Source organism: Streptomyces sp. NBC_00287 (genome assembly GCF_036173105.1).
Lineage (GTDB): Bacteria > Actinomycetota > Actinomycetes > Streptomycetales > Streptomycetaceae > Streptomyces.
Map to the genome: position 1 here is coordinate 9,298,573 of NZ_CP108053.1, position 111,322 is coordinate 9,409,894.

A 111,322-nucleotide genomic window follows, 5' to 3' on the forward strand; every position below is an offset into this window, starting at 1 on the left:
GTGGGCCGTATCAACCCCGCCGCACTTCCCCGTGGTTCGCCAGGCCGCACGACGGACACCCAGGCTGTACGCCCTACTTCGGCGCCTCGAAGCCGCCGATCTCGTGCTCGAGCAGTTCGGCCAGCCGAAGTGGGGTGCGGTCCTCGAACAACGGGCCGATGAGCTGCACTCCCACCGGCAGACCCTCGGGGGACCGGCCTGCGGGTATGGCGGTGGCGGGTAGGCCGGGCATGGTGGCCACACCGGCCCAGACCAGCTGGTCGAAGTACGGGTACTCGACGCCGTCGATGTCGATCCGGCGTTCTCTTGGATCGGGGTTGTGATCGTGCGGGAACGCGGGAGTAGGCGTGATGGGACACACCACGGCGTCGAACTCCGCGAAGAGCTGCCGCCAGCCATGGCGGTGGAGCTCGCGACGGTTGTTCGCCTCGATCCAGTCACGGTGGCTGAACGCCATGCCGCGTAGCCGCGCCGCATCGAGACTCTGGTCGTCTGCTCTCAGCCCGGCGGCGCGCGTCCGCAACTGCTCGTACGCTTCGACGCGGAAACGCGCAAGGGAGCTCGAAAACAGCAACTGTGTGTAGAGCGTCGCGGCTTCGGTCAGATCGGGCAGCAGCGGACTGTGCCGTTCGACGCGGGCGCCGCCGTCGACAAGGGCGTCGGCCACCCGGTTCACGCCCGCCCGCACAGCGGACCCGGTCGGAATGAGCGGATGCTCGTCGACGACCAAGATCCGGAAGTCGCCGAGCCGCTCGTGCCGCGCGGGCGGCAGCGTCAAGTCGTGCGCCACACCGAGCGTCAGCGGGTCCGGTCCGGCCATGACATCGAGCAGGAGCGTCAGGTCGCGGGCACTGCGCGCCATCGGACCGACGACGGCGAGGTCGAGGTCGACCGGCAATGGCGGTGCCGGCGGCGCGACCATGCCGCGGGTTGCCGCCAGTCCGAGTGTCGGCTTGTGCGCATAGATGCCGCAGAAATGCGCGGGGGTGCGCAGCGAACCGGCGAGGTCGGAGCCGATGGACAGCGCGCAGAACCCGGACGCCAGGGCCGCCGCTGATCCGCCGGAGGACCCGCCCGGCGTGCGATCGTGATCCCACGGATTGTTCGTGGTGCCGTAGATCTCGTTGAAGCTCTGGATATCTTGCAGCCCCAAGGGCACATTGGTCTTGCCGAGCACCACCGCGCCCGCGGCCTTGAGCCGCGACACCTGTACCGCGTCCTCGGCCGGCACATAGGCCCGGTGTTGCGGCAGGCCCCAAGTCGTGGGCATGCCAGCGATGTTGTAGGACTCTTTGACCGTTACCGGAATGCCGAGCAGCGGCCTGTCCTCACCGTCGGCGCGCGCTTGGTCGGCGCGGCGCGCGGCGGCCCGTGCACGGTCGAAGTCCGGCACACAGATAGCGTTGATCGCCTTGTCGTCCCGCTCGATACGGGCGATCGCCTCGTCAGTCAGTTCTGCCGAGGTCACTTCACCGGCACGCAAGGCAGCCGTGATTTTCTCGGCCGTCGGAAAAATCTGCTCCATGAATCGGACCGTATCGACCCCTGGACGAGGGCAGAAAATGCTGCTTCACACAACCAGTTGGATGTCCCATCCACCACCCGCGCTCTGGGGAGGCTCCCCGGCCGCGGCCGGCCAGTTCCCGCGAGTGCCTTGACACCTTCGCTGCCCGCAGGGGCCCACCGGGCGTTGCGGTCGCGAGGGGAGTCCGCTGGTTGTAGGGATGTCCCGTAAAGATCCAGCTGACTGCCTCGAGCCTGAGGGTGGCCAATGAATCCGAGGTAGTGCGCCAGCACGAGCCCTACGGGTTCGGGGGCAGGTCCAGGGCGCGGCCGAGGGCGGCGGTGGCAGGGGCGGCGTATTCACGCAGGTGCAGGGTGGCCCAGGCGGCGGCTAGTTGGAGGAAGTCGATCAGGTCGCGCTCTGCGTCGGCAAGTAGGCGACGCAGGTCGGTGACGGGTAGCTCGATCACTGGGCTGTTGTCATGCTCGGCGTCGAGGGTCAATCGGACGATTTTGCCGTCTCGTTCAGCGAGCGGAGAGGGGTCGTGACCGAAGGACGCCCAGCCGTTGCCGTCGATGACCTCAAGCCAGTCGCGCCTCTCATCCAGCCCGTTGCAGCAGCCCGGCAGCAGCGTGATGTCCCTTGCGGTGTCGGTGACCCGCAGGCCGCCCGAGGCGAAGAGGTCGTTCATGGTGAGCAGTCCGTGCAGGAAGCCCCCGAGTGGGTCGGCGGGCCGTGGCGGGCGACCATCGTCCTCAGGATCGATGTTGTTGCAGTCGGCAATGCGCATCACGGCTGTGCCGACCTCGGCAGGATCGAGTGCGCCGCTCAGCGGCAGGAAGCCGTACGGCGCGGACTCTGCGACAGGCCACAGGGTGAAGCCGTCAGAGGCGTAGATCTCCAGGACGGGCTGCAGAACGATCACCCAGGAAGTCTGCGGCACGCCTGCTCGCGCCGCACTGCGATTTCCGCGCGACGTTCTGCTGTCTCGCAGCTGTACGCCATGGCCACGGCGTACGTGGCCCAAGGCGCTGCCTGAGGGCCGGGGCCGCCGCTCTCGTCGATCGGAGCCCTCGGCGTAGCGGGCGCCCTGATCGCCGCGGTGAGGGCGCAAGCCCCCGGACCCCAGTCCGGCACGTGCTCTCCGCGCCCGCGGGGATGGTCTCTGGTACCCCCGCGCCTGCCGCCACTGCATATCTAGTGCTCTGACCGGAAACGATCACCGGAGTGGTGTGACTGCGGGGTGTCGGCAGCGGTGGATGTCGCGCAACTCAAGGTCGTGACGCGGCCTGTCAGTTCTCGGGTCTAGGGTCGCCCGCATGGCTGAGCCCTCCTTTCTGACCGCCGTCCGCGACTCGTACGACACGGTCGCCGCCGATTACGTCGAACGCGTCCCGCCTCCTGCCGAGATGGACCCGCTGTCACGCGCGATGCTGGCCGGGTTCGCCGAGTTCGTGCGGACGGCTGGTCTGGGGCCGGTCGCGGACCTGGGATGCGGCCCCGGCCGCGTGACGGCGCACCTGGCCGGGCTGGGGGTGTCCGCCTTCGGCGTCGATCTGTCGCCGAAGATGATCGGGCTGGCCCGACACGCCTATCCGCACCTGCGGTTCACCGCGGGCTCGATGACCGCGCTGGAGATGAGGGACGACGAACTCGGCGGCATCCTGGCCTGGTACTCCACCCACCACACGCCCCCGCAGTGGCTGCCGGATGTGTTCGCCGAGTTCCACCGCACGCTCGCGCCCGGCGGCTACCTGCTCTGGGGAGACTATGTCGGCGATGAACGGCTGCAGCCGACCCACGGCTATGGCCATCCGGTGTCCTACGAGTCGTACCTCCTGCCCCTGAACCGCATGGTCGACCTGCTGGAGCAAGCCGGACTCGTCGTCACCGCGAGACTGGAACAGGAGCCCGGCGGACGCGTGAACAGACCGCACGCCTGCCTGCTGGCCCGCAAGCCCGAAAAGCCCTGACGGGCCTTGGACCTGCGGCGAGGCCGCTCGTGTCAGATCGCCGACAGTCACGGCGCGGCGCTCAGGCCGCGGGGTTGAGAGGGCGGCCGCCCCAGCGGATGCCCTTTCTCGCTGCGGAGAGGGGCGCGTTCCCGGCGCTGGGCGGCCAGGACGCCTTGATGGCGTGCTTTCTGGTTGCGCCAGTGCAGGTGGAGGTGCAGCGCCCGGGTTTGGACGGTGTGGTTGGGATGGCTGGAGTCTGCGAGGGTGGACCGCCGCAGCGGCCCGAAGTGCGCCTCGATCGGGTTGGCCCAGGACGCGTTGGTTGGCGTGAAGCAGAGCTCGACTTTGTTCCTGGCCGCCCATCGGCGGATCCTGCTGCCTTTGTGGGAGGAGAAGCTGTCGAGGATGACGTAGATCTGGGCGCCGTCCGGGTGGACGGCCCGGATGCTCTTGAGCGCGGCGAGGCTGTGATCGGCGCCCTTGCGATTGCCGGTTGACACCCCGGAGCGTGTCGTCGCCGACGGAGTAGCAGCCGTGGAAGTAGCGCACTCCGTGGGTGCGGTGGAAGGTGGCCGGGGGCCGGCCGGGCTGCCCTGCCTGGCCGAACAGGTCCCGGCGGTCGGGGGTATGCCGAGTGGGCCGAACTCGTCGAAGGCGAAGGTGCGGTCGGGGCGCTCGTTGAGGGCGCACTCGATCCGGTCCGGCTTGGCGTCCTTGTCCGGGTCGGTGGACTCCTTCCACGCCTTGGTCCGTTGAAAGGTGATCTGGGGTGGGATGTGCAGGCACCGCAGGGTCTCCCTGCCGATGCATATGCACCGTCCCGGGGCCCTGCGTAGGTAGGCGGGGCGATATTGCGCACCGACCAGCGCGTGAACGGCAGGCCGAGCAGGCTGGGGCGGGGACCTTCACCTCTGACAGGGGACTGCTGAGACTGCTCCATACGCGACTGCGCTGGCGCAACGCCAACACCCGCCACCGCGACGTCCTGGCTGCCGAACGCCGCGAACGCGCCCGCATCCACCGCGAGAAAGGCATCCGATGGGGCGGGCGCCCCTTCAAAACCGCGGCCTGACCGCACCCGGGGAACCGAACTTATGCCTTCACAGCACTAGCCACGAGATGCCTCCGCCCGGTCGCCCTCGGTCGGTGCCCCCATCGGCGCGGGCCGAGCCGGCCGCGTCGGTGTCGGCAGGATCACGCCCGCCAGCACACCGCCGAGTGCGAGTGCGGCGGCTACCCCCATGGCCGGCCCGAATCCGTCGCTGAACGCCGAAGCGGAGGCATAACTGCCCCGCGCGCCGAACACGGCGGCCGCGATCGCGACGCCGAACGCGCCGCCGAGCTGACGCATCGTGCTGTAGGCGCCGGACGCCTTGCCGATGTCGGCTGGTGCGCTGGTGCTCACCACCGCCTTGGTGACAGCGGGAATCGCCAGCGCGAAGCCGATGCCCGCGAGGCTCATCGGCACCACCTGCGCCGCGTAGGAAAGGCGAGGCGCGGCGATCAGTGCGATCCACGCCATTCCGGCGGTCTGCAGGACGAGACCGGCGACGACCAGCGAGCGTTCGCCCAGCCGGTCGGCAAGCGCTCCGGCGCGCGGCGCGAGCAGGACCACCGCGATGCCCCACGGCAGCATGCGCAGACCGGCGCCCAGCGGGCCCTGTCCGAGGGCGATCTGCTGGTACTGGGTCAGGAAGAACACCGCGCCGGTCATGGATGCGTTGAGCAGGAAGATCACCGCGTTGCCGACGGAGAAGGCGCGGGAGCCGAACAACCGCAGCGGCAGCATCGGCGTACGGGTCCGTGACTGCCAACCGAGGAACACCGCGACCAGCACCGCGCCCGCGCTGAGCGTGCCGGTCACCTCGGGGCTGCCCCATCCGGCGGAGTCCGCCCGGACCAGGCCCCACACGAGTCCGAACGCGGCCAGCGTGAACAGCGCGAGGCCGGGCAGGTCCACCGTGGCGCCCCGGCCGAAGCCCTCGTCGATCCTGGTGAGCACGAACGGAATCGCGGCCAGGCCGACCGGCACGTTCAGCCAGAAGATCCACTGCCAGGCGAGCCCCTCCGTGATCACACCGCCCAGTACCGGGCCGAGCAGCACGGCGAGGCCGCTGACGCTGCCGTAGATCCCCAGCGCCCACCCGCGTCGCTCCGGCGGGAACGCCGCGTTCAGCAGGCCCAGGGCGAGCGGCATGATGATTGCCGCACCGACGCCCTGCGCGGCGCGTGCCGCGATCAGGGCACCGGCACCGGGTGCCAGCGCACACACGGCCGACGCGACGGCGAACAGGGCCAGCCCCGCGACGAACAACCGTCGGCGGCCGAAGCGGTCGCCGAGGGACGCGGCGGTCATCAGTAGGGCCGCGAAGCTGAGGGCGTAGGCGTTGACCGTCCACTCCAGGTCCTCGATCGACGCATGCAGGTCGCGCTGGATCGCGGTCAGCGCCGTGGCCACCACCAGCAGGTCGAGCACGACCACGAAGGACCCCACCGACGCCAGGGCGAGCGCCCAGCGCTGCGCCGCCGTCACTGTGCCGGATTTTTCACTGCTCACTGATGGTCCCGCCGCTGTGTTGTGTGTTGCCGGTGGTGGAGACACGAGGTGGCACGGAAACTGGGCGGCGCCCCCTCGCGTGTTGGGCGGCGATATCTCCGGGCTGAGCAGCGACCACTTTCGGACGCGGCTGGTGTCAGTACTGGCGTCGGACCGAAGCGTGGGAGGCGACGTGATGCAGGACGAGGAGACCCTGGAGCGGGCGCGAGCCGGCGACGGGCAGGCGTTTCGCAAGCTCACCGAGCCCTACCGGCGCGAGTTGCAGGTGCACTGCTACCGCATCCTCGGCTCGGTTCAGGACGCCGAGGACCTGCTGCAGGAGACCCTCCTGGCGGCCTGGCGCGGGCTCGAGGGGTTCGAGGGCCGCTCGTCGCTGCGTTCCTGGCTCTACCGGATCGCGACCAACCGCTGCCTGAACGCGCTGCGGGACAGCACCCGCCGGTCGCGTGAGCAACCGGCGTACCGTCTGGAGATCCCGTTGCCCGAACCCACCCGTCGCAGCGATCCCAGCTGGCTAGAGCCCTACCCGGACGTCCTACTCGACGAGTTGCCGGATCATGCACCCGGACCTGAGGCGCGTTACGAGACCAAGGAGTCGGTCTCCCTGGCGTTCCTCGTCGCCCTGCAGCAGCTACCGCCCCGGCAGCGGGCCGTGCTGGTGCTGCGGGACGTGCTCGGCTTTCGCGCTGCCGAGGTCGCCGGGATGCTGGACACCACCGTGGACTCGGTCACCAGCGCGCTGAAGCGGGCCCGCGCGACACTCGCGACCCGGCTGCCCGAGGGTGACCGCGACGACACGGCGCCGCCGTACTCGCCGCGTGAACGCAAACTCGTCGACGACTTCGCCCGGGCTTTCGAGCGCGCGGACGTCGACGCGATCCTCGCCCTGCTCACCGACGACGTATGGCTGACCATGCCGCCGCTGCCGTTCGAATACCAGGGCCTCGGCGCCGTCGGCCACTTCCTGTCGACGATCGCCATGCGGGACGACCGCCGGTTCCGGCTGGTGCCCACACACGCCAACGGCCAGCCCGCGTTCGGCTGCTACCTGCTCGATCCGCGGACCCCGATCGCCCACGCCCACGGACTGCTCGTCCTCACGGTGTCCGGCAATGGGATCTCGTCCCTCACCCGCTTCGTCGACAACAGCCTGCTACCGGGCTTCGGCCTGCCTCGGACGCTGGGCGGATAGTGCCGCCGGCCTTGAGCGGAGGGGGCCTGTCTGAACCCAGCTGTGACAGTGATTTGGACTGCTACGTGCCGGGAGCGCGGTACTGGACTTGCTCGGCTTTGCGCAGGGCATCGATTGTTTCATCGACGGTCAGGAGAACAGTCGTCTCAAACGAGCTGAGCGCGCCGCCGCCACTGATCGCCAGCGCAACTGCGGCCATGGACGTGTTGTCGGGGGCCTCCCACAGGTTGTAGCCGTCGTGCGTGCCGAAGGCATACCAGAAGCCATGGAGCTTGCCGCCGACGGACTCGATATACGACTGCGCGGCCTTTGCGCGGTCCTCGGGGTGGTCGATCAGCCTCGCCCAAGTCTCCGGCGTGTAGCTGAACCTCGATAGATAGAGCGGCATCATGTCTCCCTTTCGTTCCATCAAGGGATGCCCGGCGGGGCGGGAAACGCGCCGGAGGTGGCGCGCGTATCCCCCGAACGGCGGGAGACGACCGGCATGGTCACTGCCGGCGGGTGAGCGACGCACCAGGCGGAGCCATGTTCAAGAGCTGGGGGAGCGCGTGAAGGGCGTAGTCTCCCGCGGGATCTGGGTGGGATCTGCCAGATGGAGCACGACGAAGGCCCTGACACCGGTGAACCGGACAGAGGCCCGCGTCAGCCCAAGTGGGCGGCTGCGGGTGGATACGAGACTCGCACTTGTGAGGGGTTGCCCATGACGTTTGCCAACTGAAGTGGTGGGCTCTGGGGCCTCGGACAGGGCCGTTCACGTGCGCTCATCGACGGCCGGTCGTGGGCCCGGCTACCGCCTTCGGTCTCGTCTGAACGGCCGTGCACGGCGCTGAATGAGAGGGAACCTGAGACGGGCGTTGGCGTCCAACCGGCACAGATGTCGTCGGGCTAGAGGCCGCGAAGTGCCTCGTAGAGGTCGCCGTAGGCGCTCCAGCAGATGACGCTGCCATCGTCGTTGAGACTGCCCATGTACCAGTCGTCATCGTTGACGGCTTTCACCAGGCAGAGCCCGTGGAATCCCAAGACGATTTCGGGGCGAAGCCGCTCGGATTGTGCCGGCCAGCCTGTCACGACTCGATCGGTGTCGAGAGGTGTGGCCTCACGGTCGCCGGAAACCCTACGGATCTCCTCTTGGGTCCAACCTGCCGGGAGTTGTCTGCCTGCCATCCAGAGATTATGACAGTCACCGCACGCGCCGAGTGCAAGTGTGGCTCAGCGTGGACGCCGTGCACCGTGTCCCCGTTGACGGTGTCCACGCTGCGCCCCTGTCCTGGGCGGAGTTGGCAGAGTTGAGTCGGGCAAGACCAAGTCGGCCACAGTCGCCACCCCCGGTGCCGATGACGCCAAGGCGGTCTTCGAGGTCCGCCGCTGTCTGGAGCGGGAGACCGTCCACCTCGCCGCCGCCACCTGGGACCGCAGCGCATCCGCGGCCTTCACGAGGCATGTGGGCGCCGAACGGGACGCCACCGACCAGCAGAACCACCGGCTCTGCGGCCGGCTTGCGGCGGAGTTCCATATCAAGCTCGGCGAGCACTGCGGCAATCCGCTGATGGAGCGCTATCTGTCCGAGGTGGTGTGGCGCTGCGCGCTGATCCTGGTGGTGCACGGCCACCCGCACGACCAGAGCGAGTCAGTCGCCGAGTACCAGGAGCTGATCGCCCTGCTCGACGCGGGGGAGGCGGACGCTGCGGAGCAGCTGGTCCTCCGCCACATCGGCGCCGTCGAGTCCCGCGCTCTGGCCCGCACCCCCGAAGTCGCACCGCCCGACCTCGCGGCGATCCTGAGCCGCTACTGACCGGCGGCACGCACAGGACCCCCATCACGGCCGCCCCGGCCGATCGGACATCACCGCACATCCAACCGTCTCGAATACCAACAAGGCGAACCTGTGCGGTCACAGCACCAAGACGGCAGATCGCACTCAGGGCATCCGAGACGGAGCCGCAGAATGTGAGCCGGGCTGCACCGCAGATGGCACTCTCCACGCTCACAAGGCCTCCTATTCCTCCACACGGTGGAGCCTGCGGCCTGTGCCGGTATTGATAGGCCTGGCCTATGCGGGGCATCGATTTTTGGTCGTGGACCCCTGATGTGTGGCCCGATTCACTGTGGCCCAAGCTGGCGCGTGCCGATCGGGCTCGGTGTCGCGCGATCAGGGAGGCTGCAATGACGCAAACCCCGGACAACGAGCGAGCCGCACAGGCCACGCGCATCGCGGCGAAACCGTGGTACCGGCAGTTGTACGTCCAGGTTCTGGTGGCGATCGTGATCGGCATCGTGCTGGGCTGGCGGTGGCCGGAGCTCGCCACCGCCATGGAGCCGCTCGGCACGACGTTCGTCACCGCGATGAAGATGCTGATCGGCCCGATCGTGTTCCTGACCATCATCGGCGGCATAGCGGGCGTCGCGGACCTGAAGAAGGTCGGGCTCACCGGGATCAAGGCGCTGGCATATTTCCAGGTCGGCACGATCGTCGCCATGGCGGCGGGCCTGGTGGCGATCAACATCTTCCGGCTCGGCGACGGCGTGCACGCCGACGCGTCGACCCTGGATACCTCCGGCGACGCGGGCGAGTACATCGAGAAGGGCGAGCACCAGCAGTGGTGGGAGTTCCTCACCCACATCGTGCCGGACAGCTTCTTCGGCCCGTTCGTCGAGGGCGACATCCTCCAGGTGATCTTCCTGGCGGTGATCTTCGGCATCGCGCTGAAAGCGGTGGGGAAGACGGGCGAGCCGGTCATCGCGGGTGTGCACCGGATGACCGAGGTCGTCTTCAAGGTGCTGTCGTACGTCATGAAGGTCGCGCCGCTGGGCGCCTTCGGTGCGATGGCGTACGCGATCGGTAAGTTCGGCCTGTCCACACTGAGCAGCCTGGGTTCGCTGATCCTGCTCTTCTACGTCACCTCGATCCTGTTCGTCGTGGTGGTGCTCGGCGGTGTGCTGGGCGCCTACGTGAAGCTGAACATCTTCCAGCTCTTCCGCTACTTCAAGGAGGAGTACCTGCTGGTCCTGGGCACGTCCACCGCCGAGCCCGCGCTGCCCGGACTGATGCGCAAGCTCCAGCACATGGGAGTGGAGAGGTCCACGGTCGGCCTGGTCGTGCCGACCGGCTACAGCTTCAACCTCGACGGCGCGGCGATCTACCTCTCCCTCGCGACGCTGTACATCGCCCAGGCCACCGACACCCCGTTGTCCGTCACCCAGCAACTCGGGCTGCTCGCCGTCATGTTGCTGACCTCCAAGGGCGCCGCGGGCATCATGCTCGTCTTCGGCATCGACAAGTTCATGTCCGAGTGCCGGGCCATGGTGAACTTCTCCGGCAACGCCGTCGCCACCCTCTTCATCGCCCGATGGGAAAACACCCTGGACCTGGCGCGGGCACGCGAGGTGCTGGCGGGCAGGGCGGTGGAACCTCCGGTGACCACCGAGACAGAAGCGGAGCCGGAAGAGGAGAGGCAAGCGGAGCCGGAACCGGCGAAGAGCCGACCGGCCGTGGCGCCCAGCGCCGAGGTGGCGTCCTGATGGTGTCCGTCCTGGTCGCCCCGGACAAGTTCAAGGGCTCCCTCAGCGCCGACGAGGCCGCCCGCGCCCTGGAGCACGGCCTGTTGGAAGGTGCCCCGCACGCACAGGTCCGACGGCTCGCGCTGGCGGACGGTGGCGAGGGCAGCGTGGCCGCCGCCTGCGCGGGCCGGTTCCGCCCCGAGAAGATCACGGTGACCGGGCCGACCGGGCAGTCCGTCACGGCCCCGGTCGCGGTGCACGGCCGTACCGTCCTCATCGAGGCAGCGGCCGTCTGCGGACTCGGCGTTCTGCCGGGCAGCCGCAAGGCACCACTCACGGCCACCAGCCGAGGCATCGGCCAGGCCATCCGGTACGCGCTGGCGGGCGGGGCGGACACTCACCGGCCCGCGCCCGGCGCAGGTCCTTGCCCCGGTCCCGCAGGCCGACCTGGTCCGGGCGAGCGTGGCGGGTATCCCCGGCCTGCTCGACGACCTGGAAGGCGACACCCGCAACGTCCTGCTGACCTTCGCCCGCATCTGGACCACGCTCGCCACTGGCCAGATCAAGTCGAAGGACGCCGCCGCCGACTGGGCCCTCGCCCAGCTCCCGCCCGAGCACCGTCCCGCCCTCGAGCACGCCAGGCAGCTCTATCTCAACTGCCCCTACGCCGAGGAGAGCTGGAGCGACGCATTGCAGGCGCAGGTGCGACCGCATGTGGACCGCGTGCTCGCTGAGATCGACCGGCTGCGCACCCGAACCCCGCAGACGTGAGGGCCGCTACCTCAGTGTCAAACCCGGCGGTGATCCACCTGCGTCCTGCCGAGCCCTCCAGCAGGGAATGAGCAGCCCGGCGACGACGTCGCACACCGCACACGACTAAGAGGTCCTAACAGAAGCTGTTGATCATGTGACCTTCGGCTTGGATGGTCGTTGGTCTGGTCGTGGGAAAGCGACAGTCGCGGCCTTGGATCGTGTCGGATGAACTGTGGTCGCTCATCGAGCCGTTGCTGCCCGAGCCGGGGCCGAAGCTGGTGGAGGGCCGGCCGCGGGTACCGGACCGGCAGGCCTTGTGCGGGATCCTGTTCGTGCTGCACACCGGCATCCAATGGGAGTACCTCCCACAGGAGTTGGGCTTCGGCTCGGGCATGACGTGCTGGCGGCGGCTGGCCGCCTGGAACGAGGCCGGCGTGTGGGACGAACTGCACCTGATACTGCTGAAGAAGCTGCGGGTAGCGAAGAAGCTGGACTGGTCGCGGGCGGTGATCGACTCCTCCCACGTGCGGGCCGCTCGGCGCGGCCCAAAAGCGGCCCCAGCCCGGTCGACCGCGCACGGCCGGGCAGCAAGCACCACGTCCTCACCGACGCCCAGGGCATCCCGCTCGCGGTGTCCCTGACCGGCGGAAACCGCAACGACGTCACGCAGTTGCTGCCCCTGCTGGACAAGGTCCCGGCCGTGGCCGGCGTCGTCGGCCGGCCCCGACGCAGACCCGATGCGCTCCTCGCCGACCGCGGCTACGACCACGACAAGTACCGCCGATTGCTCTGGGCCCGCGGCATCCGTCCGGTCATCGCCGAACGAGGACAGGAACACGGCAGCGGCCTGGGCATGTTCCGCTATGTGGTCGAGCGCACGATCGCCTGGCTGCACGGTTTCCGCCGCCTGCGGATCCGCTGGGAACGACGCGACGACATCCACGAAGCCTTCCTCGGCCTCGCCACCTGCCTCATCACCCACCGCCACGTCCAACGCCTTTGTTAGGACCTCTACTGAGATTGAACTCGGGTTGTCGCAGTTGCTGACAGGGCTTGATCCTCGCGGTATTCCGTTGTCATGAGGTACGCGCAGGGCGGCGGTCTGTCGGACGAGCGCCGGCAGTTCCGCGAGGGGATCCGCATGATGGCCGCAGAGCGGTTCGCCGCTGGTGAGCCGAGTTCGGCGATCGCGGCGGAGTTACGGGTCAGCGTCCGGTCGGTGCAGCGGTGGCGGCGGTTGTGGGACAAGGGCGGCCCGCGGGCCCTGCGGTCAGCGGGATCCGCCTCCGTTCCCCGGTTGAGCGATGCCCAGTTCGCCCAGCTGGAGGCGGAGTTGGCGAAGGGGCCGGTGGCGCACGGCTGGCCGGACCAGCGCTGGACACTGTCACGGGTGAAGACCGTGATCGGCCGGCGTTTCCATAAGAGCTACACCCTGCAAGGGGTGCGCAAGCTGCTGATCAGGCATGGCTTCTCCTGCCAGGTGCCGACCAGACGGGCCGTCGAACGCGACGAGGAGGCCATCTGTGGCTGGGTGAAGGAGACCTGGCCGCACGTGGAAACACCGCGGCGGCGCTCGACGCATGGGTCGTCTTCGAGGACGAAGCCGGCTTCTCGATGACGCCGCCCACCGCACGCACGTGGGCCAGGCGCGGCCACACCCCGGTGATCAGGGTGCGCGGCCGCACCTCGCGCCAGCTGTCCATCGCCGCCCTGGCCTGCTACAAGACAGGCCAACCCTCCCGCCTGATCTACCGGCCCAAGCGGCATGGCAGCCGACGTGAGGGCCGCCGGAGCTTTGCCTGGACGGACTACCGAGACCTCCTGATCGCCGCTCACCGTCAGCTCGGCGCCCCCATCATCCTTATCTGGGACAACCTCGGCACTCATCTCTGCGCGGACATGCGCCGCTTCATCGACGGCCAGAACTGGCTGACCGTCGTCCAGTTACCCGCCTACGCTCCCGAGCTCAACCCGGTCGAAGGCATCTGGTCGCTGCTGCGACGCGGCTACACCACCAACGTCGCCTTCACCAGCACAGACCACCTCATCCGCACCGTCCGCCAGGGACTCCGCAAGATCCAGTACCGGCCGGCCCTCCTCGACGGCTGCCTCGCAGAAACGGGACTCACCCTCCACCCCTCATAACCCAATACGACAACCCGAGTTCAAGCTCAGTAAGCAGGTCCAGTACCCATCAAAAGGCACACCTCGGCCAGGTCGAGACGGAGTGAACGCCGCGCCAGGGGCGACTCCCTCGCCCCACCATCGTCACTCCCAAGCGCCGAACTCAGTAACGTCCGTGATGCGGCCCTCGTTGACGCCCGAGCTGTGGACGGTTGTGATCAGTTGGGCGACGGCGTGCTGGTCTTTGCACAGGGCTCCGGCGCCACCGGCAAGCGGTGCCAGCCCGCTGTGGGAGAGCTCGTCGAGCCGGCCCGGCAGGGGCGTGGTGTCGCGGTTGAGCGGTCCTACCAGCCCGTGTCCCGGGCCACCTCCGCCTGCGCGGTGGCGATTTCCTCGCTCGTCGAACCGGCGATGTCGGCATCGACGTCGGACTCCAACCGACTCAGCAGGACGACCAGGGGCCTGCTTCTGCGAGGGATGAGTGATGGGCACCGCGTCGAGATCGGTACTCATCAACCAGTCGAACAGGACGACGGCGCCGGTATGCCACAACCGCACGGTCACCGTCGGCAGATGGGGTTCCATGGCACCCATCGTGCCCGGTTATGCCGCGGTTGGCAGAGCGTACCTGCGCCAGGACACGACTCCCGGCGGCCCCATGACCGGGCCGTCGCGACAGCTCCCCTCCACGGTGCGAGTCTCCCGCCTGGTTCGGCAGTTCAGTGGGGGAGCCGGATGTTTGGTCGCTTGGGGGGACGTCAGTGGACGTTAACTCCGATCTTCCTCGGTTCGTGATCGCTCGATCGTGGTACTGATCGCCGCACGGGCCACCGGTTGGGCATGTCCATGCCGAGATGCTGGGCATGGAGCGAGAGGCGTACCTCAGCGACTTGCCGGACGAGCAGTGGCTGTTGAACGAGCCGATGATTACGGCCTGGAAGCAGGACCGGGTGGCACGGTCGGCGACCGGCGATCCCGGGGCCTGCGATCTGAGGGAGGTCGTGAACGCGATCTTCTACCAGAACCGGACGGGCTGCCAGTGGCGCTATCTGCCCCACGACCTCCCGTCCTGGTCAGCGGTGTTCTCCTACCTCGGGCTGTGGCGCGAGGACGGACTCGATCAGCGGATCCAGGAACTTCTTCGCTGCCAGGTGCGCGAGAGAGCCCGCCGATTAGAGGACCCGTCCCTCGTGATCATCGACACCCAGTCCGTCCGCGCGGCCGCCGGTGTCCCGAAGACCACGACGGGACTGGATGCCAACAAGAAGGTGTCGGGCCGCAAGCGGGGACTGGCAGTTGACGTTCTCGGGCTGATCATCGGCGTAGTCGTGCTGGCCGCTTCCGCTCACGACAACACCGCCGGCGCCGCCCTGCTCGACCAGGCCGCCGAGCGGTGCGGCAACCGCCTGGAGAAGGCCCTGGTAGACCAGGGCTTCAAGGATGAAGTCGTGATCCACGGCGTCCTGTTGGACATCAACGTCGAGGTCGTCCGCCGCAACCCCGAAGACCAGGGAAAGGGCTTCGTTCCGCAACCGAAGCGGTGGATTGTGGAGCAGGTCAACGGCACGTTGATGCTGCACCGGCGGCTGGCCCGCGAGTACGACCACCGGCCCGACACCTCCGCCTCGCGCGTCTACTGGGCCTCCATCGCGAACATGACCCGCCGCCTCACCACACCCGCCGCCACCTGGCGCGACATCCTCCAGCTGGCCGCATGAACATCATCGAGCTCCTGGCAGACCTCCAGGCGCGGCACGACAAGACCACGACCCGGGCCGGTGAACTACGCGACCAGATCGAGCACTTGACCGCAACCCCTGGCCGAGACCGAAGCGCGCCTCGCGGACCTGGCCACCGCCCGGGAGATCATCGCCGAACTCACGCCGGCTGGAGGCGAATCCGAACCACCCGAGACGAGCACCGCTTACCAGGCCATCGTGAGCGCCTTCAACCAGCACCCCGACCGGGAGTTCCGGGCCCGTGAGCTGCACGAACTCCTCGGCATGCCCACCGACGAGGCATCGGTCAACGTCACCCGCGCTCGTCTCGGACGCCTCACCCGCCAAGGCTTCCTCACCCAACCCCGACGAGGCCGCTACCAGAAACGGACTTAACGTCCCCTCAGTGGGCGTTTAGGGATGTTCAGAGGCATGTATCACCTTTGAGGCCAGCAGCTTTCATGACGCTTCGCCCTGTAGGAGCGCATTCGCACACTCCGAAGTGTCGATCGGACCGCCCGTTTAGTTCGCACACGCCGCTCGAATTCCGTCTCGTTTAGCAATGGGATGAAAGCTCCCTACTGGTAGGGAGCTTCCAGGCGTTTCAGGCCATGCGCGTTGGTAATCAAACCAGGCAAAGTATGTTGAAACGGTCGGCGCGAATCAACATCAAATGCCCACTGAACCTCTTTCATCCTGCGTATTCGCAGGTGAGGAGGGTGTGGACTGCTGCGACCACTCTGCCGATGCGGTTGGTCGAGCATCGGGCTTGTCGTAGCAGCCGCCAGGACTTGAGGCGGGCGAAGGCGCGTTCGCCCGGAGCGCGGAGACGGGCGTGGTCCCGGTTGTACTGCTGGTAGTGCTCGGGGAGTTCGCGGTGGCCGTAGTAGGGGGTGCGGACGGTGGCGCCGGCGCCTTGGTAGGCGCGATCGGCCAGGACGAGGATCTGGCGGGTGAGGCAGGCCTGGACGATGCCGTGGGCGCGGGCTGCGGTCAGGTCATGGGTGCGTCCTGGCGTTGCCCGGGAAAACCACAGGGGCGTGCCGTCCGGACGCGTGATGACCTGGACGTTCATGCCGTGCTTCTTGTGTTTTTGCGAGTAGTACGGCTCATCGGCCGCGATCCGGTCGGTGGGGATGAGTGTCCCGTCGACGATGACGAAGTCGCCCTCTCCCAGACCGACGAGGGCTTCGTGCAGGCCCGGTGCCCATGCGGCCAGCACTTCCACGGTCTCGCCGACGTAGCGCCAGGCTGTCGCTTCCGATACTCCGAAGCCGGCGGCCAGCTGGGCGAGGGTCTCGTTCTTCCGCAGATGGGCCAGCACCAGCAGGGCTTGCTTGAAGCACCCCAACTTCCGCCAACGCGTGCGAAGTTCATGCCTTCGGGCGTAGATGAGCCACGAGACGTGCTCAACCAGCTCATACGGGACGTCGAGCATGGAAGGATACGGAACCAACGAAGCCCCCCGGCCGATGGCGTGCTGAGTGAGATCACCACACCAACGACGAGGGGCTTCGCCATGTCACCCCACCTGACCAGCCCATTTCATCCCCACGGCGCAGGATGAAAGAGGTTCACTCAGGCGTTGAGGATCCAACGGCTCCACGAGCTGCACGAGTCGCCGAGGCATGCCTTGACCCGCACCCGACTGCCCACGCCGCCGTGGGCGTTCTTGCTGCTGTACTCGTACATCTCCTTGTTGCAGGACCCCTGGGTGCCGGAACCGCCCGACCACGTGCACTTTCCGTTGCGGTAGAGCCCCCAGTTCCCATTGCTGTCACGGAGCTCGTTCTGCCACTCGGTGGTGGCGGAGGCGCCGTCTTTAAATTCGTCGCCGGCGAAAAGGACATCGCCGGACGGCTTGAAGCAGGCACGGGCGGTGGTCCAGAGGTCGTCCTTGACCACGCAGTAGTAGTCGTTGACCGACGTCGTGTCCTTCACCGCGGTGTCGTACTCCATCGTGGCGGCGGCTGCCGGGTCGCTCATCGCCAGAACGAGCATGCCTGTGGCGGCCATGCCCAATACGGTTCTTATCGCGCCGCGCATGCGGACGCCTCCCGTCGGGTCGAAGCTGACTGAACTCCAACCCTGGGGTACGCAGCGCCACGGCGGTACCTAGAACGTTTCAGGGTGCCCTGAGTGGCCGCTACCAGAAACGGACTCAACGCCCACTCAGAGAGTTTTGCAGCCGTCTCAGCGCTCGTCTGTGAGTCTGCCGCGGGCGGGATCGATGGTCATCAGGGGGAGTTTCTCTGTCAAGTTCAGCATGTTGACGTGCAACGGCGCGGCCGGCCGCGCGCGGCAGCGTGGTGGTGCGGCCGGTGTACTGCAGCCGCCCGCCCTGGTCATACCTCCCCAAGCAGGGTCCGCGGTCCGGTCAAAGGCCACTTTGGAGGTTCCGACATGCTCGTCGGGCTGCACTGGTGCCTGTGCGGACGAGGTCAGCTCGAAGCCCCGAGACCTTGGTCTCGGGGCTTCGCCGATCTCCGGGCCCTAGCCTGCCCAGACGACATCCAGGACTTCTCTGAACTAGCGCGAGGCCCTTCAGCCGCCCTAGAAGAGCCGCTGAAGGGCCTCGCGGGTTCAAGTCAGTCGTCGCTTAGACGCCATCCGCTTATCGATCACGGGGCTGGGCTGGTCGAACAGGGTTCCTGATCGGGTGATCGCGGGAAGGCCGACGCATGGCAGCAGGGCCTCTTGGTAGTTCGGGGGTGCGATCCCAACCGAGCACCAGGAGGCCCTGTTGCCGCAGTCTTTCGCGTCCGCGTGCGTGGAGTCCAACTCGCTGCCACCGTCGTGTGACTGTCTCGCGCACAGGTTCGGCAATGCGGCGGACCGGCCGGACCGCACTGCGAGTTATGGCTCCGACATGACGGAGGCGGAGTGGCGGGTCGTACGGCCGTTGCTTCCGGTTCCGGCCTGGCTGGAGGGGCGAGGCGGGCGGCCGGAGGGCTATTGCCACCGCGTGATGCTCGACCAATGCCACGTAGTTAAGGGCGAGTTGGCGGTGTCAAGCCATCAGGGAATGTGATCTTGTAGGTGCTCGGTGCCGTACGAATGAGCCGTCCGTTTCGGGCCCAGTAGCAGAGTTGCGCGTTGAAGCCGCTGAGGATGCGTCCCGTAACGGTGAGGCCGAGGCGTTGTGCGATCTCACGGGCGTGCATGGACTCGTTGGAGTTCATCGCCAAGATCTGGCAGACCCTGTCCCAGCGGCCGGAGTCAGCCCTGTGTCGGGCATGCGTGCCGGTGAGGCCCGGTGGACGAACGCTGATCTCGATGGTCGTGATCGACGTGCTGCCGCGAGATCGACCATCGCGATTCCAGTTGTTGTAGCGGGAGGTTCCGCATTTCACGATGCGGGTGGACAGCCGCATCCGACGGCCGGGAAGCAGCGTCTGGAGGACGCGGGCACCGATGCGTCCCACCAGGTCGCAACCGATGATCGGCTCAGCGGCGGGAGTGGATCCGGCTGAGCTGATGACCGTGTCGCGGGCGGCTTCCAAAGCGACGGTGAAAGCGGCTCGGTCGGGATCGCAGCCGGATGCCGTCTCCACCGCGGTAACCATGACAGAGCGCAGGGCTTGATAGAGAGTGAGCAGTGCCCACATCTCCTGCGTCAGCCCCACCGGGTCCTTCGAACGCAGGACTCGCCCCTGGAGCAGAGTGTGACGGAGCGCCAGGTATGCGATCTCGATCTCCCAACGCTCGTGGTAGAGATGCACCAGGTGGTCGGCGGGGTCGCTGGAGTGGTCGGTGAGTGTGGTCAGCAGGCGGTAGGTCCCGCCGAACACGCCGCCGTCGGCGGTACGGGAGCGGACCTCGGCCTCGATCACTCGCAACGAGAGGTCACCGATCCGGGTCAGGTAGGAGCCGTCGGGCAGCAGTGCCAGCACCGGCGGGCGTCGGACGCTGGTGGCGCGAATCAGGAACTGGGCCCCTTGAGCCGCGATGTCTACCAGCAGTCTGTTGCTGTCGAAGGCGCGGTCCGCCAGAACAAGCATGTCCGAGGTCAGGTGGCCGACCAGGTCGTGAGCGTAGTCGGTTTCACCCTTGCTGGCGGGGCCGAAGACGGCGCCGATCAGGCCGCGGGTGCCGGTTTCGCACAGAGTCATGAGCATCAGCCGGGGGTAGCCCGTTGGACCGTGACGGCGCTGGGTTCGGCCGAGCCAGGACCAGTTGCGTTCGTGGTCGGGGACGTTCAGGCTCCCGCAGCCGTCGAAGGCGACCGTGCGCCAGCAGCGGTAACGCACTCCGGGCGTGGACGGCTGGGCCAGCGGGCCGGCCAGCACGTCGAACAGCTGCTTGAGCGGGGCCACGCCGACCCGCCGACGGAGATCGCGAAGTGCCTTCTCCGATGGTCGCGGCACCATGACGGTCAGTCCGGCCACGAGTTTGCCCCACACCAGGCCGGTTCCCAGGTGCCCGAACAACCCGAGCGCGAGTACGAAGTACACCCCGACGCGTGAGGGGAGACTTCGCAGTCGTCGCTCGCGAGCCCCGGTCTCGTCCAGCACTGCATCCACCAGCTCGAGTGGGATGACCTGCGTCAACTCACCGATATGACCAGGCGCGAACACGTCGGTTCCGCCCGTGACAGACTGAGCCACAGGGCCTCTGCTTCCTCAGGTAGATCTTGGTCGATCCCCTGAATAGCAGAGGTCTCCTCTTTCTCACCTCACCCTTGACACTGCCAACTCGCCCTTAACTACGTGGCATTGGATGCTCGACGCGGTGCGCTATGTCGTGGACAACGGTGTGAAGTGGGCCAACCTGCCCGCGGACTTCCCGCCGTATCGGCGTGTGCATGCCTTCGCCCGCCGCTGGCAGGTCACGGGGCTGCTCGCTGAACTCCACGACCGGCTGCGCGACCGCGTCCGGGAGAAGGAGGACCGCACGGCGGACCCGACGGCCGCGATCGTGGACTCCCAGTCGGTGCGGGCGGCGGTGAACATCCCGCGCTCGACGTCCGGCTGGGACGGCGGGAAGAAGGTGGGCGGCCGCAAGCGACACCTGGTGGTGGACTGCCTCGGCCTGGTCCTGGCCGTCGCGGTGAGTGCGGCGAGCGTGCAGGACCGCGACGCCGCCGTCCCGCTGCTTCAGCGGCTGCGACGAGAGTACTTCTCCATCCGCCTGGTGTGGGCGGACGGCGGCTATGCCGGCCGGCTCGTTGACTGGGCCCGCGAGAAGCCCCGGCTCACCCTTCAGATCGTCAAACGCACCGATGACACAGTGGGGTTCGTGGTGCTGCCGCGCAGGTGGGTGGTGGAAAGGACGCTGAGCTGGCTGATGCGCTCGCGTCGCCTGGTGCGCGACTACGAAACACTGCCGGCCATGCACGAAGCCATGGTGCTGTGGTCGATGACCATGCTCATGAGCGGTCGCCTGGCCGGACGCCGCCCCGGCGCTTTCAGACGGCCGGCACCGCGAGAGCGGTGAACACTCCCGGCCGCACCTGGAGTGCCCATCCCCGCTCCACCAGGCGTTTCGCCTTCGATCGCAGTCCCTCGACCTTCGCCGGGACGGCCTCGAGCCCGAGAGTGACGGCCAGTTGCTGACAGCGCATGCCCTCCCGGCCCGCTTCAGACTCCAGCACCGACAGGATCCGCTGGTAGTCCGGCGCGAGGGCTGTCGCCGCCATGCCCGTCTCCCGCCGGGGCACCGTCGAACCCGCCACCGCGCTTCCCATCGGCTCCGGGACGACCGAGGGCGGCCCGGCCAGTACCTCGGTCACTGTCACCCGGGCGTCCACCAGCCGCTGAAGCACAGCTTCCGCCTCACCGAGCGCGGCCTGCACCCGCTCGGCCTCCTCCCGCAACCGCGCGATCTCTTCCCGGACCCTCTTCTCCCTGGCCTCCAGCAGACCGAGCACCGACGCCACCAGCGACCTCCACGAACCAGACCAGCGGACGAACCACGCCCATCACTCCCGCCACGAACGGGAGTTCATGCCCACCCACCCGAACTAAACGATCACGTTCGGAAAGCGGATGGCGTCTAGCGCAGTGTCGTAGTACTCCTCAACCGCGAGCGTCCGTATGGGGAGGGCGCTGGGCAGGGCGACGCTCAGGACAGACTCAGCTCAGCGCTTGGGGAGCAGGGAGCTGAGTCGGGTGAACAGCTGGTCGGCTCGGGTGATCGTTGCCGCGTCGATGAGCGGGCCAAGCGTCGCCTGCTCACGGAGGAGAACAGCCGCCGGCTTGTAGCGCCCAGGACGCCGGCTGGAACGGCAGCCCCGACTCGTTCAACCACAGCCACAACGGCTCCGGCCCGCTCCGACTCCAGCAGCACCTCCCCGTCTGCGCCAGACCGGCAGCACCGACGAGGGTGGACGCGGTCTGTTCCCGGTGGCCCAGCTGTTCGAGCGGTGGGGCACCCGACGGTCGCAACCGCAAGACCGTCCGGACCGAGCAGCCCCTGTCCCCGGAGGGGGGGCGCTGGGCCTGTGACCGGCGCGCGCGGGCTCACGAGGTGGGCGGCACCGCCGGCGCTCCGAGCGCGGCGGACACATGGCGCCAGATGGCGCCGACCGCGGAGTCGAGGGTGACCGTCGGATCGCGCAGCATGAGGCGGATGCCGTAGCCGTCGCTCAGCGACAGCACCAGCGTGCTGAGGTCGTCCACGTCGGTCGGTGTGAACTCGCCGGAGGCGATGCCGCGTCGTACCGCGTCGGACACCCAGCCGTGCAGCTGGGCGTACAGGTCCACGGCGAAGACCCGGGTGGTCTCGTCGCGCAGGGCCCGCACCCACAGCTCCTGCCACAGCCGCCAGTCCTGGTGGAGCTGGGGGTCGGCCGGCAGCAGGCTGCGCACGATACGGGCCAGGACGACCGCCGCCGGGGCCGTCTCCGCGTCACGCTCGACGTCGACGGCCGTGTTGGCGAAGGAGTGGGTCATCGCCTCGGTGAACAGCTTCTCGCGCGTGTCGAAGTGGTAGTGCAGCAGCGCCGTCGACACCCCGGCCCGCTCCGCGACCATCCGCATCCGGATCTTCTCGAACCCGATGTCGGCGATGACCTCGCACGCCGCGGTCAGGATGCGCTCGCGTGTGTCTGCCGTGCGCACCTTGGTCGGCACGTTGCGGCTCCCCTCGTCCGGTGCCCGTTGGTCGTGACCATCTTCCCTCACGGAGGTCACGCCCGTGCCGGTGCCTGTCGTGAAGCCTCCTCGTCGTAGGCGTGAAAGCCGCGGCCCGACTTGCGGCCGAGCAGTCCGGCCTCCACCATCCGGGACAGCAGCGGCGGCGGCGAGTACTGCGGTTCGCGGAACTCGGCGTACAGCGACTCGGCGATGGCCCGTGTGGTGTCCAGGCCGATCAGGTCGGTCAGGGCGAGCGGGCCGAGCGGGTGCGCGCAGCCGAGGACCATGCCGCGGTCGACGTCCTCGACGCTCGCGCTGCCCGACTCCACCATGCGGATCGCGGCCAGGAGGTAGGGCACGAGCAGCGCGTTGACGACGAAGCCGGCCTTGTCCCGGGTCCGTACGACCTCCTTGCCGAGGGTGCCGGTCACGAACTGTTCGGCCCGTGTCGCGGTGTCGGGTGAGGTGAGCAGCGACGGCACGAGCTCGACGAGCCGCAGCACCGGCACGGGGTTGAAGAAGTGCACGCCGACCACGCGGTCGGGGCGGCTCGTCGCGGCGGCCAGCCGGATCACCGGGATGGACGAGGTGTTGGTCGCGAGGATGGTGCTCTCGCCGGCGACCACCGTGTCGAGGCGGGCGAAGACGTCGACCTTGAGGTTTTCGTCCTCGGCCACCGCCTCGATCACCAGGTCGTGGTCGTGCAGGGCGTCCAACTCGTCGACGACGGTGATCAGGGCCGCGGCGGCCTCCCGTCGTGAGGCGCTGAGCCTGCCGTGTGCGGCGGCACGGTCGAGCGAGCGGCCGATGCGCAGGCGGCCGGCCCGGGCCGCCTCGGCGTCGCGCTCCACGACCGTGACCGGTACGTCGGCCCGTGCGCAGACCTCGGCGATTCCGGCGCCCATCAGCCCGCAGCCGACGACCCCCACGCGCTTGATGTCCGTCATCCGTCTGTCTCCTTTTCAGGTCTGCGTCGGTGCGCGTCAGGCGGTGGGCAGGTTGAGGACCCCCGAGCCGCGCTTGACGAGCTCGTTGGCGATGATCAGCCGCTGGATCTCGGAGGTGCCCTCCCAGATCCGGTCCACGCGCAGTTCGCGATAGAGCCGCTCGACGGCGTAGGCGCGGTCGTAGCCGCGGCCGCCGTGGATCTGCAGGCAGCGGTCGATCACCCGGCCGGACGCCTCGCTTGCGGCGAGCTTGGCGATGGCCGCCTTGGCGTGCAGGGTCTTGCGGTCCTCGGCCGGGGAGTTGCCGACCTCCCAGGCGACCTGATGGGTGTAGGCACGGTTGACCGCGATGTCTACGGCGCAGTCGGCGAGCATGCCCTGGATCAGCTGGTACGAGGCTATGGGCGCCCCGAACTGCTCGCGCTCCACGGCCCAGTCACGGGACAGCTCCAGCGCCCGCTCGGCGGCGCCGGTGGTGCGGGCGGCGATCATCAGGCGCTCCTCGGTGAACCAGGAGCGGGTGATGTCGTAGCCCTTGCCGATGCCGCCGAGGACGGCGTCCTCGCCCACCTGGACGTCGGTGAGGGTGAACTCGGGGTGCTCGTACACGAAGGTGTGCATGAAGCGCGGGACCCGGGTCATCTCGATGCCGGGGGTGTCCTTGTCGACGAGGAACAGGGTCGGGGCGCGGTCCGGTCCTGCCGCCGCGAGCACGATCATGAAGTCGGCGTGGTCTCCGACGGTGACGAACCACTTCTCGCCGTTGAGCACCCAGCCCCGGTCGTTGCGGGTCGCGGTGGTGGCGAGGTTCTGCGGGTCGGAGCCGGCGCCGGGCTCGGTGACGGCGTAGCAGTCGCGCCGCTCGCCCTTGATCACCGGGACGAGGAAGCGCTCGCGCTGCTCGGGGGTGCAGAACCGCAGCGCGTTCGCGGGCCGCCACACCATGTCCCACAGGGCGCCCGTCAGCCGGCCCAGCTCCTCCTGCACGGTGACCTGCTCGGCGATGGTGAGGCCGGCGCCGCCCCATTCGGCGGGCATGTTGACGGCCTGGAGCCCGGCGTCCAGCACGGCGTCGCGGATCGTGGCGTGCGCGTCGGCGGGCAGGCCGTTGTCCTCCTCGCACTGGGTCTCGTAGCCCGTGATGAAGTCGGTGAGGGCGCGTGCCTCGTTCTTGAGCTGAACCTGGCGCGGGGTGAGGCGGAAGTCCATGGAAGTCCTCGCTGTGCGGTACGTAAGGGTGGGTGTCAGTGCGTGGGCAGGGCCAGGGCCCGGGTGCCGCGCTTGATGAGCTCGTTGGCGATGATCAGCCGCTGGATCTCGGAGGTGCCCTCCCAGATCCGGTCCACGCGCAGCTCGCGGTACATGCGCTCGACGGGGTAGGTGCGGTCGTAGCCGCGGCCGCCGAAGATCTGCAGGCAGCGGTCGGCGACCCGGCCGGCGGCCTCGCTGGCGGCGAGTTTGGCGGTGGAGGCCTTGGCGTGCAGGGTCTTGCGGTCGGTGCCGGGCTGGTCGGCCTCCCAGGCGACCTGGTGGGTGTAGGCACGGTTGACGGCGATGTCGACGGCGCAGTCGGCGAGCATGCCCTGGATCAGCTGGTACGAGGCGATGGGCGCTCCGAACTGCTCGCGCTCCACGGCCCAGTTGCGGGCGAGCTGGAGGGCGCGTTCGGCGGCGCCGACGGTGCGGGCGGCGATCATCAGGCGTTCGTCGGTGAACCACTCCTTGGTCAGCTCGTAGCCGTTGCCGACGCCGCCGAGCACGTCCTCGTCGGCGACGAAGACGTCGGTGAAGGTGAACTCGGGGTGCCCGTTGACGGCGGAGTGCATGAAGTGCGGCAGCCGGGTCATCTGCACGCCGGGCGCGGCCTTGTCGACGAAGAACAGCGTGGGCAGCTTCTCGGGACCGGCGTCCGCCTGCACCAACAGGAAGTCGGCGATGTCGCCGCAGGTGACGAACCACTTCTCCCCGTTGAGCAGCCAGCCGCCGTCGGTGCGGGTGGCCGTGGAGGTGCCGGCGGACGGGTCGGAGCCCGCGCCCGGCTCGGTGACGGCGAACGCGTCGAACCGCTCGGCGCGGATCACCGGCAGCAGGTACATCTCGCGCTGCCGCTCGTCGCCGTGGGCGAGGACGTTGGCCGGCCGCCAGGGGATGTCCCACAGGCAGTTGGTGACCTTGCCGAACTCCTCCTCGACGATGACCTGGTCGAGCAGGCTCAGGCCCGCCCCGCCCCACTCGGCGGGCATGTTGATGGCGTAGACCCCGGCGTCCATCGCGGCGCGGGTCAGTTCGGTGACGAGCTCCTGCGGCAGGGGCCCGCCGGCCTGCTCGGACTGGTCCTCGTAACGCATCAGCAGGCGGGCGTACTCGGCGGCGCGACGCTTGAGGTCGGCCTGCTCGGGGGTGTAGCGCATGTCCATGAAAGACCTCTTCCGGGTCGGTCGGGCGAGTAGGGCTTGGCCGGACGAGTACGGCTCGGTCAGGCGAGGAAGGCTTGGCCGGGCGAGCACGGCTCCGGTCAGGCGAGTACGGCGCGGGAGTCGAGGGCGAGGGCGCCGTCGGGCCGTACGAGAAGGGGGTTGACCTCGATCTCGGCGATCTCGGGGTGGGCGGCGGCGAACGCGGTGATCGCCTCGATGGCGGCCGCGGCGGCGTCGACGTCGACGGGCGGGCGGCCGCGCACGCCGTCGAGCAGGACGGCGGTGCGCAGTTGGCGTAGCAGCTGCAGGGCGTGGTCGGCGGGGACCGGGGCGAGGGTGAAGGCGGTGTCGTGCAGTGCCTCGGCGAGCACTCCGCCAAGGCCCACCATGGCGACGGGGCCGAAGCGCGGGTCGCGGTTGACGCCGACGATCAGTTCGATGCCGTCGCTGAGGTCGGCCATGGCCTCCACGGAGTAGGAGGGGGCGCCGAGGCGGGCGTGCATCTCCCGGAAGGCGGCGAGCAGTTCGTCGGGGCCGGCGAGGCCGAGGGCCACTCCTCCGGCATCGGACTTGTGCAGCAGATGCAGGGCCTTGAGGACGTAGGGGCCGTCGAACTCCCCGGCGGCTGCCAGCAGTTCGCTCTCGTCGCGGATCTCGCGGGCGGCGGGGAAGGCGAGTCCGGCCGCCTGAAGGGCTCTGCGGGTCTCCAGGTAGCCGGTCTCCCGCAGCGGGGCCGCCGGGCTGGGCAGGGGTGTCACACCGGTGTGGGGTGCGCCCGGTGCGGTGGCGGCGAGTGCGCGGGCGGCGTCCTCGGTGGCGAAGAAGACGGGTATGCCGGCGGCGGCGAGGGTGCGGCAGCTGGGTGAGTCGGGATACATCGACTGCACGACCAGGGGGGTGGCGGTGGCGCGATGCCGGGCGGCGATGAGGCGTGCCGCCGCCTTCTCCCCGTCGGCGAGGGCCGTGCCGCCTCCGCCGAGTCCGCCCTCGGCGGCCGCGTAGCCGCCGAAGTACCCGGTCATCAGGACGGCGTCGACCTCCTCGGCCGCCAGCAGCGCGGCGACGGTCTGGGCGTAGGAGTCCGGGTCCTGTTCGCCCATGCCGGCGAGGTCCACCGGGTTGGCGACGGCCGACTGTTCCCACAGTGCCTCGCGCAGCCGCTGCTGCGTCGGCTCGCCGAGTTCGGGCACAAAAAGCCCGGCGGCTTCGACGGCGTCGGCGGCGATGACGCCGTGGCCGCCGCCGTCGGTGAGCACGGCGACCCGGCGGCCTGCGGCCCGGCGTCCGCCGTGCAACGCGGCGAGGACGACGGTGAGTTCGCGCGGGGTGGCGACCAGGTCCACGCCGGCGTCCCGGCACGCGGCGGCCACCACGTCGGCCGAGGTGGTCAGCGCCCCGGTGTGCGACTGGGCGCTGCGCGCGGAGGCGTCCCCGCGTCCGGCGGTGAGCAGCACGACCGGCTTCCCGGCGTCGGCGGCCGCCTCGGCGAAGGCCCGTCCGTCGCCGAAGTCCTCGGCGTACACGGCGATGGCCCGGGTGCCCTCGTGCCGGGCGCAGTCGGCGAGCAGGTCGACGAGGGTGACGTCGGCCTGGTTGCCGAGCGAGACGAACCGGGAGAACCCGAGGCCGTGCGGGCCGAAGCGGAGCTGCAGTTCGAGGGCGAGGTTGCCGCTCTGGCTCAGCAGGGCCACCCCGCCGGGGGTGAAGGTGTCCGAGGCCAGGAAGAGGTCGGTGGTGTTGTCGGCCAGGCCCAGGCAGTTCGGCCCGACCATCACGGCGCCGGCGGCGCGCACCCGCTCGGCGACGGCCTCCTGCCGGGCGCGCCCGGCGTCACCGGTCTCGGCGAACCCGGCGGTGATCGCGACGATCGCGCGGGCCCCGCACCGCAGCGCCTCGTCGACGGCGTCCTCGAAGCCGGCGGCGGGCACGGAGACGACGGCGAGGTCGATGGGCTCCCCGATCGCGCTCAGGCTGGGAGCCGCGGTGCGGCCGAGGACGGTGCCGCCGCGCCGGTTGACCAGGTGGACGGGGCGGCGGCCGTTCGCGCGGACCGCTTGGGCTGCGATGGCGTGCCCGTACTTGGCCGGGTCGTCGCTGGCTCCGACGACGGCGACGGAAACCGGGTCGAAGAGAGCCGAGAGGTCACGTCCCATGTCACTTCACCAGCCGCAGCGCGGAGTTGGGGCAGGCGGCGACGGCGGCTTCGGCGTCTGCCTCGCCGCCGGGCGGCACCTCGGTGGCGCGCACCGACGCGTAGCCCCACTCGTCGAGGTCGATCTGTTCGGGCGCGGGTTCCTGGCAGAGGCCGTAGCCCTGGCAGCGGGTGGAGTCCAGCAGCAGTTTCATGGCGGGTCCTTTCGGCGCGGCGGTGCTGGTGCGCGCACGGCTCGGATGCGGTTCCGGGGACACCCGGGTCCGTTCGGCGCGGCGGTACGGGGTGCGCGAAAGGCTCGGGTTTCAGGGCACCCGGGTCGATTCGGCGCGGCAGGCGGGAGCGCGGGGGAGAGGGGACGGGGTGCGGCTCAGGGCACCGGGACGGTGAAGCGGCGCCCGTCCTCGGGTGCCGGGCCCGCGCAGGCGGGGCAGCCGGGGCTTCGGTGGGCGTCGAGCGCGTCGGGGAAGCGGTCGAGGAGGGTGGCGACGACGCGGGCGGCGGCGTCGAGCAGTGCGCAGGCTCCGCGGCCGGGCAGTTGGCGCGACCAGCGGTGCAGCTGGGTGAGCGTGTCGTGGCTGCCCTCCCCGCGGGCGAGCGCCGAGAGGGCCTTGGCCATCGCCCCGGTCCCCGAGACGCACACACCGCACTGCCGGGCGCTCTGGGCCCCCAGGTAGCAGGCGGCCTGAACGGCGATGGCGAGGGGGCAGTCCTCGGGGTCGAGGAAATACAGTGCTCCGCAGCCGAGGGCCGCGCCGGCCGTGCGCAGGCCGTCGTGGTCGAGCGGCAGGTCCCTCCAGCCCTCGCCGTACAGGCCGCCGAACATCCCGCCCAGCAGGACCGCTTCGGACCTGCCGTGCCCGCACAGGTCGGCGAGGACCTTCAGATGCGTGCCGGCCATCACCTCCACGAGCGCGGTGTCACCGCCGCCACCGGCGAGGGTCACCAGGTGGGCCGCGGCGACGGCGTCCGCCTCGTCGGGGTGCGTGTTCATCCGCGCGACGCGGGCCAGCGTCTCCACGTTGGCGACGAGGGTGGGCGCGCCGCCGACACCGCTCTCGAACGGCCGCGGAGGTTTGGCCGTCGGCAGCGCGGGGCCGCCGTCGAGGCGCCGTACGACGGCGCTCTCCTCGCCCGCGACGTAGGTGCGCTCGGTGCGGACGACGTCGATGCGCAGGTCGAGGGTGACTTCGGTGAGCGCCCGGCGCACGGCCCGCTCGGCCGTGCGGTCGGAGAGGTACACGTGGCCGCGCTCCGCGCCGGTCATGGCCGCTGCCAGCCGCAGCCCGTCCAGGACGGTGTGCGGGCGGTGGCGCAGCAGCCAGCGGTCCTTCACGGATCCCGGCTCGCCCTCCTCGCCGTTGGCGACGACGACCCGGGGGCCCGGTGCGTCACGGACGGCCCGGAGTTTGACGGCGGCCGGGAATCCGGCACCGCCCCGGCCGCGCAGTCCCGCCGCCGCAATCCGGTCGAGCAGCCGGCCGGGCGCGACCAGGGGCGCATAGCCGCCCGCGGCGAGGTAGCCGGCGATGCCCTCACCGTTGGCCGGCGCGGGGGAGAGGAGGCCGGAGCGTCCTTCGGGAAGGAGGGAGTACACGCGGGTCATACGGTGCTCCTGGGCTCGGTGCGGCCGGTGGGTGCGAGCGCGGGGCGTGACCTCAGGCGGGCCAGCGCCCGCTCCAGCTGCCGCCGCTGGGCGGCGGTGCGGTCGTAGCCCGCTCCGGGCAGGCCGATCAGCATGCGGTGGTGGTCGAGGACGACTTCGCCGGCCAGCAGCGCCGCGCCCGGGTCCGCGACCGGCGACCGGGCCGCTTCGACGACCAGCTCGGTGACCTCGTGCAGGTAGCGCAGCCAGCCGCGCTGGGTGCCGCGCAGCACCAGGCGCTCGACGCGGTGGCGCTCCGCGGCGACGAGGGCCGAGGGCGGGCGGTCGTCCGTCGGGGAGCGCAGGGCGGCCACCGCTTGGGGCAGCTCCTGTTCGGGCTCGGGGGTGAGGCCGAGCCAGACGAGACTTCGGCGAGCGCTCATGCGTGCCTCCGGGATCGCTCCGTTTCCGGGGGTCCGGGAACGGGGGCGGCGCGGCGATGACGGGGAAGAGGGATGCTCCGGCGCCGTGAGACGGGTGCGGGAGCCGTGCGGGGTGCCCGGACCGGGCACCCGCTGTGGCGCGGACCGGGGTCCGCGGGCTTGCGGAGGGCTCCTGGGTATCCGTCTGCGAGCCCTGGGCCGTCCGCCTGCCACGACACTAACTAACTAATTAGTCAGCCCACAAGTCTTGACTTGCCCCGTCGACGGTCCCACTCTGACTAACCAATCAGTCAGCCGGATCGCGGCAGGTCCGGAAACCGCACCTGCCTCCCTCCCGGCCACGCCCTCACCGCCCATCGCCGCCCACGCGGCGCGGAGGAGGACCCCATGCACCCCTCGACGACCCGGGCAGCCGACGTCGACGCTTCCCCCACTCCGCCGGTACCGCCCCCCGAGCACCCCGGTCAGGCTCTGGCGGCCCGCTATTACACCGATCCGGCCATCGCGAAGGCCGAGACGGACCGCATCTTCGCCAAGTCCTGGCAGCTCGTCTGCCACGAATCCGACCTCCCCGGCCCCGGCGCCCGGCTGGCCGCCACCGCCGCCGGCCGGGAGGTGCTGGTCGTCCGCACCGAAGACGGCGGCCTCGCCGCCCACCTCAACGTGTGCCGGCACCGCGGAACCCGTCTGGTCACCGACCCGGAGCCCTCGGGCAAGGCGATCCGCTGCCCGTACCACGGCTGGACCTACAAACTGGACGGAACCCTGGTCGGCGCCCCCGAGGCCCGCCGCATCCCCTGCCTGGACAAGCCCAATCTCGGACTGCACCCGGTCAACGTGGAGTCCTTCCTCGGCTTCGTCTTCGTCAACCTCGACCTGGAGGCGACTCCGCTCGCCGAGACCTGCGCCGGGCTCGCCGAGGCCGTCGGACGCTACGCCGGGCCCGGTCTCGTGCCGGTCGGCAAGCACCGTATCCACGACCTGGAGGGCGGCGAGGAGCAGAACGCCAACTGGAAGGTGATCGTCGACAACTATCTGGAGGGCTACCACGTCCCCGTGGCCCACCCCTCGCTGATGCGTCTGCTCGACTACGCGGCGTACAGCGTGGACATGCAGGAGAACTACGTCCTGTTCGAGTCGCCCCTGCGGGACAAGCCCTCCTCGAACTGGACCGAGCGGCTCTACCAGCGCCTCGCAACCCCGATGCCGGGCCTGACCGAGGACGACCGGCGGGTATGGCGGTACGCCGTGATCTACCCGAACACGCTCATCGACTTCTACCCTGACCACGTGCTCGCATGGACCGCCCTGCCCACCGCCCAGGACCGGGCGGCGATCCCCGGTGCCTTCTACACCAAGCTCGGCGAGGACGTCCGTACCCGGCTGGCCAGGCGGCTGAACATCCACATCGGCTGGGTCACCAACGACGAGGACGCCGAGCTGGTGGAGCGCGTGCAGGCCGGGATGCGCATGCCGGGGTTCGAGCCCGGGCCGCTGTCGCAGCGCGAGGCCGCCGTCGGCTGGTTCGCCCGCCGGGTCAGGGCCGACCTGGACGGGAACACGCGGTGACGCCCTCGCACACCTCGACCGTGCGCTCCGCCGTGCGCCTGCCGTCGGCCACGGCCTTATCCCGCGCTCTCTGAGCCGCGTACGCACCCTCCCCAGACCGGTCTTCCCTTCGGAATCAGGGCCTGAAGCGAACCGACCAGCCGGTCCAGCCCTGGACTTGTGCCGTTCCTCGACGGAGAGGACGTTCCATGTCCCCCGAGGTACCACCGCCGTCCCGACGCGCCGTGCTGCGGGCGGGCGCCTGCGGCCTGCTGGGCGCAGCGGCCGGCGGCTGCGGATTCATGCCCGCCAAGAAACCCGACGCCGACCAGCTCGCCCCGGTCGAGGCGCGCGTCGATGGCGATCTCGTCTACTTCAACTGGGCCGACTTCGTCGACCCGGCCGTGTTCAAGGGCTTCGAGAAGGAGTACGGCGTCAAGGTCATCCAGTCGAACTTCGACTCGATGGAAGGCATGGTCGCCAAGCTCAACGCCGGCAACCGCTACGACATCATCTTCCCCACGGCCAAGTGGGCCCAGCGCCTGGCCCGCGGGGGCCGGCTACGCCGTATCGACCACGCCCAACTCGCCAACTCGCAGGCGGTGTTCGGCACCTACGACTACTTCGCCGATCCCTGGTACGACCCCGGCTCCGCGCACACCGTCCCCTTCACCGCGTACAAGACCGGCATCGGATGGCGCCGCGACCGGATCGGTGAACTCACCGATTCCTGGCGGGACTTGTGGAACGAGAAGGCCAGGGGCAAGGTCTTCCTGCTGGACGACCGCGACGAGGTCCTCGGCATGGGCGCCCTCGCGCTCGGCCTCGACGTCAGCACCGGTGACACCGGCGACCTCGACCGCATCACCTCCCTGCTGGGCACCTTGCGCCCCCGCCTGCGCGGCTTCTCCAGCAACAGCTACAACAACCTCCTCAACGGCAACGCGCTGATCCAGCAGGCATGGAGCGGTGACATGGCCGCCATGCTCTACCAGGCCAAGGACCCGTCCGTGTTCGGCTTCCACGCTCCCAAGGAGGGCACGCCGGTCAACTCCGACTGTTACGCCATTCCCTGGAACGCGCCCCACCCCGGCACCGCGATGCTGTTCATCGACTACATGCTGCGGCCGGAAAACGTGAAGAAGAACATCGAGTACATCGGCTACCCGATGCCGGTGGCGGGCTCCGAGAAGGTCTACGCCGACCTGGTCGAGCCGTTCCCCGAGTGCCTCGTCACCCAGGACGACCTGAAAGCCGACCTGTTCTTCCGCAACGGCGACCGCGCGGCGGAGGACGCCCGCGACACCGCCTGGACCCACGTGAAGGCGGGCTGAGCCATGGCACTGCTGCGCCCCTCCTCACGCTCCCGCCGCCGGGACGCGAACGGCACCCGCATCTGGACCTGGCTCATGCTGCCCGGGACCCTGTGGATGACCGGCTTCCTGATCGCCTCGCTGGCCCTCGTCGCCGTCCTCGCGGTCGGCACCACCGACGAACTCGGCAACCCCCGCTTCGGCTTCGACCTGGCCGCCGTGCGCGCCCTCGCCGACCCCGCCTACACCGAAGTCCTGGCCCGCTCCCTGGGCTACGCCCTGCTGACCTGCGTGATCTGTCTCCTGATCGCCTATCCGGTGGCGTACACGATCGCCCTGTACGGCGGCCGGTACAAGCACGCGCTGATCGCCGCGATCGTGGTGCCGTTCTTCGCCAACTACCTGGTGCGGATGTACGGCTGGTCGGTGGTCCTCTCCGACGACGGGCCGGTGCTGCGCGCCCTGCGCGCGGTGGGCCTGGCCGACGCGGGCACAAAGATCCTCAACACCGGCTTCGGCGTGGTCGCCGGACTCGTCTACGGGTTCGTCGTCTTCATGATCATCCCGTTGTACGCGGCGCTGGAACGCCTCGACGTCTCCCTCATCGAGGCCGGCCGCGACCTGTACGGCGGCCCGGTCCGCACGTTCTTCTTCGTCACCCTGCCCGCCACCCGGCAGGGCGCGGCAGCCGGGCTCGTCCTGGTCTTCCTGCCCGCCATGGGCGACTTCGTCAGCGCACAGCTCATGGGAGGCCCGGACCAGATCATGATCGGCAACCTCATCCAGGACAAGTTCTTCCAGGGCCAGAACTGGCCGCTCGGCTCGGCGCTCACCATGCTGCTGATGCTGGTCCTGCTGATCGGGATGCTCGGCTATCTGCGGCGCACCCGCAAGGACGAGGCGGAGGCCCTGCGATGACCCTGCTCCGGATGCCCTCTACGACCGCACCGGCCGCACCCGCAGGCCGCACACGCACCCGGCGCTCCCGTGCCCGGCGCCGGCCCCGCCTCCTGATCGCCGTCACCGCGCTGTTCTTCGCGCTGCTCTACCTGCCCATCGCCGTCGTGGCGCTGTTCTCCTTCAACTCCCAAAAGTCCCTGACCGTGTTCGACGGGTTCAGCCTGCGCTGGTACCGCGCCTTCGTGCACGACGACGTCCTGATCGCCTCCCTGGGGACCAGCCTGCGCATCTCCCTGGTGGCGATGGCCGGTTCGGTGCTCCTCGGGGTGGCGCTCGCTCTCGGTCTGGTCCGCTGCCGCACCCGGCTGGGCTCACTGGCCGCACTGGTCATGCTGGTTCCGCTGATCACGCCGGAGATCGTCACCGGCGTCGCCTCGATGCTGCTGTTCAAGGGCCTGGGCGTACCGCTGTCCACCGGCACGGTGATGCTCGCCGAGATCACCTTCTCGATCTCGTACGTCACCGTCATCCTCCGCTCCCGGGTCGCCGCGCTGAACCCGGAGGTGGAGGAGGCCGCCATGGATCTCGGCGCCACCCGCTGGCAGGCGGTCCGGCTGGTGACCCTGCCCGCGCTGCTGCCCGCCGTGTTGGCGAGCGCCGTACTGATCTTCGCCCTGGTCTTCGACGACTTCGTGCTCGCCTACTTCACGACCGGCGTCGACCCCCAGCCCCTGTCGGTGCGGATCTACTCGGCGATCCGCTTCGGCGTGCAGCCCACCATCAACGCGGTCGGCACGCTCGTGCTCGCCGGCTCCATCGCCCTGATCGCCCTGGCCCTGTTCATCCCGCGCCTCTTCGGCCGCCGCGGCGGCCTCGACATCCTCTCCGGAGAGTGATCCCCATGGACGCGACCCCCGCCGTCCGGCTCGACGGTGTCTCCAAGCAGTACGCGGACTCCTACGCCGTCCACCGCCTGGACCTCGACATCGAGGCCGGCCACTTCTTCTCCCTGCTGGGCCCCTCGGGCTGCGGCAAGACCACCACGCTCCGCATGATCGGCGGCTTCAGCGACCCCAGCGAGGGTGCGGTGCTGCTGGCCGGTGAGGACGTCACCGCGCTGCCGCCCGACAAGCGCAACGTGAACACCGTCTTCCAGAGCTACGCCCTCTTCGACCATCTGAGCGTCGCCGACAACGTCGGCTTCGGCCTCAAGCGCAAGGGCGTCCCCAGGAACGAGATACGCCAGCGGGTCGGCGAGATGCTGGATTTGGTGCAGCTCGCCGGTCTCGCAGACCGCCGGCCCCGCACGCTCTCCGGCGGTCAGCGTCAGCGCGTGGCGCTGGCCCGCGCGCTCGTCAACCGTCCGGCCGTGCTGCTGCTGGACGAGCCGCTGGCCGCCCTCGACCTGAAGCTGCGCCGGCAGATGCAGGTGGAGCTGAAGCAGATCCAGCGCGAGGTCGGCATCACCTTCGTCTTCGTCACCCACGACCAGGACGAGGCGCTGACCATGTCCGACCGCATCGCGGTGATGAACCAGGGGCACATCGAGCAGTGCGGCACCCCCGAGGACATCTACGAACACCCCGCCACCGGCTTCGCGGCCTCCTTCATGGGCACCTCCAACCTGATGACCGGCACCTACCGGGACGGCGAGGTGACCCTGGAGAAGGGGCCCGCGCTGACTGTCGGCGCCCGCTCCGGCATCGCGGACGGCACCGCCGTCAGTGTGTCGGTGCGCCCCGAGAAGATCTGGCTGTCGGACTTCGAACCGGGCATGGCGATGCTGAGCGGCGTGGTCCGCGAGACCGTCTACAGCGGCCCGACCACGACCTATCTGATCGAGCTCGCCCCGGGCGTGACGCTGTCGGTGCTGGAGCAGAACACCGCCCGCGCCCGGATGGAGGACCGCTGGAGCGGCGGCGAGACGGTGGAGTTCGGATGGCGGCCCGAGCACTGCCTGGTCCTGGCCTGAGCGCCCCTGACACAAGAGAGCGAACCCCATGCATCACGACGTGATCGTGCTCGGCGCCGGTCTCGCCGGTCTCGCCGCCGCCCGGGACCTGGGCTCCGCCGGCACCGACGTGCTCGTCCTGGAGGCCCGGGACCGCGTCGGCGGCCGGGTCGAGCAGACCCGCACACCCGACGGCCGCACCGTCCAGCTGGGCGGTGAGGTCGTCGGCCACCGGCACACCGCCTATCTCCGGCTGGCCGGGGAACTGGGCCTGAAGCTGGTTCCCAGCTATGTCCAGGAGCCGGGCCGCATGACCCGCGCCACCCCGGAAGGGCGCTCGGCCGGTGAACCGCCGCACTGGTTCGGCCCCGGTGACGCGGCCCTGCACACGCGGCTGAGCAAGGAGTTCTCCGCCCTCGCCGCCACCGTCGACCCGGACGACCCCTGGTCGCATCCGGACGCGGCCGCCCTGGACCGGCTCTCCGTGGCCGACTGGCTGCGCTCCCGCGAGGCCGGCCCCGCGGTGGTGCGGCTGTGGGACATCGGCCAACTCGCCCTGGCCGGGGGCTCCTACGAGCGGATCTCCCTGCTGGCCGCACTGCGCAAGAGCGCGGCGGTCCCCGGTTCGGGCACGGGCGACTACGACTACGACGACTGGGAGGGACTACGGCTCGCGGAGGGCTCGGCGACGCTCGCCGAGGTCCTGGGCCGCGTACTGGGCCCGCACATCCGGCTCGGCTCGCCCGCCGCCGCGCTGGACATCCGCCCGGGGCGCTGCACCGTGCGCCTGGTCTCCGGCGAGGTCCTCACCGCCGGTGCCGTGGTGAGCGCCCTGCCCGTCGGCCCGCTGCGGGACGTCGCCGTCAGCGGGGTCAGTGACGCGCGGCTCGCCTCGCTGCACCGGCAACGCCACGCCACGGCCGCGAAGTTCGCCGCCGTCTACGACCGTCCCTTCTGGCGGGACGCCGGGCTGAACGGCCTGTCCGAGGCGGAGGGCGTGCTAGGCAGCACCTGGCCGCAGAACGAGGGCGTCCTGTCGGCGCTGATCCCGCCCGAGCGGTACGGCGTCCTGCTCGGCACCCCGCCCCACCTGCGCACGCCCGAACTGCTCGCCGAGATGGCCGCCATGTTCGGCGACGAGGCCCTGCGGCCGAGCTCCTGCCATCTGCGGCTGTGGGGCACCGACCCGTGGACCCAGGGCTACGTCACCCAGTGGCCGCCGGGCGAGGTGATGGCCGTCGGCCCGCTGCACGGCACACACGAACCGCCGTTCTACGTCTGCGGCTCCGACCAGTGGGTCGCCGGATACATGGAGGGCGCCGTCCGCACCGGCCGCGCCGCCGCCGAGGAGGCACTGCGCCGTGGCTGACACCGACCGTCCCAACCACATCGGCGGCAAGGAGGTGCCGGCCTCGTCCGGCGCCACCCTGGCGCTGATCGACCCGGCCACCGGGCACTCCCACGGAACCGCCCCGCTGTCCGGCCCCGAGGACGTGGACGCGGCCTGTCGGGCCGCCGAAGTTGCCTTCGAGAGCTGGTCGTCGACGACTCCGGGGCAGCGGCAGACAGCACTTCTGAGAATCGCCGACGCCCTGGAGCGGGCGGCCGGCCCCCTCGCGGACGCCGAGGTCGCCGACACGGGCAAGCCGCGCGCCCTGTTCCTCAGTGACGAACTGCCCGCGATCGTGGACGTGTTGCGGTACTTTGCCGGGGCCGCCCGCAATCTGCCGGGCGCGGCGGCCGCCGAGTACACGCCGGGCCGCACCTCGGTGCTGCGGCGCGAGCCCGTCGGCGTCTGCGCGCAGATCACGCCGTGGAACTACCCGCTGATGATGGCCGTCTGGAAGATCGCCCCCGCGCTCGCGGCCGGCAACACGGTCGTCCTGAAACCGTCCGACACCACGCCGTCCTCGGCCGTGCTCCTGGCCCGGCTGGCCGCCGAGCACCTGCCGCCGGGCGTGCTCAACGTGGTGTGCGGCGACCGCGACACCGGGCGTGCCCTGGTCGCCCACCCGGACGTCCGGCTGGTGGCCGTCACCGGAAGTGTCCGCGCGGGCCAGGAGATCGCCGTGGCGGCGGCCGCCGACCTCAAGCGGCTGCACCTGGAACTCGGCGGCAACGCACCCGTGTTGATCCACGCGGACGCCGATCTGGACGACACGGTCGAGCAGTTGTCGTCGCTGTCGTTCTACAACGCCGGCCAGGACTGCACGGCCGCGACCAGGATCCTGGTCGACCAGCGGGTCCACGACCCCTTCCTGGCCCGCTTCACCGAACGGGCGGCGCGCCGGCGGCCCGGGGCCCCGGACGACGAGCGCACGGACTTCGGCCCGCTGGCCAACGCCGCTCAGCTCGCCTCCGTACGCGGTCTGCTGGAGCGTCTACCGGGGCACGCCGAGATCGTCGCGGGCGGCACGGCTCTGGACCGGCCCGGCTACTTCCACCAGGCCACGGTGGTCGCCGGAGTGCGGCAGGAGGACGAGATCGTGCAGCGCGAGGTGTTCGGTCCGGTCGTCACCGTCCAGCCCTTCACCGACGAGGCCGAGGCCGTACGGCTGGCCAACGGCGTCCCTCAGGGGCTCGCCGCGAGCGTGTGGACGCGCGACCACGACCGGGCCATGCGCGCGTCACGGGCCCTGCGGACCGGCATCGTCTGGGTCAACACCCATGGCACGACGGTGTCGGAGATGCCGCACGGCGGTGTGGGCCACTCCGGCTACGGCAGCGACCTCTCCCTCACCGGCCTGCTCGACTACACCCAGGTCAAGCACGTCATGCTGTGACGACCGCCGGTAGGAGAAGAACAGGGTGGCCATCGATCTTGCTCGGACCCGGGCAAGGGCTGAGCAGGCCCGCTGACTGACGACCGCAGCGGACCTCGGGTGATGACAGCTGATGACGTGTTGTTTGTCCTGCGCTTGGCGCGCCGCGGCCGGTAAGGGCCTCGCGCCGCCGCAGGTAGGTATGCAGGGCTGGTCTGCACGGTGGTGAGGGTGGTGGAGGTGGTGTTGGTGAACTGCCTCAGCGGTCCGAAGCGGGCCTCGACTTGAGCGTGGCCGGCGTGTTGGCGGTGCCCTCCGCGCGGTGGCCGGAGTCCGCCGACTGGCCCGTCCGCCTCGACAGCGTGCCCTTGGCGCTCGGCTCGTTCATCGCGAGAACGGGCCCGGACGGAGGCGCGGCCGCCGGTCGTAGAGGCGGCTTGTGAGCACCGTCCCTGACCTGGCGTATTGTGCCTCGTCATCGTATGAGCAAGGGGAGGGATCATGAGTAGGGCCATCGGGCGAAGACGCTGGGCCGTGGCTTTGATAGCCATCGGCTTGACGGCTTGCGGCAGCGAGGATGACAGAGGCGCCCCGAAGGCGACCGTGAGCCGGGGCGCGCAGCACGAGGCGCGCGTGCTGTCTCAGCAGCAGCTTGAGGATGCCGTAGTGGACGCGCATGATCTTCCCGGTGTCCAGGTGGACGAGATCGGAGCGGGAACGGATGGTTTGGGTGACGGCGTCATCCGTGCCGCGCGCCGCACCGATACCGCCCCTGCGGTGTGCGCGCCGGTGAGCGCCGCAGTGGATGGAGCCAGCGGCTACACCCCTGTCGGCAGCGTGCAACGCGTCGCAGGCACGACGGGCCTGCCTGCGCTCCTCACCCTGGTGTCGTACCGTTCAGCGAACGTCTCCCGGGTCATGCAGGAGCTTCGTGCGGGCTTGAAGTCCTGCAAGGGATACGAGGTGGGCGAGGGCGCCATGAAGGTGACATACGACGACGTCGCATCCACTGCCGTTCCCTCGCAGGGCGATGAAGGCGTCGCCTTCCGCCTCAAGTGGGTGGTCGAGCCCGGTGAGGACGGGCTGACGTCCCCTATCAGTGTGGCTGTCATCCGCCACGGGTCCACACTGGCGATCTACAAGGCAGTTTCTCACCGTTCCGGGGCGGCGGCGAGTATCCCGAGGGATCTCGTCAGCGCGCAGTCGCACGTGCTGGATGCTGCCGTTCAGCCCACTGCGTAAGCGCCCGACATCGACTTCTGGGGATCGCGGGCCGGCCGCATCCCACCAGACTCCACGTGATCGTGTTGGCTGCCGTCGAGTGCACTGTCGTGGGAGGGTCCGCGGTGGCAAGAGCTACAAGACGCCCGCTTCACGAAGACCGGCGTGCCGTCAACGTCCAGCAGCGCAGACCTCCCACCGGCGCCGTTGTGCTGAGCGAACCGTACGCCTGGTCGTATGACCGCCTGTGCAGGAAGGTTCGCCGGTCGGCAAGACCTGCCGGTCCCAAGGCGTTGACCGCCCTTCAGCCTGCCGCGTGCGGTGGTGCGGACGGGTGCGGAGCGCGGAACCAACGGACGGGATGGCCGCCGGGACCGTCGGTGAGCCAGGAACCGTCGCCCAGGGGCGCCAGCTCGTACGGGTTGCTCACCTCGACGGTGAATTCGCCGTTGAGCGTGCCTGTGCGTACGTCGACCAGGTGGTAGTGGAACCACTCCTCCTCGTCCTGACCCTCACCGCCCAGGGTGACGACGGCCGTGTTGTCGGTCAGGTAGCCGCCGCTCCATTCCACGAAGGACTCCTCCGGGTCGTACCCGAAGGCCTCGACGGGGAGGGTGAAGAGCACGTCCCCGCTGGGGTGGTGGTGAAAGGCCACGTCCGCCTGCTCGTGGTCCACGGTCATGAACTGCTGCCCGGACGGCGCCAGGTCAATCAGGCAGCGGTCCGACCACGGGTACGTCACGAACTCCGGTTCTCCACCCGCCCCGGCCGTGCCCCGGAGAATGACGGAGCCGTCCTGGCCCTCACCGATGTCGAGGTAGACGCTGCCGTCCGTGGGGTGCACGTGGTGGCCGGCGCCGTGCCCGACCGTCCCCAGCTGCCGGCGGGCGAGAATCACACCGCTATCGGCGTCGTGCACGACCCACTGGTCTCCGCTGGGGCGTCCCGCCATCGCGTCCGGCCGGTAGACCCACACCGTCCGACCGTCCAGAGACAGCGCACAGCCAGGCCGGTGGCCATGGCGTACGTCAGAGTGCGGCTCGAAGTCCGAAGCCCACACCAGGCCGCCTGCGCGCGTGAGGCAGATGACACCGTTCAGCGTCGTGTACACGACCCGCTCCAGATCGTGCCGGACCACCGACGTCTGGACCTCCTCGCCGGCCCGCGGCTGGAAAACCGCGGCGGGCTCCAGCGTCCCGCAGGCACCGGAGTCCACGACGTAGGCATAGATCCGCCCGTTGCGGTGGCGCGTGATGACCTTCGGTGGCGGCGTAGGAGTCATCCGCTGAGGCTAACCTCCCAGGTCAGGCCGACTGATATCAGGGGCGGCGTGCACACCGAACAAGGTGTCGCAGGCCAACTATCGCGCTCAATCTCATGAACGAAGCCTCGTTGCGTAGCCCGTCGCGGCGGACGGCGAGGTTTCGTTCGCAGCTTCTGAGGGCGATTCGGGCAAGCGCCAACAGCCGTACGTGAGCTGGTCGTTGTGGAGGGACGCCGCAGATGACGCGACTGCGCTCGCGGCGTAGTGGGCAACAACGACCGGGCGCTACCCGGATGCGTGCCACCAGCCGGACAAAAAGGCCACGGCACTGGCCGCACGGCGCTTGTCAGCACAGGCGGACCATGGTGACGACAGCGCGCCGGGTCGTCCCCGCCACGACCTCCACCAAGGCGTCACCGACGGCGGCCGCCGTGGTCAACCGCTGGGACAGCGCGACGCGTCCGCCAGGCAGCCGTACGGCGAGCGTCTCGGACACCTCCATCAGGGCCTTGGGCGTGTCCGACGGGTCGGGGCGACGGGCGCGCCGTGCACGGCCGAAACGAGAGAGCCCCGGGGCAGGCCGGGGCTCTCTCGTCTCACGGGACCATTCGTGAAGCCCTGGTCTCATTTCGCCGTTGGTACGCCGCCAATTCCCCAACTGTTGTCCACGGGCTCGTCGGTCACCGGGCAAATGACGAATGCGTCGTCCTTCACCGTCTCCGCACCGTTCAGACACAAGGGCTCGAGCGCAGTGCTGACCGGGACTGTCCAAACGGTTTGGGCGATGTCGAAATTGACATTGAGACCTTCGCCGCTCGTATCCACGCCGAGCGGTCCATCCGCGGAAGCCGACGGCGCCAGGAGGCCCAGGGCGAGCACTGGAGCGGTGAGCAGTGCGGCGACTCGGGCGCAGATCCGCTTGCGAGTGTTTGGCGACATTTTGTCCTTTCGGTAGATCGGGCTGGTCAGCACCCTTCCAGCACGATGTTGATCAGTTCCTCCGGGTGATCGTGTCCCGGCATCTCCACAACGACACGCGGCTGAGCGGGTGACGCTCATCGAGCCGCTGATCATCGGGTGGGGCCTTGGTTCCTTCTGGCGGGTTACGCGCGAATCCAGAGGTGAAGGGATGCGACGGTCACGGTGCCGTGAAAGACGTACGCTCTCTTGTCGAACGGCATGGCCACCGCCCGATAGACCTTCAACCGGCTGATCAGCCGCTCGATTTCGTTCCTGCGGACATAACGTGCCGGGTCGAAGCCGGTGGGCCTGCTGGTCACGGCGTTCGGGGATGGTGTGCGTGATCTGCCGGCGCCGCAGGTAGCGCCGATTTCGGCGTGATGAGTATGCTTTGTCGCCGCTCAGGTGATCGGGCCGGGGAGTTGAGGATGGCTCTGTCCGCAGGGTGCAGGGGCTGCGGGGGTCGGAGCGTGTCGCCGGCTGTGTCCGGTAGGGAACAGCTCGGGGCGGCTGGTGGGTGTGAGCGGCTGTCGCTGTGACGGTCGCGGGGGGTGGGTCCGGAGCGGTCCCCGCGCCGTTCAGCGGCCTGCCGCCACCTGCCGTACCACTGCCAGTGCCTCGCGCACGGCCGCCGGGATGTCCGTGACGGGGAAGCGCGCCTGGCGCACGACGCGTTCGCGGTCCACCACGAGCACTGCCCGTTTCAGTCGCAGTGCCTGCCCGGCGCGGAAGACCGGTAGCCGCAGAGCGGCGGCGAGGCGCAGGTCGACGTCGGAGAGCAGGGTGAAGGGGATGCCCTCCTCGACTGCGAACATCCGCTGTTCGTCGGGGCGTTGTGTGCTCACGCCGCGCACCTCGGCGCCCGCCGCGCGGAAGTCGTCGTACACGTCGCGGAACAGCCGGTTTTCCAGCGTGCAGCCGATGGTGCCCGGGATGTCGGCCCAGCCCTCCGGCAATGGGCTGGGGCGACCGGTCGCCGGGTAGCAGAACAGGACAGTGGCCACAGTCTCGGCCACCGGGTCCAGCGGCTCACCGTCCCGGTGCCCCGGCAGTTCGAGGTGCGGCAGGCGTTCGCCCTCCAGGCCCGCCACCCGCCGCGCCTCCGCACTCTCCTCGTCGGCCGTGCCGCTCAGCGTGCCGTCGCCGAGCAGCCAGCGGTCCGCCCAGTCCTGCATTGACAGCAGCACGGGCAGCAGCCCCCGCCCGCGCTCGGTCAGCCGGTACTCGTAGCGCACCGGGCCGCTCTGGTACGGCACCTTCTCCAAGACCTCCGCCTCCACCAGGTGGGCAAGGCGCTCGGCCAGCACCTTGCGGGAGATCCCCAGCTCCTCCTGCAGCGCGTCGAACCGGTGGTGCCCGCGCGCGGTCTCCCGCACCAGGAGCAGGCTCCACCAGTCGCCGACCACTGCCGCCGCCTGCGCGATCGCACAGGCGGCGTCCCGCTCGGGCACCGACCTGACCATGCGGCTCCTGTCTTGCGAATGCGGCGTTCCGTCGTGGAAACCATCTTGCGCCATCCAGTCAGTTCCGGATAGGAACTCAATCACAACAAGTAAGTTCCCATTAGAGACTCACTGGAGGTGGAGCCTCGCATGAGCGAGACACCGACGATCCCGGAGCACGATCGCCGCAGCGCTCACCACGAGACGTCGCCCCCGGCCGTCTTCTGGCGCTACTGGGCCGCCGCCACCGTCAGTAATGCGGGCACCGCCGTCACCGCCCTCGCTCTGCCCCTGATCGCCCTTACGGTCCTCGACGCCACCGCGCTCCAGGCCACCCTGCTCGCCGCCGCCGGACAGATCTCCTGGCTGCTGCTCAGCCTCCCGGCCGGAGTGATCGCCCAGCGGGTCCCGCTCCGCCGCCTCCAGGTCACCCTCGATCTCGTACGGTTCGCTGCCGTCGGATCCCTCCCGCTCGCCTGGTGGCTCGACCGGCTCAGCTACCCGCACCTGTTGCTCGCCGCACTCGTCACCGGCGCCGCGACCGTACTCTTCGACATCGGCAACTCGACCTTTCTGCCCGCCATCGTCCCCGCCCGGCAGCTCACCGCCCGCAACAGCCTGATGTCCGGCACACACGCCGTCACCGAGACCGCAGGACCCTCCGGGGGCGGCCTCCTCGTGCACGCCGCAGGCCCGGTCGGCGCGCTCCTCGTGGACACGGCCAGCTACCTGCTCTCCGCCGGGCTGCTGCGTACCCTCCCCGAGCGCCGCCCCGCCGCCCGTACCGGCGAGGGCACCCTGCGGCTGATACGCGAGGGCTGGACGTACGTGACGCGGCACCCCGTGATGCTGCCCTGCATGCTGTGGGCCACCGCCACCAACTTCGTGTGCGCCGCCCTGGTTGCCCTGACACCCCTCTACCTGGTCCGCGAGGCCGGCCTTACGCCCGTACAACTCGGCCTGGTGCTCGCCATGGACGGAATCGGCGCGCTCGCCGGATCCGCCGTGGCGGTCCGGCTGACCCGGCGGTTCGGCACCGCCCGGGGGCTCGTCGGGACCACGCTGGCCGGCGGCGCTGCCGCCCTGCTCGCCCCGCTGACCACGTCCGCAGCCGATGCGTACTGGTTCGCCCTGGGCAACGCCGGCTTCGCCTTCGGCGTCGTCATCGGCTCGATCGCCACCCGCACCCACCGCCAGACCGAGTCCCCGCCCGAGCTCCTCTCCCGTGTCATGGCCACCGTCCGCTTCGTCTCTTGGGGCGCCCAGCCGCTCGGCGCCCTCACCGCCGGCCTGCTCGCCACGTACGCGGGGACGCACGCGGCCCTGTGGACGGTGTGCACGGCCGCGCTCCTGCCGCCGCTGTACCTGCTCGCGGTCCCGGTGGGCCGCCGGCGGGACTTCGTCTGAGGCAGCCTGGTAGTTGAATGTAATGATTCGTGAGGGAGCAGGCTGGTCAGGACGGCCCGCGCAGGTGCCGGCCGTTGCAGGACAGTGGGCGGTTGGTGGTGAGGCCGCTGCTGGTGCCGACGCTCTTACGGTCACGAGCGGTGCGGTCACGTGCGCCTTCGGGGCCGTCGCGGTAGGCCTTCTGTTGTGAAGCGAGAGGGCTCAGCACCGCACCGGGCACCACCGCTCCTGTCACGGCTCTTGATGGACCGTCAGTTCTGCTGATGAGATCTCCGGCACCAGCCGATCCGACCCTGCCGGAGGTCCGCCTGTGTACCGACGTCTGTTTGCCGCGCTCGTCTGCTGTGCCCTGCTCGGAGCCGGTACCGCCGCCCAGGCAAAGACCTCACCCGGTGCCGGCAAGGCCATGGGGACCGTCGGCGCACCGCTCACCGCGGACATCCCCCGGATCACCGACGACCGTGGCCGGGTGCTGACCCTGCGCGGCTGGAACGTCGAGGACAAGGTGCACCGCGGGGAGCAGGCGCTCTCCGCGATCACCGAGCGGCACTTCAAAGACCTGCACCGCAACGGCTTCAACTTCGCCCGGCTGCTGGTGTTCTGGGACGACCTGGAGCCCGAGCCCGGCAGGTACAGCGAGAACTATCTGCGCCGGATCGAACGCATTCTGGACTGGGCGCACAAGTACCGCGTAATGGTGCTGATTGACGCCCATCAGGACGTGTTCGGACCTGCCTTCAGCCACCGCGGCATCCCCGCCTGGGCGACCAGGACGGATGGGCTGCCGTTCACCCCGCACCCCGAGGACTGGTTCTCCGAGTACTTCGAGCCTGCCGTGCAGCGGGCGTTCACGCACCTCTACGAGGACGCCGACCTGCAGCGCGCGCAGGCCGACATGTGGCGGGTCCTGGCCGGGCGGTTCGCCCACCACCCGGCCCTGCTCGGCTACGACCTGATCAACGAACCCATGGGTGAACTGCGCCCAGGCGAGGACCTGTTGACTGCGGCCGCCCGGATCGAGGCCGAGCAGATCACCCCCATGTACAACCGGCTGGCCGATGCGGTCCGGTCCGTCGACCAGGACTCCTGGATCTTCTTCGAGCCCACCCCGATCGTGGGCGAGGGTGTGCCGACCGCGCTCGGCCGCATCGACGACCCGAAGTCGGTGTACGCCCCGCACCTCTACAACACGGCGATGGAGGCCGGAGCCGACTACGACCCGGCGGCGGGCTGGATCGAGGCCTACGAGGCGGCCGTCACCGTCTACCCCCGGCAGTACGGCGTGCCCGTGGTCGTGGGGGAGTGGGGGCCGCTCAACAACGAGCTGCCCAACACGGGCCGCTTCTACCGCGACACGCTCGTCTCCCTGGGCCGCTACACCTCCGGATGGGCGGGTTACGTCTGGTGCTACGGCGGCGGCTACTGCGCCCTGGACGACACGGGTGCACTGCGGCCCAACAAGGACCGCACCGCCGCCCCTTACGCCGCAGCCGTCGCAGGCACGGTCACCGCCGAGAGCCACACCCCCGAGACCAGCACCTACCGCCTCCTCTACCGCGCCGGCCACGGCGTCACCGAGATCCGCGTACCGGCCCATCCCGGCGGCTGGCGCATCTCCATCACGGGGCCCGCTGCAACACCCACCCCCGTCCTGCCGGCCGACCGCGCGGCCACCGCCCGCGTCCCCGCCCGCCCGGGCGCCGAGGTGACGGTGGTGGTCACACCGCGCTGACCCGACGTTCGGCCATGCGACGCCGGGACGAAAGCCTTCCTCAGGGTGGTGTCGACTGCGTGGCGGCTGACGTTGGAGCGTTCGCCCCTGATCAGGCTGGGTGATGCCGAACTGGCCGAGGCTCTGTATGCGCAGCCGGCCCTGCGGGTGTTTTTCCCGTGGCCGTCGCACGGCCAGTTCAGCCTGCTGAGCAGTACCGCGGATCCGTTCCACGAGGAGGTTCCGCGGGTGGTTCCGACGGTAGATGGGCTGTGGAACGTGGTCACGCCGTACTCACGGCAGACATCGCAACGTCTGCTCGGTAGCGGCCTCAGTGCTCGTGAGGCCGCGGCGCTGGTGGCCGCGCATGTCCCGGCGGGCAGCGGCCCAGCCATCGAGGGAGGGTGGCCGGCCGACGGCGGTCTGGCCTGACAAGGGTGCCCGCGTAGGAGCCGCCAGGACTTGAGGGAGGCGACGGCCTGTTCGACGAGGGCACGGACCTTCGCGTGGGAACGGTTGACCGCCTGCCGTCCTGTGGACAGGGTCTCCCATCGGCCCCAGCAGGGGACGCGGACCCGGGCCGCCGACTCCGCGGTATCCATTGTCGGCCCAGCAGGGGATGCCAGTCCCGTCAAGTGCGTCGATGATGCCGTGCTCGACTCGAGGGCGGCTCTTACGTCCGTCGTGTATGGCTGCGGACAGGGCGGGTGAGGTCCACAGCAAAATCGCCATGCTGCGCGCTCACCACGATGGCCCGGTCCGCGGGGGACCGGGCCATCGTGGTGAGCGGCTGTGCCGGGGTCAGCCGGCGATTGCTGCCTTCAGGCTCGACGTCGTGCCGGTGGGCCGTTTGAAGGTGGCGGTTGCGTAGTACTCGTTGGTGCCGGCGGGGTTGGGTGTGGTCCGGGTCACCGTCGCGGAGTAGGAGCTCGTCCGCTTGGTGCACGACGGGTCGCAGAGGTTGAGGGTCTTGGACGTGCTGACGCCGTCGATGATGGATCCGATCTTGATCGACTGCGGGATGATGTAGCCGCCGCTGGCTGGCGTGTAGGTGAGGCGGCTGCGCTCCTGGGGGATGTCGCGGTAGTGGCGTACCTGGTACCGCACGCACACCTTGCCGGCCGCGTATGTGGCGCACTTCTCGGCCGCCGTCTGCCACCTGCCCCAGGAGGCGTGGAGGTCCCAACCACTGCCGTTGCTGAACTGGCCCTGTACTTTGTACGGCCCGGAGTCGAGGGTCTGGACTGGGGACCAGGCGGAGGTCCACGCGGCGGTCTTCATGGTGCAGCCGCCCGTGCAGACCTGGGCGAGAGGCTCGCCGGTGTACCAGTGATAGGTGGTCGGCTTCATCCCGTAGCCGTTGACGGGGGAGAGGATCACCCTTCCCCGCCAGCCGGTGACCGAGCCGGTGTCGGTGACGCGCTTCTGCACCTCGGCGCAGATCTGCCCCATCGCAGTGACACCGTCGACGTCGGTGTACGACTTGCAGACCTTGTCCATCGCCTGCCAGGTGGTGGCGGCCGAGGCGCTGGAGGCGCCGGCGACGGTCCCGGCGCCGACGAGAGCGGCGGTAACGGCGAAGGCCGCCAGGTTCCTTCTGACCCTTCGTGTTGTTGCGGTGATGCGCACAGTTCCCCGATTCATCTCTGTGGTTGCTGAGGCGGCTGTGTGACGACAGCCGACTCGTGTGCCGATTCCTTACCGACGCCTGGTTGGGTCGGATGGGTTCCATGGGACCGTGGCGCAGCCGGTGTCCCGGGCGTGGCCGGGGCGACTGCAAGTTCCGTGGTGGTGTGGTCAGTTCGGATAGTTGCCGGCTGGGGTGGGCAGAGGCACAGGCAGGGGCTTCATGATCATTGCGGTCCTGTACAAGCTGGCTCCGGCGGCCGACGGCCGGAACCAGGTCGCGCTGTGAGAGCAACGCCGTACCCTCGCCACCTTCTTGGAAGGCTGGGACGTGGCGGGCGGGGGAGCACCGTCGTAGCCCGGCCCGGACGCCTGGCACGGCCCCGGCTGTCGGTGGTGGCTGGGAGGCCGGAGCCATGGACAGGGACGAGGAACTGCTGCGCGGCCGGATCTACGGCGAGGACCACGATCATCCCCGGCCCGGCCACAAGACCGCCCCCGGGGGCCACTTCTGACGGACACTCATCTTCCGATCAAGCCCCAGAGGCCACAGGGCTCGTTCCGATGGGGCCAGGGAAGTCGTTCATAGCCGCACGGGCGGGTACGAGCAGCCGTGCATGCTGACGGCAGAGGCGGGCGAGGCGCTCACGGTCACAGCGCCGACGGCGAGGGAGGCCATGGCGAGGGAGGCGGCACCCAGGCGGGTACGTGTCGTGCGGAGAGTCATGAGTGTGGATTTTTTCCTCAACTCGGTACGTCTTTCCTTGGTGAGCACTGCCACTCCACGCGTCAATTGGCAGGAGTTTCACTGCCACCTCAAGAGCGACGGCCTCGACCATGGAGCTTAGAGTCGTCGTGGGCTACGGACTTTGTCATTCATGCAGGAAAATTTGTCCGTGGTGCACCGCTTCAAGTTGACGTCGCATCAGGTGAGGGGCCCGTGTGTGCCCGTCGAAGCCGCTGCGCAGCGAGAGAGCATCCCGCCAAAGTGATGTCGGGAACCGTCCGTGTCGAGTGGTGGCTTGTGGGGGAACGGGCAGAGGTATTGTCAGGCCGGCTCTGTGACCGATGCAGACGAGGGTCTGCCTCATGAGCCCGGTCCTGGCCAACGCCGCTCACGCGACGACTCTGCTGCGAGCCCTGCTTGTGCTGACCCGCCTGGAAATCAGCCGCTGACAGATCCCGACGCGCCTGCCGCCCCAGCCCAGACGAACACCCCCGGCACCACCTCCGTCAGCCATCGGATGATGTGGTGCTGCCGGAGTTGTACCAGCAGATCGTCGAGGTGGTGAGGACGACAGGGGGGTCGGGGCTGCGGGCGGTCGGTGTGTACGGCGTTGGACACAGGGGTGCTGCCGAAGCATGTCGAGGGCATGCGGGGGAAGTTGAATCGACTGGTCGAGCGGGGGAGGCGTGGCTGGCTGCTCGGCCAGCGCAATCCGTCTGCACGGTGACCTCCAACTTCGCCAGGGCCTATTGCCTCCGGGAGCCGCCGTGTCCACCGCCCTCCTGCTGCACCACCACGTCGTCGGACCGGTGGACGCTCCGCCCCTGATCCTCGGCCCGTCCCTGGGCACGGGAGGGCAGGGACAGCACGTCGTACCAGTCGCCGCCGATCTCCGCACCGTCGCCCGCCGGAAGGTAGGCGCCGGCGGTCTCGGCGGCCGCGGTGTCGGTCCGGAGGGAGCAGCCGTTGCTGCAGGGCGACAGCCGCGCGGTGCTCCCGTGTGTAGCGGCGGGCGTTGTCGATGGCGAGAGCGGCCCGTGAAGCGATCTCGGTCAGGAGGTCCGCGTCTTCCCGGGTGAACGGATCGGGCCGGTCGATGTGCCAGACCGTCACGTCGCCGAGCAGGAAGCCGCGGGCCCACAGCGGTGCCAGCATCACCGAATGGAAGGACTTCGGGAGGAGGCGCTCGGCCAGCTGCGGATCGCCGAGCCTGGCGATGAGCTCGTCACGGCCGACAACGACAGTCCTGCCCTGCTGGAGGTTACGCAGCAGCGGGGAGTCGGGGACGGGGGGAATCGGGTCACCCGGGTCGATGCCGGCCACCGGCCCTCCGGAGGCCGGGGCCACCGCGGCGTGCCGCAGATGAAGATCGCCTCCCAGCCCCCTCGGCGGGTCGGCGCCGTCGAACACGGCCTGCGCGAGCTCCACTCCCGCGAGATCTCCGAGGGCGGGCACGAGCAGGTCCGCCAGATCCTTTGCGGTGCGTCTGACGTCGAGGGAGCTCCCGAAGCGGGCGGCCGCCTCCTGGGCCAGGTTCAGGCGCCGTCGAGCCCGCAACTGCTCGGTCGTGTCCATGAACACCACCGCGACACCCGTGGGGCGCCCCCGAGGGTCCTCCAGCCGGAAGGCGGACAGCGACAGGCCCCACTGCCGTGTGGGGTCCTCCCGCAGACGCAGCCACTGCTCGCTGAGGATCACCGGTGCGCCCGCTTCCAGGACCTGGCGCAGTGCCGACTCGATGTCCTCGGCGTCCTCGGCGGACACCACGTCACTCAGTCGACAGAGACGCCACCGACGACGAGTGATGCGGCAGTGCCGTACGGCATCATCGGCGCCCCGGAAGAGGCTCCGGGAGTCGTCTCTCTCCGGACGGGGTCGTGACGGCTTCGCGGAGCCGCTCGGCCTGTGGGCGGGTGTCGCTGGGGGGAGGCTGGCGGTGTGTCGTCAGGGTGATGGCGACCAGGGAGATAAGAGAGGGGTCTTCAACTGCTGGCCGTCGAAGTCGGGTAGGTGAGCGTAACCATGAATGAGTGAGTGTCGTTGTCAGAGCGTGAATTTGACGGAGTGGGCGAGGACGCAGGGCGTGCATCCGCAGACCGCGTATCGCTGGTTCCGTGAGGGGACGTTGCCGGTACCGGCTCAGCGGGTCGGGCCGCGCACGATCCTCGTGAACATCGACGCCAGCGCGGCCGCGGAAGTCGTGGGCGGTCTGGGCCTGTATGCCCGCGTGTCCTCCCACGACCAGGAGGAAGACCTGGAACGCCAGGTGGCGCGGCTGGCCCGTTGGGCAGCCACCACGGGCGGCCGTGTGGTGCGCGTGGAGTCTGAGACCGGCTCCGGGATGAACGGTTGCCGGTCGAAGGCGAAGCGGCTGCTCGCCGATCCTGCGGTGACCACGGTGGTGGTGGAGCATAAAGACCGGCTCGGGCGGATGAACGTCGAGTTGGTCGAAGCGGCCCTGTCTGCGACCGGCCGCCGCCTGGTGGTGCTGGACGACGGTGAGGTCGAGGACGACTTGGTACGGGACATGGTGGAGGTTCTGACGTCGTTCTGTGCCCGCCTGTACGGTCGCCGCTCGGCGAAGAGCCGTGCCCACAAGGCGCTTCAGGCCGCCGAGCATGGATGACCAGCGCAGGCCTTTGCGGCCGATTGATCCGCCGTTCGTCGCCCTCGGCCCGTCCGGCGTAGCGATCCGCACCCGGCTCAAGGGCCTGACGGCCGACGATGACAAGGTACTGCGGGCCGTGGGCGTGCATCTCGGCTCGCTGGCGTCGAAGGACCTCAAGCGCAGGTGTGCTGATGGGCTGGAGCACTCCACCAAGACGTGGGCGGCCCGTAAGCGGGAGCTGACTGAGGAGTCTTCCTCGCGTTGGGCGGGGAGCATCACGAAGGCCACGCACGATCAGTGGGCGCTGTCCCGCAGGTCCCAGTTGGCGCACATCCAGGGCCTGGAGGCCGGTATCCGCACGGTCGCGCACCGCCTGTCGCTGCCGGTCGGGCAGAAAGGCACGAAGCGGGCGCCGGGCGGATACCGCACGAAACAGGAGTGGTTCGTCAAGACACGGCGCCTGCATCTGCTGGAAGACCGGCTGGAGCGTGAGCGGGCCGACCGCGAAACGGGACGTGTCCACGTCGCACGCGGCGGGAAGAAGCTGGCCCGCAACCGGCATAACCTCGACGCCGCGCAGCTCACCGAGGACGCGTGGCGTCGGCATTGGGAAGCCGAGCGCTGGTTCCTCGCCGCTGACGGCGAGTCCGGCAAACGCTTCGGCAACGAAACGATCCGCGTCACCCCGGACGGTCAGGTCAGCATCAAGCTGCCGGCGCCGCTCGCACACCTGGCCAACGCGAGGCACGGCCGATACGTCCTCATCGGCACCGTGCAGTTCCACCACCGGGGCGATCAGTGGGCCGACCGCGTGGCCGCGAACCGTGCCGTTGCCTACCGCATCCACCTGGACGTGGAGCGCGGACGCTGGTACCTGACCGCGTCGTGGACGATCCCGCCAGTTCAGACCGTGCCCCTCACTCAGGCCCGCACCGGCGGCCTGATCGGCGTCGACACCAACGCTGATCACCTCGCCGCGTGGCGGCTCGACGCCCGCGGCAACCCGTGCGGCGAGCCCCGCCGCTTCTTCTACGACCTGTCCGGCAACGCCCGGCACCGGGACGCTCAGGTCCGGCACGCCCTCACCCGCCTGCTGCACTGGGCCAAGCGGTACGGCGTGCCGATCGCGGTAGAAGACCTCGACTTCGGCTCGGAGAAGACCCGGGAGAAGCACGGACGGCGCAAAAGGTTCCGCAAGCTCATCTCCGGCATGCCCGGGGCCAAACTGCGAGCCCGGCTCGTGTCCATGGCAGCCGAACTCTCAATCACCCTCGTCGCCGTGGACCCGGCGTACACCTCCCGCTGGGGCGCTGAGCACTGGCAGAAGCCCCTGGCCTCGAAGAACCGCAAGACCAGCCGACACGACGCGGCGAGCGTCGCGATCGGACGACGCGCCCTCGGGCACCGTATTCGGCGACGGACGGCACCGCCCCACGACGACCAGAGCGATCGTCGTGGGCATCGGACCGCCCAGGCCGGACACGGTGACCGAGGGCGGGAGGAAACCCGCCCCCGCATTCCCGGACCACGCACACGATGCGTGCCACCGGACGCGGAGCGAACGCGGGCGACCAGGACACCCAAAACCGTTCGGGTGTCCGCAGTGACCAGGTTTGGGTCCAAGACTCACTCCTGCTCACTGACTAGGAACGGTCATAGCTGTGTGGCCGTGCGGATCAGCCTGGCGAGGGCGAGGGAGCGGCTGTGCGCGGGCCAGGCGATGTGTGTGACGACGGGGGGTGCGTCGGTCAGGGGGACGGCGGCGTGCTCGGCCCACAGCCAGGCGCGGGCGGAGTCGGGGAAGACGGCCATCGTGCGGCCGAGGGCGATCAGCTGGGCCAGCTGCGTCTGGTCGCGGACCTCGGGGCCCGGGCCGGGTGGGTACGTGCCGTGGCGGGGCCAGCGGGCCAGCGGAAGATCGGGGAGGTCGGTGATGTCGGCCAGGGACAGAGTCCTGTGCGCGGCGAGGGGGTGTCCGGCGGGCAGGATGGCGATCTGCCCCTCGGACAGCAGTTCCTCGCTGTCGAACCCGGCGAGGGAGTTGTAGGGCGCGTGCATGAGCGCCACATCGGCGCGGCCGTCACGCAGCATCTCCTCCTGCTCACACGTGCCGCTCGGCAGCACCTCGATCTCGGCGGCGTCGGGCTCGGCCGCGTAGGCGTCGAGGAGCTTCAGCAGCAGTTCGTGAGAGGCGGCGGCCTTCACCGCCAGTACTAGGCGGTTGCGGGGGTCGCCCGGAGTGTCGGCGCCACCGGCGCGGCGGGTGCGGCGAGCGGCGGCGGCGGTCGCGTCGAGGGCCGCGCGGCCCTCGTGCAGCAGTATCTCTCCGGCGCCGGTCAGGGCGACGCCGCGGCGGTTGCGTTCCAACAGGCGGACGCCGAGGCGCCGCTCCAGCTGCTGGATCGCCCGGGACAGCGGTGGCTGGGCCATGCCGAGGCGCTCGGCGGCGCGGCCGAAGTGCAGTTCCTCGGCGACGGCCAGGAAGTACCTCAGCTCGCGGGTCTCCAAGGTGTCCATGGCCGCAACCTACCTCGGTGATACCTGCCGGGTATGATAGAGCACCGTATCGGTGTTGGATGCGCCGCTGGTCCGCGAGCGAGCATCAACGGCATGAGCGAAACGAAGATCGCGCTGGTGACCGGCGCGAACAAGGGAATCGGGTACGAGATCGCGGCGGGTCTTGGCGCCCTCGGGTACCGCGTGGGCGTGGGAGCGCGCGACGAGGCACGGCGCGGGAGTGCCGTCGAGAAGCTGCGCGCCGCCGGGGTGGACGCGTTCGGGGTGCCGCTGGACGTGACCGGCGACCGGAGCGTCACCGAGGCCGCGGACCTGATCGAACGGCAGGCCGGGCGCTTGGACGTCCTGGTCAACAACGCCGGCATTTCGGGACCGCCGACGGGCCCGGGGTGGGGGCAGGACCCGACCGTGCTCGACCTCGACGTGGTGCGCACGGTCGTGGAGACCAACGTCCTCGGTGTCATCCGGGTGACCAACGCGATGCTGCCGCTGCTGCGGCGCTCGACGTCGCCCCGCATCGTCAACGTCTCCAGCTCCGTCGGCTCCGTGGCCCGGCAGGCGGACCCGGACATCGAGATCGGCCCTGTCATGGCGGCCTACGCGCCGTCGAAGTCGTTCCTCAACGCCGTCACCGTGCAGTACGCCCGACAGCTCGCCGATACGGACATCCTGATCAACGCCGCCTGCCCGGGCCTGGTCGCGACCGACTTCAACGGCTTCTACGGGCCCCGCACTCCCGAGCAGGGCGCGGCCACGGCGATCCGGCTCGCCACGTTGCCCGACGGCGGCCCGACCGGCTCCTTCTTCGAGGACGACGGAATCATCCCCTGGTAGCCCCGATCGTGTGGTCAGCGTCGGCTGTCGCCGGGCGCGAGCAGGCCGTGACTTTGGCAATCACCTCTGCCGAGGGACGGAAGTGGCAATGTACGCCCTCGGGCTTCGTGTGACCGGATCTCGTTGACAGCAGCAGGCTCGGTCTGGGCTCGCCCAGGTGCGCGAGCCCGGAATGCCTCCACAGGTGCAGGTCCCAGCCCTGAGTCCCTCAAAGCCTGGCCGACGGCAAGGCGCGGTTGCCCCAGATCGAGGCAACTCGGCGTCGCCTTGTCCATGAACGGGTTTGACCGGCCGACCCGTGGTCGGCGAGGGGTTGGACAGCGGAGGGTTGCTCACCCGGGTTGTTCGGTGAGGTGAGTGTGTTGATGTGCCCTGGTCGTGCCGTCGTGGCCTGGCGGAAGACATAACCGGAGCCGCGGCCCTCACGCCGGCTGGAGCGAGGGCGTGGCGTTTCCCGAGGACATCTCGTAGGCCGCCAACAGCCGTTCGGTGTCGGCCATCTGCTTGAGCCAGCTGTCGCGGACCACGTCGATGCCGGTCTGGGGCTCTTGCAGGGATGCCAGGTATCCGGCGATCTGGGCGCCCCCGGGACCCGCCTGCTCGTGCAGTTCGATCATCCTGGCCACGAGCTTGGCCTGCATGCCATAGATCGGTATCTGCGGGCCGCGCGGGGCGATGAGGCCGATGAAATAGAGCTTCTCCACGGCTTCCGTCACGGTCCCGCCCGCGTAGCGCACCGGTGCCCCGCCGGCCCAGCGGAACAGGGAGTCGTCGAGGAACGGGAGTCGGACGTTGAAGCCGGTGGCCCACAGGATGGTGTCGTAGTCGCGGGCCGTGCCGTCGCTGAAGTGGACAGTGTTGCCGTCGAAGCGCTCGATGCCGGGGCGGACGGAGATGCGGCCGTGGTGGATCCAGTACAGGAGAAGGTCGTTGACGACCGCGCGGCCATCGGCGAGGGTGGCGCCCTCGGGGGCGGGCATGCCGGGGTAGGCGTTCAAGCGCGATCAGAGGAGGCTCCTCCGTGGCTGGGCGCGGGCATGGCGCAGGGCGGCGCGGGTGGACTGCGCCGCCCACCACTCGTGAGACGGAACTGGTCACATGATGTACCCGCTCAGGCGGTGAAGCGCTTCACGAAGGCCAGGGCCGTGTCGGCGACCTCGCGCCAGCCGCTGTCGATCGTCAACGCGTGGCCGCGGCCGGGCACCTCCGTGATTTCGGTGACGGCGGCCTCGTTGCGTGCCTGCTTCTTGTACGAGGCATTCGCGATGGCCCAGGGAACGGTGTTGTCCTTCTCTCCCGAGATGATCAGCAGAGGGCCACGGTCGGGATGGAGCGTGTCGACCTTCACCTCGGTCCAAGGGTTGAGGTTCGCGACGGCCGCCTGGAAGAGCGGTTCCCCCGGTGCCGGGACCGCGAAGGTCTCGTACAGCTCCTTGGCCTCTTCTTCGCTGACCGCATTGGCGAAGGCATACCGGAACTGGTCGTAGGTGAGGGGGACGGCCCGGTGGAAGTTCGCCGGATTGCCGAGCACCGGCCGCGCGGCACGCAGGGAGGAGACCGGCAGCGGAAGCACCCCGCGGAAAGGTGCCGGATCGATCGCCACGGATGCTTGCGCAAGGCCCCGCCCCGCGATCATCTGGGTGATGAGGCCGCCGAAGGAATGGCCGATCACGACAGGCTTGCGATCCAGCCTGTCAATCAACTCGGCGAAGTGGTCGGCGACTTGACCGACACTCTTGCCTGCGAAGACCTCAGGGTGGGCGTTGGCCTCAGCGACGGTTTCGGGGTCATCGGGCCAGCCGGGAGTCAGCGGGGCGAAGCCGGCCTCCTCGAAGACCGCGGTCCACCGGTCCCAACTGCTGGGCAGCAGCCACAGGCCATGCACGAAGACCACCGGGGTACCGCCGTTGGCGTTGATCTGCTCTACACGTTCGAGGTCGGGCGATGCCGGCATGGCGCAAGTCCGTTCTGTCGACGGGAAGATGAGCTGATGCGGTGAGAAGTCAGACGCGTACGCCGCGGGCGGCGGCGCTGATGATGTCGGCGACCGCGTCCGGGCGACTGAGCAGCGGCAGGTGTGAGCTGTCGACCTCCACGGTGTGGGAGCCGGCGCGCCGTGCCTGGAAGCGTTGGAGGTCGGGGGCGATGCCACGGTCCATCGTGGCGATCAGATCCCAGGAGGGGATGGTGCGCCACGCCGCGGACGTGGCCCGGTCGGCGAACGCCGTGGCGCTGAGCGGCCGCTGCCCGGCAGCGAGCATGCGCGCGGTGGACTTGGGCACGTCGCCGGCGAAGACCCGGTGGAAACTCTCGGTCTCGATGAAGAGGTCGAGCCCGGCGGACCCGTCGGGGGCGGGTGAAGGCACCGCGGTGAGTGCCGGTTCGAGCTCCGAACCGGGGAACTTCGCCAACAGTTCCCCGAGGATCTCGCCCGCGTCGGGCATGAACGCGGCGACGTACACGAGCGCCTTGACTTCCGTGCTCGACGCACCCGCCTCTGATATCACGGCACCGCCGTAGGAGTGTCCGACGAGAACGATTGGGCCCGGAGATGCTCTGCAGCCGAGCTGCGAGGTGTGCGGCATCGGCGGACAGCCCGCGCAGTGGATTGGCGACCGCGACGACCGGGAAGCGTGCCCGCTGCAGTCGCTGGATCACAGGGGACCAGGTGGAGGCGTCCGCGAAGGCTCAGTGCGGTAGCGGCCATCGTCGCCACGCCAGTGGTCACCGCTCGGCGCCGCGTCATGTCCTGACGAGCTGCCACGTCGTCTTCCCCCTCTGAGTTGACCGGTACTCAAGCTAGGGGTGGACGGGTCTCAGGTGATGACTGCACGCGCACAGCTCTGTCCCCACCGTGCACACCACCGGTTGTGCACGCGCGGCCGTCGCGTGGTGACCGAGGGCACGTTCCCGGCCGTCGATAGTGTTTTTGAACAGTAGGGGGAGGACGACATGCTGTTGTGGGACACGAATACAGTGCCTCGCGCCGATCGTGTGGAGGCGTTCCAACACGCCCTGACCCACGCCTCCGTGCCGAACCGCATCGTCCACGAGGAGCCGGAGACCGGGATCCAGGCACGGATGCACCTGTGACGGATCGGTGCGCTCGATCTGTTCACGTCTCACAACACCGGCTTCAAGTTGACCCGCATGGTCCGGCATGTACGGCAGGAGAGCCGGCCGGTCGTCCCCGTGACGCTGCAGAGCCGAGGGCTCGGCCGCACTGAGATCGACGGTGAGCAGGGGATCGTCGGCCCGGACGACGTCTACCTCGTCAACGAGATGACACCTCGCGAGTTCGGCTGGTCGGGAGAAGGAGCTGCCCAGGCCATATTGATCGACTTCGACCGTCTCGGGCTGCCGGTGGAGGTCCTGCGGAACTCCACCTTCCGGCTGAGGGCGAGTCCGTTGCACGATGTGGTTCTGCAGCATGTGCGAGCCCTGCGGCGGGATCCGGAACGGCTCGCCGCCGACCCAGGCGCCCCGGCTTTGGCGAACGCCACGATCGAGCTCGTACAGGCATTGGTGGTCTCGGCCTCGCAGGAGGCGGGGGCGCTCGCCCGGGAGGTCATGGACAACACGCTCCTGACCCGGATGCTCGCGTACGCACGCCGCCATCTCAGCGACCGCAACCTCGACGCCGAGCTGATCGCCAGGGAGCACGCCATATCGGTGCGCCACCTATACGACGTCTTCCAGCGCGCGGGACTCAGCCTGGAGCAATGGATCATCTCCGGGCGGCTGGAGGGGGCACGGAACATGCTCGCCTCTCCGCAGCTCGGCCATCTGACGGCTGCAGCAGTCGCCCGGAGGTGGGAGTTCGCGAACCCGGGCCATTTCACCCGCAGGTTCCGGGCCGCGTACGGTCTGGCCCCGAGCGAATGGCGCAGCCGGAACGGCTGACGATGTGGCCGGGCACGACCGTCAGCCGGACGCGTCACCCGCTGGGACTGACCGCGCGCTGCTCCACCAGCTTCCGCCACTCGCGCGGTGACACGCCGTACGCCTCCTTGAAGACCCGGCTGAAGTGGGAGGCGCTGGTGAAGCCCCAGCGATGGGCGATGGCTTCGATGGTCATCGACCTGGCCTGGGGGTGGCCCAGTTCCCTGCGGCACTGTTCAAGACGATTGGCACGGAGCCAGTCGCCGAGCGTGATCCCCGACTGCGCCAACATCTTGTAGAGGTACCGCACTGATATGTGGTGCGCACGGGCGATGCGGGCCGCGGTCAGGTCGTGCTCGGCGAGATGGGCGCGCATGTATTCCAGGATCCGGTACTGCAAGGTGGACTCGAGAGGCTCTTGAGCGAGACGGGAATCACCGAGGTAGGTGGCGATCACCGCTCACAGCAGGTCGACGCTGGGCTGTTCTACGGAACAGGTTTGCTGGAGATCCATCCGCAGCTGGGTTTGGGCCAGCCGCGCGAAGTACGTCGACGCGAGATCGGCGACCGGGTGGTCTCGGCCCAGTCGCACCGCGGTGACCTTGCTGAGCGCGGCCGCGGGCAGGGCCAGTTCGCGGCGGGGAATGCGGAAGTAGTGCTGGTGGATACCGTTCTCATTGACCAGTGTGTACGGCTCGGTGGTGTCGTAGACGGCGAAGTGGCCCGGGCGCAGCACCGCTTCCTTGTCGCCCTGGACCACCATGCTCGCCCCGGATACCTGAAGGCCGAGAAACAAGCTGGGTTCGAGGTCGTCGCGGACCAATGCCGCAGTACGCCTGACTACGGTCGCGTTGGAGCGCACCGAGCAGACGTTCAAGGCCCCGACAGCGCTGACCGTACCGACCGCCGAGATCCGCTCCACCTGCGGATGGTGCTCGATGTCAACACGGACGACGCGGTCCCAGATCACCTCCCGAATGGCCTCAGCCCGGTCCGGCGGTGGTATGTGGGTCGTGTCAAACGTGATGCTCATAGGGCCCCCATCCCCGATTCGGTCGAGGCCGTCCGCAAGCAGGCGGGATCGGCCGGACTCCCACGACGAGACGATCAGGCTAGTTGGGAGCCTCCATGGACCGAAGCCCCCGCGCAGGCAGAGGCACGCGTCTCGCACGCTCAGATAAGAGTTCCTGCCGGCGTCCGCATCATGACAGGTCAATCAGCCGGTATTGAGCACCAAAGAGGCCATACCCTTTGACTTTTGCAGATGCGCTTCCGAGGCATGCGGGGGCGATCGTCCGCTGCACATCCGACGCGCCGCCTCACACGTCGTGCTATCGCGTTCGCATCCGGCCGGCCAGAGGACCGCACTTGGGTACGCGTCTTCTCTGACCGACCGGCGCACTGCTAACGAGAGCGATCGTCTCGCTGGGAACGCCCAGCAACACGTTGCCGCTGATCTGCTCGAGGGCGTCCCGCAGTGCGGGTCGGTCCAGATAAGCCTGCAGCGAGTGCCCCGGGTGCAGGTTGGTGTGGGTAAGCGCCACCGAAGCGGGGGAGGGCTGCCGGGCCAGCCGGGCCAGCACGGAGCGGCGTGCGGACGTGCGGCTGTACGGGCGCCATGCTGTCTCCCAGTCGCCAACCTTCCTGCCGCAGCAAGGCAGTTACCCGTGATCGATTCGACAATGCCACCTCCCCGGGACGCGGGCGGGATCGTCAGCCTGGCGCTGGTGCAGCGGGACGAGCGGCTTCCTGGATATCGCGTAGGGGCAGTGCCAGAGCCTCGGCGAGTTCCGCCAGTTCCTTCTCGGTGGGCCGCACGGGACCGCGGGCGCCGTCCTCGGCGAAGACGCGGATCCGCGGCGTGCGAATGCCTGTACGGTCGGCGAGCGCTTGCGCGTTTAGGCGCCTGCGTCGCATGGTCTGTTGCAGCAGCTGTGAAAGTTCGGCCATTCCGTTCACGTGCCCCGGGCCAGCTGGTTCAGCCACCCCCATGCGGGTGGCTCCGAGGATCGGCCAGCTGGTCGGTGATCCGCGCGGACTGCCCGGAATCGGAATGGGCGTCGGCTCCGCAGTCGGCCGGCAGCAGGGCAAGGATGGGCGCGTGTTCTCCCGTACCGCTCCTGAGTGTCATGGAGTAGGCCAGGCGGAGCGGTTGAGGGTCAACGGCCGAGGCGTGGCCCCCACCCTGCCCCGCAGCCGACCGCTCGGTAGCCGAGGCCGGAGTCGTTGCGACGTGGCTGTGGGACGAGCCCGGCGGCCTATCCTCGGCCGGCGAGTTTGGTTCGAAGACGGGCGAGGGTGCGGCTCAGGATGCGGGAAACGTGCATCTGTGAAATCCCAAGTTCCTTGCCGATGGCACTCTGCGTCATGTCGGCGGCGTAGCGGAGGGCGAGGATCTTGCGCTCGCGGGCCGGCAGAGCGGCGATGAGGGGCTTGAGTGCCTGCAGGTCCTCGACCTTCGCCAGGTCCGGGTCCGTGTAGCCGATGTGGTCGGCGAGGGTGTCCTCGGAGCTCTCGGTGTCGCTCGGATAGTCGAGCGATGCTGTTGTGTAGCCGTTGGCGGCGACCAGTCCTTCTACGACATCGTCTTCGTCCAGGTTCAGGTGCCGGGCGAGTTCGGGCACGGTGGGTGCGCGGCCGTGGGTCTGCTCGAGGTGCGTGACAGCCTTGGTCAGGTCCAGGCGCAGTTCCTGCAGGCGGCGCGGGACATGCACGGCCCAACTCGTGTCGCGGAAGTGCCGCTTGATCTCGCCGATGATGGTCGGCATGGCGAAGGTGGGGAACTCGACGCCGCGGTGCAGGTCGAATCGGTTGATCGCTTTGATCAGCCCGATCGTGCCGACCTGAATGACGTTGTCGTACGACTCGCCGCGGACCCCCATGCGCCCGGCGGCAAAGCGGACCAGGGCGAGATTGAGTTCCACCAGGGAGTTGCGCACGTAGGAGTACTCCGGTGTGCCCTCTTCCAGCGAGTCGAGCCGCGCGAACAGCGTCTTGGACAGCGCTCGCGCGTCAGCCGCGTCGACGTGGGCCGGGTCGGGCAGGGGCCGCAGGTCCTCCAGGCCCGGCACGACCGCATGCGCGGCGCCCGGGCCGGTGGTATGTCGCTCAGCGTACGAGATCGTGCGGGCTGGATTGCTGGTGGTCGCAGTCGCCATCGTCGCTCCCGAAACGAGAAGGGCGCCCCGTGGGCGGAGCGCGTCGTGCCCTGGCTGATACCCCCTAATGATCGTGATATTCCTGTGACTTGACTCTCCGTGAGGAATTCGCACACAGCGCCGATGCTGCGCTACTGCATTCGCGGGGTGCTCTCCAGTCGGCAGCGCCTGCTGGGATGCGGGCCGATTGGGCAGATGGCGGAAGGGTGTCCATCCGCAAACCCGGGGTAACAGATCCTGAGCCCCTGGCGGACGGGCCGGCGCGTCGCCAGCCCTGGGCTCGGGGCCGGGGATGGCCCACGACTGTGGCGTGGTTCCCGGCAGCCACTCGGGCTTCCTGCCGTGCACGACCGCCCGCCGTGGGCCGGTGCGGCGTTCGACCTGTGGACGCGAGGTGTGACACAGGACTGCTGCGGGTTTTGTCCGGCCGCAGTTCGATGAACGGAGGCGAACGGTGACGACCGCCGAGCGTGTGCCAGCACAGGAGCCGTCATGGGCGGTGTGTCAGGTCGCGGCCGCCGTGGCCTCGGCGGCACCGCGTGAGATGCCGGCCCGGTTGTGCGAGACCTTCCAACAGGCGCTGGGCGCCGACGGCGTAACCGTGTCACTCCTGCCGCACACGGAGCGATGGCAGTTGTTGCACGCCACCACCCCGTTCGCCCTGCACGGTGAGGAAGGCCAGTTCACCCTGGGCGACGGGCCTACGGTCACCGCTTCCGCCGACGGGCGCACCGTCCTGGCCCACGACGTGCAGGGAGACGTCTGGCAGCTGACGGCGCCGCTGGCCGAACGGCTGCCCGGCGTGCGCACCGTGCTGGCATTGCCTCTGGGCAGGCGCACGCTCCAAGTCGGTGTGGTTACCCTCTACTTCGCCCGCCCGCATGCACTCGCGCAAGAACAGGTCGAGTACGCCCAGCACGCCGCACAGCTCGCGGTCGCGCCGTTCCTCCGCGCCCAGGGAGCCGTCCTGGCAGAAAACGATGGCCTCGGGCCGACGCCCGTCGAGCCGTGGACCACCGTCTACCAGGCGGTCGGCGTGCTGGCCGCCCGCAAGGGCTGCCCCGTCCACGATGCACTGGACCTGCTGCGCGCACGCAGTTTCACCCAGTCACAGTCATTGCCAGAGGTGGCCGCGGACCTGCTCAACGGCCGTGAAGGGCCCGGCCGATGATGTGGATCCGGGCGGCAGGGTGCCTGCGTAGCTTCAGATGGCCAGGACCGCGCGTACCATCTTGCCGCCGCCGCTGACCGGAGCGATGTCGAAGCGCTGTGCCAAACAGCGCACCATGGCCAGGCCTCGCCCGCCCTCGCTCTCGGCCGTCACCGACCGCATGCGGGGCTGTCCCGGATTGTCGTCGTAGACCTCGACGGTCACCTGCTGGTCAGACACCTGCAGGCGCAGGCGGCAGGCACTGCGGCCATGCCGGGTGGCGTTCGTGACCAGCTCGGACACGATGAGCGTTGCGTCATCGATGTGGCCGGCATCGACCCGCGGCATCCGGTGGCGGGAACGAGCGAGAAAGTCCGAGGTCAGCTTCCGTGCCTTTCCCGCCGATGCGGCCTCGTCCGGCAGCAGGTACTCCACTCGTACGGAACGCCGATGGGTACGCCGATGCGTACGCATGGCGGATCACTTCCCCTCCTGGGTCACCCGGCATCCTCGCGGTCTGGCCGCTCGCCGGAGCCGCAGCATGTCTTGCGCGGCCCATCCCCGGACTCCTGATGCCCCGTACTGGTGATCGCCAACCCGGCAGGCCGGCGACCCGATTCGACGCCGCCCGCTCGCTGCCGCCCTTGGGCTGCTCTGACCTGGGGGCGTGGCGCAAACGGGGGAGCAAAAGCTTGCTCGCCGACAGATCGGGTAACGGAAGGCGAACCCACTGCAGGGAGGAGGCGCATCTCATGACACCGCCCCAGGACGTCGTCGAGGTGATCCTCAATGACCACCGGATGATGGAAGACCTGCTCCGCCTGATGCGGAGCATCGAGGCCGACCGCCAGGCCGCGCTGAACGACTTCGCACACCTGATGATCGCGCACGCCGAGGCCGAGGACACTTCGGTGCACCCCGTGCTCATGCCCTTCCAGGACACCGACACCGTCGAACACATCGAGGCAGCACACCGGGAAGCCCCCAAGGTTCTCCTCGCCCTCCTGGAAGTACGCGAGATCGGCTCCGCCGAATGGGACTGGCGGCTGAAGCAGCTGGCTTTGGTCACCGCCCGCCACATCGACGAGGAAGAACGCACCCTCATCAACCGGGCATGCGAAAGCCTGAGCCAGCAGAGTCGGGCGGAACTCGGAGCCGCCTTCGCCAGGACACGCGCCGACCTGCTGGGGGCGCGCTGCGGCAGCGTCGTCCATGTTCAGCGCATGGTTCACGCCGATGCGCCCGCATGAGGTCCGAGTTCACCGCGCGACCCCCCAGCGGCAGAACGAGTACCGCCGCAAAGAGAACAGACACACGACAGGAGCCGCCATGGACAGGAACCTGGACACCTTCCTCGCCGAGGTCGCGGAACGCGCAGGCTACGACGGGCCACCACAGGCCGCCAGGGCCGTCCACAACGTGCTGGAGGTCCTCGGCGCTCACCTGGTGGGGGACGACCGCACCGATCTGGCCCGGCTGCTGCCCAGGCAGTGCCGACCGCTGCTGACCGCGACCGAGCCGGCCACCGAACCGCTGACACCCGAGTCATTCGTCGAAGCCGTGACCGACCGCGGCAGCGATGACCTCGCTGAGGCCAGACGGGCCGTCGACGCCGTGCTCCCCACGCTCGCCAAAGTGGCCGATGATGCGCTACTGCGGCGCATCCTCACCCAGCTGCCCCCGGGACACGCGGGCCTGTTCGGGTGCACGGATCCGGGCTGAGGCGCCGGCATCTGCGTGGCTGGAGCCCCGCCACGCATCGGGCCAGGCATCCTCGCCGGTCTGTGTGCGTTGCCGCGGTGAACGTACAGGCGGCGGCTGTGGCGGGTCGCGCAGGTCACGCCCCCATCACTGCGCGGCTGCTGAGGCCAGGCGGGGTGATGGGGTGCGGGTAGGTCCTTCAGAGCCTGGCCAACGGTTGGCCGGACCGGCAACAACTCAGTGCCCATTTGCGCCGGCAGCCCGGTCAGGTGACGCCCGGCCCTGGCCAGAAGGATCTTGCCGTTCCTGCGTTCCAGCAGCCAGCGGAGGCAGTTGAGCCCCCGCCAATCACAGAAGACGAGGGCCGTCACGTCCAGCACCAGGTAGCGGTGACCAGCGCCGACACGGGCTCCGAGCGTGCGCAGGAAGAATAACTCTCGCAGGTCTGGTCGAGTTCGCCACTGACCCGCAGGACTGCGCTGTCGTCGCTGCTGGCAGGCTCGGTGATGGTCAGGCGGTGGATCTGCGTGGACATCGCACCTCCATCCGGCCGGCGTACGGAGGACCGTCACGATCGACACTCTGCCGTCCGCAGGGCCTCGTTCGCCCGGCGTAGTTCCCGCACCCGGCGGCTGGGCGAGTTCTTCCTGTTTCCCCGGAGGTGAGCAGGTCCTCTCGCTCGCTGGCGGCAGCCTCGGCCTGCCGGATCCAATTGTGCAGGGCCCCATGATGCACTCCGAGATCCTCGGCGAGCCGGCGGAAGACGGGCTTCGGCACGGCGGCGCGGTACATGCGCACCGCACGCTCACGCAACTCCAGCGGGAATTCCCTTGGGCCGGCATCGTCTGGGCTCTCATGAGAACCATCTGACCTGCTGTCACCCATCCCCACATCTCGCGGGAACCTCAGGGCGTCATCTCACTCGATACCCGTATGGGTGCGTGTGCCCCGCATTCCGGAGGGCAACGGAGCAGGATGAGATTCCTTGTCGACCTGGAACGCACCATGGAGCGATGGTCCAACACCTTGTGGGAGTCGCTGGTCCCTCGCGCGAGGCAGCAGGCAGAGGTGGTGGGGATGCTCCGCCGCGAGTGCGACGCCCGCGCCCTGATCTTGGACCGTCAGCGCACCCTCGTACCCAACGCTTTCGTCATCGAACTCCCGCCGGAATCCCACCGACAACTGACCGACGACAGTGCCCAGGTAGCAGGACACCTCGCGGCTCAGGTCCGCCGACACGCAGCAGAGCAGGGATACACCTTCGCCGGCCCCGTGGCTGTTCACCTGGCACCGGCCGATGACGCAGGCGTCGGCCGCTTCCGCATCCGAAGCCGCATCTCCCCCCTTCACAGGTGACAAGACGCACGGCGACCTCGAAGCTTTATGCCCGATTCCAGTCGCCCACGCATCGATGCGGATGCGGATCTGATGCCGTCCTCCGTGACACCGCCGCTGGTGTATGCGCGAGAGAGCGACGTTGATCACGGTGCCCTCCCGGGCGGTGTCCACCATGAACCTTGTGTCCGACGCCCGCTGGGCCTGGATCGAACCGGTCTTCACCGCCTGGCGGGCCAGACGGACCGGCCCCGACACGGCGGCGGCCTGGGTGCACGACCTGCGAGAGATCCCGTCGGCTACCTCACCGACGCCGAGTTCGACATGCCAGTACCCAGACCGTGAACTCGTCCCCCAACCCCTGGTGCATGAGCGGGTGTATGGCTACGAGTTCACCGCGGACTGCCTGGTGGACCGCACCGGACGAGCCTCGGTGATCCTGGGCCGCCGCAATCTGGTGAAGGCAGGCCTTGCTGCGGTCTCCACCACCTTCGACCACGCCACGATGTCCCCGACCCGATGGGCCAGGGCGACGAGGTGTTCAACGACTGCGCCGTGCTGATCGAGGCTGGCACGGCGGTGCACATCGGCCGCGGCATCCGGTAACTGTGCGCTGGTCAGCCGGACGCGGCGGAGAGGATCACGGCCACGAGCCTGTCCGCCGCATCCGGCCTCCCATGAGCCCGGGCCCGCTGCGCCATCTCTTCCCGTCGTGCGGGATCGGTAAGGATCGGGCCCACCGCGTCTCGGAGTTGACCTGCGGTGACGTCACCGAGCAGGGCGATGGCCGCCCCGGCCTCCTCCAGATGGCGGGCATTGTGCGCCTGCTCGCTTCCCGCCGAGGAGGCAAGCGGAATCAAAACGGCCGGCTTGCCGAGAGCGGTGAGTTCGGCCAAGGTCCCGGCCCCACTTCTCGACACAACGACATCCGCGAGCGCGAGGATGTCGGGCAGTTCCGGGCCCATGAACCCAGTGAGGTAATACCGGCCAGCCGACACGGCCGGCAGGGTCGCCGCGTACTGCCGCAGTCCCTCGACGTTGTCCGGGCCGCACTGGTGAATCACGTTGGCCCTCTCCAGCAACCAGGGCAGCGCGTCCTGTACGACGCCGTTGATTTGCTGGGAACCCTGCGCGCCGCCGGTGACGTACAAGGTGGGCAGCCGCCGGTCGAAGCCATGCAGTCCCAGAGCCTGCACTGCCTTGTCCGGGTGCCCAGCCAGCACCTCCGGCCGGATCGGGTTGCCTGTGACGACCGCGGCGCTGCGTACCGCCGGCGGCAGAAGAGGCAACGTCGCCTCGGAGGACACCGCGATCCGCGTTGCCGAACTCGCCAGCTTCCGATTGGCCAGCCCCAGACGCACCGTCTGCTCGTGCAGCACCAGCGGACGCCGGCACATACGCGCGGCCAGCCCCGTGGGGACGGCGACGTAGCCGCCGGTGGCGAGTACGACGTCCGGCCGGAACGCCGCTACCAGACTCCTCGCCTGAGCCACGCCGATCGGCACCCGGGCCATGTCGCGCACGTTCGCCGCGGACATCATCTTCAGCGGGTTGTGCGAGCGGCGGATCTTCCCCGTGGCCACCGTGGCGAACGCGATCCCCTCGGCTCGGGCGACACGCGCCTCCAGGCCCTCGGCAGTGCCGATCCACAGCACGTCGAGGGCCCTGCCCTCGGCCGCCAGCCGATTCTGCAGCGCGCGGATCGCAGTGAGGGCCGGATAGGTGTGACCGCCGGTGCCTCCTCCCGTGACCACGAGGCGAAAGGTGTTGGCACTGTGGGGTTCATTCTTCACTCGGCGCACCCTACTGGCTTGGGTGAATCAGCCGCATACTTCCGGCCTCGTCCCGACTCTGGCCGGACACAGGAGTTGCAAGAGCAATTGTCAGTAGCCGTGGATCGATAGCCGTTCACCATGACTTGTGGTGCAGGCGGATGAGCCCGTCGATAGAGACCGGGCGGGCCTGCAGGGTGGGGTCCGGGGCCGGAGTGGTGGTCAGCAAGAGCACCTGGGCCGCGGGGTGTTCGGGGGCGTAGAGGTCGTCTTCGTCGACATCGCCGGGAATCGAGTTGGGCTGGATCTCGATCCGTCCGTCGGGGCTGTCGGCGAGGTGGTGGATGCCCCGGTAGTCGCTCTCGCGCTCGGTGAAGACCTGGCTGACGCGGTCACTGACGAGCCGGACCAGCTCGCTGACGGTGTGGGTGCATCAGGACGTCGGAGAGACCGGTCCCGAGATGCCTGAGCGATGCCACGCAGGTGCGGGGTATCTCCGACATCCAGTGCCAAACGTCCGGCGCTTTTCATCGGGAGTGGCACCGGCGGCAAGGCAAGGTCGGCGTCCGGTCTGGGCGCTGGATCACCGTACGTCGATGTAGTCGCCTGGGGCGTTGGCGGCTGCGGTGGTGGTGTTGCCGGGGTAGCTGTAGCGCCAGTAGCCGTCGCGGCTCGCGGTGACGGTGGTCTTGAGAGAGCCGGTGGAGCTGGCGGTGACGGTTTTGACGGTGGTGTAGTGGCCGGTGGGCGTGCGGTACTGCAGGCGCACGGGCTGGTTGGCGTAGCGGTGGTACGTGGAGTCGTTCCAGCTGACGCGGCTGAGTGTGCCGGTGATGGTGATCGGCTTGCCCTTGGTGACTGGCTCGGGTGCCGCGTTGGTCGTGAGCTTCGAGGCGCGCTGGAGGTTGACTGACGCTGTTTCCTTGCGGTGGTAGTCGCCGTCCAGCGCGAGGGCGTTGACGTGAAGGCGCCAGGTGCCGGCGTCAGCGTTGTGCAGCCAGCCTTCGCCCATCGTGAACGAGAAGTCGCACCGTGTGGTGCTGTCGTTGACTGCGGTGCGTACCGGGTCGTGGGCCGCTGCGAGATATCCAGTGGGCGCGGTGGAGGGGTCTCGGTACAGCAAGACGTCGATGTAGTCGAGGCCTGCGGGGTCGCTGGCGGTCGCGGTTGCGGAGAACGAGGCCTGCGCGGCCGCTCCGATGACGAGGGTTTTGCCGTCGTTGACGGAGGCGGAGAGGATCTGTGTGTCGCCCAGGCGGGTTTCCGCTGATGCTGTCGATGTGCTCAGGCACAGGACCGTGAACGAGGCGACAACAGTTGCGGCGACACGCTTGCCCAATTCAATCCCCCAGGTGGAACGCCGCCCCTGAGCTGTCGTCAGGGCGTAGCGAAGCAGTGAGGTGATGCTAACGCCTGCCGTCGTACTTCCTTTCGAGGGGTGTTTGCGAGAGGTCTTGACCTGCTGTCCGTCGATGTAGATCGCTGCCCGGCGGGAAGGTGATCGTTGCCCGGCGGTCAGGCCGGGTACAGGGCCGCGATGCGGGGCAGCCTGGCGGCGATGCGTTCGTGGTCGCCGAAGTCGAAGTTCCACTCCGGGTCGAGGTCGGGGTAGCGGATCGTGAAGCTGTTGTGGGGTGGCTCGCTTCCGGTGGCGGTCTGGTAGGCGTTCCAGACGATAGTGAGGATTGCCTCGCCCTCAAGATCCCAGCCTTTGGCGGCGGCTTGCTGGACAGTGGGGAGGCTGGCCAGGCTGTCCGGATCATTGATGGCGTCCTCGAAGGTGGTACGGCCCTGGGCGATGAGCCAGCCACGGAAGTAGTCGAAGCCGTCGTCGGAGCAGCCACCGTTGATCTGGTACGCGGCGGCCCACAGGGGGGCCAGGTAGGACGCGGCCATCAAGTCCCACAGGATCTTCCCCGCCCGGATGATCTCCGCCGGTTCCAGTCCGGCGAGGAGGGTGCTGGCGCGGGCAGCGACCTCCTCGGCATCCGTCGGGTCGGCGGCTTGGCGGCGGGCTTGGTCGATCAGGCGCCAGAAGCGGTCGTGGTCCATGGTCAGTCCCACCAGAACTCCCAGCAGTTCAGATCGATGAGGTGCTCTGCATACGAGTCCAGGGTGGCGTGGGCGCCTTGCCAGATGGAGTCGGGGCAGAAGGCGAAGTGCTCGGCGGCGATGGCCAGGGCGTCGTCGAGTCCACTTGGGGGTGCGGCGACGCTGAGGTGGAGGGTGCTGCATCCGACGCCGACGACACGCGCGCCGAATCGCTCTTCCCAGTCGCGGACGACGGCGGAGAACGTCGCCGTGTCATTGTCGTAGTTGGCAGGTCCGTCCCATCCGACGACGGTGAGGGCGTCTGCTCCGCGGGGTGCTGAGACAAGGCCGAGACGTGCGTGCGGGTTCTGCTCCAGGAGGACTCGCGCGTATTGCGCGGCCATGGCATCGGGGTCCGCGGCGATCGTGCGGCCGGGTGCGGTTCCGGGCCAGGTCTGACCGAAGGGGGCGGTGACAGCCAGGCGCTCCTCGGCGGTGAGCACGTCGTCCTCGCCGGTGGCGGTGTGGTCCCGCCACCAGCGCGCAAGGAGTTCCTCGGGGTCGTGGTCGTCGGGGGAGGACATGCGCTCGGGGGAGAGTTCGCCGCAGCCCCAGGGCCGGAAGTCGCCGTCGTGCGGGTCCGGGGAGTCGAGCAGTAGCGGCCACAGCCCGGAGGTGGCGTGTTCGGCGCGCAGTTGCGCCCACAGGTCGGCGGCGGACGGGCTGCCGCTCAGCCACAGCGGCTGCAGATCGCCGTCACCTTCGTCCGAGGTGACCATGCGTCCGGGCGGCAGGACTATTCCGTGGGACAGGCGGGATTCGAGGTTCACGAGCGGATGCTAAGCCTGGGGTCTGACATTGATGCTGATACTCAGGTTCCGGCGGCCGTGGCTCGGGGTCTGACTGACGCCCTGCTGGGCTGTCCTTGTGCTGTACTGTCCGGCCGCCGGAGCCTGTTCGCATGGCTCCGGCCGGGCGGAACATGACCTGATAGGAGCTTGGCCAGAAGCCCCTGGCATCAGCGGACGCGTACGACACGGCGGGCAACGACGTCTTCGGCGACTCTTCTCTCTGTCACCAAGAGGGCCTTTCCCCGGATGACTGAATGCCGCCGGGGTTTGGCTTGACTTCACAGTGATCCGTCAGCGCATCGCAGACGGCACCTATGCACCGCGCACCCGAGTGCCCTCCGTAGTCCAGTTGCAGCAGGAGTTCGGGATTGCTGGGGCGACCGGGCAGAAGGTTCACTGCCAGCTGCGGGAGGACGGTCTGATCTACACGAAGCCCGGCCTCGGCTCGTTCGTCGCCCAGCAGCGCGGCGGGTGACCTCGCCCATCCGCCCCGGGGGAAGCGGACGGACGGGGCCGGCTCAGATGTCCCAGGCCTGTGACGGCCGGTCCAGCCAGACACGCTGCCCGTGCTGGGTGACCGTCAGGCCGAATCGCTCGTAGTCGGGTTCGCCGGCCGCCCGCCACCATGCGAGGGCGGCGGCGACCTCATCCCAGAGCCTGCGTGGCCCGGACTGCCAGACCTGCGCTTCCCTCTGACCGTCGCGGAACATGACGCACGCCCACGACCGATCGCTCAGCCCGTAGAACCACACCGGCCGTGCCCCGTCGCGCTTTTCGCCCACCACATGCACGCACTGCCGGAGTCGGAGCCCCAGGGCAAACCGCTTGGGGCTGAACCGCTCCGCCATGAACTCGCCTTCCGTGATCGGCGCGAACGACTTCGCGCGGTCGGCCTCGCTGCCCGTGACGTACTCGGAGTGCACGACGGGCAAGAGCCGTTGGGTCCGCGCCTTCATGAACTCCACGGGGCCGGTGAACGCGCCGGTGGCGCTCGCTCCGTCTGCCGAGACAACCAGCCGGGCGACGGCATCATCGTTGCCGTAGTGAGTCCCCCACGGGGCCACGATGACCCCGCCCGGTCGGCACTGCTCCACCCACGCGAACGGGATGGACCGGAAGCCGCATGTAGCGATGATGCGGTCGTACGGGCCCCCTTCCGGATATCCCTTGCACCCGTCGCCATGAATCACCAGCACCGGAAGCCCGAAGAGATTGAGCGCTGTACGAGCCTCTGCCGCAACGGCCTCGTCAACTTCGACCGTGACGACGCTCTCGGTCCCCAGCCTGTGTGCCAACAGCGCGGCGTTCCACCCAGTGCCGGTGCCGATTTCCAGGACGCGGTTTCCGGGCTGCACGTCCAGGTCCCGCAGCATCCGGAAAACGACCGACGGCATCGATGCCGACGAGGTGGACACCTGGCCCGGTTCGGTGCCGGAATGCTTCCCGTCGTCCCATTGCGTGACCACGGGGACGTCGGAGTCCGCGTACCCGTACCAGGCAGCCGCGTCTTGCGAACGCGAGACGGGAACGCTCCGTCCCGTGGTCATGTCGAAAGGCCACATGAGGTCTGGCAGGAACGAGGAGCGGGGCACCGCAGCGAACGAGGGGGCCCAATCCGAAGCAAGCGCACCGCCCGACATGAGGACGCGCCCCAGCTCGGTACGGCTGGGGCGCTCCTGGTGTGCGTTGGTGGTCATTGCTCAGACGGCCTTGGGCGGGTTGGGGACTCCGGGGCCACCATCCGGGGTGGGCGGGGGCGGCGGGGGTGCAGGTTCACCGGGAAGCCCGTCGCCGCCGTTGCTCTGCACGATGTGAGCCACAGTCTCTCCTTCGTCAGTGTTCTCTGAAACCCGTCCGGCGGTTGACGGTCATGCGGTCGACCAAAACGGGGTCTCGCTCCGCCCCGGCCGCTCGACCTGTCCAGGGTTCGGGGAGCCGGGGCGGGCACTGGGACCCGCCCCGCCAGAGGCTTGCGGTCCTCCGGCGGGACGGGCGTTCATGGGTGCGACCCTGTCCCTGCGGTCGCCGTGGGCCCCTTCACGCCGGGGAGGCGCCGCCGGTCAGCGGATGCGGACGGTGTTGGCGCAGCCGTCGTGGATCCGGTCGGAGAAGGACACTCCCCCGGAGGGGCTGGCCTGGCCGTACGGGTGCGTCGCCTCGCCCGGCCTGATGGGCTGGTCGCAGGCCAGGCACATCCGCACGCCGGTCAGCGTCTCGTAGTGGTCGCACAGTGCCAGCAGCGACCGGCCGAGTCTGCGCACGTGCGCGGCAGCGTCGTAAGGCATCAGCCCGGGGCCGGCGCTCAGCTTCCCCCGCGCCTCGCCGACGCAGGCGAGCGCACAGTAGCGAGGCACGTCGTCGGCGGGCAGTCGTGCCGCGACCTGCTCGATCTCGGGGATGATCAGCTGCATGTGGCCGCGCAGCAGGCCGGTCAGCGTCTCCAGCGTGCTGCGCTCGGTGGGGGTCACGTCGGGCGGGAGCACCTCGGCGACGCTTGCACGCATCGTGGTGATGTCCGCCGGCGGCGCGCTCGTGCCCTCACCGCTCTCGGTGGCGTTCATGACGCTTCCTCGCCGTCCTCGTCGGCGAGGACGCCTCCCACCATGGCCACGGTCAGCACGTCCGATACCTGGCACAGCTTGCCCGGCCGGCTCACGGGCACCGCCCAGTACGAGAACAGCGTGCCTTGGTCCAACTCCGTGAGGTCGGGGCGGGGGACGCCAAGGTAGGTGCCCTCCCCGAGGCACTGGGCGGCGGGCGCCCTCCACTCCTTCGCGGTGCCCGGCGGTACGAGGGCGTAGTAGCGCCGGCCGTCGGGGTCGTGGATGACCGGGCCCCCCTGCATGTGCCTCGCCAGCCGCCGGGCCACGACGGACACGTCATGGCTGGCGAACGCGTGGTGGGCGACGGCCGCGGGGATGCGGACCGCGTCGAAGAGCCGTCCCAGCGGGATGAGGGCGAGCCTGGCGGCGCTGCTCCACTCCCGGTGCGGTGCCGCGGGCGAGGGGTGCGCGGAGGCGAGCCACTCCTGAACCGTTCCGGTGGGCGACGGACTTGCTGCTGTCCAGGCCCCTCCGAGGGCCCTATGGTTCGTCATGTCGACGCTCCCTCACTGGTTTGAGCGTTGACCACTCCCGGGGCCGATCGCCGCGGTCGCCGGGGCTGATCTGTTATGCATCGAGATTCGTCGCTTGGGCGCAACTCGGGGATGACCGGCGGGTGTTACCGAGGCGGAAATACACTCGTTCCTGGTTCGGTACGGCGCGATGAAGCGCATACGATCACACCGGAAGTTGGCCCCATGGACGCCATCACCCCCGGCCCGCTCGCCCCCGAGGTCCTCGATCGAGGAGACGTCAAGCGAGCCCTGGCAGAGCACGACTTCTCGGCGGCCTTCTCACTCATGAAGAAGTGGGGCGGCCTGTCGCAGAACCGGATCGCGGCGGCCTGCCAACTCACGCCAGGCAAGGTTTCCACGATCATCAGTGGGCAGCAGCAGATCACCAGCTTCGACGTGATCTGCCGCATCGCCGACGGGCTACGCATTCCCGGGCGCATGGTCGGGCTCGCCGACCGGCCGTGGGAGAGACAGCCAGATACCCCGGACCCCCCAACGCCGCCAGCCGCACGGACATCCGATGACGCCCCCTGGGAACCCGTTGCGACCGTAGGCCTGGCCGCAGATCTGACCAGGAGCGATCTCATGATGGACCGCCGCGCAGCTACGCGCGCCCTCACCAGCGCCGCCCTGTCCGGCGCCGCGCTGCTCGACTCCCTGGAAGGCTGGCTCCAGCCCACGCCAGCCGCCGCACCCGCGCGCCGACGTGGGCGCATCGGTCAACGCGAAGTCCGCGAACTGGAGACCACGGCGCGCGCCTTCCGGGCGTGGGACCACAAGTTCGGCGGAGGCCTTCGCCGCAAGGCTGTCGTCGGACAGCTCAACGAGGTTGCCAGTCACCTGGAAGAACACCAGGCACCGGACGTCGAGCGCGGTCTCTGCCAGGTGATGGCCTTCCTCAGCGGCACGGCTGCCACGATGGCGTGGGACTCAGGCCTCCAAAAGCAGGCCCAGAGCTACTACATGCTGGCGCTGCGCGCAGCTCACGCCGGCAACGACTCTGCGTTCGGGGCCAACGTCCTGGCTGGCATGGCCCGGCAGATGCTGTACCGAGACCGCCCGCAGGATGCCCTCGAACTCGTGCACCTGGCGCAGAAAGGTGCAGGGAAGATGGCGGGCGCGCGGGTGCGGGCCATGCTCCATACCCGGGAGGCCTGGGCGTATGCGGCCATGGGGCGCGCCTCGGCATTCAAGCGGGCCACGGGCGAGGCGACCGAAGCGCTCACCGACGCAGACGGGAGCGAAGACCCGTACTGGATCGCTTACTTCGGCGAGGCCGAGCTGGCAGGCGTCACCGGTGGCCGTTTGCTGGATATGGCCCGCACCGATCCGCAGCAACACGCTGAGCCCGCCGCACAGAGCATCCGTGGCGCACTGGCGAGCCGCGGCACCGAGGCAGGCCGCAGCTACGCCCTGGACTTGATCGGCCTGGCCGAATGCCACTTCCTCATGGGCGATGTGGCAGGGGCCGTCGAGCAGACGCACCTTGCAGTCGACGCTGCGGCACGCACCCAGTCCAGCCGGGTCCGGGCCCAGTTGGGCCAGCTCTACCCGTACACGGTGGGTCGGTCGGCTTCGCGTACGGTCAGCGAAGCGCGGGCGAGTATCCGCGAACTGTTGTCGAGCTGAAGGAGCGACGTGACCACCATCGCTGTCACAGGGCACATGGACCTGACCGACTCCAGCGTCCCCCTGGTCCGCGACGCCCTGCGGGAGACGCTCAGGCCATACGCCGACAACCTCACTGGCGTCTCGTGCATCGCCAAGGGCTCGGACTCCCTGTTCGCCGAGGTCGTGCTGGACCTCGGTGGACGCTTGGTCGCCATCATCCCCTCGAAGGACTACCGGCAGAACAAGGTCAAGCCGGACCACGTAGAGACCTTCGACCGGCTCTGCGCTGCTGCTGCCGAGGTGGTGATCCTGGAACACGAGAGTGCGAACCGCTCGGCGTACGAGGATGCCAACCGCGCGCTGCTGAAGCGTGCCGATCGGTTGGTGGCGGTCTGGAACGGCGAACCTCCCAGCGGCAAAGGCGGCGGCACCGCGGATACCGTCCTGGAGGCGCGCGATGCTGGCCTCCCTGTCGACGTCGTGTGGCCCGGCCGGGCTGAGCGTCGAGCCTGACGACGATTGAGCCCCTGCTGCCGGAGCAGCAGGGGCCGGGTTTCACCCTCCGCCTGGCCGCGGGTGACATGCGCTCCAGACTGGCCCCACTCGCCGACCCAGGCACCTGGAGAGGGCGACGGACGCGGCACGGCAGGGCACACAGCAACTGGCTGAAAGGGAACGGGGAGCGGCATGACTACGGGGGGATGGGGGCCGGGAGGCGGTCCGGGTCAGTCTGGCGGCAGCTCACCGGGAGGCCCGGGCGGCTGGGGCGCCGGTTACGGGCGATCGCAGGGCGGCCCGTACGGTCCGCCACCACCGAATCCGGGCCCGTACCCGAACCAGCCTTCGTACCCCTACGGCCCCCAGCCCACGAGGCCCGCCGCCCGGCGTCGGCGCGGCTGCCTGTCGTTGGGCTCTCCCTTCGGGCTTGTCGGCGCGATCCTGCGTTCCGCGCACCGCGTTGCCGCCAGGCTCTTCGCGCAGGAGGGGGAGGGCAGGATCGAGGACCGCACCGTGGACCGCGTCCAGCTGGCCCGCACGGTGCTCGGTGCCGCCGCAACCATCGCCCTGATCCTCGCCTACAACGTGGATCCGGACCGCTGGGAGGATGCGGCGTACGGCGGTGCCGCCCAACTCATCGTCGCCCCGTTCGTGCTGATCATCGCCGCGCCCCTGGTCATCATCGGATTCATCTACTACGCGCCCCCGCACCTGCGGCCGCATCTGCGTTCTCGGCTGCGCGCTCCGCTCAAGGCGGTCGGCTGGTACGTGCTGACGTTGGTCGTCATCGGCGCAGTCCTCGTCCCGACGGCCCTGATCGTCGACGCCGACGACGGGAAGAGCTGGTGGGAGTACGCACTGGCCGTCGCCTCGCTGATCGTGATCGTGTGGGGCTTTCCCTTCTTCTTCATGGCGTCGCTGTACTCGGCCCGCAGTGCCTTCAACAGCGCCCAGGTCCACCCGATGCTTCCGCCCGTCCTGACCCTGATGCTGGTGTGGGTGTTCGCGGCCTTCAGTCTGATCGGCGACGGCATGCCGGGGGGTCCGCCCATCGTCCAGTTCTGCTCCACGCTGGGCGGGCCTCTGTCGGTGACCGCTGTCTCGGTGTGGGAACTGCGGCGGATGAGGACCCGTTTCGGCGTCACCCTGCGCGCCTGAACCGGCTTCGGGCCCCGCTCCCGGGTGAAGCGCGGGCCTTCGGTGAGGGGGTGTGAGGGTTCTCAGGGACAGAGCCAGGCGTGCCTGCCGGGGGTTTGGCTGGGTGGTTCAGCACTCACAGGTCGGGCCGTTACTCGTACGGGTACTTCAGCGAGTCCGCCCTCCGCCCGTTCGATGTCGGCGATCGTCAGCTCCGGCATCCGCAGTGGGGCCGGCGTCATCTCGGTCGAGGTCGGCTGGGCGTTGGCAGGCAGCCACTGCTGCGGCTTCCACGCCGCTGCCGCTGTGCAGCGGCGGCGTGGGGCCCTGCGGGTAGACCTCCGCAATCCCCGGCACCCAGCGCAATGGCCGACGGCTTTCCCACAGCGGTCAGCCGCGACAGCAACTCCGGGCGGGTGCAGACGCAGGCCGGCCGTTCACCCTGAGCGTCGTGGTGCGCCCCGGGATGACGAACAGCGGCCTGGCCCGTTGGGTGGCGACGACGTTCTGCGGTGTGTCCCGACGCTCATTGCCGGTCGCGTCCGGTATCGCCACGGTCCGTGCGTCCAGGACGGCGACGAACCCCGCCCGGCCGCCGAGCGGGGAGACGTCGCAGGTGCCGGGGTGTCCGCGCTGGCGGCCAGGACCAGTGAGGCGATGAACTGCCGGATCGGTTCGGTGAGTTCGGTCATCTGCTTGCACACGGCCGCGTCGCTGGGGCGTTCGTAGCCCCGGCGCAGCTTTTCCTGGTCGGGGCACGGCGTCGAGGCGGAGCGAGCCGAAGGCGCTGCCGGCAAGGGGCGTCGTCAGGCCCCCGACCTTGGGCAACTGCCACTGGCTGGAGCGCCCCTGCCTCACCGTCGCCTGCGCCGGTCGCGATCATGTGTCCCGAAGTCGACAACATCCCCGTCACCCCTACCGCGAACAACTCACTGCCCAGCGCACAAGCTGAACAACCCCCGCTGCACTGCCGCGAGGTTGAGTCCGTTGCCCGCGTTGTCCTGGACCGCGCCTCCGCACCCGGTTCCCCCACCGGGGCCGCGGTCCAGCCGGCTCATCCGTAGTTCAGTCGCAGCAGTCGCAGCAGCACTTGCATGGGTTGCAGCAGCCCCCGCCACTGCAGCAGCCGTCGCCCGGATCACCACCGGAACCACCGGACCCCCGGCCGCCCCCGCCCGAACCGCCGGAGCCACCGGAGTTGCCGCCGCTCGGTCCGCCGGACCAGCCGTCGCCCCCGGAACCGTCCCGGCCGGAACCGTCCCGGCGAAAAGTGCCGCTGCGATTGCCGTCGCCGAGCTGCCAGGGCTCTGCGTCATCCGGGCCGGCGTCTTCGGTGCAGGTGCAGCAGTTGAAGCACAACCTGCAATCGCGGCACAACTCGCGCCACTGGCCGCACCGTCGGCACTGCTCCTCAGAGGGCCGGCCCGACGCCATCGAGGGGGCTTCCGCGGCCGTGCCGGTGAGCGCCGCGACGCCGCAGCCCGTGCCCGTGCCGGTCCCCGGGAGGGTTTGCACCGCCGGACGGCGTCCCGGCCAGTCAAGCAGACGCGGGCCCCGTGCCTGGTGGCGGTGCTGGTGGTGACGATGCCGGGGATCGAAGACGCGGTCGACGGCGCGCTCCAGCTCGCCGCCCAGCAGCGCCCGTGCCAGCCGCCCGTCGACGAATTCGGCGTCGGACAAGGCGAGTCGGATCCCATGGACTGCGTCGTCGCACAGCCGACGCACCTCGGTGCGGTCGGCGCCGGTCACGGTGATCGGGTTCCACGCGCCGACCGCCGCGTCCGCGTCCAGATCCTCCACCGCGTCGAGCAGATGCGCCAGCCGGCCGAACAAGTGGCCGGCCTCCGCGAGCGGCTCGGCGTTAGTCGGGCGGCCGGCGAGGACCGCAGTGTGCGCGAAGGCGGCGGCGGTTGCCGTCTCCGTCGGTTGCGTGACCGTCAGAAGCGAGTCGCCCGGGCCGGTCAGCCGCTCGATCTCCGACTGCCGTTCGACCGCGCGGAGCAGCACCGCGGTGTCGAAGCCGAGCCGTTCGCCGCCCGCGGCACCGGCACGCTCCCAGCCGTGGGCAATCCTCCGCGCCGCCAGCGTCACCGGGCGGCGGCCCAACAGGCCGTCGCCGTCGGCCACATGGTCACGCATTTTCGCCGCAGCCAGCACCAGCGACACCGTCGCCGCCAGCCGGGCGCCCTCACCCTGCGCCACGTCCGCCGACCGCATCCCGCGCAGCGGACACGGACCGGCGCCTCGCCGCCAGTCGCCGCTGCGCTCCGACTGCGCCTCGGTCAGCACCGAGACGATCAGGCCGTCGTAATTGGTGGCCACCCGGGCGAACTGCCCGTACTCGCCGCGCAACGCCAGGCACAGCCCGCACATATGCGCCATCCACTCGGTGCGCATGCCCTCGCCCAGGCGATGACGGCATGGCCTGATGATTCCGAACATCGACTATCTCCCCCGTAGACACAGCTGCCAGGACACAGCCCGACGGGCGACATGCTAAAGCCTGCACGTACAAACGTTTGTCCTGCGGTCCTGTCGCGCTGCCTTCACGGGGCGAGGTCCAGACTGCCAACCCACCCACACCGGTTGACGGCCCGTCCAACCCACGACGAAGGTAGGACCGCATAGCCTCAAAACGAGATCACCGAGTGGCCGTCAATACACCACTCCAGAGCACGTGACCGCAGCATCTTGGGGCTGATCGACAGCATCGGGCAGCGGATGCAAGCTTCTCTGAACTAGCTATCGCTACTCGGGGCTCTGGCTAAACCGCTGGCAGCTGGGTCCTCGCCGGGCAAAGATGCAGCCATGCGCTATCCCAACACCGACCCCGAGCTCAGGGACCTGGTCCGACGATTCGTCACGCCCGGCCGCCGGTACATGCGGCTGGGTGGAAGCTCGCTGCGGTTGAGCGGGCCTGAGCGCGACCTGTTCGTGAGGGAGCTGGTCCAGGCTGCCGGGGAGATCACTCCCGTTGAACTCGGCATCCTTTTCGAAGGCGGTTGGCGAGAGCGTAGGACTGCCTCCTGGCTGGTTGCTGTAGCCGGCAGGACCGAGTTCCGCAGCCGCATCGGCGAACTCCTGCTGGCCAGCGGAGGCCCCGGCGGCGGGGCCTACTGCATCACGCTTGCCACCTTCGGCACCAGCGCGGACGCCGATCTAGTCTGCAGATACCTTGATCGCTGCTTGCCTCAACCCGACCTCGTCTACGACCAGATCGTTGCTCTCAGCACACTGCTTCACCTCGATGCCGTCCTTGGGACCGAGCGAGCATCCCCCTACCTTGCCGCCGGTGGCCTGTGGCAGCAGTGGACCGATGCCACGCCGAACCTGTTGCGGGATCCGCAGGAGTACCGGCAGGTCGTGGACCAGCTCTGCTCCTTCGCCAGCGAGTGCGCTCAACTCTTTGCCAGAATGGAGACCAGGCACTGAGCCTCCCGACCTGACCGCTGGACGCCGACTGCTCCGGTCCCCTCGGTAGGGTCTGGGGGGGCCGTAGTCGACCTCGATAGCGCGCCGGCGGATGTAGTCGACCAGCAGATCGCGGATATCGCGGTTGCGTACCTGGTGGTGGTCGACCAGGTCGTCGACGGACTGGCGGCCACGGATACTGGGGTCCTGCAAGGTCTGCGGGACCCAGGCCGGCAGGACGCCCATGTCGCGCAGCAACGGCCCGAAGCCAGGGATCCCGCATCCGGGATGGACTTTGCCGTAGTGCACCAGCGCGGCCGGGGTGAGGTCGGCCAGGGCGCGATCCCTTGAAGTTCTCCCCTCCCTTCGTAAGCTCAGGAAGGGGATTTCCGCCTACATTGCTGCGGTGGGTTTGACGGTTTTACCCGCCCTGCGACCGCGCCTTCCGGCGGCCGGGACCTCCACGATGACGTGGCCGATCCGGTACAGGTGCAAGATGTTGCGGGCTGCGTTCCAGTCGGCGTTCGCCGTCCAGCCGCAGTCAGGGTTCTTGCATACGAACAGTTCTTGATTCTCTCGGCTGCCGGGGACGGTGAATCCGCAGGCGGAGCATCGCTGGGAGGTATGCGGGGCGGGGACCTTGACGAGCCGGCCGCCGTAGCGGGCGGTCTTGTACGTCAGCATCGTCACGGTCCGCCCCCACGCCTCCTGGGCGATGGAGCGGTTCAGGCCGGCCTTCGCGGCGGCCCCGTTGGGCAGGAATGCTCCCGCGCTGTCGGGGTCGGGCTTCGGCTTGGGGGCTTTGGTCATGCCGAGGATGTTGAGCTGTTCGACCACCAGCACGCCGTACGTCTGGGCGAGGTAGGTGGTCGTCTGGTGCTGCCGGTTAAGGGCTCGTCGCGTGGCTTTTGCTCGGAGCTGCTTGATCTGGTCGTAGGTGTGCTGCAAACGCTTGGAGGCCTTCTCCCCGCGTTTGCGGAATGTCTTGCGGTGCGCGGCCTGCCGCTCCAGCTTGAGGAGCTTGGCCTTCTCCTTCGGGGTGAGCCACTTGTCACGGTCGCAGTCACCGCCTGGCAGGCGCGCAGGGCGCCCGTGGTCCTGGTGGTCCTTGTTCGAGAGGGCGAGGGGGATGTTGACCCCGGCGTCGATGCCGACCTCTGGCCCCTGGTGCGGCTCGGGGGAGCGTTCGAGGGTCTGGACGCGGAAGGCGATGTGCCAGCCGAGCGCGTCTTTGACCAGGCGGGCGCCGGTGATCCGGTTCTCCTTGTTCGCGCGCTTGCCGACCGGGAGGTCTTTGGTCCAGCGGAAGCGGACCCGGCCGACCTTGGGAATGTTGACCATGCCCCACCGGCGGTGGACGCGGACGATGTTCAGGTCCCGGCCCTGCGGAATGTCCACGGACATCGGAGTACGGAAGCGGCCCTTGTAGCGGGGCTCGTCGGCCCGTCCCTCCCAGCAGTTCACCCACGCCCGGTGGTACGTCTTCAAGACGGCCTGTGCGGCCTGGGCGGGAAGGTCGGCGAGGTAATCGAGATCCTTGCGGGCCTGCCGTATCGCAGCGTCCGCGCCTGCCAGGGTGCGCTTGTCCCTGGGCATCATCTGCCACCAGGAATGCAGGCAGTTCCACATGGTGCGGGCCGCGTGCGCCTGGTCATTGATGACGCGGATCTCGGCAGGGCTCAGTGCCAGTCGGGCGCGGTGCCCGAACTGCCGCTTCACCAGGCCGAGTTCACTCATAGTGATCACTCTACTCAGTTGGTTTATGTCACCACGCTGGAATCCGAATCCCGATGTCAGAACCGGCCACCACGTCGTCTACCACCTGCACGTGCATTTGGTGTTCGTCACCAAGTACCGGCGCAAGGCGTTCACGGACGAGATGCTGACGCGCTGCGAAGAGATCATGCGGGAGGTGTGCGCGGACTTCGAGGCTGACCTCAAGCAGTTCAACGGCGAACAGGACCACGTCCACCTGCTCGTGCACTACCCCCCGAACGTCCAACTCTCCAAGCTCGACAACTCCCTCAAGGGCGTCTCCGCCCGCCTGCTCCGCAAGGAGTACGACGCCCACGTGCGCCGGTACCTGTGGGGCGGACACCTCTGGTCCGGCTCGTACTTCGCCGGAAGCTGTAGCCGGGCGCCCCTGACCGTCGTACAGCAGTACATCGAGCGGCAGAAACGCCCCGTGAGCTGAGCTGAACACTGCGGACCCATGCACCCGGCGCGGGTCAGAGCAGTGCTGAGACGGCCTTCACCACCGCCCTGAAGGGCGGCGCACTGGCCACGATCAAAGGTAGACGGTCAGGGCCCGGCACAGATGCCGGATCGCGCTCTTGCGCCCGTCGTCGCTGACCGGGTGCCCCTGGAGCCGGCGGAGGAACTCCTCCAGAAGCGGATCACGGCTGAGGGCGGGAACTTCTCGCTGTACTGCGGAGAGTTGGTTGCCCGCAAGGCGTCCTCGGTCGGCTGGGTCAGCCGCATGCTCCTCGCGCCCGCGGGGATGGTCCCTCGTTCTTGTTGTTATACAGCGGGAAGAACCTGCTCCCCACGCTCGCGGGCATGATCCCGGGTACCGAGGCCAGCGCTCTCCTGGCAGAGGTGCTCCCCGCGTCGGCGGGGATGTTCCAAAACGCGAAGGGCTCCCCCGATGCACCTCAGGTCCGCGGGGAGGTTCCGGGATCACCCGGCCAGGTCGGCGGCCCGCTGCTTCGGCTCCTGGGGTGTCCCGCTGGGACACGGCGATCATGGCGGCCGGTGAGTGCTGCACGACCTACCGCGAGCCCGCGAGTGGCCTGGCGTCTGTCCACGCGGAAGGCTGTACGGCACTGGTAACAGCTGTTACCGTTTGGGGTATGGCTAAGACACAGCTGGGTGCACGCGTGGACAGTGAGATCAAAGCGCTGGCCGAAGCGCGTGCCGCGGACCGGGGAGTGAGCCTCGGCGACTACATCGCCGCCCTGGTGCGCGAAGACACCGAAGGGCTCAGGCAGCGGGGTCTGGACGCCGCCCGCCGGTTCCTCGATGAGCATCAGGCGCTGTTCGACGAAGCGGAGCACGCGGACCACCAGGCCACCGGAGCGCATGCCGCGTAATGGACCTGCACATCGACGTCCCCTGGATCCTGCAGGTCGCGGAACTCGCCGGTGCCGGGGATCCGGCTCCCGACGACTACGGCGTGCCGGTAGCGGCGGTCGCCTGCCACCGAGCCGAACTCCTGGAAACACCTGTCTACGACGGCCCCTACGCCCGCGCCGCCGCCCTGGTGCACATCCTCGGCCGCTGCCGCTGGCTGGAGCACTCCAACATGGCCGTCGCCGCCGCGACCGGCGTGATGTACCTGGAGGCCTCCGGTATCCCGGTCAAGCCCACCCGCGAAGACGCCCTCGCCCTCCGCGATCTGCTGCGCGCTCCGGACTGCACAGCCAAGCAGATCGCCGCCCTGCTGCACACCTGGCCCCAGACCACCTGAACCACTCCTGGACGTCACCGGCGCCCCGAGCCTCGCAGAACACAAAGCCGACGGTTCGCCCTGTGGCCGGTAGGCCAGCAGGCTCCGCGCCCCAAAGAGGGCGACCGATTACCGCTTTCGTGGGTTTCCTGCGGTACCACCCGCTGCGGGGCGGGGAGCCATACAGTGCCGCTGTTGGGCGACTACTCCGGCTTCATCAAGCAGCAGGTCTCCTCGCGCCGTCATCGGGCGGACGGGAGTTCGGAAACCACACGGGACCCGGCGGTGTGGACGCTGGCGCACTGCGGGTACAGCGGCGGCGGGCGGCTGGATGTGTGGGTATATGCAACCAAGCGCGAGGCATTGTTGGAGGGCGCGAAGCTCGCCCTGGCCGGCGGCCTGGACGAAGACGACGAGGCCTGCCGGGACTTCGAGGCCGGCCGCCACCAGAAGTTCTTGGACCGCTACGAGGAAACCCATCCCGACACCCACATTCTCCGGGTGCGGTGCAGCCAGCATTCCTCCAGATCCCTGACTGAGAACCTGTGGACCCCCCCCGCCGATGCTGGGATGAACCTCGTAGTGCTCCCAGCCGACGCGGCGGTGAACCGCTGCCGCACCTGGTTCGGATGGATCTGCGGCAAGTCCTCCCTGCCGGCGCGGGGGTGATCCGGCGAAGAACAAGGCGGAGGCCAAGGAGGCGTGCTCCCCGCCGACGGGGGGATCCGCTGGCACGCAGTCAGGTGGGCTACCACGAGGTTGCTCACGCCGAGCGTGCGTGATCCGGCGCCTTCCCCGGACACGGTCGCCCGGTACCTGTGCTCCCAGCCGACGCGGGGGTGATTCGCTTGACGGCTGGTGAGTTATGGCCGCGAGACGTTGAGCGGCAGTTCTCGGTGGAAGACGGCCATGGCTTGGCCGGGGCCGTTGTAGTCGTCGGCGATCTTCGTGTCGAAGCCGAGCCTGCGATGGAACGCGATTGAGCCGGTGTTCTCGATGGACGTGATCGCCTTCAACTGCCGTGCACCGTGACGCTCCGCTGCTTCTGCGAACGCCGTATACAGACGACGCCCGAGACCGGTGCCACGGGCGTCGTCCCGCGTGGCGATCAGGTGCACGTACCCGGTGCCGTTGGGGGTTACGAACCCGAAGATGTATCCATGGATTCCGTCCTCGGCTCGGGCAACCAAGCAGGTGGAACCGAACTCCTGCACCATGGCCAGAAGGTGCAGCGACCGAAGGTCGCGTTCGCCCCAATAACGGGGGTGATCATTCAGGACCTTGTGGAAGTCGGCCACCGCGGCCGGTGCGATGTGTATGCCCATGATGACGATCATGGCAGGCGGGCCTTGGCCGTTACAGGCGAAGGTCCGTACGGGTTAGGCAAGTTGTGACACTCAATCGCTCCCAAGGTCGTTGGCGTGTTCCCCGCCGACGCGGGGGTGATCCGTACGCATTACACGGGTGGAGACCCGGCTACTCAACTTGATTGGGTGATGTCGGGTGGCTTTGGATCATCGGTCTCCTGCGCCGGTGACCGCCGACCCACATGGGCTGGCCCTCGGTGTGCATACTGTGACCGGCAGAGGGGCCGTCGTCCGACCGAACGGCGATGGGTGGGGCCGATAGGCCACGGGCCGGGCCGGACGATCAAGGAGACCAGCGATGGATGTCAAGGAAAGCTGGCGCCGCTACGGACTTCGCCCCGTCGGTGCGGACCTCGACGAGATCCGTGCACTCCTCAGAGAGCACACGGTGCGTGAGCGACGCGCCCAGGGCGCGGGCGACACTGAGCTGATGAGGCTCTGCTGCTTCCAGCTGTTCAACAGCGGCGACCTCGACGACGTACTCCTGATCTGGAGTGCGAAGCAAGCCAGCTTCGACGCAGCGTGCTCGATCGACATCGAATTCCTGCTTGGGCACGGGCTCGACGCGACGAAGGCCCACCTCTCGGCCAACCGTGCACCTTCTGCGACGGCGGCATTGGATCGACTGCGCGAGCTCGAGGCAGACGGTGAATTCGAGGGCTTCTCAGTGGAGGAGCGCTCCGCCGCCTGCGACCGGTACTACGCCGACTGACGAATCTGCAGCGCCGGTCAGTCGTCCGTGATGAGGCCGGTGCCCGCAAGGCAGCTGTCGACGAAATCCGGGCGGTACTGGATCTGCTTGAGCCTGCGCTTCACGGCCCTGGTGGTCTGGCCCAGGTCGGCTGCGGCGAGGTTGCCGATGTCGCGTTTGACCAGCGACCAGATGCCCTCCTGCGGGTTCAGGTCCGGCGCGTAGGTGGGGAGTTGGAACACGGTGAGCCAGGCGGCATTCGCGGCGATGAACTCCCGCATCCCGACGGTCAGGTGGAGGCGGACGTTGTCCCAGACCAGCACGATCGGTCCGCCGAGCTGGATGCGGGCACGCACCAAGAGGTCGCGGAGGTCCCGCCAGCCGAAGCCCTTCGGCTCGCCCTTGCGCCCTCGGTACTCGCGGATGGCGTAGATCAGCCGGGACCGCTCGCCCGGCTTGTAGCAGGTCATACCCGCCATCGACACCCGTCCGGAGCCCCGGCCGCGAACCCGGACGACCGGGGTTCGGCCGATCCGCCCCCAGGTTCGAGAGCGCGGCGGCGTCATCGACTGGCCGACCTTATCCTAGAAGACGCTCCAGCCGTTACACGCCGCCGCACACCTCTTACCCGTGGCCAGACCTCCTTCTTCCACAGCTCAACCGCCGCATCGTCGCGCTCGATCGCCCGGCGGGTGGGCTGCTGCCACGACCAGCCGTGCCGCTTCAGCAGCCGCCACGTGCCTTCCACCGTGTACGAAACGTGGAACAGTCGACCGATCAGCGTCTTGACTCACGCCAGCGTCCACCGCTGATCGGCCCAGCCGTGGACGAGCGGTCCACGCTCCAACTCCCGCTCCAGTCTCGCAATCTGAACCGAGCTGAGCCTGGGGCGTCCGGGCGATCCCTTCGACAGGATCCCGGCCTCGCCTCGCTCGAGCCAAGCCCGGCGCCACCGCTCCACCGACCGCTCGCTCACCCGCAGCGCGGCAGCGATCTCCCGGTTCTTCTCCCCGCCCTCGAAGCGTTCCACGGCCAGCAGCCGGATCCGCTCCCGCGCGGCCCTCTCGGCGTCGGTCAGCCCGCCGCCCTGCGCGTACCTCACAGCCCCACAGCTACCGCAGCCGACAAGCCGGCGTCAGGCAAACATCCCCGACATCACCCAATCAAGTTCAGTACCCGACGACAGGTTCTACTTCGCTTCGCCGCTGGTTTTGGCCCAGGCATTGTCACCCCTCACTGGAGCGCATGCCCATGAGCCCTCTCATCTCCTTCGTAGTTACCCTCAGCGCTGGCTTGTCCGCCTGTCTCCTCAAGCGGACGGCTGCTTGGCTCATCAGTGAAGGGCTCTGTCGACGATCTTGTGATGCCGTCGTTGCTGGTGGTACGGCGCTTCAAGTGCCTCAACTCCCGTTGTTCAGCAGCGACGTTCACCGAGCAAGTTCCCGGACTCACCAGCCCGCACGCCCGTTACACCCGCTGCTTCGCACGGTGCTCACCTCGATCGCGCTGACGCTGGCGGGCCGTCCCGGGGCACGGCTGGCTGGTGCGCTGAACATCCGCGTCGCGGGTCGAGGTGGCAGAGATGGGTGGCCGCGGTCCTGGATCCGCAGCGCTGGCTGGAACTACGGCGTTTTCGTGGCCTGGTCGAGTCCGGAGCCATGAGCCTGACCGAGGTCGCCAAGGGAGACGGGCCTGAACTGGCGGACGGTCAGCAAGTACCTGTCAGGCGACGGACCCGCCTCGCCGCCGCGCCGGTCGCCGAACGGCCGGTCCCGGGCCAGGGTGATCCACGAGTTCGCGCCGCTGGTCGACTCGATGCTGTGGGCGGAGGTCCTGATGAAGGCCGCTGTGATCTACGGGCGGCTCGCCCAGGAGTACGGGTTCACCGGCAACTACCAGCGGACCAGGCTCTACGTCCAGGAAGCCCGGCCCCGGATCGCCTAGGAACTCGGCATATCAACGGCCCCAGCTACCGGCTGAAGAACCGCCTCAAGGCCATCGAGCGAGAGAACGACGTGGCCTGACCGGCTGCGATCAGGACACCGGGTTCTCGCCCGGTGGGATGAAGGCGTCGGCGCCTTCAGCATCCTCGACATGCCCCTGGGCATCGACTGTGATGGCCGTCGCCCGGCCCTGCGGCGTGATGAGCCAGGCCAGTACCTGTTCCGTCTGCGGCGTTCCCCCTGGGCTCTCGTCCTTCCAGTGCACCCGCCACCCTCCGCCAGGCACCGCGGCCACAACCTGGTCAGCTCGCTCCAAGTGGGAGAAGTCCTCGTAGTCCGTCACCGCACGCAGGGCGCCACGCCTGGGATCGACGACCAGGGCCGTTCCGGTCGCCTGGTCCCAGCCCTCTACACGCACCATGCGGCCGATCTCCGTGTCGGTCCCATTGAAGATCGCGGTCCAGCCGGTCTGGTTGAAATAGCGAAGGGACACCGACCCATCATCTCGAACGACGACGCTTGCACTTCGCAGGTCTCCTCGCTCTGCATGTTCATCCGTACGCGGCTCTGCACATAGACGTGTATGCCGACACGCGACCCTGACGGAGAAGTCAAGCGCTCGCAACCGGCTGCCTCCCAGGGCGCCCTGGACCGGCAGATGCGGAATCCGGCGGACCGTGTTTGATGGGCATGGACATCCGTGGCCGACCGCGACGGCAGGGGGCAACGGGGCTCCCCATAGGGTGACCTTCATGCCTGCCACGGTGAGTTCCGCGAAATCCCGCGCCGCGTTGCGCATATCGGCACGTGTCTGCGCCGAGTTGCTGTTGGTCCTCGTGACGCTCGCGGTGGCCCTCTGGCTGCTCGACCGGATGTGGTCGGTGGTCTGGCCGCTCATTGTCGGTCTGCTCCTCACCACGCTGACCTGGCCTCCGACGCGTTTCCTCCGCTCGAGAGGGTGGCGTCCGGCCCTGGCCGCGGCATTGGTGACCATCATGTTCCTCCTCGTTGCCGCAGGCGTCGTGGCGCTGATCGCGGTTCCGGTGGCGTCCCAGTCCGGCGAGCTGACCGACGGCGTGATCGAGGGTGTCCAGCGGCTGCGGGAGTGGGCCGCGGGTCCGCCGCTGAACATCGGGGACGCTCAGATCGACAAGGCCTTCGACAGCGCGGTCGACCGCGCCCAGGACGGTCTCGGCAGCGCCGTCACCGCCCTGGTCACGGGGGTGAGCAGTGTCGTCAACGGCGTGATCACCGCTGTGCTGGCCCTCTTTTTGATGTTCTTCTTCCTCAAAGACGGGCCGCGGTTCCTGCCGTGGCTCGCCCGCCAGCTGCCTGGTCGGCTTGCCATCGACGTCCCCACAGTCGCCGCACGCAGTTGGGACACCCTGGGCTCGTTCGTCCGATCCCAGGCTGCCGTCGGCCTGCTCGACGCCGTGTTGATCGGGATCGGCCTGTGGATCCTGGGGGTGCCGCTGGTGCTGCCGCTGGCGGTGCTGACGTTCGTCACCGCGTTCGTGCCGATCGTGGGCGCACTGTTCGCCGGCCTCGTGGCGGTTCTCATTGCCCTGGTATCCAATGGGCTGTCCGACGCGCTGATCGTGCTCGCCATCATCGTGGTCGTGCAGCAACTCGAGGGGAACGTGTTCCAGCCCATGATCCAGAGCCGTGGGCTCGGCCTGCACGCGGCGGTGATCCTCCTGGCAGTAACACTGGGCGGCAACCTGGCGGGCATCGTCGGCAGCCTCCTCGCGGTCCCGGTCACGGCCCTGATCGCGGTGGTGTGGAACTATGCGCGCGAGCAGCTCGCCGAGCCGCCCGCGGAGCCGGAGAACGGCGATCCCGTCCCTGGAGCCGCTGTCCCGTCGTAGCGCCGCGCTCAAGCGCGACGGGCAGATTCCTCGCTCTGCGGGTGCCCCTTGCATCGCGCTGAAGTGTCCTGGTCAGTGTTTGGACGTGCGGAACACTTCGGTTTCGGTGCCCGGGTAGAGGGAGCCGTCAGGGGCGGCCCTTCCCCGAATGTGGAGTGGGTAGCAGACCCAGTCCGATGCTGGACAGGAGCTGGTGAGTTGGGTGCCGGTGGCCGCGTCGATGGCAGCGTGGTGGTACTGGACGAAGGTGTTCAGGCCGGTGCTTCCGGTCGGCCCGGCCACGGAGACGGCGCAGTCTTTCGCCGGAGCCGGAGCCGGAGCCGGAGCCGTGCCTGACCCGTAACCGCCCGGATCTTGTCTTCAGCCAGACCGGCCTGTCATCTATCGACGCAGCATCCCTCGGAGCGTGGACTGCTCCCAGCGAATGTGCCGGCCCGCCCAGCGCTACGGCGTGGGGGGCCGCTGTGGGGAGCGGAGTACGAGCAGGGTGATCTCGCTGGGGGCGAAGATGCGGAATGGCGGGCCCCAGAAGCCGGTGCCGCGGCTGGTGTAGAGGAGGGTGCGGGGGGCGTGGTGGCTGAGGCCGGCGAGGGCGGGCTGGTCGATGCGGACCAGGTGGTGGAAGGGCCAGATCTGGCCGCCGTGGGTGTGGCCGGAGAGTTGGAGGTCGATGCCGTCGGCTGCCGCCCGGTCGATGAACTTGGGCTGGTGTGCCAAGAGCAGGACGGGTATGTCGGGGTTGGCGCCGTCCAGGGCTCCGGCGAGGTGGGCGCGGTGCCCGGCCAGTCCGGAGGACTCCGCGGTGACGTCATCCACGCCGGCGACCACGAGGGTGTCGCCGCCGCGTTCGAGCAGCAGGTGGCGGTTGCGCAGCGGCTCCCAGCCCAGCTCGTCCATCAGGTCGACCCAGCCCTGGGCTTCGCTGTAGTACTCGTGGTTGCCGGTGACGTAGACACGGGCCTGGGTGGCCCGCACGGTTCCGAGTGGGGCGGCCTGGGCGCGGCGGCGTTCGGCCGTGCCGTCCGCGATGTCGCCGGTGTGGCAGACCAGGTCGGCTTCCAGAGTGTTCACCGTCTCGCACACCCGTGCCGACCAGCGGGTGCGATCGAGTGGGCCGTAGTGGGTGTCGGTGATGAGGACGACGCGGATGCCGTCCAACCCGGCACCCAGCCGTGGGAGTTGCACGTCGAGTCGGCGCACGCGTGGCACGCGGCGGGCCTCGGCGTACCCCCAGGCGAGTAGTACGGCGGTTGTGCCGAGGACGGCCCAAGTGACGATTCGGGCCCGTTCCTGGCTCTCGCCGACGCCGGCCACGGTCAGGGCGAGCCGTAGCAATACGCCGAGCAGAATGGACCAGGTGAACAGGACCCAGCTGATGCCCAGCAGGGTGTCACCGACGACCGCCGCCCGGTCCTGCTGGCGCCGGCCGTGTCCGCGCATCATCGCGAGCGGCATACCGGCGAGGCCGAGGACGAACAGGGCGGTGCCGACCAGCGTGACGGGCAGCGGCCAGCGCTGGCCGGTGTGCAGAAGCACCCAGCAGGGCACGGCCCACAGCAGGACAGGGGCGATCAGCGGGAGGTAGCGCATCAGGCGGTGCAGCCGGCTCTGCGGTGGCGCTTGCGCTTCACTGTCGGCGGGTCGGGTGTCGCTGGTGTCGGTCACGCTTCCCTCACAAACCAGGCTGCCGTCCCGCGCACTGTATCCGGTCGCCCTCGGGCCGGCCGGACCGGCCTACACGGGCGCGGCCCCTTGGAGCGAGCGGTTCTTGGCGGGATGGCAAGACTCCGCTCCGCAGACACACCTTCTTTGGCCCGTCGACAGGGGCGCTACCAGATTCATTCGCAGTGCATCGGGCTTCAGCCCGGTGGTGAAGCGAATCTTGTCGTGGCGACGCGGAGCGTCGCAGAATCTTGGTCGGCGGAGCTGGACATCGCCTGTTCACCATCCGTGGCGCGGAGCGCCGCGATGGCCGGTCCCGGCGGAGCCGGGCGATGCTCACGCGGGCCGGTTCTGTTGCTCGATGTACTGCCTGACGACGGAGAGCGGGGCGCCGCCGACGGTGCCGGCGAAGTAGGAACCGGACCAGAGCTTGTTGGCCCGCCAGTAGTGGCGTACCAGGTCGGGGAATTCCTGGCGCAGACGGCGGGAGGAGACACCCTTGAGGGAGTTGACGAGCTTGGTGACGGCGACCTTGGGCGGGAAGTTCACCAGGAGGTGGACGTGGCTGTCCTCGCCGTTGAACTCCACCAGCTCGCACTCGAAGTCCGCGCACACCGACCGCATGATCTCCTCCATGCGTCTCAGGTGAGCATCCGTGAACACCTTGTGCCGGAACTTGGTCACGAAGACCAAGTGCACATGCATCACGAAAACACAGTGCCGGCCAGTTCTGATCGTCTGCATCTCGCCCATAACCCAAGTATGTATCGTGGCCGTCATGCAGCTTCGGTACGCCTTCAGGCTGTACCCGGACTCCGGCCAACGCACCGCACTGGCCAAGGCGTTCGGGTGCGCCCGCGTCGTATTCAATGACGCGGTGCGTGCCAGAGAGGACGCCCGCCGTGCGGGCGGGGCATTCCCGGCGGCCGGCGCACTGTCCAGGAAGCTGATCACCGAGGCGAAACAGACCGACGCACGGTCGTGGCTGGGCGAGGTCTCCGCCGTCGTGCTCCAGCAGTCCCTGCGTGATGCCGAGACGGCCTACAAGAACTACTTCGCCTCCCTCAAAGGCGAGCGGAAGGGCGCGAAGAGCGGTGCGCCCCGATTCAAGTCCCGCAAGGACGCCCGGCAGTCGATCCGTTTCACCGCCAACGCCCGCTGGTCGGTCACTGCCTCCGGGAGGCTGAACCTTCCCAAGGTCGGCGCGGTGAAGGTGAAGTGGTCACGCACCCTGCCCGCACCGCCCTCCTCGGTCACCGTGATCAAGGACGCGGCCGGGCGGTACTTCGCCTCCTTCGTCATCGACACCGACCCGGCGGCCGACGCCACCCGCATGCCCGACACCGACCAGACGGTCGGCATCGACCTCGGGCTGACGCACTTCGCCGTCCTCTCCGACGGCACGACAATCGACTCCCCGAGGTTTCTGCGCCGCGCCGAGAAGAAGCTGAAGAAGGCCCAGCGGGAGCTGTCCCGCAAACAGAAAGGATCCAAGAACCGCGAGAAGGCCCGCCTGAAGGTCGCCCGCGCCCACGCACAAGTCACGGACGCCCGACGGGAGTTCCACCACCAGCTCTCCACGAAGCTGATCCGCGACAACCAAGCGATCGGCGTGGAAGACCTGGCGGTCAAAGCACTCGCACGCACAAGACTGGCCAAGAGTGTGCATGACGCCGGCTGGGCACAGTTCGTGCATATGCTGGAGTACAAAGCGGCCCGGTACGGGCGGACCCTGGTGAAGATCGGCCGATTCGAGCCGACCAGCCAGATCTGCTCGCAGTGCGGGACCAAGGACGGCCCCAAGCCCTTGCATATCCGGACCTGGACCTGTGCCGCCTGCGGTGCGGTCCATGACCGCGACCACAACGCCGCGAAGAACGTCAAAACGGCCGCCGGACTGGCGGTTACAGCCTGTGGAGCGCAGGTAAGACCAGGACTCGTCCCGGCACAGCGCGACGAAACAGGAAGCCACGGATCCTCACCCGAACCCCGTGCCACGTAGCGGCACAGCAACGGACGAGAAGGCCAGAATCCCCGGGCTTCAGCCCGAGGAGCAAGTCAATGCACTGCCCCGGCTTGGTACTTGTGACAGTGGAGCGCGCGCCAGCGGTACAAGGTTCCAACTGGCCCTGACAAAGCCGCTGGACGTGCCGATGGGTGATCAGGCAGACGGCGAGGCTCGGGAAGGCTTGATGGATGTCGTCGCGTCGTTCCACTGGGTCTGACCGACGACCCCCGCCATTGCAAGGATCTTCTCCAGCAGCGGCAGCAACTGGGTGACGTTGCGGTTTCGACCGGTCAAGAACGCCGCGAGCGGGATGCCCCCGGCCGTCGGTGATGATGCGGTGTTTGCTGCCCAGGCCTGCACGGTCGACCGCGCGCGGTCTACGGAGGCGTCCAGGCTGGAGCACTCCCAGGCCAGCGTGGCCCGCTGGCGTTCGAGGGCGCCAAGGACGGCGGCTGCCTCGGTGCCAACGAGTGGAGGTTACGGCCGTGCTTCGGCTGTGGTCTCGGTCGTGGCCGCAGACCGTTGACGCACGAAGCCGATGCGGAGCCGAAGGGTGCGCTGCAGCAATCCGAGGTCGGCGCACTCGCCGCTGTGGAGGCGCCACCTGTGACGGTACGTCGCTGAGGCAGCGGTGAACGGGGTTGGCTCCCAACTTCACGCAGCCTTGTCAGTGCCGCACACAGAGCATGAGGACATCGGCGTCTCGCTGGCGTGTCCTGATGGGCGGCGGGGTCAGAGGGCCGACGCGGGTTTCTCGGCGGGCCGGGGACCCCGGGTCATCAGCACTCCCGCGAGGGCTGCGACGGGATTCATGAGCACGCCGTAGACGGCGGCGGGTACTGCCAGGCTGACGCTGCCGAGCACGCTGATGGCCAGGGTCATGGCGATGGCGCTGTTGTGTACGCCGATCTCCATGGAGCAGGCGATCGATTGCGCCTTGTCCAACCGGGCCATGCGCGGTACCGCGTACCCGATCGTGAGGCTCAGCCCGCAGAAGACCACCGCCGTCGGCCCTACGTCCGAGAGGTAGTCGCCGATGTTGTTCCTCTCGGCCACCAGCGCACCGGCGATGATCGTGACGAGCACGACGACCGACAGAAGCCGAACCGGGCGGTCCATGCGATGCGCGAACTCCTGCGAGCGGCGGCGGATGGCGAGCCCGATCGCCACCGGCACGAGTACCAGGGCGAACACCTGCAGGACCTTGCCGAACTGCAACCCCATGCTGTTCTCACCGATGTCCGGTTCGAAGTAGTGCAGGGAGAGGTTGGTGATGATCGGCAGCGTCACGATGGCCAGCAGCGCGTTCACCGCCGTGAGCGTGACGTTCAGTGCCACGTCGCCGCCGAAGAGATGGCTGAAGAGGTTCGCCGTCGTCCCGCCGGGTGATGCGGCCAGCAGCATCATGCCGACGGCGAGCACGGGGGAGAGGTCGAAGGCGAGGACCAGGCCCAGGCATACGCCGGGTAGGAGAAGGAGCTGGCAGGACATTGCCACGACCACGGCCCGGGGGTGGCGTCGCACCCGCCGGAAGTCGTCGACGGTCAGGGACAGACCCAGCCCGAACATGATGACGGCGAGGGCGAGCGGGAGGAACACGGTGGCGAGGGGAGTGTCCATGCGCGGCTCCGTCTTCAGGGGGCGCGGTGCAGAGTCAAGGCCAGATGACGCCCGTTGACGGTCGTGCGTGCGCATGCTCAGGTGTTGTCCGCATCGCGCACAGTAGATGCGGGCATGGGCACGGTCAACATGGGCCGCTCGTCGCCGGTTTGCTGCGGCTGTGTTGGCGTCGGGGTGCTGGAAAGCAGCCGATCCAGCAGCCTTCGGAGCCCCCGAGGCCCTGCAGTTGTCCGCCCGGGCAACGCCATCAGGCCCCCGGCTTCGTGGCGCCTGGAAGGAGCGTTGCGCAGGTTGCCTCACGCCGCGGGTTCGGCGATCAGGTGATCTACGTCTGGCGTCGTCGGCACCTGATCGATTCGGGCCAGTTGCCGGGCAGGATCAGCGGCGAGGCGTCCGGACTCGGCGCGAGGCTCGAGCGGGTCATGCGTGTGCAATTGTCGCCGTACGGGGGCCGCGGAGCGTGGAGCCGATGGTGGCGCTCGCGGTGGAGCCTGCGGAAACTCGGCGCGGAGGTGCGGGTGTGTCCGCTGCGGGGCGAGGACTTCGTGCAACTGCTGACCGGTGGCGGGTGCCGGTGGCGACTGCCGGTCAGCTGGGGTGCACCCACTTGACCATCGTGGGTCGGCGGAACTGGCACAGTGCACGACGGATCTGATGGCGGCTCAGCTTGGCACGGTCACCGTGCGGACGAGGCTGTGGCGTCGTGACGTATCGGTAGCGATCCGGCCGGGGATGGCTTCAGCCCGACAGTAGCTCCCGCCGATTGGTCTAGGCCTGACTGGTCTACACCCTTGACTGGTACAGACCAACGCGGTTGAGTGAGCCTCCACAGCCCCCCACCACGGCCGCCCCCACGCCGTGTCCGGTCCACCGGTGCGTGCGGTGCGGGCTCCGCTTCGTCCTGCCCCCGAGGAGCGGCCGTGCCCCGCAAAGGAGTTGATCCCGTGTCGAGACGTCGTCTCTCCGCCGTCGTGGCCGTCCTCGCCCTCGCCGGCACCGCCCCGGTGCTGCTCCCGGCCACGAACGCCGCCGCCGCGGCGTGCTCCAGCTACCCCAGCTGGGTGGCCGGCAGGTCGTACAACGCCGGTGACATCGTCCGCTATACCGACGGCAAGGCGTACATCGCCGAGCACGCCAACCCGGGCTACGACCCGATCATCAGCACCTGGTACTGGGAGCCGTACGCCTGTGACAACGGCTCGGACACGCCCGCCGCCACCTTCGTGGTGAGCGAGGCGCAGTTCAACCAGATGTTCCCGAACCGGAATTCGTTCTACACGTACAGCGGCCTGACCGCCGCGCTGAGCGCCTACCCGGGCTTCGCCAACACCGGCAGCGACACGGTGAAGAAGCAGGAGGCCGCGGCCTTCCTGGCCAACGTCAGCCACGAGACCGGCGGGCTGGTCCACATCGTCGAGCAGAACACCGCCAACTACCCGCACTACTGCGACTGGAGCCAGTGGTACGGCTGCCCGGCGGGCCAGGCCGCCTACTACGGGCGCGGCCCGATCCAGCTGTCCTGGAACTTCAACTACAAGGCCGCCGGTGACGCGCTCGGTCTGGATCTGCTGAACAACCCCTGGCTGGTGCAGAACGACGCGGCCGTGGCCTGGAAGACCGGCCTGTGGTACTGGAACACCCAGACCGGCCCCGGCACCATGACCCCGCACAACGCCATGGTCAACCAGGCCGGCTTCGGCCAGACCATCCGCTCCATCAACGGCTCCCTGGAGTGTGACGGCAAGAACCCGGCGCAGGTACAGAGCCGGGTGAACAACTACCAGCGGTTCACGCAGATCCTCGGCACGTCACCCGGCGGCAACCTCTACTGCTGACGGCGGATCCCGGGTGCGGTGTCATGTGGTCTGATACGGGGCGACGGCCGTCAGGCGCACGCCGGGCGCAAGGTAGCGGTCCACCTCCGCCCGCGTGGTCGGCGGCCACCGGTACCGCGTAGCAGCGCACCCGTCCGTCCGGGTATGGCGCAGCCACCGTCACCGACCATCCACCCGGCCCGCTGCGCACCACGCACCGCCGTCACCGACTCCGGCGCCGACTGCCCATCCGCGCCCGGGTCGGGCAGGCCGACGTCTGGGCCCATCGACTGCGCAGGACAGGTCTGCTCATCCGCGCTGCTGCGCAACCACGCACCGACGAACAGTTGCGCATAGCCGGCCGGATCGGCGGCCACCGCCGTGGTGCGCACCGTGGACGGCTTGGGCAGCGGCGCGGCCCCGCCGCGCTCCGGGAGGAGGTGACGGCTACGCCCAGGGCGATCGGCCGGCCGCGATGACGGTCCACACTGCGATCTGTGTGAGGCGTACGCGGCGTCGCATCGCCTCCAGCCGGGCGCCTGCCGCCATCGGAGCAGCGGCCCCGAACTCTGGCCCGGCGGCAGTCGGTAGGTAAGGCACCCGTTCCCACGACGATCACGAGCCGCAGCCTGCCAAACTCGCAGGCTGACCGCGCAGCATGGCGGCGCTGGATGTTCGGCCGGTTGCGCATTCGGGCTGCGCAGTCGGGCGTTTCGAGCTGCGCACCGGTAGGGAGAGTGGCGCGGTCTGCCCGACCATGGGCCCAACCTTGGGCCCGGCCATGACTGCCAGTGGGCTGCGTTGCCCGATCGTGACCATCGTCGTGTCAAGACTCTTATGCCCGCAGATCACTTGGGCGATGTGCGGTGGCAGGCCGTTCATGATGGCGTCGGTCACGAAGATCCTGCGGAAGTCGTGCGGGAAGAAGACGATCAGTTCGCCGTCGGCATCGGTCAGGCCTGTGGTGGCTGGCTGCACTGTCCGGCGGATCATGTGACCGTGATGGCGCCAAGTTAGTTCTCGCGGGCCGGACTGCGGCCGGCTGCGAGGCGTTTCTGCCCCTCGGGCATGGGCAGGACCGCCAGTGCGGTGTCTGCAACGTTCCGCAGCGTCTCCGGGTCCAGACCGGCCTTGCCTACCGCCTCGATACCGCGGACCACCGTGAGCAGCAGTGCCGCCAACCGCTGCGGATCCGCAGCGCTGTCGATGTCGCCGTGGCGCTGGGCGGCGCTGATCTCCGTCCGCAGCAGGGTCAGCAGTGCCGTCATGGTCTCGGCCGACCGTCCGGCGACCGTCGGATCGTGCTGGGCCAGTTCCGCCGCGCCCTTGGCCAACAGGCACCCGCGGCGCTCGGTGTCGGAGGCGGTGTTCTCCGCCATGAGGTGCACGTATCCCGACAGCCGGGCCAGGGCCTCTGCGTCCGGGCCACCTGCCAGCCGCCCTTCGGCCACCTCAACGACTGCGGTGCACCAGTCGCCGAACACACGGTGGAACAGCTTGCCCTTGTCGCCGAATGCGCCGTACAGGCTGCCCTTGCCCAGGCCGGTCGCCTGGGCGATGTCGTCCATCCGGGTTCCTGCATAGCCGGTCGCCCAGAACTGTTCCCGGGCCCGCTCCAGGACTTGGCGTTCGTCGAATGCGCGTGGTCTCGGCATGGTCTCAGGCTATCCATTCTTGACTCGATCGTCCATTACTGCCTACGTTATGGACGATCCATTCCATAACTGAAGGGGTTCGACATGCCAGGCGTGTTGAAGGAGAAGGTGGCCGTGATCACCGGAGGGACCAGCGGGATCGGGCTGGCCATCGCCCACCGCTTCGTCCGGGAGGGCGCACGGGTCTTCGTGACCGGCCGGGACATCGACCGCCTCGAAGCGGCAGTCAAGGAGATGGGCCCTGCGGCCACCGGCGTACGATCCGACGTCTCGGTCCTGGCCGACCTGGACGCGCTCTACGCGCGAGTCCGCGAGGAGGCCGGACACATCGACGTGCTGGTGGCCAACGCGGGAATCGTCGCGGACGCCGCGCTCGGCGCCCACACCGAGGCGAACGTCGATCTGACGCTCGCCGTCAACGTCAAGGGCCCACTCTTCACCGTCCAGAAGGCGCTTCCGCTCCTGGCGGAGAACGCCTCCATCCTGGTCATCGGCTCAAGCAACAGCATGCGGCCCAATGAGCACCTCGAGGTCTACAGCGCCTCGAAGGCAGCGTTGAGCAACCTCGTACACAACTGGGCCCGGCAATCGCGCCAGCGCCGATTCCGGGTCAACGTCCTCAGCCCAGGACCCACGCAGACCCCTGGCCTGCTGGGCGCCGCGGGGCCGGACGTCGACCAGTTCGCCGAGGCCGTCGTGCCACTGGGGCGGCTGGCCGACGCCGAGGAAATCGCCGAGGCCGCCCTCTTCCTGGCTTCCGACGCCTCGTCGTTCGTCACCGGCGCCGAACTCTTCGCCGACGGCGGCTACACCCGGGCCTGAACGACAGCCGGTGGTGCGCATCCGGTTCCCTCGAAGCGATGGGGCGCACTCCCGGCCGCGCGTGTGCGTCGTACGAGGCCCAGTGCGCCCGAAGCAACGAGATCGTGGCCGCGGCCTCTTTGGACGACGTCTGCCGCCACCCCCACTACCGCTCCGGCAACGCCCACCTGGATGCTCATCCATCTCGTTGACGAGACCGGACGGCACGCGGGGCACGCGGACATCGTGAGGGAACTGCCTGACGGGGCGAAGGGCTAGTGTGCTGCGCCTGAAATCGCGGGCTTAAATCTGTAGCCTGTTTTCATGTCTCGGGGTCCTCGTGCCGTCGAAGTTGCGCTGTCCGATGAGGAGCGCGCCGAGTTGCTGCTCTGGGTGGGCGGGGTGGTGGCGCCCCGTCTGGTCGAGCGGGCACGGATCGTCTTGGCGTGCGCGGACGGGCAGCCGAATACACGTGTGGCGGCGGAGTTGAAGGTAACCGCGGACACGGTGAGGAAGTGGCGGTCGCGGTTTGCTGCCCGGCGGATGGCCGGCCTGGCCGATGAGCCGCGGCCAGGCCGGCGCAAGTCGGTGCTGGTGCTCAGTGATGAGGAGCGGGCTCAGCTGACGCGTTGGGCCAGGCGCGCCAAGACCGCTCAGTTCCTGGCTTTGCGCGCGAGGATCGTGCTGCGGTGCGCGGAGGGCGGGACGAATAGGCAGGTGGCGGCCGAACTCGGGGTGCGCGAGCAGTCGGTGAGCCGCTGGCGGGCCCGGTTCGTCGAGCGGCGGCTGGACGGGCTGACCGATGAGCCGCGGCCCGGCAGGCCGCCCTCGATCCTGCTCGACCAGGTCGAGGATGTTGTCGTGGCGACGCTGGAATCGACCCCGGGTAAGGACACGCACTGGTCGCGGGCCTCGATGGCCGAGCGCACCGGGCTGTCGAAGTCGACCATCGGGCGGATCTGGAAGAAGTTCGACCTCAAGCCGCACCTGCAGGATGCCTTCAAACTCTCTACCGATCCGCAGTTCGTCGCGAAGGTCGTCGACGTCGTCGGCCTGTATCACCACCCGCCCGAGAAGGCGGTGGTGCTGTGCGTGGACGAGAAGAGCCAGATCCAGGCGCTGGACCGCTCGCAGCCGGTGCTGCCGATGATGCCGGGCATGCCCGAGCGGCGTACCCACGACTACCTGCGGCACGGCATCACCAGTCTGTTCGCCGCGTTCAACATCGCCGACGGCACGGTCATCGGTGAACTGCACCGCCGCCACCGGGCTGTCGAGTTCAAGAAGTTCCTGGTCACGATAGACAAGAGGGTTCCCGCCGGGCTCGATGTGCACCTGGTGTGTGACAACTACGCCACCCACAACACCCCCGAGATCAAGACCTGGCTCGGCAAGCACCCCCGCTTCCATGTCCACTTCACTCCGACCGGCTCCTCCTGGATCAACCAGGTCGAGAGATGGTTCGGCCTGCTCACCGACAAGCTCATCCGCCGAGGCGTCCACACCTCGGTGAAGGCGTTGGAGGACGACATCAGGGCCTGGATCGACTCGTGGAACGAGAACCCCAGGCCCTTCACCTGGACCAAGACCGCCGACGAGATCCTCACATCCCTCGCCGACTACCTCACCAAGGTCACTCCTCCAGCCAACGATAACCAGCGACAGATTTAAGCCCGCGATTTCAGGCGCAGCACACTAGTGTCCTGCGCCAGAGATCCGTCGGCATAAGCGGGCAAGGGAGTCGAGGATCTCTTCGGCGGTCTTGGTCCAGATGAACGGCTTGGGGTCTTCGTTCCAGTCCTTGACCCAGGCGCGGATGTCGGCTTCGAGGGTCTCGCAGTGGCTCCGGCCGGACGCTAACACCTGTGCCGACCGGTCCTTTTGGCACACCTTCGGCCGAGGTGAAGGCAACCACCAGATGGTGTCCGGCTGGCCGTACTCGGTGATCGCTGCGCTGGAGACCGGCCGCACGTCCTGGACGGCGGTGCTGGACGCGGTCCGCCTGGAGCCCGGAGCCGATGTCGCCGCGGTGACCTCGGTGCAGGTTCGAGAGGTCGTCGAGCCACTGGTCACCGCCGGCCAGTGGCGGCCGGGCGACCCGCAGGTCCTGATCGTGCTGGACGCCGGGTACGACGCTCCGCGCATCGCCCACCTGCTCGCGGGGCTACCCGTCGAGATCGTCGGGCGGCTCCGTTCGGACCGCGTGATGCGGCGGCCGACACCGCCGCGGGTCTACGACCCCAAGGTGGCCGGCCGCCCAAGCACGGCGGCGAGTTCGTCTTCGGCGACCCCGCCACCTGGGGTGTCGAGCAGGCCGTGACGGCCACGGACACCCGGCTCTATGGGAAGGCGACCGCGCAGGCGTGGGACCGGCTGCACCCGCGCCCGACCCGCCGGGCCGCATGGCTCGACCACGACGGCCCGCTGCCCATCATCGAGGGCACCATCATCCGCCTGGTCGTGGAGAAGCTGCCCAGCGGCGGGGTCAACAAGCCGGTATGGCTGTGGTGGTCGGGCACCGGGCGCCATCGAAGCGGACATCGACCGCTGCTGGCAGTCCTTCCTCCGGCGCTTCGACATCGAGCACACCTTTCGCCTGTTCAAGCAGACGCTCGGCCGGACCAAGCCCCGGCTCCGCAGCCCGGAAGCGGCCGACCGGTGGACGTGGTTGGTAATCGCCGCCTATGCCCAACTCCGGCTCGTCCGCCCACTGACCACCGACCTCCGCAGGCCTCCCGCACCGCAGGTGGGCAAGGGCAAGCAGAGCCTGACGGCCCGTGCTCAGCCGGCGCCAGCGGGTGCCGCGCTGCCGGCGATGGTCGCGCAACCGAGCTGACAGGAAGCGCAGGGCGGAGTTGGACACGTCGATCCCGGACGGATAGACAAGCCTGCGAAGCCTCTGGTGCAGACGGAATTCTTGGTCGAAGACCCATCTACCAGGGGCTTCACCTGCCCGTCAGGGCAACCACCCGCCGGCTTGGCGGGGGCGGTCAACGCTTATGCGGTGGCACACTGGTCGTCGTGTCCAACTCCTACGCGCAGCCCATCTTGAGAACGGCGGACCTCTCGGAGGGATTGCGCATCGTCGGGAGGCTGCTGAGGATCGCCGACCTGAGGGATCTGGAAGTCGATTTCGATGCGCGGATCTCCTCGCCTCACTCTCTGTCACAGGTGCTGGCCGTGCTGCCGGATGCCGATTGGTGGGCGGATGGGGAGAGGGATGGCGCCTCAGACACAGGGGATGATCCGTTGGCCTACCTGACCATCCGGCTTCGCCGTTGGGCTGGGGCACCCGAGACCGTGGAGCCGTTTCTCAAGGCGGTGGGCGACAGCCCGGCGACAGTGCGGTGGGACTTCAACGCCTGGCCCGAGGCTCCGGAGGTAGGTCTGGGGGTGGGAGGCACTCGCGGAGCGTTCGTCACCCTGTGCGCGCATGCCCACGACCTCGACCTGGAAGAACCTGCGGCCGACTACACGATGTTCGTCCACGTCAAGCAAGTTGAGGCCGAACGCGCACCGTGGCTTGCAGCCCAAGTCGGGCTGCGAGTGATCGGCGACTTGGTGATGGCACCGCACTGAGAATCCGTGACGGGTGCTGCCTGCCAGAATGGTTCCGAGGTGGCGCACCAACGCCCTCGGCAGGGCGTAGATAGCTGATCCGGCTTCCCGAGTGCTATCGAAGACTCCTGGGTAGCGCGAACGGCAGGTTGGAAAGGGCTCACTCGCTCTCCGGCGTGCCCACAATCTCGTACGGCTGCCGCGCCGTGAGTAGAAGACGAGCTGAACCATGCTGTCGGCGGCCTGCCGCCGGAGCCTACGCGCAGGCGGGCATCGCCTGCACGGAGTATCGCGGCGCGCCGAAGTGCGTGACCACGCGGTGCGCGGCGGACCGCAGTGCCGAGGCCCGGTCTTTCCGCCGTGCTGCTGTGCGGCCCCAGTACTGGGGCCGCACAGCAGCGATGTAGGACAAGATCAGCGGATGCGCCGGGTCAGCGCTAACTGTGGTCGCTCATCGAGCCGTTGCTGCCCGAGCCATCGCCCAAACTGGTGGAGGGACGGCCGCGAGTGCCCGACCGTCAGGCCCTGTGCGGCATCCTGTTCGTGCTGCACACCGGCATCCCATGGAAGTACCTCCCGCAGGAGCTCGGTTTCGGCTCGGGCATGACCTGCTGGCGCCGCCTGGCGGCCTGGAACGAAGCCGACGTGTGGGACCAGCTGCACCAACTGCTGCTGAACAAGCTGCAGTCGAAAAACCAGCTGGACTGGTCGCGGGCGGTGATCGACTCCTCCCACGTCTGGGCAGCACGCAGGGGCCCAAAAGCGGACCAAGCCAGGTCGACCGCGCACGCCCGGGCAGCAAACACCACATCACCACCGACGGCCAAGGGAGCCCGCTCGCGGTGTCTTTGACCGGCGGAAACCGCAACGACGTCACCCAACTGCTGCCCCTGCTGGACAAGATCCCAGCAGCGAGTCGCTTGTCCTTGGGGGCACGCGTGTGCCGGGGGCGGCCGTCTCGGAACGCGGACAGTAGCCGCGGCCTCCGCCCAGGTGGTGTGTTGCTGGCATGGTGTGCTGCAACGGCGCCAGGGCTGCGATCTTGTCCAACTGGCGCTGGGGCTACGTTGATTGCGCATCCTTATGGCGGGTCCGGGCATGCTCCCGCCTTCCCCTCTGTGACCTGCGATTTCATGCTAGATCTGCGAGAGAGAGAGGTGTCCTGGTGGCGGCCCCAGCCGGTCAGTCGCCGGGGAGCAGTTGACCGATCGTGGATCGGGACACGTTGGTCGCACAGGTCCCGGGTCACCGCCCACCCGGCCAGGGGCCGGTGCGCGCGTAAGACGCGTTGCTCGGGGGAGTGTTGCCGCCGCGGCCGGTCCGGGGACGCACACGGGTCCCGGTCGGCGGAGGTGAACGAGGGGCACGCGCGTCCGCCTCTCCGCTGGACCATCGCGCAGCCAGGATGCAGCCTGAGCACAGACGTGAGAATCTGAAATCGAGAGTGGAATAACCACGTCGAGCAACGCACTGGTCACGATGTGTCGATGGCGCCACTCCGCATCAAGGGGGGCTCTCTTCCCATTTGTTCAGGAGGAGTTACCCATGACTGTCGATGTCCGCGGACACTGGGCCGCTCACCAGACGAACGGCGCCGACGTGTTCTTCAACCTGGATCAGAGCGGGGACCGCGTCTTCGGAGACGCGTTCCACAACAGCAACCGCGGGGAATGCGAGGGATTTGTGAGAGGTGACGACGTCGTCATCACGGTCACCTGGAGCAGCGACTCCCGCGGCAGGTACAGCGGGCATCTGGGCCTCGACAAGCGCCTCTCGGGCCACACCGTCGATCTGAACCATCCGACGTCACAGGCGAACTGGTTCTCTGATCCCCTGCCGCTGATGATCTGATGATCGTCGCGTCGACTTCGGTGACGGCGGGGCGCCGCTGGGGCTACTTCTTCTCCCGGGCATCTTTGGCGGCCACGAGCAGGCGTTCGCCGGTTCGGCGGCTGACGCCGTACCGGCGAGCCAGGTCGTCGGCGATGATGGCGGGCAGGGGACTACCGTGTAGAACCGGGAAACCATCGCGCAGAACCACCGCGGAAAAAGGGGCGGCCCTGGCCACACCAATCGATCTGCGACACTGTTACGGCCATGCCTAAGAGGTCCTAACAGAAGCTGTTGATCATGTGACCTTCGGCTTGGATGGTCGTTGGTCTGGTCGTGGGAAAGCGACAGTCGCGGCCTTGGATCGTGTCGGATGAACTGTGGTCGCTCATCGAGCCGTTGCTGCCCGAGCCGGGGCCGAAGCTGGTGGAGGGCCGGCCGCGGGTACCGGACCGGCAGGCCTTGTGCGGGATCCTGTTCGTGCTGCACACCGGCATCCAATGGGAGTACCTCCCACAGGAGTTGGGCTTCGGCTCGGGCATGACGTGCTGGCGGCGGCTGGCCGCCTGGAACGAGGCCGGCGTGTGGGACGAACTGCACCTGATACTGCTGAAGAAGCTGCGGGTAGCGAAGAAGCTGGACTGGTCGCGGGCGGTGATCGACTCCTCCCACGTGCGGGCCGCTCGGCGCGGCCCAAAAGCGGCCCCAGCCCGGTCGACCGCGCACGGCCGGGCAGCAAGCACCACGTCCTCACCGACGCCCAGGGCATCCCGCTCGCGGTGTCCCTGACCGGCGGAAACCGCAACGACGTCACGCAGTTGCTGCCCCTGCTGGACAAGGTCCCGGCCGTGGCCGGCGTCGTCGGCCGGCCCCGACGCAGACCCGATGCGCTCCTCGCCGACCGCGGCTACGACCACGACAAGTACCGCCGATTGCTCTGGGCCCGCGGCATCCGTCCGGTCATCGCCGAACGAGGACAGGAACACGGCAGCGGCCTGGGCATGTTCCGCTATGTGGTCGAGCGCACGATCGCCTGGCTGCACGGTTTCCGCCGCCTGCGGATCCGCTGGGAACGACGCGACGACATCCACGAAGCCTTCCTCGGCCTCGCCACCTGCCTCATCACCCACCGCCACGTCCAACGCCTTTGTTAGGACCTCTACTGAGATTGAACTCGGGTTGTCGCAGTTGCTGACAGGGCTTGATCCTCGCGGTATTCCGTTGTCATGAGGTACGCGCAGGGCGGCGGTCTGTCGGACGAGCGCCGGCAGTTCCGCGAGGGGATCCGCATGATGGCCGCAGAGCGGTTCGCCGCTGGTGAGCCGAGTTCGGCGATCGCGGCGGAGTTACGGGTCAGCGTCCGGTCGGTGCAGCGGTGGCGGCGGTTGTGGGACAAGGGCGGCCCGCGGGCCCTGCGGTCAGCGGGATCCGCCTCCGTTCCCCGGTTGAGCGATGCCCAGTTCGCCCAGCTGGAGGCGGAGTTGGCGAAGGGGCCGGTGGCGCACGGCTGGCCGGACCAGCGCTGGACACTGTCACGGGTGAAGACCGTGATCGGCCGGCGTTTCCATAAGAGCTACACCCTGCAAGGGGTGCGCAAGCTGCTGATCAGGCATGGCTTCTCCTGCCAGGTGCCGACCAGACGGGCCGTCGAACGCGACGAGGAGGCCATCTGTGGCTGGGTGAAGGAGACCTGGCCGCACGTGGAAACACCGCGGCGGCGCTCGACGCATGGGTCGTCTTCGAGGACGAAGCCGGCTTCTCGATGACGCCGCCCACCGCACGCACGTGGGCCAGGCGCGGCCACACCCCGGTGATCAGGGTGCGCGGCCGCACCTCGCGCCAGCTGTCCATCGCCGCCCTGGCCTGCTACAAGACAGGCCAACCCTCCCGCCTGATCTACCGGCCCAAGCGGCATGGCAGCCGACGTGAGGGCCGCCGGAGCTTTGCCTGGACGGACTACCGAGACCTCCTGATCGCCGCTCACCGTCAGCTCGGCGCCCCCATCATCCTTATCTGGGACAACCTCGGCACTCATCTCTGCGCGGACATGCGCCGCTTCATCGACGGCCAGAACTGGCTGACCGTCGTCCAGTTACCCGCCTACGCTCCCGAGCTCAACCCGGTCGAAGGCATCTGGTCGCTGCTGCGACGCGGCTACACCACCAACGTCGCCTTCACCAGCACAGACCACCTCATCCGCACCGTCCGCCAGGGACTCCGCAAGATCCAGTACCGGCCGGCCCTCCTCGACGGCTGCCTCGCAGAAACGGGACTCACCCTCCACCCCTCATAACCCAATACGACAACCCGAGTTCAAGCTCAGTAGACGCTCCGTCATCGCCAGACCTGGATCCGTACGGTGAAGGCGCCGGCCCCGTTTCCAGGCTTGTTGTCGTTGATACGGAGCGCGAGGCGCGTCTCTCCTGGGCCGAGGCTGGCGTTCTGGTAGGTGCGCCGTAGGGAGGAGCCGATGAAGAAGTAACCGTCTTCTGCCGTGTGCCCGAGCAGACTGAACGGAGTTGCTCCGGGAAGAGGACTGTCGTTGCTGGCGCTGTATCCGGCCCACCCGTTGGGGCCATTCTCTCCGGTAAACCACACGCCGGCCCAGATGCTGCCGCTGGCGCTGATGTCTACCCAGTCGCCGTTCTTGAGATTTATGTTGGCATCGACGTCGCTGTTCCATTCTGCGACAGTCATGTATTTATCTACGATGACAGGCATTTCTTCCCCCCGGTTCTTTAGCTGATTAGATGGTCATTTCTGTTGAACGGCGCGACTGCAGCGCTACCATCACTGGTGCAGTGCAGGAGGTGCGGGTTGCGTGAGCTTGCCCGGCCTTTCTCGGTCCGCTTTGTGGGTGGGATGTAGTAGCCGGTAACTCGCATTGCGTGAACACTGCTCCTATGTGCTCACTGATCGCAATACCAGGAGTGCGTATATTTTCTCGTTAGCGATTCCTGGGCTCTTTTGTTCGAATCAGCTGGCGCAAGCCTTGTTTCTCGCCAATGGCGTGACGTCTTCCCCATGCGGCAACACAGCGTGCGAGGGCGCGCTTAGCTTGTCCTACCTTCCAAGCGTGGGTCTGAGCTGGTCATTCGTAAGATCGGCGGACCCAGGGGTTTTGGGTATGGCTGTGAGCTTGTCGTCGTTCGATGGCTCAAAGAACTTGGCCGCCCGGAGCCCCGCGACGACTCGACCGCTCATTGGGATACGCGACTCGATCGCTGTGTAGGACAACGTCGGCGAGGACGTCTGCGGGATCGATCTGTGACGACGAGCTGGCGGAGGTGACCGTGCCCCAGATCTGGGCCGGAGTGGACATCGGCAAGGAATTCCACCACTGCGTGGTGGTCGACGAGCGCGGCGAACGCCTCCTTTCACGCCGAGTCTTCAACGATGAACCAGCCTTGCTGGAGCTGATCGCAGACGTACTCGTGCTTTCCGAGGACGCCCTGTGGGGTGTGGACATCAACCACGGTGGGGGCGCCCTGCTCATCGGTCTCCTGCTCAGCCACGACCAGCCGATGGTCTACATCACCGGCTTGGCCGTGCACCAGGCGTCGGCCGCCTACCGCAGCCAGGGCAAGACGGATGAGAAGGACGCGTTCGTCATCGCCGACCAGGCACGCATGCGCCAGGACCTCGGTCTCCTGCGGCCCGGCGACGAGATAGCCGTCGACTTGCGAACCCTCACCGCCCGCCGCCTCGACCTGGTCAACGACCGCACCCGTCAGACCAACCGGCTGCGGGCCCAACTGCTGGAGTTCTTCCCTGCGTTGGAGCGGGCACTGAACCTGAGCAAGAAGGGTCCGGTCATGCTGCTGACCGGCTACCAGACGCCGGCCGCGATCCGCCGCAGCGGGGCCAGGCGCATCGGAACCTGGCTGAAGAACCGCAAGGTGAAGAACGCCGCCATGCTCGCCGAAACAGCTGTCGAGGCGGCCAGGTCCCAGCACACCGCCCTGCCGGGAGAGATCCTCGCGGCCGCCATGGTCGCCCGCATCGCCAAGGGCGTGCTGGCCCTCGACCAGGAGATCGCCGAACTCGACGCGCTCATCGAAGCCCGGTTCAACGAGCACCGACACGCGACGCTGATCCGCAGCCTGCCCGGCATGGGCACCCTCCTCGGCGCCGAGTTCATCGCCGCCACCGGCGGCGACCTGGAAGCGTTCGGCACGGCCGACCGCCTGGCGTCCTTCGCCGGCCTCTCACCAGTGCCGCGGGACTCCGGCCGCGTCAGCGGCAACATGCGCCGCCCGCGCCGCTACCACCGCGGCCTGCTCCGGGCCTTCTACCTCTCCGCGATGGCCAGTCTGAGAACGTGCTCCGCCTCCCAGGCTTACTACGGGCGCAAGCGGAACGAGGGGAAGGGGCACAAACAGGCCCTTCTCGGCGTAGGCGACGACCCCACCCTCGCTGTCCCGCCCGGAGGCAGGCCGCGCTTACGCTCTCGGCGCGCAGCCCGAGCGCTCCTCATACGCGACTGATCGCGAGCCGCGATCACGTCCGGCGCTACACCCCCATGTGACTGTTGCGCGCTGCTGCCGACATTTCCTACACCCGAGGGCCCGATGCATGCTGCATCGCCCGGCGGATCTTTCATCGAGACAACGGAGTGGGCAATGAGCTGGTTGATCCCCGCATCTGTGGCATCGGCTCTGTCGGAGGTCGTCCGATGAGCACGGTGGAGTTCACCGACCGCGTCGACCTTCGCCTGCGCGTGAATGGCCTCGACATGCAGCTCCATGCGGTTGACGCACATGTGTCCCTGCTGGATCTGCTGCGTGAGCACCTCGGCCTGACCGGCGCCAAGAAGGGCTGCAACCATGGCGAGTGCGGCGCGTGCACGGTCCTGCTCGACGGCCGCAGGGTGAACGGGTGCCTGGTCCTGGCCGCGGCGGCGGACGGGCGTGAGGTCGTGACCGTAGAGGGCCTTGCCCAGGGCGAGCAGTTGCACCCGGTCCAGCGCGCGTTCATCGACTGCGACGCATTCCAGTGCGGGTTCTGCACCTCCGGCCAGGTGATCTCCGCCGTGGCCTGCATCGACGAGGGCCACACAACCGACGAGCACGAGATCCGCGAGTGGATGAGCGGGAACATCTGCCGCTGCAGCTCTTATCCGCAGATCGTCGAGGCGGTCCAGGCCGCCGCCGCGTCCGAGCATGAGAAGACACCGAGCTGATGATCCCGTTCTCCTACGCTCGTGCCACGACACTGGACGAGGCCCTGGACGCGGTGCGTGATCCGGGGACCGCCGTGCTCGCCGGCGGCACCGAGCTGCTCAACTGGCTGCGCCTTGGCATTGCCGTGCCCGACCGTGTCGTCGACATCTCCCGGGTTCCCGGCCTCGACCGGATCGAGCCGCTGCTTGGCGGTGTACTGCGTATCGGCGCGCTTGTGCGCCTGAACGACGTCGCAGCCGACCCGAACGTCGCCCCTCACCAGCCGCGCCGAACGCCGACACGCCTGCGGCAGTGGGCCTGGGTGAGCGGTTCCCGGGAGCGGTGCAGGCACGCCTGCCCGAGCAGTCGACCCGCCGCAGGAAGGCATTCCCCGGTGCGAAATACTCTCCCGATGAGTTCACGCACTTCCCCGATCAGCCAGCCGATCACGATACGGAGGGCCGTCGCGCGGGATGCCAAACGGCTCACGCGGCTCGTGCGTGGCTCAGGCGCATACGAGGGTAAGTACGCATCCGCAGTCGCGGGCTACCGGGTCGGTCCTGATTACATCGAAGCCCACCGCGCCTTCGTAGCCGTCGGCGCCGACGAGCATGGAGGCCGGGTCCTCGGGTTCTACTCGCTCGTCCTCGTTCCACCGGAGCTCGACCTGCTGTTCGTCGCCGACGAAGCGCAAGGACGGGGTATTGGACGACTGCTCGTGGCGCACATGCAGTCCGAGGCCCGTGCCGCCGGGCTCGACCGTGTCAAGGTCGTGTCGCATCTTCCCGCCGAGGACTTCTACCACCGCGTTGGTGCAGTGCGGACCGGGACCGCGTTTGCGAACCCGCCCGCCGTGCCGTGGGACCGTCCCGAATTCGAGTTTCGCATTCCCTCGGAATGACGCGGTGTGCCGGTTGGCGGGGCACCGGCTTCGCCTGCATGGTGGCCGGCATGCAGGAGCCGCTGGACGCCGCGCGCTCCGTGTGTGCCGTCGTCTCTGCCCTGGCGGGGGAAACGCCTGCGCCAGCGGCCTCCCCCGGTGACTCCCTCGCCTCCGGTACTCCCAGGGCCATCGAAATCGCGTAGACCTCGGCTCGCTCCACACACGATCGAGGTCGGCCGCGCAAATACGTAGTTCACACAACCAGTGCAAGTCGACGGTCTGGGGTGCGATGCCCTTCTTCGCCGTCTGCTCTTCCTGGAAGGCGGTGGTGCCGCTGGTGACGCGCGGGGCGTTGCAGGATGCGTAGCCCTTCTTCGGGGTGCCGGCGCACTGCAGCATCTCCAGGCGGAACCGCCGGCCCGCCCAGCGCTACGGCGTGGGGGGCCGCTGTGGGGAGCGGAGTACGAGCAGGGTGATCTCGCTGGGGGCGAAGATGCGGAATGGCGGGCCCCCAAAGCCGGTGCCGCGGCTGGTGTAGAGGAGGGTGCGGGGGGCGTGGTGGCTGAGGCCGGCGAGGGCGGGCTGGTCGATGCGGACCAGGTGGTGGAAGGGCCAGATCTGGCCGCCGTGGGTGTGGCCGGAGAG

The 111,322-nt window shown here is 68.8% G+C and carries 105 protein-coding genes and 15 pseudogenes (1 of these 120 cut by a window edge); 60 read left to right on the plus strand and 60 right to left on the minus strand.

The genetic code is table 11. From position 1 onward, the window contains the following. Nucleotides 1–73 precede the first annotated feature (73 nt). Nucleotides 74–1,525 carry an amidase gene (locus OHT76_RS42340; RefSeq protein ID WP_328876198.1) on the minus strand — a complete coding sequence of 484 codons (1,452 nt, stop codon included), beginning with the start codon at nt 1,523–1,525 and terminating at the stop codon, nt 74–76. 277 nt (nt 1,526–1,802) lie between these two features. Beyond that, nucleotides 1,803–2,429: a hypothetical protein gene (locus tag OHT76_RS42345; RefSeq protein ID WP_328876199.1), complete on the minus strand. Its 627-nt coding sequence runs from the start codon at nt 2,427–2,429 to the stop codon at nt 1,803–1,805. Nucleotides 2,430–2,823: 394 nt separating this feature from the next. Between OHT76_RS42345 and OHT76_RS42350 the strand changes: the two genes are divergently transcribed. Next, nucleotides 2,824–3,477 (plus strand): class I SAM-dependent methyltransferase, encoded by a 654-nt coding sequence (locus OHT76_RS42350; protein ID WP_328876200.1) that lies wholly within the window; start codon nt 2,824–2,826, stop codon nt 3,475–3,477. Between the two features lie 47 nt (nt 3,478–3,524). Here the strand turns inward: OHT76_RS42350 and OHT76_RS42355 are convergent, their stop codons facing one another. Next, nucleotides 3,525–4,325, minus strand: coding sequence for a transposase (locus tag OHT76_RS42355; protein WP_328876750.1), 801 nt, complete (start codon nt 4,323–4,325; stop codon nt 3,525–3,527). A gap of 62 nt (nt 4,326–4,387) precedes the next feature. Between OHT76_RS42355 and OHT76_RS42360 the strand changes: the two are divergent. Beyond that, nucleotides 4,388–4,531, plus strand: a pseudogene (locus OHT76_RS42360) (IS630 family transposase); the annotation flags it as partial. A 36-nt stretch (nt 4,532–4,567) separates the two neighbouring features. Here OHT76_RS42360 and OHT76_RS42365 read toward each other — a convergent pair. Continuing rightward, nucleotides 4,568–6,016, minus strand: coding sequence for an MFS transporter (locus OHT76_RS42365; protein WP_328876201.1), 1,449 nt, complete (start codon nt 6,014–6,016; stop codon nt 4,568–4,570). 175 nt (nt 6,017–6,191) lie between these two features. Here OHT76_RS42365 and OHT76_RS42370 point away from each other — a divergent pair, with 175 nt between their 5' ends. Continuing rightward, complete coding sequence (locus OHT76_RS42370) at nt 6,192–7,208, plus strand: sigma-70 family RNA polymerase sigma factor (RefSeq protein ID WP_328876751.1); 1,017 nt, start codon at nt 6,192–6,194, stop codon at nt 7,206–7,208. Between the two features lie 61 nt (nt 7,209–7,269). On the opposite strand, the gene OHT76_RS42375 is transcribed toward OHT76_RS42370, so the two are convergent. After that, nucleotides 7,270–7,596 (minus strand): GYD domain-containing protein, encoded by a 327-nt coding sequence (locus tag OHT76_RS42375; protein WP_328876752.1) that lies wholly within the window; start codon nt 7,594–7,596, stop codon nt 7,270–7,272. Between the two features lie 497 nt (nt 7,597–8,093). Beyond that, complete coding sequence (locus OHT76_RS42380) at nt 8,094–8,372, minus strand: hypothetical protein (RefSeq protein ID WP_328876202.1); 279 nt, start codon at nt 8,370–8,372, stop codon at nt 8,094–8,096. Nucleotides 8,373–8,577: 205 nt separating this feature from the next. On the opposite strand from OHT76_RS42380, the gene OHT76_RS42385 reads away from it, so the two are divergent. From OHT76_RS42385 to OHT76_RS44255, 6 genes and pseudogenes are all read left to right on the plus strand, one after another. Next, nucleotides 8,578–9,000, plus strand: a complete 423-nt coding sequence (locus OHT76_RS42385) for an FCD domain-containing protein (protein WP_443049953.1) — start codon at nt 8,578–8,580, stop codon at nt 8,998–9,000. 371 nt (nt 9,001–9,371) lie between these two features. Beyond that, nucleotides 9,372–10,727 (plus strand): cation:dicarboxylate symporter family transporter, encoded by a 1,356-nt coding sequence (locus OHT76_RS42390; RefSeq protein ID WP_328876203.1) that lies wholly within the window; start codon nt 9,372–9,374, stop codon nt 10,725–10,727. Next, nucleotides 10,727–11,041, plus strand: a pseudogene (locus tag OHT76_RS42395) (glycerate kinase); the annotation flags it as partial. The gene OHT76_RS42390 and the pseudogene OHT76_RS42395, both read left to right, overlap by 1 nt. Before the next feature lie 61 nt (nt 11,042–11,102). Then, a pseudogene (locus OHT76_RS42400) lies at nt 11,103–11,477 on the plus strand (DUF4111 domain-containing protein); the annotation flags it as partial. Nucleotides 11,478–11,629: 152 nt separating this feature from the next. After that, nucleotides 11,630–12,465, plus strand: a protein-coding gene (locus OHT76_RS42405; RefSeq protein ID WP_328868630.1) for an IS5 family transposase whose coding sequence is annotated in 2 segments (ribosomal slippage) — nt 11,630–12,005 and nt 12,005–12,465 — 837 coding nt in all. Because the reading frame shifts where the segments join, the coding sequence is not laid out codon by codon here. Between the two features lie 72 nt (nt 12,466–12,537). Next, nucleotides 12,538–13,604, plus strand: a protein-coding gene (locus OHT76_RS44255) for an IS630 family transposase (protein WP_443049793.1) whose coding sequence is annotated in 2 segments (ribosomal slippage) — nt 12,538–12,981 and nt 12,984–13,604 — 1,065 coding nt in all. Because the reading frame shifts where the segments join, the coding sequence is not laid out codon by codon here. A 123-nt stretch (nt 13,605–13,727) separates the two neighbouring features. Here the strand turns inward: OHT76_RS44255 and OHT76_RS42420 are convergent. After that, nucleotides 13,728–14,168 (minus strand): hypothetical protein, encoded by a 441-nt coding sequence (locus tag OHT76_RS42420; protein WP_328876204.1) that lies wholly within the window; start codon nt 14,166–14,168, stop codon nt 13,728–13,730. A gap of 278 nt (nt 14,169–14,446) precedes the next feature. Between OHT76_RS42420 and OHT76_RS42425 the strand changes: the two genes are divergently transcribed. Together OHT76_RS42425 and OHT76_RS42430 are read left to right on the plus strand one after the other, a co-directional pair. Beyond that, nucleotides 14,447–15,301 (plus strand): IS5 family transposase, encoded by an 855-nt coding sequence (locus OHT76_RS42425; RefSeq protein WP_328876205.1) that lies wholly within the window; start codon nt 14,447–14,449, stop codon nt 15,299–15,301. Nucleotides 15,302–15,520: 219 nt separating this feature from the next. Then, nucleotides 15,521–15,697, plus strand: coding sequence for a hypothetical protein (locus OHT76_RS42430; RefSeq protein WP_328876206.1), 177 nt, complete (start codon nt 15,521–15,523; stop codon nt 15,695–15,697). A gap of 295 nt (nt 15,698–15,992) precedes the next feature. Here OHT76_RS42430 and OHT76_RS42435 read toward each other — a convergent pair. The 3 genes and pseudogenes from OHT76_RS42435 to OHT76_RS42445 form a co-directional block, all read right to left on the minus strand. Next, nucleotides 15,993–16,798 (minus strand): annotated as a pseudogene (locus OHT76_RS42435) (transposase family protein). A gap of 81 nt (nt 16,799–16,879) precedes the next feature. Then, a complete protein-coding gene (locus OHT76_RS42440; RefSeq protein WP_328876207.1) occupies nt 16,880–17,317 on the minus strand; it encodes a hypothetical protein in 438 nt (145 codons plus the stop codon). A gap of 974 nt (nt 17,318–18,291) precedes the next feature. After that, nucleotides 18,292–19,908: an IS4 family transposase gene (locus tag OHT76_RS42445; RefSeq protein ID WP_328876208.1), complete on the minus strand. Its 1,617-nt coding sequence runs from the start codon at nt 19,906–19,908 to the stop codon at nt 18,292–18,294. 112 nt (nt 19,909–20,020) lie between these two features. Here OHT76_RS42445 and OHT76_RS42450 point away from each other — a divergent pair, with 112 nt between their 5' ends. Further along, nucleotides 20,021–20,737: an IS5 family transposase gene (locus OHT76_RS42450; RefSeq protein WP_328876209.1), complete on the plus strand. Its 717-nt coding sequence runs from the start codon at nt 20,021–20,023 to the stop codon at nt 20,735–20,737. On the opposite strand, the gene OHT76_RS42455 is transcribed toward OHT76_RS42450, so the two are convergent. The 9 genes from OHT76_RS42455 to OHT76_RS42495 all read right to left on the minus strand — a co-directional run bounded on the left by OHT76_RS42455 (nt 20,709) and on the right by OHT76_RS42495 (nt 29,921). After that, on the minus strand, nt 20,709–21,179 hold the full coding sequence (locus OHT76_RS42455) for a hypothetical protein (RefSeq protein ID WP_328876006.1): 471 nt from the start codon (nt 21,177–21,179) through the stop codon (nt 20,709–20,711). The two genes, OHT76_RS42450 and OHT76_RS42455, sit on opposite strands and share 29 nt — an antisense overlap. 583 nt (nt 21,180–21,762) lie before the next feature. Then, nucleotides 21,763–22,374 (minus strand): TetR/AcrR family transcriptional regulator, encoded by a 612-nt coding sequence (locus tag OHT76_RS42460; protein WP_328876210.1) that lies wholly within the window; start codon nt 22,372–22,374, stop codon nt 21,763–21,765. Between the two features lie 56 nt (nt 22,375–22,430). Then, the gene (locus tag OHT76_RS42465) at nt 22,431–23,324 is read right to left on the minus strand and encodes a 3-hydroxybutyryl-CoA dehydrogenase (RefSeq protein WP_328876211.1); all 894 of its coding nucleotides are present in this window, start codon (nt 23,322–23,324) and stop codon (nt 22,431–22,433) included. A 36-nt stretch (nt 23,325–23,360) separates the two neighbouring features. Further along, nucleotides 23,361–24,533, minus strand: coding sequence for an acyl-CoA dehydrogenase family protein (locus OHT76_RS42470; protein ID WP_328876212.1), 1,173 nt, complete (start codon nt 24,531–24,533; stop codon nt 23,361–23,363). A 35-nt stretch (nt 24,534–24,568) separates the two neighbouring features. After that, nucleotides 24,569–25,741 carry an acyl-CoA dehydrogenase family protein gene (locus OHT76_RS42475; protein ID WP_328876213.1) on the minus strand — a complete coding sequence of 391 codons (1,173 nt, stop codon included), beginning with the start codon at nt 25,739–25,741 and terminating at the stop codon, nt 24,569–24,571. 98 nt (nt 25,742–25,839) lie between these two features. Then, nucleotides 25,840–27,894, minus strand: a complete 2,055-nt coding sequence (locus OHT76_RS42480; protein ID WP_328876214.1) for an acetate--CoA ligase family protein — start codon at nt 27,892–27,894, stop codon at nt 25,840–25,842. Nucleotide 27,895: 1 nt separating this feature from the next. Beyond that, on the minus strand, nt 27,896–28,087 hold the full coding sequence (locus OHT76_RS42485; RefSeq protein WP_328876215.1) for a ferredoxin: 192 nt from the start codon (nt 28,085–28,087) through the stop codon (nt 27,896–27,898). Nucleotides 28,088–28,263: 176 nt separating this feature from the next. Continuing rightward, on the minus strand, nt 28,264–29,499 hold the full coding sequence (locus OHT76_RS42490) for an NADH-ubiquinone oxidoreductase-F iron-sulfur binding region domain-containing protein (protein ID WP_328876216.1): 1,236 nt from the start codon (nt 29,497–29,499) through the stop codon (nt 28,264–28,266). Further along, a complete protein-coding gene (locus OHT76_RS42495) occupies nt 29,496–29,921 on the minus strand; it encodes a hypothetical protein (RefSeq protein WP_328876217.1) in 426 nt (141 codons plus the stop codon). Before OHT76_RS42495 ends, OHT76_RS42490 begins: the two co-directional genes overlap by 4 nt. 387 nt (nt 29,922–30,308) lie before the next feature. Here OHT76_RS42495 and OHT76_RS42500 point away from each other — a divergent pair, with 387 nt between their 5' ends. The 7 genes from OHT76_RS42500 (at nt 30,309) to OHT76_RS42530 (ending at nt 38,416) form a co-directional block, all read left to right on the plus strand. Beyond that, entirely contained in the window at nt 30,309–31,490 is a 1,182-nt protein-coding gene (locus tag OHT76_RS42500) for an aromatic ring-hydroxylating oxygenase subunit alpha (RefSeq protein ID WP_328876218.1), read from the plus strand. A 188-nt stretch (nt 31,491–31,678) separates the two neighbouring features. Next, nucleotides 31,679–32,803, plus strand: coding sequence for a polyamine ABC transporter substrate-binding protein (locus OHT76_RS42505; RefSeq protein ID WP_328876219.1), 1,125 nt, complete (start codon nt 31,679–31,681; stop codon nt 32,801–32,803). 3 nt (nt 32,804–32,806) lie between these two features. Beyond that, nucleotides 32,807–33,700, plus strand: coding sequence for an ABC transporter permease (locus OHT76_RS42510; protein ID WP_328876220.1), 894 nt, complete (start codon nt 32,807–32,809; stop codon nt 33,698–33,700). Beyond that, the gene (locus tag OHT76_RS42515) at nt 33,697–34,578 is read left to right on the plus strand and encodes an ABC transporter permease (RefSeq protein WP_328876221.1); all 882 of its coding nucleotides are present in this window, start codon (nt 33,697–33,699) and stop codon (nt 34,576–34,578) included. The genes OHT76_RS42510 and OHT76_RS42515 overlap by 4 nt, the downstream gene beginning before the upstream one ends. A gap of 5 nt (nt 34,579–34,583) precedes the next feature. Next, nucleotides 34,584–35,654, plus strand: a complete 1,071-nt coding sequence (locus OHT76_RS42520) for an ABC transporter ATP-binding protein (RefSeq protein WP_328876222.1) — start codon at nt 34,584–34,586, stop codon at nt 35,652–35,654. 28 nt (nt 35,655–35,682) lie between these two features. Continuing rightward, nucleotides 35,683–37,002 carry a flavin monoamine oxidase family protein gene (locus OHT76_RS42525; RefSeq protein WP_328876223.1) on the plus strand — a complete coding sequence of 440 codons (1,320 nt, stop codon included), beginning with the start codon at nt 35,683–35,685 and terminating at the stop codon, nt 37,000–37,002. After that, complete coding sequence (locus OHT76_RS42530) at nt 36,995–38,416, plus strand: aminobutyraldehyde dehydrogenase (RefSeq protein WP_328876224.1); 1,422 nt, start codon at nt 36,995–36,997, stop codon at nt 38,414–38,416. Before OHT76_RS42525 ends, OHT76_RS42530 begins: the two co-directional genes overlap by 8 nt. Nucleotides 38,417–38,654: 238 nt before the next feature. Here OHT76_RS42530 and OHT76_RS42535 read toward each other — a convergent pair whose 3' ends face one another. After that, the gene (locus tag OHT76_RS42535) at nt 38,655–38,783 is read right to left on the minus strand and encodes a hypothetical protein (protein ID WP_328876225.1); all 129 of its coding nucleotides are present in this window, start codon (nt 38,781–38,783) and stop codon (nt 38,655–38,657) included. Between the two features lie 113 nt (nt 38,784–38,896). Between OHT76_RS42535 and OHT76_RS42540 the strand changes: the two genes are divergently transcribed. After that, nucleotides 38,897–39,637 carry a hypothetical protein gene (locus tag OHT76_RS42540; protein ID WP_328876226.1) on the plus strand — a complete coding sequence of 247 codons (741 nt, stop codon included), beginning with the start codon at nt 38,897–38,899 and terminating at the stop codon, nt 39,635–39,637. Nucleotides 39,638–39,920: 283 nt separating this feature from the next. On the opposite strand, the gene OHT76_RS42545 is transcribed toward OHT76_RS42540, so the two are convergent. The 5 genes and pseudogenes from OHT76_RS42545 to OHT76_RS42565 all read right to left on the minus strand — a co-directional run bounded on the left by OHT76_RS42545 (nt 39,921) and on the right by OHT76_RS42565 (nt 43,303). Next, nucleotides 39,921–40,898 carry a hypothetical protein gene (locus OHT76_RS42545; protein WP_328876227.1) on the minus strand — a complete coding sequence of 326 codons (978 nt, stop codon included), beginning with the start codon at nt 40,896–40,898 and terminating at the stop codon, nt 39,921–39,923. A 328-nt stretch (nt 40,899–41,226) separates the two neighbouring features. After that, entirely contained in the window at nt 41,227–41,376 is a 150-nt protein-coding gene (locus tag OHT76_RS42550; RefSeq protein ID WP_328876228.1) for a hypothetical protein, read from the minus strand. A gap of 128 nt (nt 41,377–41,504) precedes the next feature. Next, entirely contained in the window at nt 41,505–41,852 is a 348-nt protein-coding gene (locus OHT76_RS42555) for a hypothetical protein (RefSeq protein ID WP_328876229.1), read from the minus strand. A 131-nt stretch (nt 41,853–41,983) separates the two neighbouring features. Beyond that, nucleotides 41,984–42,257 (minus strand): annotated as a pseudogene (locus OHT76_RS42560) (transposase); the annotation flags it as partial. A 161-nt stretch (nt 42,258–42,418) separates the two neighbouring features. Then, nucleotides 42,419–43,303: a winged helix-turn-helix transcriptional regulator gene (locus OHT76_RS42565; RefSeq protein WP_328876230.1), complete on the minus strand. Its 885-nt coding sequence runs from the start codon at nt 43,301–43,303 to the stop codon at nt 42,419–42,421. A gap of 129 nt (nt 43,304–43,432) precedes the next feature. Between OHT76_RS42565 and OHT76_RS42570 the strand changes: the two genes are divergently transcribed. The 3 genes from OHT76_RS42570 (at nt 43,433) to OHT76_RS42580 (ending at nt 46,832) form a co-directional block, all read left to right on the plus strand. Next, nucleotides 43,433–44,689, plus strand: coding sequence for an MFS transporter (locus OHT76_RS42570; protein WP_328876231.1), 1,257 nt, complete (start codon nt 43,433–43,435; stop codon nt 44,687–44,689). 310 nt (nt 44,690–44,999) lie between these two features. Further along, complete coding sequence (locus OHT76_RS42575; RefSeq protein WP_328876232.1) at nt 45,000–46,421, plus strand: glycoside hydrolase family 5 protein; 1,422 nt, start codon at nt 45,000–45,002, stop codon at nt 46,419–46,421. 48 nt (nt 46,422–46,469) lie between these two features. Continuing rightward, a complete protein-coding gene (locus OHT76_RS42580; RefSeq protein ID WP_328876233.1) occupies nt 46,470–46,832 on the plus strand; it encodes a DUF6193 family natural product biosynthesis protein in 363 nt (120 codons plus the stop codon). On the opposite strand, the pseudogene OHT76_RS42585 reads toward OHT76_RS42580, so the two are convergent. The 4 genes and pseudogenes from OHT76_RS42585 to OHT76_RS42600 form a co-directional block, all read right to left on the minus strand. Further along, nucleotides 46,832–47,123: pseudogene (locus OHT76_RS42585) on the minus strand (transposase family protein); the annotation flags it as partial. The gene OHT76_RS42580 and the pseudogene OHT76_RS42585 sit on opposite strands and share 1 nt — an antisense overlap. Nucleotides 47,124–47,201: 78 nt before the next feature. Beyond that, nucleotides 47,202–48,029, minus strand: coding sequence for a hypothetical protein (locus OHT76_RS42590; protein ID WP_328876234.1), 828 nt, complete (start codon nt 48,027–48,029; stop codon nt 47,202–47,204). A gap of 580 nt (nt 48,030–48,609) precedes the next feature. After that, entirely contained in the window at nt 48,610–48,753 is a 144-nt protein-coding gene (locus tag OHT76_RS42595) for a hypothetical protein (protein ID WP_328876235.1), read from the minus strand. 438 nt (nt 48,754–49,191) lie between these two features. Beyond that, nucleotides 49,192–50,520 (minus strand): GAF domain-containing protein, encoded by a 1,329-nt coding sequence (locus OHT76_RS42600; protein ID WP_328876236.1) that lies wholly within the window; start codon nt 50,518–50,520, stop codon nt 49,192–49,194. A gap of 283 nt (nt 50,521–50,803) precedes the next feature. Here OHT76_RS42600 and OHT76_RS42605 point away from each other — a divergent pair, with 283 nt between their 5' ends. Together OHT76_RS42605 and OHT76_RS42610 are read left to right on the plus strand one after the other, a co-directional pair. Then, nucleotides 50,804–51,379 (plus strand): IS607 family transposase, encoded by a 576-nt coding sequence (locus tag OHT76_RS42605; RefSeq protein WP_328876237.1) that lies wholly within the window; start codon nt 50,804–50,806, stop codon nt 51,377–51,379. After that, nucleotides 51,372–53,008, plus strand: a pseudogene (locus OHT76_RS42610) (IS200/IS605 family accessory protein TnpB-related protein). Before OHT76_RS42605 ends, OHT76_RS42610 begins: the two are co-directional and overlap by 8 nt. Before the next feature lie 6 nt (nt 53,009–53,014). On the opposite strand, the gene OHT76_RS42615 reads toward OHT76_RS42610, so the two are convergent. Further along, nucleotides 53,015–53,878 carry a LysR family transcriptional regulator gene (locus OHT76_RS42615; protein ID WP_328876238.1) on the minus strand — a complete coding sequence of 288 codons (864 nt, stop codon included), beginning with the start codon at nt 53,876–53,878 and terminating at the stop codon, nt 53,015–53,017. 93 nt (nt 53,879–53,971) lie between these two features. On the opposite strand from OHT76_RS42615, the gene OHT76_RS42620 reads away from it, so the two are divergent. Next, the gene (locus tag OHT76_RS42620; RefSeq protein WP_328876239.1) at nt 53,972–54,712 is read left to right on the plus strand and encodes an SDR family oxidoreductase; all 741 of its coding nucleotides are present in this window, start codon (nt 53,972–53,974) and stop codon (nt 54,710–54,712) included. A gap of 422 nt (nt 54,713–55,134) precedes the next feature. Here the strand turns inward: OHT76_RS42620 and OHT76_RS42625 are convergent, their stop codons facing one another. The 3 genes from OHT76_RS42625 to OHT76_RS42635 form a co-directional block, all read right to left on the minus strand. Further along, the gene (locus OHT76_RS42625; RefSeq protein WP_328876240.1) at nt 55,135–55,710 is read right to left on the minus strand and encodes a hypothetical protein; all 576 of its coding nucleotides are present in this window, start codon (nt 55,708–55,710) and stop codon (nt 55,135–55,137) included. 113 nt (nt 55,711–55,823) lie between these two features. Next, nucleotides 55,824–56,666, minus strand: coding sequence for an alpha/beta hydrolase (locus OHT76_RS42630; RefSeq protein ID WP_328876241.1), 843 nt, complete (start codon nt 56,664–56,666; stop codon nt 55,824–55,826). Nucleotides 56,667–56,715: 49 nt separating this feature from the next. Then, on the minus strand, nt 56,716–57,219 hold the full coding sequence (locus OHT76_RS42635) for an alpha/beta hydrolase (RefSeq protein ID WP_328876242.1): 504 nt from the start codon (nt 57,217–57,219) through the stop codon (nt 56,716–56,718). A gap of 445 nt (nt 57,220–57,664) precedes the next feature. On the opposite strand from OHT76_RS42635, the gene OHT76_RS42640 reads away from it, so the two are divergent. Beyond that, entirely contained in the window at nt 57,665–57,805 is a 141-nt protein-coding gene (locus OHT76_RS42640; protein ID WP_328876243.1) for a hypothetical protein, read from the plus strand. Between the two features lie 57 nt (nt 57,806–57,862). Then, nucleotides 57,863–58,615, plus strand: coding sequence for an AraC family transcriptional regulator (locus OHT76_RS42645; RefSeq protein WP_328876244.1), 753 nt, complete (start codon nt 57,863–57,865; stop codon nt 58,613–58,615). A gap of 34 nt (nt 58,616–58,649) precedes the next feature. Here OHT76_RS42645 and OHT76_RS42650 read toward each other — a convergent pair whose 3' ends face one another. The 4 genes and pseudogenes from OHT76_RS42650 to OHT76_RS42665 all read right to left on the minus strand — a co-directional run bounded on the left by OHT76_RS42650 (nt 58,650) and on the right by OHT76_RS42665 (nt 61,752). Then, nucleotides 58,650–58,970 (minus strand): helix-turn-helix transcriptional regulator, encoded by a 321-nt coding sequence (locus OHT76_RS42650; RefSeq protein WP_328876245.1) that lies wholly within the window; start codon nt 58,968–58,970, stop codon nt 58,650–58,652. An 84-nt stretch (nt 58,971–59,054) separates the two neighbouring features. Beyond that, entirely contained in the window at nt 59,055–59,564 is a 510-nt protein-coding gene (locus tag OHT76_RS42655; protein WP_328876246.1) for a hypothetical protein, read from the minus strand. Between the two features lie 457 nt (nt 59,565–60,021). Then, nucleotides 60,022–60,177: pseudogene (locus tag OHT76_RS42660) on the minus strand (VanZ family protein); the annotation flags it as partial. A 675-nt stretch (nt 60,178–60,852) separates the two neighbouring features. Next, entirely contained in the window at nt 60,853–61,752 is a 900-nt protein-coding gene (locus OHT76_RS42665; RefSeq protein WP_328876247.1) for an RNA polymerase sigma factor SigF, read from the minus strand. Between the two features lie 454 nt (nt 61,753–62,206). Between OHT76_RS42665 and OHT76_RS42670 the strand changes: the two genes are divergently transcribed. Further along, nucleotides 62,207–62,923, plus strand: coding sequence for a GAF and ANTAR domain-containing protein (locus OHT76_RS42670; RefSeq protein ID WP_328876248.1), 717 nt, complete (start codon nt 62,207–62,209; stop codon nt 62,921–62,923). 33 nt (nt 62,924–62,956) lie between these two features. Here the strand turns inward: OHT76_RS42670 and OHT76_RS42675 are convergent, their stop codons facing one another. After that, a complete protein-coding gene (locus OHT76_RS42675; RefSeq protein ID WP_328876249.1) occupies nt 62,957–63,337 on the minus strand; it encodes an ATP-binding protein in 381 nt (126 codons plus the stop codon). 257 nt (nt 63,338–63,594) lie between these two features. On the opposite strand from OHT76_RS42675, the gene OHT76_RS42680 reads away from it, so the two are divergent. Both OHT76_RS42680 and OHT76_RS42685 read left to right on the plus strand, forming a co-directional pair. Then, nucleotides 63,595–64,152 (plus strand): hemerythrin domain-containing protein, encoded by a 558-nt coding sequence (locus OHT76_RS42680; protein WP_328876250.1) that lies wholly within the window; start codon nt 63,595–63,597, stop codon nt 64,150–64,152. 79 nt (nt 64,153–64,231) lie between these two features. After that, nucleotides 64,232–64,624, plus strand: a complete 393-nt coding sequence (locus OHT76_RS42685; RefSeq protein ID WP_328876251.1) for a DUF2267 domain-containing protein — start codon at nt 64,232–64,234, stop codon at nt 64,622–64,624. Between the two features lie 346 nt (nt 64,625–64,970). On the opposite strand, the gene OHT76_RS42690 is transcribed toward OHT76_RS42685, so the two are convergent. Next, nucleotides 64,971–65,138 (minus strand): hypothetical protein, encoded by a 168-nt coding sequence (locus OHT76_RS42690; protein ID WP_328876252.1) that lies wholly within the window; start codon nt 65,136–65,138, stop codon nt 64,971–64,973. After that, nucleotides 65,114–65,488, minus strand: coding sequence for a transposase (locus tag OHT76_RS44260; protein WP_443049898.1), 375 nt, complete (start codon nt 65,486–65,488; stop codon nt 65,114–65,116). Before OHT76_RS44260 ends, OHT76_RS42690 begins: the two co-directional genes overlap by 25 nt. Before the next feature lie 90 nt (nt 65,489–65,578). Between OHT76_RS44260 and OHT76_RS42695 the strand changes: the two genes are divergently transcribed. Continuing rightward, entirely contained in the window at nt 65,579–65,959 is a 381-nt protein-coding gene (locus OHT76_RS42695) for a DUF3662 domain-containing protein (protein ID WP_328876253.1), read from the plus strand. A 154-nt stretch (nt 65,960–66,113) separates the two neighbouring features. Continuing rightward, entirely contained in the window at nt 66,114–66,500 is a 387-nt protein-coding gene (locus OHT76_RS42700) for a hypothetical protein (protein ID WP_328876254.1), read from the plus strand. A 55-nt stretch (nt 66,501–66,555) separates the two neighbouring features. Here the strand turns inward: OHT76_RS42700 and OHT76_RS42705 are convergent, their stop codons facing one another. The 4 genes from OHT76_RS42705 to OHT76_RS42720 form a co-directional block, all read right to left on the minus strand. Continuing rightward, on the minus strand, nt 66,556–67,731 hold the full coding sequence (locus OHT76_RS42705) for a UDP-N-acetylglucosamine--N-acetylmuramyl-(pentapeptide) pyrophosphoryl-undecaprenol N-acetylglucosamine transferase (RefSeq protein WP_328876255.1): 1,176 nt from the start codon (nt 67,729–67,731) through the stop codon (nt 66,556–66,558). A 562-nt stretch (nt 67,732–68,293) separates the two neighbouring features. Further along, complete coding sequence (locus OHT76_RS42710) at nt 68,294–69,049, minus strand: calcium-binding protein (protein WP_328876256.1); 756 nt, start codon at nt 69,047–69,049, stop codon at nt 68,294–68,296. A gap of 176 nt (nt 69,050–69,225) precedes the next feature. Beyond that, the gene (locus OHT76_RS42715) at nt 69,226–69,774 is read right to left on the minus strand and encodes a DUF4240 domain-containing protein (protein WP_443049899.1); all 549 of its coding nucleotides are present in this window, start codon (nt 69,772–69,774) and stop codon (nt 69,226–69,228) included. Next, complete coding sequence (locus OHT76_RS42720) at nt 69,765–70,571, minus strand: DUF4253 domain-containing protein (RefSeq protein WP_328876257.1); 807 nt, start codon at nt 70,569–70,571, stop codon at nt 69,765–69,767. The genes OHT76_RS42715 and OHT76_RS42720 overlap by 10 nt, the downstream gene beginning before the upstream one ends. Nucleotides 70,572–70,875: 304 nt before the next feature. Here OHT76_RS42720 and OHT76_RS42725 point away from each other — a divergent pair, with 304 nt between their 5' ends. Next, nucleotides 70,876–71,067, plus strand: a complete 192-nt coding sequence (locus OHT76_RS42725; protein ID WP_328876258.1) for a GntR family transcriptional regulator — start codon at nt 70,876–70,878, stop codon at nt 71,065–71,067. Between the two features lie 43 nt (nt 71,068–71,110). Here the strand turns inward: OHT76_RS42725 and OHT76_RS42730 are convergent, their stop codons facing one another. The 3 genes from OHT76_RS42730 to OHT76_RS42740 form a co-directional block, all read right to left on the minus strand. Further along, nucleotides 71,111–72,289 (minus strand): methyltransferase domain-containing protein, encoded by a 1,179-nt coding sequence (locus OHT76_RS42730; protein ID WP_328876259.1) that lies wholly within the window; start codon nt 72,287–72,289, stop codon nt 71,111–71,113. A 363-nt stretch (nt 72,290–72,652) separates the two neighbouring features. Further along, a complete protein-coding gene (locus tag OHT76_RS42735) occupies nt 72,653–73,153 on the minus strand; it encodes a DUF6415 family natural product biosynthesis protein (protein WP_328876260.1) in 501 nt (166 codons plus the stop codon). Then, on the minus strand, nt 73,150–73,689 hold the full coding sequence (locus OHT76_RS42740; RefSeq protein WP_328876261.1) for a hypothetical protein: 540 nt from the start codon (nt 73,687–73,689) through the stop codon (nt 73,150–73,152). Before OHT76_RS42740 ends, OHT76_RS42735 begins: the two co-directional genes overlap by 4 nt. Before the next feature lie 204 nt (nt 73,690–73,893). Here OHT76_RS42740 and OHT76_RS42745 point away from each other — a divergent pair, with 204 nt between their 5' ends. From OHT76_RS42745 to OHT76_RS42755, 3 genes are all read left to right on the plus strand, one after another. Next, entirely contained in the window at nt 73,894–75,339 is a 1,446-nt protein-coding gene (locus OHT76_RS42745) for a helix-turn-helix domain-containing protein (protein WP_328876262.1), read from the plus strand. A 9-nt stretch (nt 75,340–75,348) separates the two neighbouring features. Further along, on the plus strand, nt 75,349–75,834 hold the full coding sequence (locus OHT76_RS42750) for a hypothetical protein (protein WP_328876263.1): 486 nt from the start codon (nt 75,349–75,351) through the stop codon (nt 75,832–75,834). Nucleotides 75,835–76,332: 498 nt separating this feature from the next. Continuing rightward, nucleotides 76,333–76,977, plus strand: a complete 645-nt coding sequence (locus OHT76_RS42755; protein ID WP_328876264.1) for a hypothetical protein — start codon at nt 76,333–76,335, stop codon at nt 76,975–76,977. 130 nt (nt 76,978–77,107) lie between these two features. Here OHT76_RS42755 and OHT76_RS42760 read toward each other — a convergent pair. Next, nucleotides 77,108–77,766: pseudogene (locus OHT76_RS42760) on the minus strand (MSMEG_1061 family FMN-dependent PPOX-type flavoprotein). 255 nt (nt 77,767–78,021) lie between these two features. After that, the gene (locus OHT76_RS42765) at nt 78,022–79,398 is read right to left on the minus strand and encodes a DUF5685 family protein (RefSeq protein ID WP_328876265.1); all 1,377 of its coding nucleotides are present in this window, start codon (nt 79,396–79,398) and stop codon (nt 78,022–78,024) included. A gap of 366 nt (nt 79,399–79,764) precedes the next feature. Here OHT76_RS42765 and OHT76_RS42770 point away from each other — a divergent pair, with 366 nt between their 5' ends. Then, a complete protein-coding gene (locus OHT76_RS42770) occupies nt 79,765–80,388 on the plus strand; it encodes a DUF6000 family protein (RefSeq protein ID WP_328876266.1) in 624 nt (207 codons plus the stop codon). A gap of 372 nt (nt 80,389–80,760) precedes the next feature. On the opposite strand, the gene OHT76_RS42775 is transcribed toward OHT76_RS42770, so the two are convergent. Beyond that, nucleotides 80,761–82,104: an RNA-guided endonuclease InsQ/TnpB family protein gene (locus tag OHT76_RS42775; protein ID WP_328876267.1), complete on the minus strand. Its 1,344-nt coding sequence runs from the start codon at nt 82,102–82,104 to the stop codon at nt 80,761–80,763. A gap of 25 nt (nt 82,105–82,129) precedes the next feature. On the opposite strand from OHT76_RS42775, the gene tnpA (OHT76_RS42780) reads away from it, so the two are divergent. From tnpA (OHT76_RS42780) to OHT76_RS42795, 4 genes are all read left to right on the plus strand, one after another. After that, complete coding sequence (tnpA, locus tag OHT76_RS42780) at nt 82,130–82,561, plus strand: IS200/IS605 family transposase (protein WP_328876268.1); 432 nt, start codon at nt 82,130–82,132, stop codon at nt 82,559–82,561. Nucleotides 82,562–83,219: 658 nt separating this feature from the next. Continuing rightward, nucleotides 83,220–83,459 carry a hypothetical protein gene (locus OHT76_RS42785; protein WP_328876269.1) on the plus strand — a complete coding sequence of 80 codons (240 nt, stop codon included), beginning with the start codon at nt 83,220–83,222 and terminating at the stop codon, nt 83,457–83,459. Beyond that, entirely contained in the window at nt 83,459–83,836 is a 378-nt protein-coding gene (locus tag OHT76_RS42790) for a fic family toxin-antitoxin system, toxin component (protein WP_328876270.1), read from the plus strand. The genes OHT76_RS42785 and OHT76_RS42790 overlap by 1 nt, the downstream gene beginning before the upstream one ends. 174 nt (nt 83,837–84,010) lie before the next feature. Further along, complete coding sequence (locus tag OHT76_RS42795; protein WP_328876271.1) at nt 84,011–84,484, plus strand: hypothetical protein; 474 nt, start codon at nt 84,011–84,013, stop codon at nt 84,482–84,484. A gap of 194 nt (nt 84,485–84,678) precedes the next feature. Here OHT76_RS42795 and OHT76_RS42800 read toward each other — a convergent pair whose 3' ends face one another. Next, nucleotides 84,679–85,152, minus strand: coding sequence for a GNAT family N-acetyltransferase (locus tag OHT76_RS42800; RefSeq protein WP_328876272.1), 474 nt, complete (start codon nt 85,150–85,152; stop codon nt 84,679–84,681). 328 nt (nt 85,153–85,480) lie between these two features. On the opposite strand from OHT76_RS42800, the gene OHT76_RS42805 reads away from it, so the two are divergent. After that, nucleotides 85,481–85,894, plus strand: a complete 414-nt coding sequence (locus tag OHT76_RS42805) for a hypothetical protein (RefSeq protein ID WP_328876273.1) — start codon at nt 85,481–85,483, stop codon at nt 85,892–85,894. Between the two features lie 17 nt (nt 85,895–85,911). Here OHT76_RS42805 and OHT76_RS44265 read toward each other — a convergent pair. Further along, nucleotides 85,912–86,975 (minus strand): annotated as a pseudogene (locus tag OHT76_RS44265) (IS630 family transposase). Between the two features lie 680 nt (nt 86,976–87,655). On the opposite strand from OHT76_RS44265, the gene OHT76_RS44270 reads away from it, so the two are divergent. Next, nucleotides 87,656–87,817 (plus strand): hypothetical protein, encoded by a 162-nt coding sequence (locus OHT76_RS44270; protein ID WP_443049959.1) that lies wholly within the window; start codon nt 87,656–87,658, stop codon nt 87,815–87,817. A 90-nt stretch (nt 87,818–87,907) separates the two neighbouring features. Here OHT76_RS44270 and OHT76_RS42825 read toward each other — a convergent pair whose 3' ends face one another. Then, nucleotides 87,908–88,309: a hypothetical protein gene (locus OHT76_RS42825; protein ID WP_328876275.1), complete on the minus strand. Its 402-nt coding sequence runs from the start codon at nt 88,307–88,309 to the stop codon at nt 87,908–87,910. Nucleotides 88,310–88,568: 259 nt separating this feature from the next. Between OHT76_RS42825 and OHT76_RS42830 the strand changes: the two genes are divergently transcribed. Further along, a complete protein-coding gene (locus tag OHT76_RS42830; protein WP_328876276.1) occupies nt 88,569–89,684 on the plus strand; it encodes an AI-2E family transporter in 1,116 nt (371 codons plus the stop codon). Nucleotides 89,685–90,128: 444 nt separating this feature from the next. Here the strand turns inward: OHT76_RS42830 and OHT76_RS42835 are convergent, their stop codons facing one another. Beyond that, the gene (locus OHT76_RS42835) at nt 90,129–91,349 is read right to left on the minus strand and encodes a metallophosphoesterase (RefSeq protein ID WP_328876277.1); all 1,221 of its coding nucleotides are present in this window, start codon (nt 91,347–91,349) and stop codon (nt 90,129–90,131) included. 333 nt (nt 91,350–91,682) lie between these two features. Next, nucleotides 91,683–92,099 carry an IS200/IS605 family transposase gene (tnpA, locus tag OHT76_RS42840; protein WP_328876278.1) on the minus strand — a complete coding sequence of 139 codons (417 nt, stop codon included), beginning with the start codon at nt 92,097–92,099 and terminating at the stop codon, nt 91,683–91,685. Between the two features lie 25 nt (nt 92,100–92,124). On the opposite strand from tnpA (OHT76_RS42840), the gene OHT76_RS42845 reads away from it, so the two are divergent. Next, nucleotides 92,125–93,348: an RNA-guided endonuclease InsQ/TnpB family protein gene (locus OHT76_RS42845; protein WP_328876279.1), complete on the plus strand. Its 1,224-nt coding sequence runs from the start codon at nt 92,125–92,127 to the stop codon at nt 93,346–93,348. Between the two features lie 738 nt (nt 93,349–94,086). Here OHT76_RS42845 and OHT76_RS42855 read toward each other — a convergent pair. Next, nucleotides 94,087–94,974 (minus strand): bile acid:sodium symporter family protein, encoded by an 888-nt coding sequence (locus tag OHT76_RS42855; protein WP_328876280.1) that lies wholly within the window; start codon nt 94,972–94,974, stop codon nt 94,087–94,089. Nucleotides 94,975–95,918: 944 nt separating this feature from the next. On the opposite strand from OHT76_RS42855, the gene OHT76_RS42860 reads away from it, so the two are divergent. After that, entirely contained in the window at nt 95,919–96,809 is an 891-nt protein-coding gene (locus OHT76_RS42860) for a glycoside hydrolase family 19 protein (RefSeq protein ID WP_328876281.1), read from the plus strand. A gap of 594 nt (nt 96,810–97,403) precedes the next feature. Here OHT76_RS42860 and OHT76_RS42865 read toward each other — a convergent pair. Further along, a complete protein-coding gene (locus OHT76_RS42865) occupies nt 97,404–97,781 on the minus strand; it encodes a site-specific integrase (protein ID WP_328876282.1) in 378 nt (125 codons plus the stop codon). Between the two features lie 20 nt (nt 97,782–97,801). After that, on the minus strand, nt 97,802–98,443 hold the full coding sequence (locus OHT76_RS42870; RefSeq protein ID WP_328876283.1) for a TetR/AcrR family transcriptional regulator: 642 nt from the start codon (nt 98,441–98,443) through the stop codon (nt 97,802–97,804). A gap of 84 nt (nt 98,444–98,527) precedes the next feature. Between OHT76_RS42870 and OHT76_RS42875 the strand changes: the two genes are divergently transcribed. The 9 genes and pseudogenes from OHT76_RS42875 to OHT76_RS44275 all read left to right on the plus strand — a co-directional run bounded on the left by OHT76_RS42875 (nt 98,528) and on the right by OHT76_RS44275 (nt 106,925). Further along, nucleotides 98,528–99,265 (plus strand): SDR family NAD(P)-dependent oxidoreductase, encoded by a 738-nt coding sequence (locus tag OHT76_RS42875; protein WP_328876284.1) that lies wholly within the window; start codon nt 98,528–98,530, stop codon nt 99,263–99,265. A gap of 65 nt (nt 99,266–99,330) precedes the next feature. Further along, nucleotides 99,331–99,523, plus strand: a pseudogene (locus OHT76_RS42880) (mycothiol transferase); the annotation flags it as partial. A gap of 45 nt (nt 99,524–99,568) precedes the next feature. Next, nucleotides 99,569–100,915, plus strand: coding sequence for an IS630 family transposase (locus tag OHT76_RS42885; protein ID WP_328876285.1), 1,347 nt, complete (start codon nt 99,569–99,571; stop codon nt 100,913–100,915). Nucleotides 100,916–101,075: 160 nt separating this feature from the next. Further along, nucleotides 101,076–101,978 (plus strand): annotated as a pseudogene (locus OHT76_RS42890) (transposase); the annotation flags it as partial. Between the two features lie 287 nt (nt 101,979–102,265). Then, nucleotides 102,266–102,823, plus strand: coding sequence for a hypothetical protein (locus OHT76_RS42895; RefSeq protein WP_328876286.1), 558 nt, complete (start codon nt 102,266–102,268; stop codon nt 102,821–102,823). Nucleotides 102,824–103,243: 420 nt separating this feature from the next. Further along, nucleotides 103,244–103,758: pseudogene (locus OHT76_RS42900) on the plus strand (IS5 family transposase); the annotation flags it as partial. A gap of 589 nt (nt 103,759–104,347) precedes the next feature. After that, nucleotides 104,348–104,653: a hypothetical protein gene (locus OHT76_RS42905; RefSeq protein WP_328876287.1), complete on the plus strand. Its 306-nt coding sequence runs from the start codon at nt 104,348–104,350 to the stop codon at nt 104,651–104,653. 297 nt (nt 104,654–104,950) lie between these two features. Further along, nucleotides 104,951–105,786 (plus strand): IS5 family transposase gene (locus OHT76_RS42910; RefSeq protein WP_328868630.1). Its coding sequence is split into 2 segments (ribosomal slippage): nt 104,951–105,326 and nt 105,326–105,786, totalling 837 coding nucleotides; the frame shifts between segments, so codons are not numbered across the junction. Between the two features lie 72 nt (nt 105,787–105,858). Beyond that, nucleotides 105,859–106,925, plus strand: a protein-coding gene (locus OHT76_RS44275; protein WP_443049793.1) for an IS630 family transposase whose coding sequence is annotated in 2 segments (ribosomal slippage) — nt 105,859–106,302 and nt 106,305–106,925 — 1,065 coding nt in all. Because the reading frame shifts where the segments join, the coding sequence is not laid out codon by codon here. A gap of 41 nt (nt 106,926–106,966) precedes the next feature. Here the strand turns inward: OHT76_RS44275 and OHT76_RS42925 are convergent. Continuing rightward, a complete protein-coding gene (locus OHT76_RS42925) occupies nt 106,967–107,353 on the minus strand; it encodes a hypothetical protein (RefSeq protein WP_328876288.1) in 387 nt (128 codons plus the stop codon). A gap of 572 nt (nt 107,354–107,925) precedes the next feature. On the opposite strand from OHT76_RS42925, the gene OHT76_RS42930 reads away from it, so the two are divergent. The 4 genes and pseudogenes from OHT76_RS42930 (at nt 107,926) to OHT76_RS42945 (ending at nt 110,695) form a co-directional block, all read left to right on the plus strand. Further along, on the plus strand, nt 107,926–109,119 hold the full coding sequence (locus OHT76_RS42930; RefSeq protein ID WP_328876289.1) for an IS110 family transposase: 1,194 nt from the start codon (nt 107,926–107,928) through the stop codon (nt 109,117–109,119). A gap of 188 nt (nt 109,120–109,307) precedes the next feature. Continuing rightward, a complete protein-coding gene (locus tag OHT76_RS42935; protein WP_328876290.1) occupies nt 109,308–109,814 on the plus strand; it encodes a (2Fe-2S)-binding protein in 507 nt (168 codons plus the stop codon). After that, nucleotides 109,814–110,077 (plus strand): annotated as a pseudogene (locus OHT76_RS42940) (FAD binding domain-containing protein); the annotation flags it as partial. The gene OHT76_RS42935 and the pseudogene OHT76_RS42940, both read left to right, overlap by 1 nt. A gap of 129 nt (nt 110,078–110,206) precedes the next feature. Next, a complete protein-coding gene (locus OHT76_RS42945) occupies nt 110,207–110,695 on the plus strand; it encodes a GNAT family N-acetyltransferase (protein ID WP_328876755.1) in 489 nt (162 codons plus the stop codon). 411 nt (nt 110,696–111,106) lie between these two features. Here the strand turns inward: OHT76_RS42945 and OHT76_RS42950 are convergent. After that, nucleotides 111,107–111,322: pseudogene (locus OHT76_RS42950) on the minus strand (metallophosphoesterase); its annotated part runs 54 nt beyond the window's last position; the annotation flags it as partial.

What these genes read in the sequence shown, in the direction of transcription:
- OHT76_RS42340 (WP_328876198.1), bottom strand. Translation starts at nt 1,525, where the DNA reads ATGGAGCAGATTTTTCCGACGGCCGAGAAAATCACGGCTGCCTTGCGT.
- OHT76_RS42350 (WP_328876200.1), top strand. Translation starts at nt 2,824, where the DNA reads ATGGCTGAGCCCTCCTTTCTGACCGCCGTCCGCGACTCGTACGACACG.
- OHT76_RS42370 (WP_328876751.1), top strand. Translation starts at nt 6,192, where the DNA reads ATGCAGGACGAGGAGACCCTGGAGCGGGCGCGAGCCGGCGACGGGCAG.
- OHT76_RS42375 (WP_328876752.1), bottom strand. Translation starts at nt 7,596, where the DNA reads ATGCCGCTCTATCTATCGAGGTTCAGCTACACGCCGGAGACTTGGGCG.
- OHT76_RS42380 (WP_328876202.1), bottom strand. Translation starts at nt 8,372, where the DNA reads ATGGCAGGCAGACAACTCCCGGCAGGTTGGACCCAAGAGGAGATCCGT.
- OHT76_RS42390 (WP_328876203.1), top strand. Translation starts at nt 9,372, where the DNA reads ATGACGCAAACCCCGGACAACGAGCGAGCCGCACAGGCCACGCGCATC.
- OHT76_RS42420 (WP_328876204.1), bottom strand. Translation starts at nt 14,168, where the DNA reads ATGGAACCCCATCTGCCGACGGTGACCGTGCGGTTGTGGCATACCGGC.
- OHT76_RS42425 (WP_328876205.1), top strand. Translation starts at nt 14,447, where the DNA reads ATGGAGCGAGAGGCGTACCTCAGCGACTTGCCGGACGAGCAGTGGCTG.
- OHT76_RS42440 (WP_328876207.1), bottom strand. Translation starts at nt 17,317, where the DNA reads ATGGCCGCCACAGGCATGCTCGTTCTGGCGATGAGCGACCCGGCAGCC.
- OHT76_RS42450 (WP_328876209.1), top strand. Translation starts at nt 20,021, where the DNA reads ATGCTCGACGCGGTGCGCTATGTCGTGGACAACGGTGTGAAGTGGGCC.
- OHT76_RS42465 (WP_328876211.1), bottom strand. Translation starts at nt 23,324, where the DNA reads ATGACGGACATCAAGCGCGTGGGGGTCGTCGGCTGCGGGCTGATGGGC.
- OHT76_RS42470 (WP_328876212.1), bottom strand. Translation starts at nt 24,533, where the DNA reads ATGGACTTCCGCCTCACCCCGCGCCAGGTTCAGCTCAAGAACGAGGCA.
- OHT76_RS42475 (WP_328876213.1), bottom strand. Translation starts at nt 25,741, where the DNA reads ATGGACATGCGCTACACCCCCGAGCAGGCCGACCTCAAGCGTCGCGCC.
- OHT76_RS42480 (WP_328876214.1), bottom strand. Translation starts at nt 27,894, where the DNA reads ATGGGACGTGACCTCTCGGCTCTCTTCGACCCGGTTTCCGTCGCCGTC.
- OHT76_RS42485 (WP_328876215.1), bottom strand. Translation starts at nt 28,087, where the DNA reads ATGAAACTGCTGCTGGACTCCACCCGCTGCCAGGGCTACGGCCTCTGC.
- OHT76_RS42490 (WP_328876216.1), bottom strand. Translation starts at nt 29,499, where the DNA reads ATGACCCGCGTGTACTCCCTCCTTCCCGAAGGACGCTCCGGCCTCCTC.
- OHT76_RS42495 (WP_328876217.1), bottom strand. Translation starts at nt 29,921, where the DNA reads ATGAGCGCTCGCCGAAGTCTCGTCTGGCTCGGCCTCACCCCCGAGCCC.
- OHT76_RS42500 (WP_328876218.1), top strand. Translation starts at nt 30,309, where the DNA reads ATGCACCCCTCGACGACCCGGGCAGCCGACGTCGACGCTTCCCCCACT.
- OHT76_RS42505 (WP_328876219.1), top strand. Translation starts at nt 31,679, where the DNA reads ATGTCCCCCGAGGTACCACCGCCGTCCCGACGCGCCGTGCTGCGGGCG.
- OHT76_RS42510 (WP_328876220.1), top strand. Translation starts at nt 32,807, where the DNA reads ATGGCACTGCTGCGCCCCTCCTCACGCTCCCGCCGCCGGGACGCGAAC.
- OHT76_RS42515 (WP_328876221.1), top strand. Translation starts at nt 33,697, where the DNA reads ATGACCCTGCTCCGGATGCCCTCTACGACCGCACCGGCCGCACCCGCA.
- OHT76_RS42520 (WP_328876222.1), top strand. Translation starts at nt 34,584, where the DNA reads ATGGACGCGACCCCCGCCGTCCGGCTCGACGGTGTCTCCAAGCAGTAC.
- OHT76_RS42525 (WP_328876223.1), top strand. Translation starts at nt 35,683, where the DNA reads ATGCATCACGACGTGATCGTGCTCGGCGCCGGTCTCGCCGGTCTCGCC.
- OHT76_RS42535 (WP_328876225.1), bottom strand. Translation starts at nt 38,783, where the DNA reads ATGAACGAGCCGAGCGCCAAGGGCACGCTGTCGAGGCGGACGGGCCAG.
- OHT76_RS42540 (WP_328876226.1), top strand. Translation starts at nt 38,897, where the DNA reads ATGAGTAGGGCCATCGGGCGAAGACGCTGGGCCGTGGCTTTGATAGCC.
- OHT76_RS42545 (WP_328876227.1), bottom strand. Translation starts at nt 40,898, where the DNA reads ATGACTCCTACGCCGCCACCGAAGGTCATCACGCGCCACCGCAACGGG.
- OHT76_RS42565 (WP_328876230.1), bottom strand. Translation starts at nt 43,303, where the DNA reads ATGGTCAGGTCGGTGCCCGAGCGGGACGCCGCCTGTGCGATCGCGCAG.
- OHT76_RS42570 (WP_328876231.1), top strand. Translation starts at nt 43,433, where the DNA reads ATGAGCGAGACACCGACGATCCCGGAGCACGATCGCCGCAGCGCTCAC.
- OHT76_RS42595 (WP_328876235.1), bottom strand. Translation starts at nt 48,753, where the DNA reads ATGACTCTCCGCACGACACGTACCCGCCTGGGTGCCGCCTCCCTCGCC.
- OHT76_RS42615 (WP_328876238.1), bottom strand. Translation starts at nt 53,878, where the DNA reads ATGGACACCTTGGAGACCCGCGAGCTGAGGTACTTCCTGGCCGTCGCC.
- OHT76_RS42620 (WP_328876239.1), top strand. Translation starts at nt 53,972, where the DNA reads ATGAGCGAAACGAAGATCGCGCTGGTGACCGGCGCGAACAAGGGAATC.
- OHT76_RS42630 (WP_328876241.1), bottom strand. Translation starts at nt 56,666, where the DNA reads ATGCCGGCATCGCCCGACCTCGAACGTGTAGAGCAGATCAACGCCAAC.
- OHT76_RS42640 (WP_328876243.1), top strand. Translation starts at nt 57,665, where the DNA reads ATGCTGTTGTGGGACACGAATACAGTGCCTCGCGCCGATCGTGTGGAG.
- OHT76_RS42645 (WP_328876244.1), top strand. Translation starts at nt 57,863, where the DNA reads ATGGTCCGGCATGTACGGCAGGAGAGCCGGCCGGTCGTCCCCGTGACG.
- OHT76_RS42650 (WP_328876245.1), bottom strand. Translation starts at nt 58,970, where the DNA reads ATGCGCGCCCATCTCGCCGAGCACGACCTGACCGCGGCCCGCATCGCC.
- OHT76_RS42665 (WP_328876247.1), bottom strand. Translation starts at nt 61,752, where the DNA reads ATGGCGACTGCGACCACCAGCAATCCAGCCCGCACGATCTCGTACGCT.
- OHT76_RS42685 (WP_328876251.1), top strand. Translation starts at nt 64,232, where the DNA reads ATGGACAGGAACCTGGACACCTTCCTCGCCGAGGTCGCGGAACGCGCA.
- OHT76_RS42690 (WP_328876252.1), bottom strand. Translation starts at nt 65,138, where the DNA reads ATGTCCACGCAGATCCACCGCCTGACCATCACCGAGCCTGCCAGCAGC.
- OHT76_RS44260 (WP_443049898.1), bottom strand. Translation starts at nt 65,488, where the DNA reads ATGGGTGACAGCAGGTCAGATGGTTCTCATGAGAGCCCAGACGATGCC.
- OHT76_RS42695 (WP_328876253.1), top strand. Translation starts at nt 65,579, where the DNA reads ATGAGATTCCTTGTCGACCTGGAACGCACCATGGAGCGATGGTCCAAC.
- OHT76_RS42700 (WP_328876254.1), top strand. Translation starts at nt 66,114, where the DNA reads ATGAACCTTGTGTCCGACGCCCGCTGGGCCTGGATCGAACCGGTCTTC.
- OHT76_RS42730 (WP_328876259.1), bottom strand. Translation starts at nt 72,289, where the DNA reads ATGACCACCAACGCACACCAGGAGCGCCCCAGCCGTACCGAGCTGGGG.
- OHT76_RS42735 (WP_328876260.1), bottom strand. Translation starts at nt 73,153, where the DNA reads ATGAACGCCACCGAGAGCGGTGAGGGCACGAGCGCGCCGCCGGCGGAC.
- OHT76_RS42740 (WP_328876261.1), bottom strand. Translation starts at nt 73,689, where the DNA reads ATGACGAACCATAGGGCCCTCGGAGGGGCCTGGACAGCAGCAAGTCCG.
- OHT76_RS42745 (WP_328876262.1), top strand. Translation starts at nt 73,894, where the DNA reads ATGGACGCCATCACCCCCGGCCCGCTCGCCCCCGAGGTCCTCGATCGA.
- OHT76_RS42765 (WP_328876265.1), bottom strand. Translation starts at nt 79,398, where the DNA reads ATGTTCGGAATCATCAGGCCATGCCGTCATCGCCTGGGCGAGGGCATG.
- OHT76_RS42770 (WP_328876266.1), top strand. Translation starts at nt 79,765, where the DNA reads ATGCGCTATCCCAACACCGACCCCGAGCTCAGGGACCTGGTCCGACGA.
- OHT76_RS42775 (WP_328876267.1), bottom strand. Translation starts at nt 82,104, where the DNA reads ATGAGTGAACTCGGCCTGGTGAAGCGGCAGTTCGGGCACCGCGCCCGA.
- tnpA (WP_328876268.1), top strand. Translation starts at nt 82,130, where the DNA reads ATGTCACCACGCTGGAATCCGAATCCCGATGTCAGAACCGGCCACCAC.
- OHT76_RS42785 (WP_328876269.1), top strand. Translation starts at nt 83,220, where the DNA reads ATGGCTAAGACACAGCTGGGTGCACGCGTGGACAGTGAGATCAAAGCG.
- OHT76_RS42790 (WP_328876270.1), top strand. Translation starts at nt 83,459, where the DNA reads ATGGACCTGCACATCGACGTCCCCTGGATCCTGCAGGTCGCGGAACTC.
- OHT76_RS42800 (WP_328876272.1), bottom strand. Translation starts at nt 85,152, where the DNA reads ATGATCGTCATCATGGGCATACACATCGCACCGGCCGCGGTGGCCGAC.
- OHT76_RS42805 (WP_328876273.1), top strand. Translation starts at nt 85,481, where the DNA reads ATGGATGTCAAGGAAAGCTGGCGCCGCTACGGACTTCGCCCCGTCGGT.
- OHT76_RS42830 (WP_328876276.1), top strand. Translation starts at nt 88,569, where the DNA reads ATGCCTGCCACGGTGAGTTCCGCGAAATCCCGCGCCGCGTTGCGCATA.
- tnpA (WP_328876278.1), bottom strand. Translation starts at nt 92,099, where the DNA reads ATGGGCGAGATGCAGACGATCAGAACTGGCCGGCACTGTGTTTTCGTG.
- OHT76_RS42845 (WP_328876279.1), top strand. Translation starts at nt 92,125, where the DNA reads ATGCAGCTTCGGTACGCCTTCAGGCTGTACCCGGACTCCGGCCAACGC.
- OHT76_RS42855 (WP_328876280.1), bottom strand. Translation starts at nt 94,974, where the DNA reads ATGGACACTCCCCTCGCCACCGTGTTCCTCCCGCTCGCCCTCGCCGTC.
- OHT76_RS42865 (WP_328876282.1), bottom strand. Translation starts at nt 97,781, where the DNA reads ATGATCCGCCGGACAGTGCAGCCAGCCACCACAGGCCTGACCGATGCC.
- OHT76_RS42870 (WP_328876283.1), bottom strand. Translation starts at nt 98,443, where the DNA reads ATGCCGAGACCACGCGCATTCGACGAACGCCAAGTCCTGGAGCGGGCC.
- OHT76_RS42875 (WP_328876284.1), top strand. Translation starts at nt 98,528, where the DNA reads ATGCCAGGCGTGTTGAAGGAGAAGGTGGCCGTGATCACCGGAGGGACC.
- OHT76_RS42885 (WP_328876285.1), top strand. Translation starts at nt 99,569, where the DNA reads ATGTCTCGGGGTCCTCGTGCCGTCGAAGTTGCGCTGTCCGATGAGGAG.
- OHT76_RS42905 (WP_328876287.1), top strand. Translation starts at nt 104,348, where the DNA reads ATGACTGTCGATGTCCGCGGACACTGGGCCGCTCACCAGACGAACGGC.
- OHT76_RS42925 (WP_328876288.1), bottom strand. Translation starts at nt 107,353, where the DNA reads ATGCCTGTCATCGTAGATAAATACATGACTGTCGCAGAATGGAACAGC.
- OHT76_RS42935 (WP_328876290.1), top strand. Translation starts at nt 109,308, where the DNA reads ATGAGCACGGTGGAGTTCACCGACCGCGTCGACCTTCGCCTGCGCGTG.
- OHT76_RS42945 (WP_328876755.1), top strand. Translation starts at nt 110,207, where the DNA reads ATGAGTTCACGCACTTCCCCGATCAGCCAGCCGATCACGATACGGAGG.